The sequence below is a fragment of the Qipengyuania flavescens genome (assembly GCF_029688735.1).
Taxonomy (GTDB): Bacteria; Pseudomonadota; Alphaproteobacteria; order Sphingomonadales; family Sphingomonadaceae; genus Qipengyuania.
Genome location: NZ_JARULD010000002.1, coordinates 57,672 through 168,958 on the forward strand (window position 1 = coordinate 57,672; position 111,287 = coordinate 168,958).

At 63.6% G+C, this 111,287-nt stretch carries 112 protein-coding genes and 2 tRNA genes (2 of these 114 cut by a window edge); 53 read left to right on the forward strand and 61 right to left on the reverse strand.

The window, feature by feature from the left end; genetic code table 11:
- The 4 genes from P8R33_RS05465 to P8R33_RS05480 all read right to left on the reverse strand — a co-directional run.
- Window positions 1–1,497: the 5' portion of a glycoside hydrolase family 3 protein gene (locus tag P8R33_RS05465; RefSeq protein ID WP_278327988.1), read on the reverse strand. It extends 873 nt beyond the left edge of the window; the window shows 1,497 of its 2,370 coding nt (coding positions 1–1,497); it begins with the start codon at window positions 1,495–1,497; its stop codon lies beyond the left edge, outside the window.
- An 81-nt stretch (window positions 1,498–1,578) separates the two neighbouring features.
- Window positions 1,579–2,775: an MFS transporter gene (locus P8R33_RS05470; protein ID WP_278327989.1), complete on the reverse strand. Its 1,197-nt coding sequence runs from the start codon at window positions 2,773–2,775 to the stop codon at window positions 1,579–1,581.
- Window positions 2,762–3,823: a LacI family DNA-binding transcriptional regulator gene (locus P8R33_RS05475; protein ID WP_278327990.1), complete on the reverse strand. Its 1,062-nt coding sequence runs from the start codon at window positions 3,821–3,823 to the stop codon at window positions 2,762–2,764. The genes P8R33_RS05470 and P8R33_RS05475 overlap by 14 nt, the downstream gene beginning before the upstream one ends.
- Before the next feature lie 146 nt (window positions 3,824–3,969).
- Window positions 3,970–7,176, reverse strand: coding sequence for a TonB-dependent receptor (locus P8R33_RS05480; RefSeq protein WP_278327991.1), 3,207 nt, complete (start codon window positions 7,174–7,176; stop codon window positions 3,970–3,972).
- Window positions 7,177–7,329: 153 nt separating this feature from the next.
- Here P8R33_RS05480 and P8R33_RS05485 point away from each other — a divergent pair, with 153 nt between their 5' ends.
- The 8 genes from P8R33_RS05485 (at window position 7,330) to P8R33_RS05520 (ending at window position 14,848) form a co-directional block, all read left to right on the forward strand.
- A complete protein-coding gene (locus tag P8R33_RS05485; protein ID WP_278327992.1) occupies window positions 7,330–8,838 on the forward strand; it encodes a tryptophan halogenase family protein in 1,509 nt (502 codons plus the stop codon).
- A gap of 39 nt (window positions 8,839–8,877) precedes the next feature.
- Window positions 8,878–9,468, forward strand: coding sequence for a flavin reductase family protein (locus tag P8R33_RS05490; RefSeq protein WP_278327993.1), 591 nt, complete (start codon window positions 8,878–8,880; stop codon window positions 9,466–9,468).
- Between the two features lie 58 nt (window positions 9,469–9,526).
- Window positions 9,527–10,504 (forward strand): NAD(P)H-dependent flavin oxidoreductase, encoded by a 978-nt coding sequence (locus P8R33_RS05495; RefSeq protein ID WP_278327994.1) that lies wholly within the window; start codon window positions 9,527–9,529, stop codon window positions 10,502–10,504.
- A 3-nt stretch (window positions 10,505–10,507) separates the two neighbouring features.
- Window positions 10,508–11,650 (forward strand): acyl-CoA dehydrogenase family protein, encoded by a 1,143-nt coding sequence (locus tag P8R33_RS05500; protein ID WP_278327995.1) that lies wholly within the window; start codon window positions 10,508–10,510, stop codon window positions 11,648–11,650.
- Window positions 11,651–11,660: 10 nt separating this feature from the next.
- Window positions 11,661–12,398, forward strand: a complete 738-nt coding sequence (locus P8R33_RS05505; protein ID WP_278327996.1) for an SDR family NAD(P)-dependent oxidoreductase — start codon at window positions 11,661–11,663, stop codon at window positions 12,396–12,398.
- 224 nt (window positions 12,399–12,622) lie between these two features.
- Entirely contained in the window at window positions 12,623–13,645 is a 1,023-nt protein-coding gene (locus P8R33_RS05510) for an aldo/keto reductase (RefSeq protein WP_278327997.1), read from the forward strand.
- Between the two features lie 104 nt (window positions 13,646–13,749).
- On the forward strand, window positions 13,750–14,424 hold the full coding sequence (locus tag P8R33_RS05515; protein WP_278327998.1) for a response regulator transcription factor: 675 nt from the start codon (window positions 13,750–13,752) through the stop codon (window positions 14,422–14,424).
- A gap of 139 nt (window positions 14,425–14,563) precedes the next feature.
- The gene (locus P8R33_RS05520; RefSeq protein WP_278327999.1) at window positions 14,564–14,848 is read left to right on the forward strand and encodes a GIY-YIG nuclease family protein; all 285 of its coding nucleotides are present in this window, start codon (window positions 14,564–14,566) and stop codon (window positions 14,846–14,848) included.
- A 217-nt stretch (window positions 14,849–15,065) separates the two neighbouring features.
- On the opposite strand, the gene P8R33_RS05525 is transcribed toward P8R33_RS05520, so the two are convergent.
- Both P8R33_RS05525 and P8R33_RS05530 read right to left on the reverse strand, forming a co-directional pair.
- Window positions 15,066–17,804 (reverse strand): TonB-dependent receptor domain-containing protein, encoded by a 2,739-nt coding sequence (locus tag P8R33_RS05525; RefSeq protein ID WP_278328000.1) that lies wholly within the window; start codon window positions 17,802–17,804, stop codon window positions 15,066–15,068.
- Between the two features lie 114 nt (window positions 17,805–17,918).
- Complete coding sequence (locus tag P8R33_RS05530; RefSeq protein WP_278328001.1) at window positions 17,919–19,490, reverse strand: beta-helix domain-containing protein; 1,572 nt, start codon at window positions 19,488–19,490, stop codon at window positions 17,919–17,921.
- 243 nt (window positions 19,491–19,733) lie between these two features.
- Here P8R33_RS05530 and P8R33_RS05535 point away from each other — a divergent pair, with 243 nt between their 5' ends.
- The 10 genes from P8R33_RS05535 to P8R33_RS05580 all read left to right on the forward strand — a co-directional run bounded on the left by P8R33_RS05535 (window position 19,734) and on the right by P8R33_RS05580 (window position 31,150).
- Complete coding sequence (locus tag P8R33_RS05535) at window positions 19,734–20,117, forward strand: hypothetical protein (RefSeq protein ID WP_278328002.1); 384 nt, start codon at window positions 19,734–19,736, stop codon at window positions 20,115–20,117.
- 164 nt (window positions 20,118–20,281) lie between these two features.
- Window positions 20,282–20,911 carry a lytic transglycosylase domain-containing protein gene (locus P8R33_RS05540; RefSeq protein WP_278328003.1) on the forward strand — a complete coding sequence of 210 codons (630 nt, stop codon included), beginning with the start codon at window positions 20,282–20,284 and terminating at the stop codon, window positions 20,909–20,911.
- A 6-nt stretch (window positions 20,912–20,917) separates the two neighbouring features.
- The gene (locus P8R33_RS05545) at window positions 20,918–21,217 is read left to right on the forward strand and encodes a TrbC/VirB2 family protein (RefSeq protein ID WP_278328004.1); all 300 of its coding nucleotides are present in this window, start codon (window positions 20,918–20,920) and stop codon (window positions 21,215–21,217) included.
- A gap of 2 nt (window positions 21,218–21,219) precedes the next feature.
- Window positions 21,220–21,504: a VirB3 family type IV secretion system protein gene (locus tag P8R33_RS05550; RefSeq protein WP_278328005.1), complete on the forward strand. Its 285-nt coding sequence runs from the start codon at window positions 21,220–21,222 to the stop codon at window positions 21,502–21,504.
- Window positions 21,494–23,932 carry a VirB4 family type IV secretion/conjugal transfer ATPase gene (locus tag P8R33_RS05555; protein ID WP_278328006.1) on the forward strand — a complete coding sequence of 813 codons (2,439 nt, stop codon included), beginning with the start codon at window positions 21,494–21,496 and terminating at the stop codon, window positions 23,930–23,932. The genes P8R33_RS05550 and P8R33_RS05555 overlap by 11 nt, the downstream gene beginning before the upstream one ends.
- The gene (locus P8R33_RS05560; protein WP_278328007.1) at window positions 23,929–25,098 is read left to right on the forward strand and encodes a TrbL/VirB6 family protein; all 1,170 of its coding nucleotides are present in this window, start codon (window positions 23,929–23,931) and stop codon (window positions 25,096–25,098) included. The genes P8R33_RS05555 and P8R33_RS05560 overlap by 4 nt, the downstream gene beginning before the upstream one ends.
- Window positions 25,098–25,871 (forward strand): TrbG/VirB9 family P-type conjugative transfer protein, encoded by a 774-nt coding sequence (locus P8R33_RS05565; RefSeq protein WP_278328008.1) that lies wholly within the window; start codon window positions 25,098–25,100, stop codon window positions 25,869–25,871. The genes P8R33_RS05560 and P8R33_RS05565 overlap by 1 nt, the downstream gene beginning before the upstream one ends.
- Window positions 25,871–27,001 carry a TraB/TrbI/VirB10 family type IV secretion system protein gene (locus tag P8R33_RS05570; protein WP_278328009.1) on the forward strand — a complete coding sequence of 377 codons (1,131 nt, stop codon included), beginning with the start codon at window positions 25,871–25,873 and terminating at the stop codon, window positions 26,999–27,001. Before P8R33_RS05565 ends, P8R33_RS05570 begins: the two co-directional genes overlap by 1 nt.
- A 12-nt stretch (window positions 27,002–27,013) precedes the next feature.
- Window positions 27,014–28,039, forward strand: coding sequence for a P-type DNA transfer ATPase VirB11 (gene virB11, locus P8R33_RS05575; protein ID WP_446532496.1), 1,026 nt, complete (start codon window positions 27,014–27,016; stop codon window positions 28,037–28,039).
- A 189-nt stretch (window positions 28,040–28,228) separates the two neighbouring features.
- On the forward strand, window positions 28,229–31,150 hold the full coding sequence (locus P8R33_RS05580) for a TonB-dependent receptor (protein ID WP_278328010.1): 2,922 nt from the start codon (window positions 28,229–28,231) through the stop codon (window positions 31,148–31,150).
- Window positions 31,151–31,233: 83 nt separating this feature from the next.
- Here the strand turns inward: P8R33_RS05580 and P8R33_RS05585 are convergent, their stop codons facing one another.
- On the reverse strand, window positions 31,234–31,968 hold the full coding sequence (locus tag P8R33_RS05585) for a queuosine precursor transporter (protein WP_278328011.1): 735 nt from the start codon (window positions 31,966–31,968) through the stop codon (window positions 31,234–31,236).
- A 61-nt stretch (window positions 31,969–32,029) separates the two neighbouring features.
- On the opposite strand from P8R33_RS05585, the gene P8R33_RS05590 reads away from it, so the two are divergent.
- Together P8R33_RS05590 and P8R33_RS05595 are read left to right on the forward strand one after the other, a co-directional pair.
- Window positions 32,030–32,106 (forward strand) — tRNA-Arg (locus tag P8R33_RS05590).
- Window positions 32,107–32,531: 425 nt separating this feature from the next.
- The gene (locus P8R33_RS05595; protein WP_278328012.1) at window positions 32,532–32,936 is read left to right on the forward strand and encodes a hypothetical protein; all 405 of its coding nucleotides are present in this window, start codon (window positions 32,532–32,534) and stop codon (window positions 32,934–32,936) included.
- Here the strand turns inward: P8R33_RS05595 and P8R33_RS05600 are convergent, their stop codons facing one another.
- From P8R33_RS05600 to P8R33_RS05615, 4 genes are all read right to left on the reverse strand, one after another.
- Window positions 32,937–33,866: a Csu type fimbrial protein gene (locus P8R33_RS05600; protein ID WP_278328013.1), complete on the reverse strand. Its 930-nt coding sequence runs from the start codon at window positions 33,864–33,866 to the stop codon at window positions 32,937–32,939. It abuts the gene before it with no gap.
- Between the two features lie 8 nt (window positions 33,867–33,874).
- Complete coding sequence (locus tag P8R33_RS05605) at window positions 33,875–36,358, reverse strand: fimbria/pilus outer membrane usher protein (protein ID WP_278328014.1); 2,484 nt, start codon at window positions 36,356–36,358, stop codon at window positions 33,875–33,877.
- A 3-nt stretch (window positions 36,359–36,361) separates the two neighbouring features.
- On the reverse strand, window positions 36,362–37,096 hold the full coding sequence (locus tag P8R33_RS05610) for a fimbria/pilus periplasmic chaperone (RefSeq protein ID WP_278328015.1): 735 nt from the start codon (window positions 37,094–37,096) through the stop codon (window positions 36,362–36,364).
- Between the two features lie 134 nt (window positions 37,097–37,230).
- A complete protein-coding gene (locus P8R33_RS05615; RefSeq protein ID WP_278328016.1) occupies window positions 37,231–37,800 on the reverse strand; it encodes a spore coat protein U domain-containing protein in 570 nt (189 codons plus the stop codon).
- Between the two features lie 417 nt (window positions 37,801–38,217).
- Between P8R33_RS05615 and P8R33_RS05620 the strand changes: the two genes are divergently transcribed.
- On the forward strand, window positions 38,218–38,886 hold the full coding sequence (locus tag P8R33_RS05620; protein ID WP_278328017.1) for a PilZ domain-containing protein: 669 nt from the start codon (window positions 38,218–38,220) through the stop codon (window positions 38,884–38,886).
- Between the two features lie 1,022 nt (window positions 38,887–39,908).
- On the opposite strand, the gene P8R33_RS05625 is transcribed toward P8R33_RS05620, so the two are convergent.
- From P8R33_RS05625 to leuC, 8 genes are all read right to left on the reverse strand, one after another.
- On the reverse strand, window positions 39,909–40,691 hold the full coding sequence (locus tag P8R33_RS05625) for an NUDIX hydrolase (RefSeq protein WP_278328018.1): 783 nt from the start codon (window positions 40,689–40,691) through the stop codon (window positions 39,909–39,911).
- A 291-nt stretch (window positions 40,692–40,982) separates the two neighbouring features.
- Window positions 40,983–41,315, reverse strand: coding sequence for a Grx4 family monothiol glutaredoxin (gene grxD, locus P8R33_RS05630; protein ID WP_278328019.1), 333 nt, complete (start codon window positions 41,313–41,315; stop codon window positions 40,983–40,985).
- 36 nt (window positions 41,316–41,351) lie between these two features.
- The gene (locus P8R33_RS05635; RefSeq protein ID WP_278328020.1) at window positions 41,352–41,585 is read right to left on the reverse strand and encodes a BolA/IbaG family iron-sulfur metabolism protein; all 234 of its coding nucleotides are present in this window, start codon (window positions 41,583–41,585) and stop codon (window positions 41,352–41,354) included.
- Window positions 41,586–41,589: 4 nt separating this feature from the next.
- The gene (locus tag P8R33_RS05640) at window positions 41,590–41,913 is read right to left on the reverse strand and encodes a DUF1476 domain-containing protein (protein ID WP_278322105.1); all 324 of its coding nucleotides are present in this window, start codon (window positions 41,911–41,913) and stop codon (window positions 41,590–41,592) included.
- A 68-nt stretch (window positions 41,914–41,981) separates the two neighbouring features.
- Window positions 41,982–42,980: an NADPH:quinone oxidoreductase family protein gene (locus P8R33_RS05645; RefSeq protein ID WP_278328021.1), complete on the reverse strand. Its 999-nt coding sequence runs from the start codon at window positions 42,978–42,980 to the stop codon at window positions 41,982–41,984.
- Complete coding sequence (gene leuD / locus P8R33_RS05650) at window positions 42,977–43,582, reverse strand: 3-isopropylmalate dehydratase small subunit (RefSeq protein ID WP_278328022.1); 606 nt, start codon at window positions 43,580–43,582, stop codon at window positions 42,977–42,979. The genes P8R33_RS05645 and leuD overlap by 4 nt, the downstream gene beginning before the upstream one ends.
- Window positions 43,582–43,728 carry an isopropylmalate isomerase gene (locus P8R33_RS05655; RefSeq protein ID WP_278328023.1) on the reverse strand — a complete coding sequence of 49 codons (147 nt, stop codon included), beginning with the start codon at window positions 43,726–43,728 and terminating at the stop codon, window positions 43,582–43,584. The genes leuD and P8R33_RS05655 overlap by 1 nt, the downstream gene beginning before the upstream one ends.
- Window positions 43,729–43,742: 14 nt before the next feature.
- Window positions 43,743–45,194, reverse strand: a complete 1,452-nt coding sequence (gene leuC / locus P8R33_RS05660; protein ID WP_278328024.1) for a 3-isopropylmalate dehydratase large subunit — start codon at window positions 45,192–45,194, stop codon at window positions 43,743–43,745.
- 89 nt (window positions 45,195–45,283) lie between these two features.
- Here leuC and P8R33_RS05665 point away from each other — a divergent pair, with 89 nt between their 5' ends.
- The 3 genes from P8R33_RS05665 to P8R33_RS05675 are packed head-to-tail and all read left to right on the forward strand — an operon-like array spanning window position 45,284 to window position 47,016.
- Entirely contained in the window at window positions 45,284–45,706 is a 423-nt protein-coding gene (locus P8R33_RS05665; RefSeq protein ID WP_278328025.1) for an acyl-CoA thioesterase, read from the forward strand.
- A 39-nt stretch (window positions 45,707–45,745) separates the two neighbouring features.
- Window positions 45,746–46,516 carry a fatty acid desaturase gene (locus P8R33_RS05670; protein WP_278328026.1) on the forward strand — a complete coding sequence of 257 codons (771 nt, stop codon included), beginning with the start codon at window positions 45,746–45,748 and terminating at the stop codon, window positions 46,514–46,516.
- On the forward strand, window positions 46,513–47,016 hold the full coding sequence (locus tag P8R33_RS05675; protein WP_278328027.1) for a sterol desaturase family protein: 504 nt from the start codon (window positions 46,513–46,515) through the stop codon (window positions 47,014–47,016). The genes P8R33_RS05670 and P8R33_RS05675 overlap by 4 nt, the downstream gene beginning before the upstream one ends.
- A gap of 37 nt (window positions 47,017–47,053) precedes the next feature.
- On the opposite strand, the gene P8R33_RS05680 is transcribed toward P8R33_RS05675, so the two are convergent.
- The 13 genes from P8R33_RS05680 to P8R33_RS05740 form a co-directional block, all read right to left on the reverse strand.
- Complete coding sequence (locus P8R33_RS05680; RefSeq protein WP_278328028.1) at window positions 47,054–47,212, reverse strand: YqaE/Pmp3 family membrane protein; 159 nt, start codon at window positions 47,210–47,212, stop codon at window positions 47,054–47,056.
- Window positions 47,213–47,284: 72 nt separating this feature from the next.
- Window positions 47,285–47,635 carry a YbaN family protein gene (locus P8R33_RS05685; protein ID WP_278328029.1) on the reverse strand — a complete coding sequence of 117 codons (351 nt, stop codon included), beginning with the start codon at window positions 47,633–47,635 and terminating at the stop codon, window positions 47,285–47,287.
- A gap of 1 nt (window position 47,636) precedes the next feature.
- The gene (locus P8R33_RS05690; RefSeq protein ID WP_278328030.1) at window positions 47,637–48,044 is read right to left on the reverse strand and encodes a SufE family protein; all 408 of its coding nucleotides are present in this window, start codon (window positions 48,042–48,044) and stop codon (window positions 47,637–47,639) included.
- Between the two features lie 97 nt (window positions 48,045–48,141).
- The gene (locus P8R33_RS05695; RefSeq protein WP_278328031.1) at window positions 48,142–48,375 is read right to left on the reverse strand and encodes a hypothetical protein; all 234 of its coding nucleotides are present in this window, start codon (window positions 48,373–48,375) and stop codon (window positions 48,142–48,144) included.
- Window positions 48,376–48,418: 43 nt separating this feature from the next.
- On the reverse strand, window positions 48,419–48,700 hold the full coding sequence (locus P8R33_RS05700; protein ID WP_278328032.1) for a hypothetical protein: 282 nt from the start codon (window positions 48,698–48,700) through the stop codon (window positions 48,419–48,421).
- A complete protein-coding gene (locus P8R33_RS05705; RefSeq protein WP_278328033.1) occupies window positions 48,697–49,005 on the reverse strand; it encodes a hypothetical protein in 309 nt (102 codons plus the stop codon). Before P8R33_RS05705 ends, P8R33_RS05700 begins: the two co-directional genes overlap by 4 nt.
- Entirely contained in the window at window positions 49,005–49,313 is a 309-nt protein-coding gene (locus P8R33_RS05710; RefSeq protein WP_278328034.1) for a hypothetical protein, read from the reverse strand. Before P8R33_RS05710 ends, P8R33_RS05705 begins: the two co-directional genes overlap by 1 nt.
- Window positions 49,313–49,648: a hypothetical protein gene (locus P8R33_RS05715; protein ID WP_278328035.1), complete on the reverse strand. Its 336-nt coding sequence runs from the start codon at window positions 49,646–49,648 to the stop codon at window positions 49,313–49,315. Before P8R33_RS05715 ends, P8R33_RS05710 begins: the two co-directional genes overlap by 1 nt.
- Entirely contained in the window at window positions 49,648–49,956 is a 309-nt protein-coding gene (locus tag P8R33_RS05720) for a hypothetical protein (RefSeq protein ID WP_278328036.1), read from the reverse strand. The genes P8R33_RS05715 and P8R33_RS05720 overlap by 1 nt, the downstream gene beginning before the upstream one ends.
- A gap of 24 nt (window positions 49,957–49,980) precedes the next feature.
- Window positions 49,981–50,355, reverse strand: a complete 375-nt coding sequence (gene pspC, locus P8R33_RS05725) for an envelope stress response membrane protein PspC (protein WP_278328037.1) — start codon at window positions 50,353–50,355, stop codon at window positions 49,981–49,983.
- Complete coding sequence (pspB, locus tag P8R33_RS05730; RefSeq protein WP_278328038.1) at window positions 50,352–50,648, reverse strand: envelope stress response membrane protein PspB; 297 nt, start codon at window positions 50,646–50,648, stop codon at window positions 50,352–50,354. Before pspB ends, pspC begins: the two co-directional genes overlap by 4 nt.
- Before the next feature lie 3 nt (window positions 50,649–50,651).
- Window positions 50,652–51,551, reverse strand: a complete 900-nt coding sequence (pspA, locus tag P8R33_RS05735) for a phage shock protein PspA (protein ID WP_446532497.1) — start codon at window positions 51,549–51,551, stop codon at window positions 50,652–50,654.
- Window positions 51,548–51,700, reverse strand: a complete 153-nt coding sequence (locus P8R33_RS05740; protein WP_278328039.1) for a hypothetical protein — start codon at window positions 51,698–51,700, stop codon at window positions 51,548–51,550. The genes pspA and P8R33_RS05740 overlap by 4 nt, the downstream gene beginning before the upstream one ends.
- A gap of 182 nt (window positions 51,701–51,882) precedes the next feature.
- Between P8R33_RS05740 and pspF the strand changes: the two genes are divergently transcribed.
- The 8 genes from pspF (at window position 51,883) to rbfA (ending at window position 60,022) form a co-directional block, all read left to right on the forward strand.
- The gene (pspF, locus tag P8R33_RS05745) at window positions 51,883–52,914 is read left to right on the forward strand and encodes a phage shock protein operon transcriptional activator (protein WP_278328040.1); all 1,032 of its coding nucleotides are present in this window, start codon (window positions 51,883–51,885) and stop codon (window positions 52,912–52,914) included.
- A gap of 236 nt (window positions 52,915–53,150) precedes the next feature.
- Window positions 53,151–53,717, forward strand: coding sequence for a ribosome maturation protein RimP (gene rimP, locus P8R33_RS05750; RefSeq protein ID WP_278328041.1), 567 nt, complete (start codon window positions 53,151–53,153; stop codon window positions 53,715–53,717).
- Complete coding sequence (gene nusA / locus P8R33_RS05755; RefSeq protein WP_278328042.1) at window positions 53,717–55,381, forward strand: transcription termination factor NusA; 1,665 nt, start codon at window positions 53,717–53,719, stop codon at window positions 55,379–55,381. Before rimP ends, nusA begins: the two co-directional genes overlap by 1 nt.
- Window positions 55,362–56,081 (forward strand): DUF448 domain-containing protein, encoded by a 720-nt coding sequence (locus P8R33_RS05760; RefSeq protein WP_278328043.1) that lies wholly within the window; start codon window positions 55,362–55,364, stop codon window positions 56,079–56,081. The genes nusA and P8R33_RS05760 overlap by 20 nt, the downstream gene beginning before the upstream one ends.
- Before the next feature lie 59 nt (window positions 56,082–56,140).
- On the forward strand, window positions 56,141–58,663 hold the full coding sequence (infB, locus tag P8R33_RS05765) for a translation initiation factor IF-2 (RefSeq protein WP_278328044.1): 2,523 nt from the start codon (window positions 56,141–56,143) through the stop codon (window positions 58,661–58,663).
- A complete protein-coding gene (locus P8R33_RS05770) occupies window positions 58,660–59,082 on the forward strand; it encodes a PaaI family thioesterase (protein WP_278328045.1) in 423 nt (140 codons plus the stop codon). Before infB ends, P8R33_RS05770 begins: the two co-directional genes overlap by 4 nt.
- Window positions 59,079–59,621: a DUF1697 domain-containing protein gene (locus tag P8R33_RS05775; protein ID WP_278328046.1), complete on the forward strand. Its 543-nt coding sequence runs from the start codon at window positions 59,079–59,081 to the stop codon at window positions 59,619–59,621. The genes P8R33_RS05770 and P8R33_RS05775 overlap by 4 nt, the downstream gene beginning before the upstream one ends.
- Window positions 59,621–60,022, forward strand: coding sequence for a 30S ribosome-binding factor RbfA (gene rbfA / locus P8R33_RS05780; RefSeq protein WP_278328047.1), 402 nt, complete (start codon window positions 59,621–59,623; stop codon window positions 60,020–60,022). The genes P8R33_RS05775 and rbfA overlap by 1 nt, the downstream gene beginning before the upstream one ends.
- A 3-nt stretch (window positions 60,023–60,025) precedes the next feature.
- On the opposite strand, the gene P8R33_RS05785 is transcribed toward rbfA, so the two are convergent.
- Window positions 60,026–61,765 (reverse strand): AbgT family transporter, encoded by a 1,740-nt coding sequence (locus P8R33_RS05785; RefSeq protein WP_278328048.1) that lies wholly within the window; start codon window positions 61,763–61,765, stop codon window positions 60,026–60,028.
- Between the two features lie 101 nt (window positions 61,766–61,866).
- Here P8R33_RS05785 and P8R33_RS05790 point away from each other — a divergent pair, with 101 nt between their 5' ends.
- From P8R33_RS05790 to P8R33_RS05820, 7 genes are all read left to right on the forward strand, one after another.
- Window positions 61,867–62,445 carry a thymidine kinase gene (locus tag P8R33_RS05790; RefSeq protein ID WP_278328049.1) on the forward strand — a complete coding sequence of 193 codons (579 nt, stop codon included), beginning with the start codon at window positions 61,867–61,869 and terminating at the stop codon, window positions 62,443–62,445.
- A 24-nt stretch (window positions 62,446–62,469) separates the two neighbouring features.
- Window positions 62,470–63,162, forward strand: a complete 693-nt coding sequence (locus tag P8R33_RS05795) for a site-2 protease family protein (protein ID WP_278328050.1) — start codon at window positions 62,470–62,472, stop codon at window positions 63,160–63,162.
- Complete coding sequence (truB, locus tag P8R33_RS05800; protein WP_278328051.1) at window positions 63,159–64,160, forward strand: tRNA pseudouridine(55) synthase TruB; 1,002 nt, start codon at window positions 63,159–63,161, stop codon at window positions 64,158–64,160. The genes P8R33_RS05795 and truB overlap by 4 nt, the downstream gene beginning before the upstream one ends.
- A gap of 5 nt (window positions 64,161–64,165) precedes the next feature.
- The gene (rpsO, locus tag P8R33_RS05805) at window positions 64,166–64,435 is read left to right on the forward strand and encodes a 30S ribosomal protein S15 (RefSeq protein WP_278328052.1); all 270 of its coding nucleotides are present in this window, start codon (window positions 64,166–64,168) and stop codon (window positions 64,433–64,435) included.
- Between the two features lie 178 nt (window positions 64,436–64,613).
- Window positions 64,614–66,911 (forward strand): polyribonucleotide nucleotidyltransferase, encoded by a 2,298-nt coding sequence (pnp, locus tag P8R33_RS05810; protein WP_278328053.1) that lies wholly within the window; start codon window positions 64,614–64,616, stop codon window positions 66,909–66,911.
- A gap of 97 nt (window positions 66,912–67,008) precedes the next feature.
- Entirely contained in the window at window positions 67,009–68,076 is a 1,068-nt protein-coding gene (locus P8R33_RS05815) for a sensor histidine kinase (protein ID WP_278328054.1), read from the forward strand.
- On the forward strand, window positions 68,063–68,743 hold the full coding sequence (locus P8R33_RS05820) for a spermidine synthase family protein (protein ID WP_278328055.1): 681 nt from the start codon (window positions 68,063–68,065) through the stop codon (window positions 68,741–68,743). The genes P8R33_RS05815 and P8R33_RS05820 overlap by 14 nt, the downstream gene beginning before the upstream one ends.
- Here P8R33_RS05820 and P8R33_RS05825 read toward each other — a convergent pair.
- Window positions 68,740–69,261 (reverse strand): DUF1993 domain-containing protein, encoded by a 522-nt coding sequence (locus tag P8R33_RS05825; RefSeq protein WP_278328056.1) that lies wholly within the window; start codon window positions 69,259–69,261, stop codon window positions 68,740–68,742. The genes P8R33_RS05820 and P8R33_RS05825 overlap by 4 nt on opposite strands.
- Window positions 69,262–69,332: 71 nt before the next feature.
- Complete coding sequence (locus P8R33_RS05830; protein ID WP_278328057.1) at window positions 69,333–70,007, reverse strand: GcrA family cell cycle regulator; 675 nt, start codon at window positions 70,005–70,007, stop codon at window positions 69,333–69,335.
- A 71-nt stretch (window positions 70,008–70,078) separates the two neighbouring features.
- Here P8R33_RS05830 and P8R33_RS05835 point away from each other — a divergent pair, with 71 nt between their 5' ends.
- Window positions 70,079–70,978 (forward strand): ABC transporter permease, encoded by a 900-nt coding sequence (locus P8R33_RS05835; protein WP_278328058.1) that lies wholly within the window; start codon window positions 70,079–70,081, stop codon window positions 70,976–70,978.
- Between the two features lie 24 nt (window positions 70,979–71,002).
- Here the strand turns inward: P8R33_RS05835 and hspQ are convergent, their stop codons facing one another.
- Entirely contained in the window at window positions 71,003–71,383 is a 381-nt protein-coding gene (gene hspQ / locus P8R33_RS05840; protein WP_278328059.1) for a heat shock protein HspQ, read from the reverse strand.
- Window positions 71,384–71,544: 161 nt separating this feature from the next.
- Between hspQ and P8R33_RS05845 the strand changes: the two genes are divergently transcribed.
- A tRNA-Ser gene (locus P8R33_RS05845) sits at window positions 71,545–71,634 on the forward strand.
- Between the two features lie 88 nt (window positions 71,635–71,722).
- Here P8R33_RS05845 and P8R33_RS05850 read toward each other — a convergent pair.
- The 7 genes from P8R33_RS05850 to ku are packed head-to-tail and all read right to left on the reverse strand — an operon-like array spanning window position 71,723 to window position 80,151.
- Window positions 71,723–72,289, reverse strand: coding sequence for a nucleotidyltransferase family protein (locus P8R33_RS05850; RefSeq protein WP_278328060.1), 567 nt, complete (start codon window positions 72,287–72,289; stop codon window positions 71,723–71,725).
- Window positions 72,276–73,127 carry an XdhC family protein gene (locus P8R33_RS05855; RefSeq protein WP_278328061.1) on the reverse strand — a complete coding sequence of 284 codons (852 nt, stop codon included), beginning with the start codon at window positions 73,125–73,127 and terminating at the stop codon, window positions 72,276–72,278. The genes P8R33_RS05850 and P8R33_RS05855 overlap by 14 nt, the downstream gene beginning before the upstream one ends.
- Window positions 73,127–75,316 carry a xanthine dehydrogenase family protein molybdopterin-binding subunit gene (locus tag P8R33_RS05860; protein ID WP_278328062.1) on the reverse strand — a complete coding sequence of 730 codons (2,190 nt, stop codon included), beginning with the start codon at window positions 75,314–75,316 and terminating at the stop codon, window positions 73,127–73,129. The genes P8R33_RS05855 and P8R33_RS05860 overlap by 1 nt, the downstream gene beginning before the upstream one ends.
- The gene (locus tag P8R33_RS05865) at window positions 75,313–76,296 is read right to left on the reverse strand and encodes an FAD binding domain-containing protein (RefSeq protein ID WP_278328063.1); all 984 of its coding nucleotides are present in this window, start codon (window positions 76,294–76,296) and stop codon (window positions 75,313–75,315) included. Before P8R33_RS05865 ends, P8R33_RS05860 begins: the two co-directional genes overlap by 4 nt.
- Window positions 76,293–76,802, reverse strand: a complete 510-nt coding sequence (locus P8R33_RS05870; protein ID WP_278328064.1) for a 2Fe-2S iron-sulfur cluster-binding protein — start codon at window positions 76,800–76,802, stop codon at window positions 76,293–76,295. The genes P8R33_RS05865 and P8R33_RS05870 overlap by 4 nt, the downstream gene beginning before the upstream one ends.
- Before the next feature lie 58 nt (window positions 76,803–76,860).
- Window positions 76,861–79,317 carry a DNA ligase D gene (gene ligD, locus P8R33_RS05875; protein ID WP_278328065.1) on the reverse strand — a complete coding sequence of 819 codons (2,457 nt, stop codon included), beginning with the start codon at window positions 79,315–79,317 and terminating at the stop codon, window positions 76,861–76,863.
- A gap of 3 nt (window positions 79,318–79,320) precedes the next feature.
- Window positions 79,321–80,151: a non-homologous end joining protein Ku gene (ku, locus tag P8R33_RS05880; protein ID WP_278328066.1), complete on the reverse strand. Its 831-nt coding sequence runs from the start codon at window positions 80,149–80,151 to the stop codon at window positions 79,321–79,323.
- A gap of 259 nt (window positions 80,152–80,410) precedes the next feature.
- Between ku and moaA the strand changes: the two genes are divergently transcribed.
- The 3 genes from moaA to P8R33_RS05895 are packed head-to-tail and all read left to right on the forward strand — an operon-like array spanning window position 80,411 to window position 84,697.
- On the forward strand, window positions 80,411–81,409 hold the full coding sequence (moaA, locus tag P8R33_RS05885; protein ID WP_278328067.1) for a GTP 3',8-cyclase MoaA: 999 nt from the start codon (window positions 80,411–80,413) through the stop codon (window positions 81,407–81,409).
- Between the two features lie 10 nt (window positions 81,410–81,419).
- Complete coding sequence (locus P8R33_RS05890; protein WP_278328068.1) at window positions 81,420–82,604, forward strand: molybdopterin molybdotransferase MoeA; 1,185 nt, start codon at window positions 81,420–81,422, stop codon at window positions 82,602–82,604.
- A 38-nt stretch (window positions 82,605–82,642) separates the two neighbouring features.
- Window positions 82,643–84,697 (forward strand): TonB-dependent receptor plug domain-containing protein, encoded by a 2,055-nt coding sequence (locus P8R33_RS05895; RefSeq protein WP_446532503.1) that lies wholly within the window; start codon window positions 82,643–82,645, stop codon window positions 84,695–84,697.
- 16 nt (window positions 84,698–84,713) lie between these two features.
- Here the strand turns inward: P8R33_RS05895 and P8R33_RS05900 are convergent, their stop codons facing one another.
- The 5 genes from P8R33_RS05900 to P8R33_RS05920 form a co-directional block, all read right to left on the reverse strand.
- Window positions 84,714–85,352 carry a TetR family transcriptional regulator gene (locus tag P8R33_RS05900; protein WP_278328070.1) on the reverse strand — a complete coding sequence of 213 codons (639 nt, stop codon included), beginning with the start codon at window positions 85,350–85,352 and terminating at the stop codon, window positions 84,714–84,716.
- Window positions 85,349–86,512 (reverse strand): CaiB/BaiF CoA transferase family protein, encoded by a 1,164-nt coding sequence (locus tag P8R33_RS05905; RefSeq protein WP_278328071.1) that lies wholly within the window; start codon window positions 86,510–86,512, stop codon window positions 85,349–85,351. Before P8R33_RS05905 ends, P8R33_RS05900 begins: the two co-directional genes overlap by 4 nt.
- A 2-nt stretch (window positions 86,513–86,514) precedes the next feature.
- Window positions 86,515–88,059 (reverse strand): TLP1 C-terminal extension domain-containing protein, encoded by a 1,545-nt coding sequence (locus P8R33_RS05910; protein WP_278328072.1) that lies wholly within the window; start codon window positions 88,057–88,059, stop codon window positions 86,515–86,517.
- A 27-nt stretch (window positions 88,060–88,086) separates the two neighbouring features.
- Entirely contained in the window at window positions 88,087–88,266 is a 180-nt protein-coding gene (locus P8R33_RS05915) for a hypothetical protein (protein WP_278328073.1), read from the reverse strand.
- A 449-nt stretch (window positions 88,267–88,715) separates the two neighbouring features.
- Window positions 88,716–89,984, reverse strand: a complete 1,269-nt coding sequence (locus P8R33_RS05920) for an acetyl-CoA C-acetyltransferase (protein ID WP_278328074.1) — start codon at window positions 89,982–89,984, stop codon at window positions 88,716–88,718.
- 99 nt (window positions 89,985–90,083) lie between these two features.
- On the opposite strand from P8R33_RS05920, the gene P8R33_RS05925 reads away from it, so the two are divergent.
- The 6 genes from P8R33_RS05925 to P8R33_RS05950 all read left to right on the forward strand — a co-directional run bounded on the left by P8R33_RS05925 (window position 90,084) and on the right by P8R33_RS05950 (window position 97,588).
- Complete coding sequence (locus tag P8R33_RS05925; protein WP_278328075.1) at window positions 90,084–90,845, forward strand: crotonase/enoyl-CoA hydratase family protein; 762 nt, start codon at window positions 90,084–90,086, stop codon at window positions 90,843–90,845.
- 39 nt (window positions 90,846–90,884) lie between these two features.
- Window positions 90,885–92,048, forward strand: a complete 1,164-nt coding sequence (locus tag P8R33_RS05930) for an acyl-CoA dehydrogenase family protein (protein WP_278328076.1) — start codon at window positions 90,885–90,887, stop codon at window positions 92,046–92,048.
- A 92-nt stretch (window positions 92,049–92,140) separates the two neighbouring features.
- Window positions 92,141–93,517 carry an O-antigen ligase family protein gene (locus P8R33_RS05935; protein WP_278328077.1) on the forward strand — a complete coding sequence of 459 codons (1,377 nt, stop codon included), beginning with the start codon at window positions 92,141–92,143 and terminating at the stop codon, window positions 93,515–93,517.
- Window positions 93,514–94,224 (forward strand): polysaccharide biosynthesis/export family protein, encoded by a 711-nt coding sequence (locus P8R33_RS05940; protein ID WP_278328078.1) that lies wholly within the window; start codon window positions 93,514–93,516, stop codon window positions 94,222–94,224. The genes P8R33_RS05935 and P8R33_RS05940 overlap by 4 nt, the downstream gene beginning before the upstream one ends.
- Entirely contained in the window at window positions 94,224–96,440 is a 2,217-nt protein-coding gene (locus P8R33_RS05945) for a GumC family protein (protein ID WP_278328079.1), read from the forward strand. Before P8R33_RS05940 ends, P8R33_RS05945 begins: the two co-directional genes overlap by 1 nt.
- Entirely contained in the window at window positions 96,437–97,588 is a 1,152-nt protein-coding gene (locus P8R33_RS05950) for a hypothetical protein (RefSeq protein ID WP_278328080.1), read from the forward strand. Before P8R33_RS05945 ends, P8R33_RS05950 begins: the two co-directional genes overlap by 4 nt.
- Here the strand turns inward: P8R33_RS05950 and P8R33_RS05955 are convergent.
- From P8R33_RS05955 to tsaD, 13 genes are all read right to left on the reverse strand, one after another.
- The gene (locus P8R33_RS05955; protein WP_278328081.1) at window positions 97,578–98,699 is read right to left on the reverse strand and encodes a glycosyltransferase; all 1,122 of its coding nucleotides are present in this window, start codon (window positions 98,697–98,699) and stop codon (window positions 97,578–97,580) included. The genes P8R33_RS05950 and P8R33_RS05955 overlap by 11 nt on opposite strands.
- A gap of 2 nt (window positions 98,700–98,701) precedes the next feature.
- Window positions 98,702–99,712: a fumarylacetoacetate hydrolase family protein gene (locus P8R33_RS05960; RefSeq protein ID WP_278328082.1), complete on the reverse strand. Its 1,011-nt coding sequence runs from the start codon at window positions 99,710–99,712 to the stop codon at window positions 98,702–98,704.
- Window positions 99,713–99,725: 13 nt separating this feature from the next.
- Window positions 99,726–100,367 carry a maleylacetoacetate isomerase gene (gene maiA / locus P8R33_RS05965; RefSeq protein ID WP_278328800.1) on the reverse strand — a complete coding sequence of 214 codons (642 nt, stop codon included), beginning with the start codon at window positions 100,365–100,367 and terminating at the stop codon, window positions 99,726–99,728.
- A gap of 199 nt (window positions 100,368–100,566) precedes the next feature.
- Window positions 100,567–101,751: an acyl-CoA dehydrogenase gene (locus P8R33_RS05970; protein WP_278328083.1), complete on the reverse strand. Its 1,185-nt coding sequence runs from the start codon at window positions 101,749–101,751 to the stop codon at window positions 100,567–100,569.
- A gap of 59 nt (window positions 101,752–101,810) precedes the next feature.
- On the reverse strand, window positions 101,811–102,260 hold the full coding sequence (locus P8R33_RS05975) for a lasso peptide biosynthesis B2 protein (protein WP_278328084.1): 450 nt from the start codon (window positions 102,258–102,260) through the stop codon (window positions 101,811–101,813).
- Window positions 102,261–102,309: 49 nt separating this feature from the next.
- Window positions 102,310–102,672, reverse strand: coding sequence for a response regulator (locus P8R33_RS05980; protein WP_278328085.1), 363 nt, complete (start codon window positions 102,670–102,672; stop codon window positions 102,310–102,312).
- Between the two features lie 63 nt (window positions 102,673–102,735).
- Window positions 102,736–103,218, reverse strand: coding sequence for a helix-hairpin-helix domain-containing protein (locus P8R33_RS05985; protein WP_278328086.1), 483 nt, complete (start codon window positions 103,216–103,218; stop codon window positions 102,736–102,738).
- Window positions 103,215–103,349, reverse strand: a complete 135-nt coding sequence (locus P8R33_RS05990) for a hypothetical protein (protein ID WP_278328087.1) — start codon at window positions 103,347–103,349, stop codon at window positions 103,215–103,217. Before P8R33_RS05990 ends, P8R33_RS05985 begins: the two co-directional genes overlap by 4 nt.
- A complete protein-coding gene (locus P8R33_RS05995; RefSeq protein ID WP_278328088.1) occupies window positions 103,349–104,089 on the reverse strand; it encodes an OmpA family protein in 741 nt (246 codons plus the stop codon). The genes P8R33_RS05990 and P8R33_RS05995 overlap by 1 nt, the downstream gene beginning before the upstream one ends.
- Window positions 104,090–104,131: 42 nt before the next feature.
- Window positions 104,132–105,595 carry a vWA domain-containing protein gene (locus P8R33_RS06000; protein ID WP_278328089.1) on the reverse strand — a complete coding sequence of 488 codons (1,464 nt, stop codon included), beginning with the start codon at window positions 105,593–105,595 and terminating at the stop codon, window positions 104,132–104,134.
- 340 nt (window positions 105,596–105,935) lie between these two features.
- The gene (locus P8R33_RS06005; RefSeq protein ID WP_278328801.1) at window positions 105,936–107,411 is read right to left on the reverse strand and encodes a lipopolysaccharide biosynthesis protein; all 1,476 of its coding nucleotides are present in this window, start codon (window positions 107,409–107,411) and stop codon (window positions 105,936–105,938) included.
- A 23-nt stretch (window positions 107,412–107,434) separates the two neighbouring features.
- A complete protein-coding gene (locus tag P8R33_RS06010; protein ID WP_278328090.1) occupies window positions 107,435–108,427 on the reverse strand; it encodes an NAD(P)H-dependent glycerol-3-phosphate dehydrogenase in 993 nt (330 codons plus the stop codon).
- Window positions 108,424–109,452 (reverse strand): tRNA (adenosine(37)-N6)-threonylcarbamoyltransferase complex transferase subunit TsaD, encoded by a 1,029-nt coding sequence (gene tsaD, locus P8R33_RS06015; protein WP_278328091.1) that lies wholly within the window; start codon window positions 109,450–109,452, stop codon window positions 108,424–108,426. The genes P8R33_RS06010 and tsaD overlap by 4 nt, the downstream gene beginning before the upstream one ends.
- Window positions 109,453–109,498: 46 nt before the next feature.
- Between tsaD and hemC the strand changes: the two genes are divergently transcribed.
- The 3 genes in view from hemC to P8R33_RS06030 are tightly spaced (at most 39 nt apart) and all read left to right on the forward strand, a layout consistent with a single transcriptional unit that may run on beyond the window.
- Window positions 109,499–110,428, forward strand: a complete 930-nt coding sequence (gene hemC, locus P8R33_RS06020) for a hydroxymethylbilane synthase (RefSeq protein ID WP_278328092.1) — start codon at window positions 109,499–109,501, stop codon at window positions 110,426–110,428.
- The gene (locus P8R33_RS06025) at window positions 110,425–111,117 is read left to right on the forward strand and encodes a uroporphyrinogen-III synthase (RefSeq protein WP_278328093.1); all 693 of its coding nucleotides are present in this window, start codon (window positions 110,425–110,427) and stop codon (window positions 111,115–111,117) included. Before hemC ends, P8R33_RS06025 begins: the two co-directional genes overlap by 4 nt.
- Before the next feature lie 39 nt (window positions 111,118–111,156).
- A protein-coding gene (locus P8R33_RS06030) for a hypothetical protein (protein ID WP_278328094.1) crosses the window boundary here: on the forward strand, window positions 111,157–111,287 show its 5' portion. It continues 760 nt past the right edge of the window; only the first 131 of its 891 coding nucleotides appear in the window; the start codon lies at window positions 111,157–111,159; its stop codon lies beyond the right edge, outside the window.

The window sequence follows — 111,287 nt, forward strand, 5'->3', positions numbered from 1 at the left end:
CGCGTCGGGCTTGGCGGAGTAACTGCCGTCCGCCGAATAGGTCGCAGAACCACCGCTCTCCCGCGCAGCCTGCTCGATGCCGTCGCGGATCGAGGTTGCACCGGGGAAATACTCGTCCGTCAGGTCCGGGCCGCCCTGCCAGGTCAGCGTCCAGCCACCGGCAGCGCGCCAAACCTGGTCTGCCGCCTCGCCTGCGATCAGGATGTCGGCACCCGGCTTCAGCGGCAGCACGCCGCTGTTCTTCAGGATGACCTGAGACTTCGCCACCGCCTCGCGCGCGATGGCGCGGTGTTCGGCGGAGCCGATGACCGAGAGATCGCGGCCAAGTCCGCGCTCCGAAGGCCTGGCGACATCGGCGTCCAGCAGCCCGGCGCGCATCTTCACGCGGAGGATCCGCGTCACCGCGCGGTCGAGCGTCGCCATCGGGATCGTGCCGTCGCGCACTTGCGCGACCAGCGTGTCCATCAGGCCCTTCCAGTCATCGGGGACCATGTAGATGTCGAGCCCCGCTTTGAGCGATTGCGCGCAGTCGGTAACGGTGCAGCCCTTGACCTGGCCGTGACCGTTCCAGTCGCCGACGACCAGCCCGTCGAAGCCCATCTCGTCGCGCAGCACACCGGTCAGCAGCGCCTCGTTGCCGTGCATCTTCACGCCGTTGATCGAATTGAAGCTGGCCATCACGACCTGCACCCCGGCATCGATGGCGGGGGGATAGGGCACGGCGTGAATTGCCTTGAGCGCATTCATGTCGCCGTTAACGTCGCCGGTATCGATGCCTTGCGTGGTGCCGCCGTCGCCGAAGAAGTGCTTGGCAGTTGCGATAACGCGTCCGTCGCCGAGAAAATCCTCGGCCCCTTCGGCGCCCTGCAGGCCTTCGACCAGTGCGGCCCCTAAAGGAGCGACGATTTGTGGGTCTTCGGAATAGCTTTCATAGGTCCGCCCCCAGCGATCGTCGCGCGCGACCGCCACGGTGGGCGAGAAGTTCCAGTCGATCCCGGTCGCCTCGATCTCGCGGGCGGTTGCGCGGCCGATGCGGCGCAGCAGGTCGGCATCGCGCGTTGCGCCAAGGCCGATATTGTGCGGGAAGATCGTTGCCCCGATCACGTTGGTGTGGCCGTGGACTGCGTCCGTGCCCCACATGGTCGGGATCACCGGCTCGCCATCTGGCAGGGGCCGGGTCGATGCATCGAACATCTCGTCGGCGAGGCGCAGCCACTCGGCAGGCGGCGCGAATTCGTCGCCATAGGGGCCTCCATTACCGCCATTGAGATAGCTGCCGAAGCGATAGCGCTCCATGTCCTTGGCGGTGAAAGAATTGATCTGCGGCTGGATCAGTTGGGCGATTTTGCGCTCCAGGCTCATGCGCGACACGATGTCGGCAATGGCCGCGTCCTCGCTCGCCGGCGCGGCGGCAACGACGGGCCGCTCGACCTCGGAAACCTGTGTGCAACCCGCCAGAGCACATGCTGCCGCTCCGGCCCAGACCCAACGCTTCATTCGCTATCTCCCCACGCCCTCGGATCCCTATTGAGAACGTTCCCAAGAGAGGTGCCACGGACCCGCTGGCAGGTCAAGCGGCTAGCGGCGCTGGATCGTCCACAGAATGACACAGGCCACCGCGCACAGCACCGCAAGGAGCAGAAACAGCGCTGAGAACCCCAGTACCGGCACCATCGCAAGTGTGAGCCAGGGCATAATCAGCGAGGGCACGGTATTGGTGAGATTGAACAGGCCGAGGTCGCGTCCGCGCGTTTTCGGCTTGGGCAGAACGCGCAGGGTCTGGGCGGAATGCAGGGCGAGGAACACGCTCGTCGCAAGGCCGAAAAGGATATAGCCTGCGATCCCGGTCGAAAGATCGTCCGCTGCTGCCATTGCGACAAGGCCGACAGCGCCAAGGCCGGCGCCCAGGGTGAGGGGGCGGAAGGGGCGATTGCCTCGGTCCGACCAGCGGCCTGCAAATAACGCCAGCGGAACGGAAAGCCCCAACACAATGGCGAAAACGAGTGCCGTATCGTTGTCGGTCACGGCCTCGTCGATGCTGCGGAACCAGAACAACAAGAAGGCGAACAGCGCGGCCTCGGCAATCTGGACCAGCAGCCGCGCCACCCACATGCGGGCAATCGTGATGCGCCCGGTGGCGGGGCGGGGCTCCGGCGTCGCGTCCGTCTCCATCAGTTGCGGCATTCGGCGCGGCTTGCCGAACAGCATGACCGGCAGGACCATGGTGGCGACCAGCAGCGCGACGATGATGAGTCGCATGTCTGCCTCGGCAAGGCTGGGAATAGTGACGATTGCCGCCGACAAGGCTCCGAGCGCCGGGGCGAAGGCAAGGAGGCCGCCGAGAAAACCCTTCTGCGCGTCGGGCACATGGTCGCCCGCCCAAGCGGAAAGCGGGCCGAGCATCATGTTGAGCGCGATCTGCCAGCACACGAGCATGACGAGTAAGGTCGTAAGGCTATCTACCTCGCGCATCGCGACGATGAGTATGCTAGAAAGGACAAGCCCGGTGTAGATCCAGGGCCGTCGCGAGGCGGTGCGATCGCTTGCCCAGCCGAACCCGATATTGGCGAGGCTTGCCGCTATGGCACCGGCGAAGGCACCATAGGCCAGCGTCTCGACTTTCTCCTGTCCCGCGAACACTGCGATCCGCTCAGGCAGCAAGATGGTGAGGAAAGGCACATAGGCGACGGCACCACCGGCGGCTGCCAGCGCGTAGAGCCAAAGGAAGCGAGCCGACTGCAGTGCGGCAGGCTGGTCCGCGTCAGTTGACAGCACGCTGGGGCACCCGGCCAGTCGAGCCGCGCACTACGAGGCTGCCTTCCATTACGATTGGCTCCTCGTCTCCGGTTCGCGGTTCACCGTCGATCAGGAGTTCCACGGCCTTGGCGGTCGTCGCCGCAATCGGCTGGTCGAGCGCAGTCATCGGCGGTTCGGTAAAGCGCACGATCGGGGTATTGTCGAAACTGATCAGGGACAAGTCGCCCGGCACGGAGAGACCATCCGACCGTGCGGCCTCGAGAGTGGCGATGGCCATCTGGTCGCTGCTGGCGATGATCGCGGTCGGCGGGTCGGGCAGGTCGAGCAAGGAGCGAGCGGCAGCCAGCCCGCTCTCGAATCCGAAGTCGCCACGCTCGCACAGACCGTTTGCGTCGAAGCCCGCACGCTCCATCGCGCCGCGCCAGCCGTCGATACGCCAGTCGGCGAGGCTGTAATCGTCAGGTCCGGCAATGAAGCCGATCCGCTGATGCCCGAGCTCGATCAGGTGATCGGTGGCGATCGCAGCGAGATGCTCGTCGCCCATCGTCATGGCGATCCCCGGCCCGGCCGCTTTCGAACCGATACGGGCGAAAGGTATGTTCCGTTTTGCCAGCAAGCCGGTGATCAGGGGATTGTCCGAGTGCGGCGGTGTCAGGATGACGCCGTCGGGCTGCAATGCGGCAATGGCCGCCGACAGTTCCCGTTCGACATGGTCGTTATGCGTGTCGACCAGTTCCACCAGCATGCGATAGCCGCGCTCCCCACTTGCGAGCATGCCGCCGAGCAGCATCTGGTCGACCCAGTCGGTGCCGAGCCTGGCTTGCCAGTCGGCAATTGTGCGCTCCCGGTCGTTGATCGCCAGGATCAGGTAGGACCGCGACCCGCTCATGCGCTGCGCTGCAATCGAGGGGACGTAGCCGAGCTTGTCGATGCTGTCCTGAACCCTCTTCTTCATTTCCGGGCGGACATTGGGCTCGTTATTGATGACGCGGCTTACCGTCTGCAGGGAAACCCCTGCATCGGCTGCCACGTGCTTGATGGTGACGGATTGTCGCCGCCTTGCCATCGATAACCCCCTATGCTGCGTTTGCGAGCCGCTTGTACCGCGTTGCCGCAGGCTTGCAACGACACCTGGTCAAACGCTCACCCGATTGCAGATGGGCCCGATCTTTCGACCGGGCCCATCGTGTTCGTTCAATTCGCTGGTGCCGCTTAGAAATCGAAGCGCGCCAGGAACGTAAAGCGGCGATCGTTGCGGAAGGCGGAGCGGATGACCCGCGTGCCATCGAAATCGATCACGTAGCTGGTCTTGGTGACCTCATCGAGCAGGTTCACGCCCTGTACGCCGATCTTCACATTGTCGGTGACGGCATAGAAGATGGAGGCGTCGAGCTGGCCCGTCGCCTCGCCGTAAATGGGTGAGAACGGGAAGATCACGTCGCGCGGCGTCTGCAGGTATTCCGAGCGCCAGTTATAGGCCGCACGTGCCGAGATCGGCCCCTTTTCATAGAATACCGTGGCATTCACTGTGTGCTCCGACACGCCGACGAGCGGCAGGCTGGCAGCAATCGGGTTCGCGCCGTTCAACACATTGTTGAGATCGCCCGGATCGACATAGGTATAGGTCAGCTGCGTACCGAGGCCGGAGAGCGGACCCGGCAGGAAGTCGTAGACCTGCTGGTAGGCCAGCTCGACACCCTTGATCACGCCATCGTCGACATTGAAGGTCGAGTTGTAGACGAGATCGATATCGACGCCGCTGGGGCTGGTATAAGTGCGGTTTTCCGCGCCGTTGTTGAATACGCCCTGCAGGTCCTTGAGGAAGAAGGCCGCAGTAATGGAGCCCACGTCGTCGAAATACCACTCTGCGGAAATGTCGTAATTCCACGCCGTGGTCGGCCGCAGGAAGCGGTTGCCCGAGGTAATGGCGAACAGGCGGCCGGTATCGAGTAGCCCGTCGTTTGCCAGGGCCCCGGTGTTCCGGCCGATCGTGCCGCCGGTCTGGAACGCCGCCAGATCGGGACGCTCGATGTTCCGCGACACCGCACCACGCAGGATCATGCCGTTGCCGAAATCGAGCTTGGCGTTGAAACTCGGCAACCAGTGATCGAAGCCGATGTTGTCGTTGTCCTGCAGGATCTCGCCTGTGTAGCGGGAGACGAATTCGGCCAGTCGCGCATCCGACAGCTGGCAGTATTCGAGGCCCGGAACACTGCCCGGTGGATCGCCCGGTCCGCCTCCGCCGAGTTCGGCGCAGCGCGCCCGCAGAACGGCAGGGGTGACCTCAGTGTTCGGATCGGCAAAACCCAGTCCGAAGGCGGTCGGGAACTGGATGCGTCCGCCTACGCGGATTTCCGTGTCGACATAGCGCAGGCCGATGTTGCCGGTCAGGCTCATGCCGTTGCCGAAGTCGGTGCCGAAGTCGACGCGGACATAGCCGGCGGTAGTCGATTCCTCGACGTCCGAGATATCGCCCTGGCAGAACGGATCGCAGGGCGTGCCGTCAGGATTGGTACGCTCGAAGATCAGGCCGCGGCCTTCCGGCGTCAGCGTGAAGGCCCGAACGTCCGCGAGCGGACCGGTCAGGTCGCCGTTGAGATAGGCGTCGACCAGATTGTCCGGACCGAAGTAGAAGGCCGATCCGTCGCCGAAGGGCACCGGCGCATTGCCGCGCTGGAAGTCTTCGCCGAACGGCGTGCGAACTTCTGCCAGTTCGGGGAAGTCGGCGATATAGGCGCCGCCGCAACCGAAGGCCTGGTAATCGTCGCAGTTCCAGTTGCCGTTACGGCCAGCCCACACCGCGCCCAGATTGCTCCAGTTGGTGTAGTTGGAATTGCGGGTGACGCGGCTGCGGTCGGCCCAGCGAGCGCCGAAGCGGGCGCTGCGGAAGAAGCCGGTATCGCTGATGTCGTATTCGGCATCGATGCGGGTGCTGTAGAGCTCGCCCTCATTGTCTTCCTGATTATCCAGCGTGAACCAGTATAGCGTGCGGCTCGGGTCGGTAAAATAGGATGCCGGGGAATCGCCGGTGCCGGGCTGCAGGAACCGGATCTCCGGCGTTTCCTCGCGGAAGTCGAAGAAGATGTTCGAATAGGTCTGCGTCGCCGCGATGAACCCGGCCGCTTCGCGGGTCGAGTTGATGTACTGTACTTCCGCGTTGAGGCGCAGGCGATCGGTCGGCTGGAATTCGAGATCGAGCGAGAAGTCCTCGGTCATCGCTTCGCCGCGCTGCTGGAAGCGGAGGAATTCGGTAGGCAGCGCCTGGACGCCGAAGTCCGAAACCTGGGTCAGCGTACCCGAAACGACGCGGTTGCCTTCGATAACCGGCGTCGTTCCGTCGACATAGAAGGGGAAGAAGGCCGGGTTGTTGACCAGTGCTAGGCCGGAGAATTCGTCGAGCGACGTATCGGTCTCGGCGCGCAGGTATTCTGCCGTGATGACGGCGTCGCCGGTGGCGCTCTCCCATTGCAACACGCCGGAAAAGGCCCGGCGGTCACGCTCCAGGTCGGTGGTGCGCACGCCGCCGCCCTGGGGTACGATTACGCTGTCGTCGGGCGGGAAGTTGGTCGCGTCGAATTCCTGTTCGCCGAAACCTGCGTCGGTCGTCGGGGCGACGCGGAAACAGCCGCCGGTCGTCAGGTCGCGCGGACGATAGCAGGGGTCGGTGATCTGCGAAGCGTCTGTGCGGGTGACCAGTTCCTGCTGCGCATAGGCAAGCTGGATGCCGATTACGCTGCCGCCGGGCAGGTCGAAGGTGTTCGATCCGAGGATCGAGAAACCGGGCGACCATTCTTCGGCCAGATCGCCGATATTGGCTTCGATCGTGCCGGCCAGGTTGAAGCCCGGATTGTCGAGCGGCTTGCGGGTGACGAGGTTGACCGTGCCCGAGATCCCGCCTTCGATCATGTCCGCAGTGACGTTCTTGAACACCTCGACACGGCCGAGCAGCTCGGGCGAGACGTCGTTGAAGGACAGGGTCCGGCCGCCATTGGCCGAGAAGATGTCGCGCCCGTTCAGCTCGGACCGGACATAGGGGAGGCCGCGGATGATGACGCCGGTGCCTTCGACCGAGAAGCGGTCGGGATCGTCGGCGCCTTCGAATCGGCTGATGTTCACGCCGGGGACGCGCTGCAGCGCTTCGGCGACCGACCGATCGGCCAGCGCGCCGATATCTTCGGCGTCGATGGCGTCGACGACGGTGTCGGCTTCGCGCTTGAAATCCTGGGCCGTTTCCAGCGAGCGGCGGAAGCCGCTGACGATGATCGTGTTCTCGCTGTCTTCGACGACGGGTTCGTTATCGTCGTCCTGCGCATCCTGAGCGAAGGCCGGTTGCGTGGCGACCAGTGCGAGGCTGGATGCGGTGGTGAGCGCGGCGATTCGGCGCGCGACCGGCGCAATTCGATTGGATTTCAGAGACATGTTTCCTCCCTAGTCCCAAGACTGGACACCTTGAAGTGTCTTCGCATCGTCACATACCGCCGGTTGTGAGCGTTCACAACCCGATGTATGAACGTTCACAACGAATGCGTGGCATACTAGCAACAGCTTGCGCAAACTGGCATGGGACGGGACATGGCAATCGAACATCTCGTAATCGTCGGCGGCGGCACTGCCGGGTGGATGGCGGCAGCAGCGCTTTCGCGCCTGAAGGCCGCGCGCGAGCTGCGCATCACGCTGGTCGAATCGGAAGCGATCGGCACGGTGGGGGTGGGCGAGGCGACCATCCCGCCCTTCGTCGGTTTCAACCAGGCGCTGCAGATCGACGAGCGGGAAATGATGGCGGCCTGCCAGGCGACCTTCAAGCTGGGCATCCAGTTCACCAACTGGGGTCGCCAGGGCGATAGTTACCTGCACCCTTTCGGCAATTACGGTTACGAGATCGACGGCGTCGCCTTCCACCATGTCTGGCACCGGCTGAAGGCTGGAGGAGACAAGCGCCCGATCCAGGTTTTCAACCTCGAGACCATGGCGGCGCATTTCGGCAAGTTCGCGAGGCAGGAAGACTACCAGCGCGGGCAGGACCTGCCGCCGATGAACTATGCCTATCACATCGATGCCGGACGCTATGCGCAGTTCTTGCGGCGCTATGCCGAAACGCGTGGCGTGGTGCGGCAGGAAGGGCGTGTCGACGATGTCGCGCTCGACGGCGAGAGCGGCGATGTCGCGGCGATCACGCTGCAGAGCGGCGAGCGGATCGAAGGCGACCTGTTCATCGACTGCTCCGGTTTTCGCGGGCTGCTGATCGAACAGGCACTGGAAACCGGCTATGAGGACTGGACCCATTGGCTCCCCTGCGACCGCGCGGTAGCCTTGCCCTGCAATCGCGACGACGGTAGCGGGCCACCGCCGTTCACCCGCGCGACGGCCCATGCAGCGGGCTGGCAATGGCAAGTCCCGCTGCAGCATCGCAACGGCAACGGCCATGTCTATTGCAGCCGCTATATGTCCGACGACGAGGCGCACGATATCCTCGTGAAGAACCTCGCGGGCAAGCCCACTGCGGACCCGAATTTCCTGCGCTTCACCACCGGGCGGCGCAAGAAGTTCTGGAAACGCAACGTCGTGTCGGTCGGCTTGTCGGGCGGGTTCATGGAGCCGCTCGAATCGACCAGCATCCACCTCATCAACACCGCCATCACCAAGCTCATCGCGATACTGTCGTTCGACGGGATCACCCACACGCAGCGCGAAGCCTTCAATCGCCTGACCGGCAAGGAGTTCGAGCGGATCCGCGACTTCCTGATCCTGCATTACAACGCCACCGAGCGCGACGATTCCGAGTTCTGGAACTACTGCCGCACGATGGACGTGCCCGACACGCTGACCGAGAAAGTCGAGCTGTTCCGGTCCAACGGTCAGATATTCCGCGAGGACGACGAGCTGTTCACGGAAACCAGCTGGGCGGCGGTGATGATGGGGCAGGGGGTCATGCCCGGCAGCCGCAATGCCATGGCCGACAGCGTCGGTCCGGACGTGATGGGCGGCGAGGTGGACGGGATCGAACAGTCGATCCGCTGGCTGGTCGAACGCCTGCCTGCGCATGGCGATTATCTCGCCCGCTATTGCCCCGCGCCCGCCTGAGCCTTGCCCTTCCGGTCCTGCGGCCCTAGCTGGACGGCGATGTTCGACGCCCACGCCTTCCGCGACGCTCTGGGGACCTTCGTGACCGGCGTCACGATCGTCACCGCGCGCGACGAGCAGGGGCAGCCGTTCGGGCTCACCGCCAACAGCTTCAACTCCGTTAGCCTCGATCCGCCGATGGTCCTGTGGAGCCTCTCGCTGCAATCGCGCACGCTGCCGGTCTTTCGCGATGCGGAGAACTGGGCGGTGCATGTATTGGCCGCGGACCAGCAGGACATGTCCGATCGCTTTGCGCGGCCTGGCGAAGACAAATTTGCCGGGCTAACTGCCACCGACGGCCCGGAAGGCGCGCCCTTGATCGAGGGTTGCGCGGCCCGCTTCGGCTGCCGCGCGCGGTTCGAATACGAAGGCGGGGACCACGCCATCTTTCTTGGCGAAGTGGTCGATTTCGACCGGCGCGATGCGGAACCGCTGATCTATCATGGCGGCAGCTACGGCCGCGTGCAGCGCCGCCTGTCGGGGGAGAACCTCGAGCGCGAGGGGCTGGCCGAACGGGTAGGCGAAGAGCTTTCCCTTACGGCGAGCGGTGCCGAATTGCTGGCTGCGCTCCAGAGCCTCGCGAAGCGCTAGACTCTCCGCCTCTCGCCCGATACCGGTTGCGAAAAGCAACTGTGAGAGAGGCAGCTTCATGAAAACCCGCATCACCGAACTCTTCGGCATCGAGCATCCGATCATCCAGGGCGGCATGCACTATGTCGGCTTTGCGGAAATGGCCGCGGCGGTGTCCAATGCGGGTGGCCTCGGCATCATCACCGGCTTGACGCTCGGCACGCCCGAGAAGCTCGCCGACGAGATCGCCAAATGCAAGGACATGACCGACAAGCCCTTCGGCGTGAACCTCACCTTCCTGCCGACCGTCAACGCGCCCGACTATCCGGGCCTCGTCAAGGCGATCATCGACGGCGGGGTGAAGGCAGTCGAGACTGCAGGCAACAATCCCGCACAGGTGCTGCCGTTCTTCAAGGACGCCGGGGTCAAGGTGATCCACAAATGCACCAGCGTGCGCCACAGCCTCAAGGCCCAGTCGATCGGCTGCGATGCGGTATCGGTCGACGGCTTCGAATGCGGCGGCCACCCGGGCGAGGACGACATCCCCAACATGATCCTGCTGCCCCGCGCGGCGGACGAGCTGGAAATCCCCTTCGTCGCCAGCGGCGGCATGGCCGACGGCCGCAGCCTCGTCGCCAGCCTCGCCATGGGCGCGGAAGGCATGAACATGGGCACGCGCTTCATCGCTACCAAGGAAGCACCGGTGCACGAGAACGTGAAGAAAGCGATCGTCGCGGCGAGCGAGCTCGACACCCGCCTCGTCATGCGTCCGCTGCGCAATACCGAGCGCGTAATGACCAATGACGCGGTCGAGGAACTGCTCCAGATCGAGAAGGAGAAGGGTGCGGACCTCAAGTTCGAGGACATCATCGAACAGGTCGCGGGCGTCTATCCGCGGATCATGACCGAAGGCGATATGGATGCAGGCGCCTGGTCCTGCGGCATGGTCGCCGGGCTGATCGACGACATTCCGACCTGCAAGGAACTGATCGACCGCATCATGGCCGAAGCGGAGGAAATCATCACCCAGCGCCTCGCACGCTTCCAGGGAGCCTGAACCATGCTCGATACCAGCTATCGCACCGCCTATAACGAAGATCACGAAGCCTTCCGTGATACCGTCCGCAAGGTCTTCGCCGAACACATGACGCCGCATCTCGACCGCCACGAGGAAGAGGGCATCGTCGGGCGCGAAGCGTGGAAAGCGCTGGGCGATGCCGGGATGCTTTGCCCCACGGTCAAGGAAGAGAACGGCGGCCTCGGTCTCGATTTCGGCTTCAACTGCGTGATCACCGAGGAGTTGAGCTATCTCGGCTCATCCGCCGGATTCACGCTGCAGAACGACATCACGGCGAATTATTTCGAGCGCCTTGGGACCGAGGAACAGCGCCACAAATACCTGCCGGGCATGGTAACGGGCGACATCATCACCGCCATCGCCATGACCGAGCCGGGGGCGGGCAGCGATCTGCAGGGCATCCGCACCACCGCCGCGCGCGATGGTGATCACCTCATCGTCAACGGGTCCAAGACCTATATCACCAATGGCCAGAACGCCGATTGCGTTATCGTGGTCGCCAAGACCGACCCCACCCAGGGCGCGAAGGGCACCAGCCTGGTGCTGGTCGATGCCGATACGCCGGGCTTCGAGCGCGGGCGCAATCTCGACAAGATCGGCCAGCATTCGGCCGACACATCGGAACTGTTCTTCCACGATTGCCGCGTTCCGGCCGAGAACCTGCTCGGCGGGGAAGGACGTGGCTTCATCCACCTGATGGAGGAGCTGCCACAGGAACGCCTCGGCATCGCGGTGGGCGCTCAGGCCGGCGCGCAGCGCGCGTTCGACGAAGCGGTGAAGTTCACCAAGGACCGCAAGGCCTTCGGCAAGACCGTGTTCGAATTCCAGAACACCAAGTTCACGCTGGCCGATCTGAAGGCCAAGCTGCAGGTCGGCTGGGCGCATCTCGACTGGGCGATTAAGAAGCACCTTGCGGGCGAGCTCACCACCGACGAAGCCAGCGCCGCCAAGCTGTGGCATACCGATCTGCAGTGGGAAGTCAGCGATGCCGCACTCCAGCTGCACGGCGGGGCGGGCTACATGAACGAATACGCCATCGCCCGCCTGTGGCGCGACGCCCGCGTCACCCGCATTTTCGGCGGCACGAACGAGATCATGAAGGAAGTGATCTCGCGCTCGATCTGAGGAGGCCCGCATGACCGATCCGCTCGACTATTCCGGCCAGACCGTTCTCGTGATCGGAGGCACGAGCGGGATCGGCAACGGCATCGCCCATGGCTTCCGCGAGCGCGGAGCGACGGTGCATGTCACCGGGACACGCGGCTCTGCGGACGACTATTCCGCAGAGGAAGGGAGCGACCTGACCGGCCTGCACTTCGGCTCGCTCGACGTGTCGGACCGCCAAGCTGTGGCGAAGTTCGACCTGCCCGAGCGGCTCGATGTGGTCGTCCTGTGCCAGGGTATCGCGCGCTACCGCCGCGAGGAGTTCGAGCGCGAGGGGTGGGACGCGGTAATGGCCGTCAATCTCGACTCGCTGATGGACTGCGCCCGCGCGGTGCGGGAGAAACTGGTCGATGGCGGCGGCTCGCTGATCGTGGTCAGCTCGGTCGGTGCCTTCCACGCGATGATCGGCAATCCGGCCTATGCCGCCAGCAAGGCCGGCGCGGTGAGCCTCGTCGGCAGCCTCGCGCAGGCCTGGGCGGGCGAGGGCATCCGCGTGAACGGCATTGCGCCGGGGCTGGTCCCGACCAAGCTCACCAAGGTGACGACCGACAATGAGCAGCGCACCGCCGGGGCCATCGCGCGCATCCCCGCAGGCCGCATGGGCACGCCTGCGGACATGGCGGGCGCGGCGCTGTTCCTGGCCTCGCCATTGGCCGATTACGTCGTCGGCCAGACCATCCGCGTCGATGGCGGCATGACGCTGGCCTGAGCGCGGGCTGCCGGTCTTTCCTACTCGGCGTCGATCTGCGACGGATACCTTCCTGTCCCGATCGCGGGTTCCGGGGGGGGGCTATATCGCAGGGTGTCGCCCGGCCAGTTTTCGGGATAATGCCGTGAAATTAGAAGTTTAGATGATTGAGAGACGGGCGACACACTGTCGCCTTTGTCGCCCCGCCGGGCAGGAAGCAGCCGCAGCTGAAAAAGGATCGATCCATGGAGTACGTCAATCTCGGCCCGAGCGGCCTCAAGGTGTCGCGCCTGTGCCTCGGCTGCATGAGCTATGGCGACACCAGCAGGGGCTGGCACGGCGACTGGGTGCTGAGCGAGGACGCAAGCCGCCCCTTCATCCGCGAGGCGGTGGAGGCGGGGATCAACTTCTTCGACACGGCGAACATGTATTCGATGGGCGCATCGGAGGAGGTTGTCGGCAAGCTGCTGCCCGAATTCGCCAAGCGCGACGAGATCGTGCTGGCGACCAAGGCATTCCTGCCGTGGCGGCAGGCGCCCAATGCCGGCGGCTTGTCGCGCAAGAGCCTGATGCAGGCGATCGACGACAGCCTCGCGCGGCTAAACATGGACTATGTCGACCTGTTTCAGATCCACCGCTGGGACGATCACACGCCGATCGAGGAAACGATGGAGGCGCTGCACGACATCGTGAAGGCGGGCAAGGCGCGCTATATCGGCGCATCCTCCATGGCCGCGTGGCAATTCGCCAAGGCGCAGGAAGTGGCGCGCGCCAATGGCTGGACGCGCTTCATCTCGATGCAGAATCACGTGAACCTGCTTTACCGCGAGGAAGAGCGCGAGATGATCCCGCTGTGCCGCGACCAGGGCGTGAGCTTGATCCCGTGGAGCCCGCTGGCGCGCGGCAAGCTCGCCCGTGCCTGGGACAAAAGCACCGTGCGCAGCGAGACCGACGGTTTCGGCAAGATGCTCTATACCCAGACGCCAGAAGCGGATCGCAAGATCGTCGAAACGGTTGGCGAGATCGCCGAGGCGCGCGGGACGTCGCGGGCGACGGTGGCGCTGGCATGGCACTTCGCCAAGGGGGTCACGGCCCCGATCATCGGTGCGACGAAGGACGGGCATATCGCCGCTGCTGTCGAGGCGATGACGCTCGACCTGACCGAGGACGAGGTCGCGCGGCTGGAGGAGCCCTATGTGCCGAAAATGCCGGTCGGCGTGGCGTCTACTGCGCCGCAAAACTGGTCGCTGACGCTGAAGGGCGGCTGAGCAAAACTGCCTGCGCGCAAAGTGTTACAGTCGCCGCGCCGACGGTCACAATCGCGTCACATGCCCGCGCCATCGCTTGCCCGACAGGGTGGGACGAAAACCGCGTGCAAGCTATCAATATCTTCCTGACCGGCCGGTTGGGCGAAACTCTCGAAGACTTCATGCATGGCGAGACCCGCTATGCCTTCGGCAGCCTCTATCCCGACGGGCCGCACCGCGTGGTCGAGGGTCCGGTGTGCGCCTTCGTCGACTGGGTAATGGACGATCTGTCCGGCCTCGAGATGTGCCGCCGCCTCCGCGCCGATCCGCGCACCGAGGATGCGCACATCACCATCGTGCTGGAAGAGGACGACGCGGCGGACAAGCGCCGCGCGCTGAAGGCGGGGGCGGACGATTACATGGTCGGCCCGCTCGACCGCACACTGGTGCTCGACCGGGTGATGGCACTGCAGGCGGGCTGCGGCCAGCCGGGCATTGCCGAGCGGCTGGAATTGGGCGAGCTGACCATCGATGCAGCTGCCTTGCAGGCCCGCTGGGCGGGCGAGCCGCTCGATCTACGACCCAACGAATTCCGCCTGCTGCGCTTCTTCGCCCAGAACCCCGACCGCGTGCTCACCCGCGCCGACCTGATCGAGGCGCTCGGCAAGCAGGAACCGCCGATCGACGAGCGCACCGTCGACGTCTGGATCGGCCGCCTCCGCAAGGCCCTCCGTGCCGCCGGGGCAGGGGAGCGAGTGAGGACTGTACGGTCGCTGGGGTATGTTTACGATTCGCGGTAAGGGCGGTTGAGACGTCAGACAAACGCAGATTGGCCTCAGCGACCAAAGGGGGACGCGACCACTGGCCCCGCTTCAGCCCATCTTAACACCGCTCAGCCTGAGCTTGTCGAAGGCCACGCGCCCACGCTAGAGACAGGGCGTGGCATTCTTCACCTATCTGCTGCGCTGCAATGACGGCAGCTATTACGTCGGTCATACTGAAGACTTGGAATACCGCTTGGCGCAGCATCAGTCCGGGGCGCTGGGCGGATACACGGCTGGCCGGCTACCTGTGTCGCTCCAATGGTCGCAGGACTTCCCCACGCGCGACGAAGCCTTTGATGCGGAGCGACAGATCAAGGGCTGGAGCAGAGCAAAGAAGCAAGCGCTTATTGCCGGTGACTGGCAAAGGATTTCAACGCTTGCCCGGAACAGGCAAAAGTAGTGGCACGTGCAGCAGACGAGAGCGCGTGGCCTTCGACAAGCTCAGGCTGAGCGGGGTTGGTCGGCTAATTTCTAGATCAGGTTGGCAGACCATTTATTGAGCGTGGAGGGAGACTGCGTCTTGAGGCGCAGAACGCAGATCGCGCCAAACTCGTTTCGCTCAATAAAAAGGGCCGCCCTCGCGGACGGCCCTTTCAGGAAGAAGGCTCAGGTAAGCCTTAGAATTCAGCGGAGAGTGAGACGCTGAAACTGGTGCCGACATCGTAGCTGTTGATGTCGATGCGGGTGTCGCCGTTGGTCTGGAATTCCTCGTAGTCGCGGCCCGTGAGGTTCCGCGCTTCGAGCTTGAGTTCCATGTCGGCCCCGCCGAGTTCGAAGCCCTGGCGCACCACGAAGTCGAGGCGCAGGCCCGGGTCTTCGATGATGTCGGGCAAATTGCTGGTCCCGCGGCTGGTGACGCGTTCGCTGGCATAGCTCAGCAGGATCGTCGCCTGGCTCAGCCGGTCGAGGTCCTCGAGGCCGAGCTGGAGATTGACCAGATGGTCGCTCTGCCCGGTCAGCGGCACGCCGTCGCGGAAGAAGTTGGTCGCCGGCTGCGGCGCGGAGGGGAAGACCTGCGCGATGTCGCTATCGGTCACCTGCAGTTCGGACTGGGTGTAGGTATAGTTGGCAATCGCCACCAGCCGCTTGCTTTCCCACCATTCGCCGCCGAGCGTGTAGAGATCCTTGTTCCACTGCAGCTCGAACTCCGCGCCGTAGAGCGTAGCGGCGGGCGCATTGGCGAAGCCGCTGATCCGCTCGTTGTCGGAGAAGCTGGAGAACACCTCGATCGGGCGTTCGATATCCTTGTAGAAGCCCGCCAGGCTGACGCGGCTCTGCGAGCCCCAGTAATATTCGAGACGCGCCTCGTAATTGGTCAGCTCGCTGTCGACCAGCTGCGGGTTGCCGTTGAACTGGCGGTTGGTTTCCGGATCGAAATACGTCTGGAAAATGAGCTCGCGGAACTGCGGGCGGGCGATGGTCTTCGACGCGTTGAAGCGCGCCTGCAGATTGTCGTTGATCTCCCAGGTCAGCGTGCCGGCCGGGAGGAAATAGTCATTGTTCAGCAGCGAGGCATTGGCCGAGCCGCTGGGCGTTCCGTTGAGGCCGAGCGGGATGACTTCCTGAACCGCGTCTTCATACCGCACGCCGATATCGAGCGAGATCGCTTCCATCGGCTGGATGCGGCTCTGTATGTAGCCAGCCTTGATCTCGAGCCCCGCTTCGAAGGCCGGGTCGGAGCCGGTGGTGTCAAAGATGGTGAAGCCGAACGGGCCGATGCCGGCTGCCTGTTGCGCCTCGCGGTCGAAACCGAATTCGATCAGCGAGTCGCCCAATAGCGCGTCGGGCCGGAAGGCGCCGAACACGTCGGGGAAATCGCCCTGTGCGCGCAAGTCGAACTCGCGGCGGGAGGACAGGCGCTGGGTGTCGGTATAGGCCCCGCCCACCGTCACGCCGAGCCAGTCGGTCACCTGATAGCTGACGTCGAGACCGCCGTAATAGAGATCCTCGGTCAGGTCCGAGAAGGCGACGATCGCGCTGCCGCGCTGCCCGTCGAGCGTGTTGAGGAAGAGGCCGCCGAGCGGATCGTTCGGATTGTCGGTCCGCGTATAGGTGAAGGTCCATTCGTACGGCGCTTCACGCTGGGTCTGGGCATAGCCTGCGCGCAGATCGACATTGAGGTCGCCGAAGTCGAGCTCGCCGGTGAACTGCGTGTCGAACAACTGGCGTTCGAACCACGAGGTGTTCTGAACCTGGTCGGTGTCGTCGCTCTGGAAGTCGAAGGTTTCCGACAGGGAAGCGCGCTTGAGCGAGTCGCGGATGAAGAGATTGGTGAAGCGGAAGCGATGCTCGCCGACTTCGAGGCCGAAGCCGAGCAGGCCGTTCACCAGCACGCGGTTGTCGGTGACGAACTCGCGGCCGTCGCTGTCGAGGTCGAGATCCTCGCCCAGCGCAGTCTGCTGGGTGATGAAGCGGTTGCGCCATTTGTTGCTGATCGAAGCGGTGGCGATCACGCCGAACTGGCCATCGCCAAAAACGTCGAAGCTGGTCCCGGCAGTGACCCCGGTCGAGAAATTGACCGGCAGGCCGCTATTGCTCTGCAGCAGGATAAGGTTGGGATCGCCGAGTTCGAGCAGGATCGCTTCCTGGTCGACTTCGGGATCGTTGATCGGCCGCCCGCTGTCGAGATAGCTCTGCAGTTGCGGGCGAATGGTGCGCCGCCCGTCGTCGAAGCCGAACCAGTCGTAGCTGGAGCCGAAATACGTGTAGCCGACGCCTCCGGTGGTTTCGGTGTCGCCGCTGATGCCGCCGCTGATCTTGACGAAGCTTTCCTGCGGGATGGCGCGGGTGGTCAAATTGATCACCCCGCCGCCGAACTCGCCCGGATAGTTGGCCGAGTAGGTCTTCTGCACGAGGCTGGAGGCGACCACGCTGGTCGGGAAGATGTCGAGCGGGACCACGCGGCTGAGCGGCTGCGGGGAGGGCAGTGGGAGCCCGTTCAGCAGGGCGAGCGAATAGCGGTCGCCGAGGCCGCGCACGAAGACGAGGCCGTTGCCGACGGTGGACAGGCCGGTGACGCGAGTCAGCGCGCCGGCGATATCGCCTTCGCCGGTCCGCGCGATGCTGGCCGTGTCGAGGACGGAGACGACCTGCGACGAAGCGCGACCGATGTCTTCGCGCCTGCGCCCGGTGACGACGATGGCGCCGCCGGGGACGGAGACTTCGGGTTCCTCGTATTGCTCTTCCTGCGGGGTGTCGTCGACACCCTCCACCTGCTCCGCCTGCAGCGCGTCGGTTGCGGGATCCTCTTCTGCGGGGACGCCCTCTGCGCCGGTGCTTTGCGCGAAGGCTGCGCCGGGTACGCACAGCGCGGTGGTGAGCAGGAGCAGCGAAGCGAGCTGCTTGCCGGTCGACATGGTTCGAGACCCCCTCATGATCAGGCCTGAGATTTCGTGACGGAGCCGCGAGGCGTCCGGAAATGGAAAAACCCGCGGGGACGCGGCTTTGCGCGCCCCCGCGAGCAGATACGCTTACGAGTCGTAGACCGGCAGGCTGGTGCAGGCCGACACGTCGCTGTCGAACGTCACCGTGGCGGAGTTGCAGGTCCAGCCGTTCACCCAGTCCGCATTCGATGCGTAGACCGCGCCGATTTCGTCGGGGACGGTGAAGAAGCTCGACAAGGCGGTCGGATCGAACACCGGCACGCCGCTTTCGTTCGAGCCGTTGAGGAAGCTCATCGTCAGCGTGTTGGTAAAGTTCGCAGTGTTGTTCGAACCGGCCTCGAAGCGGTTCTGGATATCCGTTGCCGTTACGCCGCCGGAGCTGTCACGGAAGTCGACCGCGCAATCGAGCACGAAGCTCTCGAAGCGAACCGGGCCTGCTTCGTCCGCGCCGCTGGTGCGGCTGAGCGTTTCGGTGCCGTCGATGCGCAGGCAGGGCGTGCCGCCCGTCCGGTCGACCAGGATCGAGTTCACGATCGCATAGTCGGCGAAGCCGCGGATGCGGATGGCCTGGTCCTGTGTGCCGCCATTGTGAATGAAGGTGGCGTTCGAGATTTGCGTGTTCTGACGCGGAGTCTGCTCTTCGAGGCCGTTGGTGGAATCGGCTTCGATGATCGTATCGCCGGCGCCGGCACGCTGGATGGCGATGACGAACTGCATGTTGGCCTTCACGCCGGTGTCGGTATCGATGCTGTCGTCTTCCGCACCCACCACGATCAGGCGCTTCACGTTCACGCGGCCGCCGAAGAATTCGACGCCGTCATCCGAGCTGTTGAAGCTCATGATGTTTTCGAGAACCGTGTTCCGGCCGACGCCGCCGGTCGTCAGCGACTGGAGCTCGTTGTCTCCCGACAGGACGAAGCCCGAGTAGCGGATCTGGACGAACTTCATGCTGCCCGAGCTGTCGGTGCCGGTCGCGCCACCGAACAGCGCGGGCTGGGCTGCGCCTTCGACCTGGCGCTCGCAGGCAGTGGTACCGGGGGTTGCGCCCGGTGCGATGCAGTCGGTGACCGGTGCGCGGCCCGACAGGACGACGCCGCCCCACTGGCCCGAAGAATTGTTGGTGTTGAGGCCCTGCACATTGTCCCGGCTGGTGAAAATGATCGGGCGTTCGGCCGTGCCGTTGGCCTGAATGGTATTGCCGCGGTTCACGTTCAGGAAGCTCGATCCCGATGCGTAGACGATGACGCCCGGCTCGATGGTCAGTTCGACGTCGGTATCGGCACCGGTATCGGTCGGTCCGCCGTCCTCGCCGACGTCTACCCGACCATCCATGCGATAGAGCAGCCCTTCGATGTAGGGGAGGGTCGAGCTAGCGGTGAAGCGTGCCGGCATGGTGCAGACGCGATATTCGCCAGTCGGGCCGGAGATCGTGCCGCTGTCGGTTAGGCCGGTAGGATCGGAGATGGTCGGGCATCCCGCAGCAGCCTCGACAAGCGAGGAGGTCGGAGTCGGCGTCGGGGTCGGCGAAGGTGCCGGCGCAGACGGATTGTTGATCGTGATGTTGCCGCCGGTGCCGGGCGAAACGATTTCGTCGGCGCCGCAGCTGGCAAGGGCCACTGCGCTACAGCCGAGTACGAGCGAGCGATGAAGATTTGTCACGGGTAACGGTCCCCTCAAAAACCGGAAGAATCGGAAGAATATCGAATGCGATTTCGTTGATCGCGACTCGCCAGCTAGGAGGGGTTCGTGACAGTTTGTGTCAGTTCGTGACCGTTGTGTTGCAGTATCAACAGGTCATTGGCCGATGCGCTGCATTTCAGAAATGTGACAATGTTGCAGTTTTGTTGCAGCCGTGAGCTTCGAGCGGTATTTCGGTCTCAACAACAGATTGGGAGAAATGCCATGGCCCTTGCCACCTCATTCGTTCTGGCCCTGCTGGCGCAAGGCGCGCCTGCCGTCGTCGAAGCGCCCGAGACAAGTTTCGACGTCGGTTACGAAGAGCTGGTTGCTGGCCGCGACCGTGCCGCTGTCGAGGCGATCGAAGCCTGTGACGAGCTGGAAGCGGACGATCCGGCGCGTCTGATCAATCACGGTGTCGCATTGGCGCGGATCGGCCAGTTCGATGACGCCCGTGCCGATTTCGAAGCTGCGGCCGAGGCCGACTCGAGCGTCGAACTTGAAACCGCGGACGGCCAATGGGTAGATTCGCGCAGGCTTGCCCGGCGGGCCCTTGCGGCACTAGACCGTGGCGATTTTGCTCGCTACTATGCGATGTCGATGCGTTAACGCGCTTTTTGCCGCCGATGGCGGTCTTCAAGCCCGCGCTCCGAGGGGAGGGCGGGCTTTTTTGTGCCCTACTGTTGCCCGTTTGCGACGGAAACCGTCTACATTCAGCTTCCTGTCACCCGCTTGTCATGTAGAGTGGCCAGTGGGACCGGACGGAGGGTGCAATGATTCTAGCACGCCTGGCGCTCGGTATGGGTCTGACCTGTGCGGCGCTGGCTGCCTTCCCTGCGAAGGCGGATGTCATGGAGATTGATGCGGACGGAGCACGCTGGGTAGCCGGCGGAAGCGCCGCGCCTGCTGCTGCCTCCATTCCGCATGCCGATTTCGAGCCCATGGGCGAGGTGCCGGCCGACGTTTACGTTCCCGACATCGCCGTTGCCGATCCGAATGCACCGGGCGCGCTCGTGCCGGTCACCTATCAGGCGAAAGTCGCCGAGCTGTCCGCGCGTTACGATCTCAGCCCGGCGTTGATCGAAGCAATGGTGTGGCAGGAGAGCCGCTGGCGCGCGAACGCCGTGTCGCCTGTCGGCGCACGTGGTCTCGCCCAGCTGATGCCGGGGACGGCCCGCGATCTTGGCGTCGATCCGAACGATCCCTTCGCCAATCTGGAAGGCGGTGCGCGATACTTGCGCGAGCAACTCGACCGGTTCGATGGCGATATCGAAAAAGCGCTCGCGGCCTATAATGCCGGGCCCGGGCGGGTGGAGCGCGCAGGCGGGATCCCGCGCATCCGCGAAACGCAGCTTTACGTGGCAGCGATCATGGGTCGCCTCGCCAGCCATTCACGGGAGTAAATTCACTTGAAGTCCAGGTTCTCGATTCCGGCCGCACTGGCCCTGCTTGCAACCCCCAGCGCTGCGTTCGCGCAGGCGGCAGATCCTGCCGGGTCCGGCCCGATCGTCGCCGCTCTCGGCTGGCTGCAGGGTACTTTGCTCGGCAATGTCGCGACTGCCGTCGCCGTCATGGCGGTTGCCGCAGTCGGCTTCATGATGCTGACCGGACGTCTCAACTGGCGCTTCGGCGCGACAGTCATCATCGGCGTGTTCATCCTGTTCGGCGCGGCCTCGATCGTGGCCGGTATCCAGGGCGTGGCGGCCTAGCCATGACCAACCTCGTCCGCCATCCCGTTCACCGTGCGCTTACGCGGCCGCAAATGTTTGCGGGCGTGACGTATAACTATTTCATCATCAACGGGATGGTGACGACCGAGGCGTTCCTGATCACCGGCAGCTGGCTCGCGCTGGTCGTCTTCGCCGTGATGCACGGCATCGGCTATTTCGCCTGCCTGCGCGAACCGCGCATTTTCGACCTTTGGATCACCAAGGTCTCGAAATGCCCGCGGGTGAAGAATTACAAGCACTGGGGGTGCAACTCCTATGCCGCGTAAGGACAAGTGGAAGGGCGCTGCTGCCTGGGGCGCGAAAGAAGCGCGCGCCGGGGATCGCCTGCCTTATCTGCGCCTGATCGACGAAAGCACGTTGCTGCTGCGCGACGGATCGCTGATGACTGCGATCCAAGTGCCCGGCCTGCTGTTCGAGACCGAGGATAGCGAAGCGCTCAACGCACACGCCGCCACGCGCGAAGTGGTGCTGCGCTCCACGCTGGATGCGCGATTCGTGCTCTATCATCACGTCATCCGCCGCCGAGTATCGGTCGATCTAGAGGCCCAGTTCCCCGACCCGATCAGCCGCCATATCGACGAGCGCTGGCGCGAGCGGCTCGGCTCGGGGCAGCTGTTCGTGAACGATCAGTTCATCACGCTCATCCGTCGCCCGGCGCGCGGCAAGGCCGGACTGGTCGAGCGGGTCGGAAAGAAATTCAAGCGCACCGGGCGCGAGCAGCTGGAAGCCGATCCCAAGGACCTGCGCAGTTTGCGCGCCGCCTCGCAGGGTCTGGTCGCGGCGTTGCAAACCTATGGCGCGGCGCCGCTGACCGATTACGTCGGCCCACTCGGCAATACCAATTCCGAAATCCTCGAGCTGCTGTCCGCGCTCTACAATGGCGAGATGCGTCCCGTCCGGAAGCCTGCCGACGATGTCGATATTGGCAATATGCTGCCCTATCGCCGGGTCAGCTTCGGTCTCGATGCAATGGAGATGCGCGGGTCGGGCTCGCCCGATTTCGCCGCGATGCTCGGCCTGAAGGACTATCCCGAAGCGACCAGCCCCGGCCTGCTCGACAGCCTGCTGCGCCTGCCGTTCGAGATGGTGGTGAGCGAGAGCTATGCGCCGACCGAGCGCCAGACTGCGCGAGAACGGATGGATCTGGCGATCCGCCGATTAAAGAGCGCCGACGAGGAAGCTGCCGCCGAGCGCGCCGACATGCTCGCCGCGCGCGATGCGCTGGGCAATGGCGCGGTCGGGTTCGGCGACCACCACCTGACCGTTATGGTCAAGGAACGCAATCTCGGCCGCCTGGACGATGCCATGGCCGCCTGCGCCGCTGCGCTTGCCGATACCGGTGCGATCGCCGTGCGTGAGGACACCAATCTCGAACCTGCGTTCTGGGGGCAGTTCCCCGGCAACGAAAGCTACCTCGTCCGCCGAGCGCTGATCTCCAGCGCCAACATGGCCAGCTTCGGTTCGCTCCACGGTTTCGCGCTGGGCCAGGCCGAGGGCAATCACTGGGGCGAAGCGGTGACGCTGCTGGAGACGACCAGCGCGACGCCGTTTTTCTTCAACTTCCACCACGGCGATCTCGGCAATTTCTCGGTTATCGGGCCGAGCGGTTCGGGCAAGACCGTGGTGATGAACTTCCTCGCGGCGCAGGCGCAGAAGTTCAGCCCCCGCACCATCTTGTTCGACAAGGACCGTGGGGCAGAGCTGTTCGTGCGCGGCATCGGCGGGCGTTACGACAGCATCCGCGCAGGCGAGCCGACCGGCTTCAATCCGCTCGCGCTGCCCGATACGCCGGGCAACAAGGCGTTCCTGCGTGACTGGCTGGGCGTGCTGCTCAAGGCCGAAGGGCCGGAAGAAGAGCAGACCATCGCCGGTGCGGTGGATGCCGCCTATGCCAATGACGCTTCGCTGCGCCGTCTGCGCCACTTCAAGGAGCTGCTCTCCGGCAGCCGCCGTCCTCAGCCAGGCGACCTGGCGGATCGGCTGGGCGCGTGGATCGGATCGGGCGAGAATGCGTGGATGTTCGATAATGCGGAAGACAAGCTTGACCTGACAAGCCGCGTGCTCGGCTTCGACATGACCGCGCTGCTCGAGAATCCGAAGCTGCGCACGCCGACCATGATGTACCTCTTCCACCGGATCGAGGAGCGGCTGGACGGCAAGCCGACCATGATCCTCATCGATGAAGGCTGGAAGGCCCTCGACGACGAAGTCTTCGCCGCGCGTATCCGCGATTGGCTGAAAACGTTGCGCAAGCGCAACGCGCTGGTCGGTTTCGCGACGCAGAGCGCGCGCGATGCGCTGGAAAGCCGCATTTCGATCGCATTGGTCGAGCAGACCGCGACCATGGTGTTCATGCCGAACAGCCGCGCGCGGCCCGAGGATTATTGCGACGGTTTCGGCCTGACCGAGCACGAGCTAGCGCTGATCCGCACGCTTCCCGCCCACAGCCGCTGCTTCCTCGTGCGCCAGCCCGATGCCAGCGTCGTGGTCCGGCTCGACCTGTCGGGCGCGCCGGAAGTGCTGACGCTCCTCTCGGGCCGCGAAAGTTCGGTACGCCGCCTCGACGTGTTGCGCGAAGCGATGGGCGATGCTCCGGCGGACTGGTTCCCGGCGCTGACCGGCACGAAATGGCCCGGCGGGGCGAACGACATCGCCGAGCACGGCGACCTCAATCTCGACATGGCTGCGGAATGAGCGCGAACTGCCAGCAGGCCGCCGAACAGGTCGGCAACGGTGTCGCCGCCGCGCTGAAGGGCGTGGACTGCGTCGCGGGCGAAAAAGCAGCGGCAGCCTTCGGTCGGCTGTTCGCATCGGGCGGCGCGCTCACGACGACGCTGACGATCGTCCTCACCCTGTTCATCGCGATCTTCGGCTTTGCGCTGCTGACCGGGCGCACCAATATCGGCGTGCGCAGCCTGGTGCCGCGGATGATGACGCTCGGCCTGGTGCTGACCTTCGCCACCAGCTGGGTCGCCTACCAGAGCGTCGTCTGGAACCTCGCGATCGGTACGCCCGACTATCTCGCGGGTATTCTGACCGGCGCACAGGGCAGCGCGACGCAGGTCTTCGCGCAGAAGATCGATGTCGTGTTCATGGCCATTCAGGAGGCGAGCGCTGGCGGGGGCGAGGACTTCTCGGCCTTTTCGCCCGAAGGCATGATGTGGCTCGGCGCAATGCTCTTCATGCTCGGCACGGTCGGGCTTTTGGTGACGACCAAGATCGCGCTCGGCGTGCTGGTCGCGCTCGGTCCGATCTTCGTGGTGATGGCGCTGTTCAATGGCACGCGCGGGCTGTTCACGGGCTGGATCAAGGGCCTGACGCTGTGCGCGCTTACGCCGCTGTTCGCCGTACTCGGCGGCAGCATCATGCTCGAACTCGCCGTGCCCGTGCTCGGCGCGCTGGTGGCGACGCCCGGCAGCGTCGATCCGCAAGCGGCCATGGCCTTTTTCATGGTTGGCACCGTGCATGTCGCACTGATGGTGCTGGTGCTGAAAGTCGCCGGCGCGATGGTGGCGGGCTGGACCGTGTTCGGCATGACGCCCGACAGCCAGGACAAGGGATCGTCGGCTCCCTCCGTCGCCCCGCAGGCCGCCCCGGCGCCCGCCCTCGCACAGGCGCAGGCGGCGAATTCCGCCAGCTCGCAGGCGCGCCGCATCGATGTTTCGGCCGTGCCGACGGCGGCCGCGGCAAATGACGCGGGCGGCACATCGACCACTCGCACCACTAAGGTGTTCGCGACCGCTTCAGGCAATGGTCAGGTCGCACCGCTCAATTCCGGGCCCAGCCGGGCGATGGGGATCGGCAGCCGTTTCAAGCCCGCCCCGCCCAAGGCCCTCGACCGTTCCGTGGAGAAACGCTGATGAACCGCGCGCTCATTCCCGCGCTTGCCCTGGCCGTGCTGGCCGCGCCCGCTGCCGCGAAGGATTCGCGTCTGGTCGAGGTCTTCTACGACGAGGCGAAGGTCGTTCGCGTGGACGGCAAGGTCACCGTGCAAGCCTCCATCGTCTTCGGCGACGACGAGACGATCGAGAATGTCGCCATCGGGGATTCGCAGGCCTGGCAGGTCACGCCCAACAAGCGGGCCGACATCCTGTTCGTCAAACCGCTCGCTCCGCGCGCCTCGACCAATCTCACGGTCATCACCAGCAAGCGCACCTATCTGTTCGACCTCGTCGCCAGCCCCAATGCGAAGCCGCTCTACGTGCTGCGCTTCGACTATCCGGAGGAGCCTGAGGAGGAGACGCAGCTGGCGCAGGCGAATGCCACCGAGCAGCAGGCGGCCAGCGATCCTTTCGCCGTGGTCGATCCGGCAGACCTCAACTTCGCCTGGAGCGCGTCGGGCGATCCCGAATTGTTGCCCGAGAATACGTTCGACGATGGCAGCGCGACCTTCCTGACCTGGCCGCAGGGCAAGCAGGTTCCGGCGATCCTGGTCGAGAACGCCAAGGGCGTCGAGGGGCCAGTCAACTTCACCGTGCGCGGCGATACGATCGTCGTCGACGGTGTGCCGCGCACGCTGATCCTGCGCTCGGGCGAAGAGCGCGCCGAGCTCATCAACACCGGGCCCGAACGCCCGGCCCAACCGGTTTCCGCACGCGGCAGTGCCGCGCTTGCCCAGAAGGGAGATAGCTGATGCGTCTCGCCATGCGCCTGCCCGAAAAGACGATCGGCAGCGAAACGATCGCCAACGACATCGATCCGCGTGACGAGATCGACGCCGAGATCATCGACCTTGCCCAGCGCAATGCCCACCCGGCCGTTGCGCGACCTGCCGGCAAGTCCGACATGCTCGGCATGGTCGCTGGTATCGCGATCGTGGCGGGCCTCGGCATCGTGACGCTGTGGAGCATGAATGCCACGCGCGTAGCCGAACCCGAAGGCGTCGGCGGTCAGCAGGCTCCGGTCGAAGTCGTGCCAGCGGTGCCGCCCGAAGCCGTCACTCCTGTAACGCCGGTGGCCGCGCCTGTCGCGCCAGTGCAATCCGCACCGGCTCCGCAGCCGGTCTATTCCGTCGCGCCCGATCCAGCGACCGCGACCAACCGCTTCGCCAGCCCCACCGTGGTGTTCGACGCAGGCGCCGCACCCGCAGGCGTCGCCGTTCTCGACCCGACTGCTCCGGCAGAAGGCGGGGCAGGTGAGGCGGCGACCGGTAATTCGGCCTCCGACTTCGCCAGCCGCATCGGCGGTGTGGGCGGCGCGCCCGCTCGGGCCAGCGCGATGACCAATCCTTCGACCACCGTCACGCAGGGAACGCTGATCCCCGCCGTGCTCGAAACCGCGATCGACACCAATGTGCCCGGTTTCGTGCGCGCCGTGGTCAGTCAGGATGTGCGCAGCTTCGACGGGACCCGCGTCCTCGTTCCGCGTTCCTCGCGCCTGATCGGTCAGTACCAGTCGGGCTTACAGAACGGCCAGAAGCGCGCTTACGTGATCTGGACGCGCCTGATCCGGCCGGACGGTGCCTCGGTCAATCTGGCCTCGCCGGCAATCGGTTTCGACGGCACGACCGGCCTGCAGGGCAAGGTGTCCGGCAACGGTTTCTTCAAGCGCTTCGGTTCGGCCATGTTGCTGAGCGTCGTCGGCGGCCTCGGCACGGTGGCGACCGGCGGAGCGGGCGGCGTGCTGATCGGCGGAGCGAGTCAGTCCGCCGCAGCCACGGCGGCGCAGCAGGACGGCCAGCGCGGCCCGACCGTGCGTGTCGGCATCGGTGCCCCGATCCGCATCTTCACCAGCCGCGATCTCGATTTCTCCTCGGTCAACTGAGGACGGGGCAGCGTGAGCGCCGACATCCATCCCTTCGTCGCCGACAGCGCGCCCGAGGAAGAGGCACCGTCGGTCGATCTGCACGGCGAACGCAGCGTTTATCTCGACGCCTATCTCGCGCCTTTCCGCGAATGGCTGGAGCGAGACACGGTCACCGAGGTTCTCGTCAATCGCCCCGGCGAAGTCTGGGTCGAAGACGCAGCGCTCGGCGGAATGCATAAAGTCGAGCGGCCAGAGATCGACGATCGGCTGATCCAGCGGCTCGCCGAACAGGTGGCGAGGGTCAGCCATCAGGGCATCAACCGCGAACATCCGCTCCTCGGCGCAACCCTGCCGGACGGTGCGCGCATTCAGTTCTGCGGTCCGCCTGCCGCCCGCAAGCACTGGGCGCTCGCGATCCGCCGGCACCGCCGGCTCGACCTGCCGCTGGATGCCTACGACACCGGACCGCTTTCGCCGCCGACACGCGGTACCATGCCCGATCCGCAGGCGGAACCGGTGGCGTTCCTGCGCGAGGCCATCGCCCAGCGGCGCACGATCCTTGTCTCGGGCGGAACCAGCACGGGCAAGACCACCTTTCTCAATGCCATGCTTGGAGAAATTCCGAGGCAGGAACGCGTCGTGCTGGTGGAGGATACACCCGAGCTGAAACTGCCGGGCGAAAACGGCGTCGGCCTGGTGGCAGTGAAGGGCGAGCTGGGCGAGGCCAAGGTCACGGCTAACGAATTGCTGCAGGCTGCATTACGCCTTCGGCCCGACCGGATCGTGTTGGGCGAACTGCGCGGCGCGGAAAGCGTCAGCTTTCTCCGGGCCATCAATACCGGCCATCCGGGCAGCTTCTCGACTGTTCACGCGAACAGCCTGCGCGGCGCGCTGGAGCAATTGTCGCTCATGGTCATGCAGACGGGAATCGGCCTGACTCGCAGCGATACCATTGCCTATGCGGCCAGCGTTATCGACGTGATCGTGCAGTTGGGGCGTGATGAAACGGGCAAGCGCGGCATCACGCAGATCGCGGAAAGCCACACGCTGGTTTAGACTGCGTATCGGCAGACCATCGGATGCCGTAGCGTCAAGGCGCGACCCATCTGCGACGCTAGAACAACACTCGGCAAAAATCCGCGGGCTTACGCGCAACAATCCTGCGCGAGACCTTGCGCGCATACGAATGTGTGTTAGCCTCCGCTCCTGAAACCGCAAAGACGGTTCATGGAGAGGAGAGGGTTTATGAAGGTACGGGCTACCCTGCTCGCGGGTATCTGCGCGAGCGCGATTTCATTCCCGGCATTTGCTCAGGAAGCGACCGACGACGATCTGGAAAATCCCAATTTCGGGCAGAACGTCATCGTCGTGACCGCACAACGCCAGGCGCAAAGCCTGCAGGAAGTGCCGATCGCAGTCAGCGCATTCGATGCCGAAGCGCTCGAAGCGCAGCAGATCGAAAACGCCAGCGATCTTCAGCTGACCCTGCCGAACGTTTCCTTCACCAAATCCAACTTCACCGCCTCGAGCTTCACCATCCGCGGCATCGGCGACTTATGCGTCGGCGTCACCTGCGACAGCGCGACGGCCATTCACGTCAACGGATCGCCCCTGTTCGGCACGCGCCTGTTCGAGACCGAATATTTCGATCTCGAGCGCGTCGAAGTGCTGCGTGGTCCGCAAGGCACGCTGTTCGGGCGTAACGCCACCTCCGGCGTCGTAAACGTCGTCACGGCCAAGCCTGAGATGGGTGTTTTCCGCGGTGCTGCCGAATTCGAATACGGCAATTACAACAGCATCAAGGCGAAGGGCATGGTGAACGTGCCCCTTGGCGATACGCTGGGCGTTCGGGTGGCCGGTTATTATCTGAATCGCGACGGATTTACCGAAAATCTCTTCGACAACTCGGACATCGACGGCCGCGACATGTACGCGGTGCGCGGATCGCTACGGTTCGAACCGACCGAAAGCACGACGATCGATCTCATGGGCTTCTATTTCCGTGAGAACGATGATCGTCTGCGCATCCAGAAGCAGACTTGCCAGCGCGACCCGACCGGCGTGCTCGGCTGCCTCAACAACCGCCGGGATTTCGACAGCACCAATGCGAACTCGACGCTTGCTACCGTGCTCACCTCGGTCGAACTGTTCCGGATCCAGGGCATTCCGGAAGGGCTGGCCCTGGGCAGCGTTTACGGACCCGATGGTTACGCGAACTTCGACGAGCCCAACGATGTCCGCACGGTAAACACGGCATTCACGCCTGAATACTTCGCCGACGAACTCCAGTTGCAAGCGCATGTCGATCAGAACATCGGCGCGATGAACCTGTCGCTGACCGGCATTTATCAGGAAACGACGGTCGATTCCCGGCAGGATTACAACCTCGGCATTCTGGACCGCACGGGATATGCCACCGGGCTCAACACCTTGGCGTTTCTGGCTGCCAACGGGATCCCGACCGGGCTTCCGGCGCCCGCCTTCATCCCGGGATCGAACGCCTATTTCGCTCCCATTGCCGATGCGCTTATTCCGAATGGTCCCAGTGGCCAGCTTTGCACTTCGGACAATGACGACGGAAACCGCGGCGTCTTCGAAGGCAATGCGATTTGCAGCGATGTGCCGTTGTCGTTCGACAGGTCCAACCAGGATCAAACATCCTGGTCGGCCGAGGCCATTCTCTCGAGCGATTTCGACGGACCGTTCAACTTCCTCGTCGGCGGTATCTATGCCGAAACGGAAGTCAGCGAGAACAGCTATTACGTGAACTCGTTCGGCCTCGATTACGCGACCGCCATTCTCGGGACGTTTTCCGCCTTCGCCAACGGACTTCCGCCATCCTATCTCGCAACGTCGATGTACCGGAACAACACCGCCGACTTCAAACTGGAAAGCTTCGGTATTTTCGCCGAAGTTTATTTCGACATTACGGACAAGCTGACGTTCACCGGTGGCCTGCGTTACAATGACGATACGAAATCGGTCGCTGCCCGCACCACGCTGGCCAACTTCCTGAATCCGTTCGGGGGCGGTGATCCATTCGATTCGCCGTTCGTCGGCACGTTCGATGCCGATGCCAGCGTCCCGGGCAACCAGCTACTGCAGGAACGCGACGTGTCGTTCGACGCCATCACGGGACGCGCGGTGCTCGATTACGAGATCACGCCGGACAACAGCCTCTATTTCTCCTACTCGCGCGGCTATAAGTCGGGCGGCATCAACCCGCCGCTATCCCCGATCTTCGCAGTGCCGGAGAGCTTCGATTCCGAGAGCATCGATGCCTTCGAAATCGGTTCGAAGAATGTATTCCTCGACGGCGTAGCGCAGGTGAACCTGACGGGCTTCTACTACAAATACAAGGACCTGCAGCTCAGCCGCATCGTCGCCCGGACGTCGGTCAACGACACGATCGATGCCAACATCTGGGGTGTCGAGCTCGAGACCATCCTGCGGCCGAGCTACAACTGGCTTGTCAACATGAACCTGAGCTACTTGAATGCAGAGGTGGCCGGCGACCAGTTCTTCAGCGATCCGCGCGATCCCGGGGGCGGCGATCCCGATGCCGTCATCATCAAGGATATCTCCAACGGCGCGTTTTGCGCAGTGACCGGCGCGGGTGCCAACGCCTTTGTCGCCGCGGTCAATGGCGGACTTGGCCTACAAGGGCCGGGACCGTTTCCGGCCGATGGCGGTATCGCATCCACCGGTGCATTCTCGATCTGTTCGGTCCTTGCCGATCAGGCGACGGCGATCGGCGGCCTGTTCGGCGGCGTGAATGTCCTCAGCCCCGGTGTCGAGAAGAACCTGCGCGGCAACAAGCTGCCGCAGGCTCCGGAGTTCAAGGCGTCGGTCGGCGTTCAGTATACCGCCGAGTTCGACAACGGGATGTCGCTCGTTCCCCGCTTCGACCTTGCGTTTACCGGCACACAGTACGGGAACGTGTTCAATGGCGCGGTCAATCGCATCGAGCCTTTCGTGCAGGCCAATGCCCAGATCCAGCTCAACGGCGCAAACGATCGCTGGTTCGTGCGGGGTTTCGTGCAGAACATCTTCGACAGCGATTCGGTGACCGGACTTTATGTCACCGACGCCAGCTCGGGGAACTTCACGAATATCTTCACGCTCGATCCGCGGCGCTACGGCATCGCGGTGGGCGCGAAGTTCTAAGCCTAAGACCTGATAAAAGGGGGAGGAGGGGCGGCCTGCAGGTCGCCCCTTTTTTCGTGCCCTGCGCCAACTGCGCCGCCCATTTATTTCTTCGAAGTAGCGAAGGGGGAGAAGTCAGTGTCGGTATCGAAAATCTCGACCCCTTCGGCGCGTTTCAGCCAGTTTATCGCCACATAGGTGAAGGGCGTCAGCAGGGCTTCCCACAGCGTCTTGATCAGCCATTGCGACAAGGCCACCTGCCAAAGCAGTTCCACCGGCCACCCGGCCAACCCCCAGAAGGCCAGCGGGTAGAAGATCAGGCTGTCGAGACCCTGGCCGACCACGGTCGATCCGATCGTGCGCGTCCAAAGCGCGCGGCCTTCTGTCCAGATTTTCATCTTGGCCATCACCAGGCTGTTGGCGAACTCGCCTACCCAGAAGGCGACGATGGAGGCGAGCACGATGCGCCAGCTATTGCCGAAAACGAATTCATAGGCCGCCTGTCCCGGCCAGCCTTCCGCCGCCGGCAATCGGACCACGACCCATGCCATGAAGGCCATGAACAGCAGCGCTGCGAAACCGGTCCAGATCACCCGTCGCGCGCGGGCGTAGCCATAGACTTCGGTCAGGATGTCGCCGATGATGTAGCTTACCGGGAAGAACAACACGCCTGCGCCAAACGACCACTCGCCGATCACCGGCAGGACGACATAGCTTGGCTTGGATGCCCCGATGAGGTTCGACAGCAACAGGATCGTGACGAACGCCGCCATCACCAGATCGTAATAGCGGAAGCGCGGCTGCTGGCCGGATGGCGCGGGCGATGCGTGATTTTCCATGGCAAAGCTGGTTAGTGCCGATTGGCGCTGCGGAAAAGCCGCGTTATGGCAGGCCCGGCGCGCGCCCGTAGCTCATCTGGATAGAGCGCGAGACTTCTAATCTTGAGGCAGCAGGTTCGAGTCCTGCCGGGCGCGCCATTCTCAAAAATCCGCAGAATTCTGGGGTTTTCGGATTCACCCGACAGGAATCTGATGGGCACCGAATGGCAGCTTTTGGGCCGGTAGCGGACTGACCGATCATAGCGACGTAAGTCGTGAAACGGACTCTCTATCATATTCCTTGCTAGGGAACTGTGCAAAGGGCGCGGATGGCGTGTAGATTGAATGGGTCAATCCTCGTTGCATCCGTCCTGTCACACCGAATAGGGAGCGAGGCGGCGCTGCATCTACGAGGGCCGGGTTTGCATATTCTCGTCGATCTCCACCTCACGCCCGTATGGCCAGAAATAATGCTGGGAGAAGGCATGGTCCAGCAGCATCCCATCTGTAGAAAAGGGGCGGCAGCCCCGAATATACCGGATATTTAGGTTTCCTAATTATGAATTCGGGCAAAGGAGAAGATCATGCTTCGCTTTGCCCTGTTTGCTGCCGTTCTGGCTTTTCCCTCCGCCGCCCAAGCCAATCCAGGCGCGTCGGCTGGGATGCGTATTTCCCTGAATATCCCAGAGATCTGCCAGCTAGAAGCGTCTATCGCTTCGGTCGATCCGGAAAGCGGGGTTACTACGGGTGATGTGTTCGAAATGTGCAACGCCAGCCGTGGTTTTCGCGTGATCGCATCGCACCGTACATTGGCGGCAGGAGAAACTGCGCGCATCGTTTACGCCGGACAAGCCAGCCCGCTTGCGCCAACCGGCCTCACCGAGATTTCTGTCCGCCAGGGTCCTGTAGCGAAAAAGGTGCCGTTCGTCGTTCAGGCGCGGGGCTTGCGCGAGGAACTGGCGATCAGCCTTGGAATTACGGCCCTTTGATCAAAGGGCACTGACTGTCAGTGTTATCCGGTCGTTGTAACGCCCCGCCGGAACTGACGCCGGCGGAACTTCCAAGCTCATCGGGCGGGTGTTCCCTGAACGGGGAGTAGGAGCAAGATAAGTGAAGGCGCTGATACCCGTGAGATCGACTTGCGCCCCGTCAAAGTACAGACGATAGGGAATTTCGCTGCCAAGATCGACATGCGCCAGATTACCCGAATTGGCGGAAGCGACGTTCACCAGATAAGGCGCGGTGCTGAAAATGCGCGCGCCAAAAGGTTGTGACCGCGTCTGTTCGGACGTTGATAATGTGCCGAGATCAATCCGTGCTCCGGATCCGAAGCCGCCACCGATCACTGCGCCTACGAATCTGACGGAGACCGTGGCTGGAATGAGTATGGTGATCGTAAGGTTTGTCCGGTCGACAAGCGCCCCGTTCTGGTCGAACAAAAGCAGTTCCAGCCGATCAGTGTAAGTACCTGCCGTCAGACCCCACTCGGTAGGTATTTGTAGCTCGAACGGGACCGACCGCCCTTGTGGTCCTGCTGGCGCATTTGCGATGTTCACGTCGCTGAGCGAAGTGCCGCCGGCCGAAGGGTCCTGGAGAATCTCGACTTGCGACTGTCCGGGCGCCCTGAGATTGTATTCGGGAAAGTTTGGATCGACCGGACCCGTCAGACGCGAGACCCTGATTGTCGCCGGGCAAGGATTTCCGACATTACCGCGTCCGGGGTTGCTGTCGTCTCCGCCCGAATTTTTTATACGCACCTGGAAATTTTCGACGGTTATCGCGCCGGGGGCGATCTCGACGCCGCCAACTGCTACGGATTGGTCCGCACTCGCGAATTCGGGCACGCATTCGGCTGCCATCAGCGATGTGGGCATCGCGGCGAGCGCGATCGGGGCCAGGAGTAAGTTCAGCTGTCTCATATCGTCTCCTAGTCGCTTTTCGTCGCTACTCGAACCGTCCCCAACCGAAGAAGGCCCGTGACCTCCATCGGCACTCCGATCGTGAACTCCTGCCCGGTCTCGTCAAGGCGCACGATATAGGTGCGTCCCGGAGCCAGCCCGATTATTCCGAAGCGTCCGGCGGAGTTCGTGAAGAACGGCTGGGCTTCGAAGCCCTCGTCGTCGACCGAAGTGATCCGTCCAACCATGAGCGCGGCTGGTTCGTCGCCCGATTGCAGAAAGCCGACTGCACTTACGAACCGGTCGTTGCCAACGACGAATTCGTAGCCGCTTCGGTAAGGCGGATCGACACGGGCCACACCCGTCCCGATGTCGTAGCCAGCTTCGAGCGAGTCGATATCGTATCGCACGTCTTGCGTATTGTAAGATGAGAGACGGCTGACCACAGCCGCGCCCAATGGTCCGCTGGCGGCTTCGTATCCGCCGCCGGTAAGGCTGCGTCCGGTAATAACGTCGGTGCCCCGGAGCGTTTGATGGGGACGGGCGAGAAGGAATGCGTCTTGGATCGGACGACCGATACCAAACACGCCATCCGCTATCGCGAAAGATGTACCGAGTTGCAGTCTGGCGGTCCGGTTGTCGGTTACTCCACCAAGGTCCGGTCCCGAGGTTGCAAGCGAAGCACGCGCCTCGAACCGATTGGATATGTAGTCTACTACCCCGTCCAGTGATGTGCTGCCGTCGGACGATTGCGCATTGATAGAATAGCCTAGCGACCCGACATCGTTGGTCAAACTGCGTGACAGCGTAGCGCGCGCCAACTTGCGTCTGCTTTGGTAACTGGCATCGGCCCGATGCCGCCCGCCGAAGAAATAGGAAACGGATGCGCGTACACCATAGTTGCGACCGAACACCGAACCCGTCCCGTACTCAACCCCGGCGGTAAACCGCAGGTTTTGTCTGGTAGAATGTGAAATGTCCGCGAAGAAGGTGCTCTGGTCCCTCGCTCCCGATCGCGACAGGTAATTGGCACCGCCTAGGATCGAAGTGCGCGGGGAAAGCGATTTGCTGAAGATGGCATTGAGCGAAAGGCTCTCGAGGCGGAAATCGGTAAGATCGCTCACGGTCCGGAAGTTGTCACTGTTGTAATCGAAACTGGCCGAAAAGCGGATCGCTTCTGGACCGAAACCTGCGATGAGACGGTACCCACCCCGCACGGCGAAGCCCGTGCCACTGCCCGAGCTCACTGCCGCCTGCAGATCGAAGCTGCCAGGGATCAACTGAGGCACGAAGCGTGTTTCTGCCGAAACCACCTGCACGTCCTGCGAAGCCTGGAAGCCGCCCCCGAGGATCAGCGTATCGCTCAAAGCTTTGCGGTAATGCGCGATTGCTACGGGATCGTCCGAATACCGCGGCTGCAGGTCCAGTTCCGTCGCGAGCACTCCGGCCGCGAAGGTGTATTCGTCCTCCCCGGCCTCGAGTTCGATCGGCTCGAAGAAATAGTCGAAGCGCGTCACCTGTTCCCGCCCCGTTGCATCCCGCACGACCAGTTCGACGTCGTTAGATCCCGCCTGTATTGGCAGATCTTCGAGGCTGTAAGTACCGGGCTGGAGATCCAGGGTCTGATATGAAGCGCCGTTAACGATGACCTCAACGGTGGAAGGGGAGGTCAGCAGGATCTGCCGTCCACCCAGATTGACGACTGGCGCAAACGGGTCAAAAACGCGGCGGCTTTTTTCTAGGGCGACTCCGCCGATGAAGGGGGTCTGCAACGTACCGGTGTTGGTCAGCCGAAGATCACCCGCGCTCCATCGTCGATAGGTTTCAGGCTGATCGTAGACCGCTCTTACTGCCCGCCTGTAGGGACGATACTGGCCGTTCAGTCCCTCGGCGAGTCCGCCGTCATATTCGAGAACGACGTTGCGATAGCGGGCTGCGCCGGAAAGAAAGACTTCGGGTGGCCCCAGGCCGCCGGTGTCCCGGTAGATCAGGTTTGCACTGGTATTAAGATAGGCGCTGAAATTCGCCGGCTCGATCGTCGGTAGCTCGGGCTCGGCGGACTCATGTCTCCCTCTCAGCGGTTCGATAGGGCGGTAGGTCGCCTCGATCGCCTGTACCACAAGTTCCAGGCGCGACATGTCGAAATTGATGTCGAATCCTGCAGTCGCCAGTTCCGACGAGGTAATGAAAGGATCCCCCGCAATAGCTTCGCGGAGGCGGATGACGCCCGCATCGTTCAATAGTCTCGAGAGTTGGGTGGTCAGCGACTGGCTTTCGATAGCGGCCGTTCCATCAGGCTCCACCTGAACGAGCACGTCCCCCAGTACACGACCATTCCATACCAGCGGGACCGACATGTCGATCGAACGCGATTGCCCGCCGGCAGCCGGTTCCGCCCCCGGCTGCGCAACCATGTCGTTGGCGCGTGCACCATAGGGCAGGCTTAGACAGGCAGTTATGATTGCTAATCGGCTGACCCCCGCGATCAGCCCGGCGGATTTGCCCCCGCTCACGGATCAGCCCCCCAGTGTAACGGTCAGGCCTTCCTCGGCCATTGGCCTTTCCGTGGGAATGAAGAACGACCGGAACCGCTCGGGCGCAACTACTCCGACGCCGATCAGCTTCGCCATCTGCTCCGGCGTCAGCTGCATGCTGACGGCGGTTCCATCCTCGGCCTGTCCGCGTACCTGCCACGGCAAGGCTCCTGCGGTGAAGTATCGGGTGCCGCGATTGGCCAGCCGCACCTGGATGCCTGGCTGTTCACCGTTCATCACGGGAGCCACCTCGTCGACCACCGGCTCCGGGGCACTACCGTCAGGTATGACATTCACCAGGACGTTGAAGTTGACGACAACCTGGACTTGCGACTGACCCGGCGAAACTTCCACCGGAACCTGCCGGACCTGCATGTAGTAGACTTCGGATTTAGCCAGCTCAGGATCGCCGACATACTGCACGCGGAATGCTTGTTGCGAATTGGCAGGCACGACAATTTGGGCCGGAAAAACGAGAAAATCGTCGTCCGCCGGAAATAGTTCCAGCTGTCCGTCTTCGCTGATTACGCCGCGGAACATCTGGACTTCCACCGGAAATTCTCCGGCTCCGGGATTGGTGAGTTCGACCCGCGCGATGGATTCCCGGCCGAACGGTTCGACGTCGACGACCATCGGCGAAAGACGGGCTGCCTGTACAGGCAGCGGTGCGCTTGCCAGCAAAGCCGCGCTCAGTACGGCGAGAATATATCTGATCACTGCAACCCCCACTCGATCCTTCGCCACTCCGGCGAAAGGTCCGCACATTGATCCCTATCCGTCAATGTGCGGTAAACGCAGAAAAAGGGGGAACCGAAGCTCCCCCTCTTCCTGTTTAAAAGGCTCGTTCAGCCTCAGATCGCGCCGAGGGTGATAACGGCGGTGTCGACATAAGAGCCGGCAACCGGACGCTTCTGAGTATCGTCACGGTCGATGTAGACCTTCAGGTTGGCATCGTCGTGGAACGCGCCGCCAGGAGTGACGGTCGGCGAGCTGCCGGTGCCCTTGGTGCGGTAATCGAGCTTGCCGAAGCTGCCATCGTTCGAGGTCAGCTCAATGCGGTAATGGATCAGGTTGGTGAAATCCGCAGCATCGTTTGCTGCGAGGCTGGCGCCGGCAGCATTCAGAAGACCGTTGTTGGCGGTGGATTTCGCAGCGATCTGCGCGGCGTAGTTGCAGCTCACGTAGATGTTCTGCGTGCCCGAATCGGCATTTTGCGAACCGTTCTTCAGCAGCAGCGCATTGGCACCAGCGCCTTGGTTGATGTTAACAGAAGCAAATTCGAAAGCGGCAGGCGCTTCGATGCTGCATTCGTCAGCTACGGTGGCACTAACGTCGAGAGTGGCGGAGTCGGTAGCATCGGCAAGGGCAGGCGACGAGACCATAGCGGTAGTCGCAATAGCAACCAGAGCAAGCTTCTTCATAAGGTACTTCCTTTCAGACATCATAGCGAGAACAGTGCTTAGCACTGCCGTTAAGTGCGAACCCAAACGCAACCTCCATGAAAGGAAATTGCTAGAACTCCGTCTTTTATATCTGCGGAGTGCAACAAACGCGCATTCTTTTGATTCAGCGAAGATTTCCGCAGATGATTTTCTGCATGTCCCCTCGAATCCCCGTCCTGCGATGCAAATCACTTAACAAGGTGTTAAACCAAATGTAAATGCCAAGGCCTTGTGTTTATGGGGAATGTTTCGCGATGGCACAGTCGACCTCGGCCCCCATAAGGAAAAGGCTTAACAGGTGGTCGGGAAACTTAGCAAAAGTTTAGTTTGCCGCAGCGAATTGAGGCTATTCACAGGATATGCTAGGCCTGAAGACTTCTATACGGGATAGCCATCATGACAGTCGGCAGAGGAGCGCAGTCGCGCAGTTCGGCGCGTTACACCTTACAACTGCCGATATCGATTATCTCCGGAGAAGGAGCGGAGCCTCCCGGTAGCATTCTCAACCTGTCACGCGAGGGTTGCCTGCTCTCCACGCTCGAATATCTGTTACCTGGTCAGTCGGTAAAAATGAAGATTGCCCCGCGCGACGAGCACCCCATCGAGGCTTCTGTAGCGTGGTCTAGCGACACGCTGTATGGCTGTACCTTCGTCACTCCACTCTCGGCGGACCACCTTTCGGACATCCTGCGTGTCAATCCCGTTAGTCCGACCGAGGTCACTTCGTCCGAAAGTTTTCTGGCCAAGCTTCCCGAAGCGTTGCTGGCTGCGCGGCAGGCCTCGGGCTACACCACGACCGAACTGGCTCGACATCTCGGGGTCAGCAGGCCGACCTTGTGGGCTTGGGAGAGCGGCCGTGCGACCCCTTCTCACGACAATCAGCAATCGGTGCTCGACTTTCTAAGACGGTCACAATTTGCCGGGGTAGAAATGCGGGAAAGCATGGTGGCGCCGGACAACGGTTCAAATGTCTTTTTTCAGGAAACGATCGCCGCTTCCCGACGCGATCTTGCTCACAAGCTCGGCCTTGACGAAGATCAGATTCGCATTTCGATAAAGTTCTAAAATGCCGTCTCGCAATAAGCGTACAGGGTTCCGTTGCTTACCAGAACGACGCCTTTCAGTACTTCTCTCATGATGCGGTTCGCAGACACGATCCCAAGGTCATCGCCTCTCAGGTGTCATGCGACAAAGAGGAAAACGGCGCGCACCACGGTATCGCCACACGGCTCAGCAAAGACTCAAAATCTACCGGCAGCGCCATCCATGAAAAGCAGTTCTCGGGTTTGATAGCAAATGCTCGAAGGTCCGAAATGACGGCGTGTAGCTGCCATCGAAGCACGGCTAAGCCAATGGCAGCTTTCGGGTCAAAATCGACACCGCTCGAATGACCGTGATGAGGGCGCGAAGCTGCCGGTGCATCGGATGCAATCAACGGCAAACCACTGAAGAGCCTATTGGCTACACGCTGCGGGCAGCCCATCGTTGGTTTATGCCGAACTCGCGCATTAGCAGCAATTGACCGGGCTGTAGTTTGCTTCGCCGTTGTTCGCTACCCGCGCCCGTGCGCATATCGTCTGCCAGAGAAGCCCGCATACTCGTACCGGAAGGTACGCTACCGCGATGTGCGTGAAAAACGCGCAAGACATTTTTGGGTCGCGTGAAGTGGCAGAAAGGAGGTTTGGGGGTCTTAGCGAGAGAAATTGTTTAGCTTGCGCCAAACGAAAAGGAACCCCACACCTCCTACAGCCAAGGAGCGCGACGCGTATGCGCGCTCCTACTCCTATACAATCGACGGAACAGTCGTTTCGCTTACTCAGGCAGCGCTGAAGCAACACGCCATCCACCGCCGCGAACTGGTCGACCAAGTCTTCGATTTCCATTGTTTCATGTGAGGTGCGTTAAATTGGCTGTCACTCGGCTGCGTGACAGTGATGAACGAAGGGCTGCTTTCAGGCGGTCCCTTGTAGAGCCGCAATCATAGCGCAGAGCGGACCTTAGCCGCTCAATTGGACGAGAATTTCCCGATGATTCGAGTGCCCATCTTTGTCACGTCGGGCGCACCAAATCATCGGCTGGGGGAGTGCCTATCCCCGCGCTACTGAGTCCAACGGCTCGCCGGTTACCGGATAGCCGAGATCCTCGCCGATCTCGAGCCACGTCTGGCCGTCGCGGTCACCCATATAGGGCGTGATCGTGCGCACCGGGATCGCCTCGGCCTGGGCTTTGGCTTCGGCGTAGCTGCCGAACAGCGCGAGCCGCTCGAGATTGCGGCGGGTTGGAAAGATGACCTTGATCTCGCCGCGCTCTGCGGCATCCAGCGCGCCCTGTGCGGTCGTCCAGAACAGATGGGTGTTCTCGGACAGATCGGCTTCGATCTCGACTGCCCCCGTGCCGAGGTCCGCGAGGTAGAAGCGCGTGTCGTAGACGCGCGGGATGCGCTCGTTTTTCGGGAACCAGCGGGCGAAGGGCGTCAGCTGGTCAAGATCGAGGTCCCAGCCGAAATGATCGAGCACCGGCGCCAGTTCACCGGTCTGCTGGAGATAGTCTCGCGCCGCGCGGGCCTTGGCCGCGTCGATATCGCCCGAGAGCCCGATTGCGAGGCCGGTTTCTTCCAGCGTTTCCCTTACCACGGCAATCTGGTGCGCGGCCTCGTCCGGGTCGAGCGGCCCGCCGATCCGCGCGCCAAGATCGAAATCTGCCGGATCGACCCGCCCGCCCGGAAACACGGCCATTCCGCCAGCGAAGACCATCTCGCGCGACCGGATCGTCATGAGGATTTCCGGCGGACCATCTTCCGCACCATGGCGGAAGATCACGACAGTGGCGGCGGGAATTCCTTCGGCAGATGGGTCGGATGGTGCGCTCATGCCGGCATGTGTGGCCTGCGATGCGCAGCTTGCCAAGTGCATTCGCCGAAGCGGTGTCGGAGAAGTTTACAGATACTTCGGGTCAAGACTTGGCATTAACCATCGAAACTGCTGCAAATGCTGAGAATGTCTAGTTTGGCACGGGCCGTGCATAATGCTGGATGTCCCGACACAGTCTCCCGCGGGGCGCGCTGTCCCTGGTTTTAAGCAGCGCCTCGACGTGAACAAAAAGGCCCGCCCGGTTGTCTCCCGGGCGGGCCTTTCCCGTTCTGGTCTCGTCAGCTTGGGAAATCAGGACTCGGCTTTCGCCACCTGCTTTTCATCCATCATGGTCTGAAGCTCTCCGGCTTCGAACATTTCCATCATGATGTCGCTGCCGCCAACGAATTCACCCTTCACATAAAGTTGCGGAATGGTCGGCCAGTCCGAATAGGTCTTGATGCCTTGCCGGATTTCCATGTCCTGCAAAACGTCCACGCTTTCATAGGCGACGCCGCAATGGTCGAGGATCGCGACTGCGCGGCTCGAGAAGCCACACTGGGGGAACAGCGGCGTGCCCTTCATGAACAGGACTACATCGTTGGAGCCGACAACGTCGGCGATGCGGGTATTGGTGTCGGACATAGCGGTCCGTCCTTTATCTGAGAAACTTGATGGGGATCAGTTGGGGGCTTGGGTGGTCAGTTGCAAGGCGTGCAGTTCGCCGCCCATGCGCCCGCCCAGCGCGTCGTAGACCATCTTGTGCTGCTGCACCCGGCTCTTGCCAGCGAACTGCGGGGCAGTGACCTTTGCTGCCCAATGATCGTTGTCGCCCGCCAGATCGCGCATTTCCACCTCCGCGCCGGGAAGCGCCGATGTTATCGCCTCGACGATATCGTTTGCCGCCATCGGCATCGGATCAGCTTTCGCTCATATACTGGCGGCGGGCCTCTACGGCGCACTCTTCCAGCTTAGCGCGGATGTCGGCTTCGCTGACATCGCAATCTGCGGCGGTCAGGTCGCCCAGCAGCTTGCGGATCACGTCCTCGTCGCCCGCTTCCTCGAAGTCGGCCTGTACGACCGCTTTCTTGTAAGCGTCGGTTTCTTCTTCGGTCAGGCCCATCAGGCCGGCGGCCCACTCGCCGACCAGTCGATTGCGGCGTGCCGCGATCTTGAAGGCGGTTTCCTGGTCGAAGGCGAATTTGGATTCCTCGCCGCGTTCGCGATCCTTGAAGTCGGTCATGTCGTGTCCCTCGGGAATGAATAGCTCTAGCGGGGGGATAGGCGCGGCCCATCCCACCCGCAAGGGCGCTAGTCCATGGTGACGACGAGTTTTCCGATTGCGCCGCGGTTTTCCAGCTTGGCAATGGCCTCGTGGGCGCGTTCGATCGAATAGGTCTCGCTGACCAGCGGGCTGATCTTGCCCGCCTTCCACAAATCGAACAGCTCGGCGATGTGGGCCTTGTTCTTCTCCGGCTCGCGAGCGGTGAACGCGCCCCAGAACACACCGCGGATGTCGCAGCTCTTTAGCAGCGTCAGGTTGAGCGGCATCTTGGCGATCCCGGCAGGGAAGCCGATCACCAGAAAACGACCTTCCCATGCGATCGAACGCAGGGCCGGCTCCGAATAATCGCCACCGACGATGTCGTAGACGATATCCGCCCCGCCTTCGCCGACAGCGGCTTTGAAGTCGTTCGCTAGCTGCTTGGAGGTATCCTTGTCGAAAGGCGCGCGGGGATAGATCACCACCTCGTCCGCACCGGCTTTCCTTGCGGTCTCGCCCTTTTCCTCGGTGGAGACGGCTGCGACCACACGGCAGCCATAGGCCTTGGCGAGTTCCACGGCAGAGAGACCGACGCCGCCCGCTGCGCCGAGCACGAGGACGGTTTCGCCCTCCTTGATGTCGCCGCGATCCTTCAGGCCGTGGATGGTCGTGCCATAGGTCATCAGCAAGGCGCTGGCCTGCACCAGGTCGATGCCCTCGGGCACCTTGAATAGACGCGCGGCATCGACGGCCACCTTTTCCTGCAGGCCACCGTTGCCGACCCCGCAAATCACCCTGTCACCGACTGCGAAGTCTTCGACGCCATCGCCCAGCGCCTCGATCGTGCCGGAGATTTCGCCACCCGGAGCGAAAGGGCGGGGCGGCTTAAACTGATACATGTCGCGAATGATCAGCGTGTCGGGGAAGTTGATAGCACAGGCGGCGACCTTGATCAGCACCTGGCCCTTGCCGGGGGTGGGCTCGGCGATATCTTCGACCACCAAGGTTTCGGGGCCCCCGGTTTCCTTCGACAGGACTGCTTTCATGCTGCGTCTCTCCTTTGCGGCGCGTCGAGCCAGGGAAGGGCCTGCGCGCGCTGTTGTTCATGGGTTTCAATGGGTGCGCTGCGTTCCAGCGTCAGCCCGATTTCGTCCAGCCCGTCCAGCAGGCAATGCTTGCGGAACGGATCGACTTCAAAAGCGAAACGATCCTGGAAGGGGGTGGTAACGGTCTGGTTCTCCAGATCGATCGTGATGGGGTGGCCCGCGGCAATTTCGAGCAGGCGGTCGACCTGATCCTGCGACAATTCGACAGTCAGGATGCCGTTCTTGAACGCGTTACCCGAAAAGATGTCCGAGAAACTCGGCGCAATCACCGCCGTGATGCCGAGATCGAGAAGCGCCCATGCGGCATGTTCGCGGCTCGATCCGCAGCCGAAATTGTCGCCCGCGATCAGGATCGGGGCACCGGCGAAATCCTCTACGTCGAACGGATTGCCGGGCGCTTCGCGGATGGTCTCGAATGCACCTTTTCCGAGCCCCTCGCGGCTGACCGTTTTGAGCCAGTGCGCAGGAATGATGACGTCGGTATCGACATTCTTGAGGCCCAGCGGGATCGCGCGGCCTTCGATCGTCGATACCTTGTCCATCAATCGGTCTCCGGTTTCTCGCCCGAGGGAATTTTGCCGGGCTGCTCTGGCTTGTTTTTGTCGGTGGTGCGCTTGCCTGCATAGAGCAGCGCGGCGGCGATGGCGGCGGAGCCAATGGCTCCGGCGATCTTGAGCTTGTTCGTCATGCCCCGTTCAATGGTCAGGCATCGACCGCTTGGCAAGGGGCGAGGGTGCGGACATCGGCGAGGCGACCGGTGACAGCGGCGGCAGCGGCCATCGCCGGGCTGACGAGATGAGTGCGTGCTCCCGGACCCTGGCGGCCGACGAAATTGCGATTGCTGGTGGATGCGCAGCGTTCGCCGGGTGGGACCTTGTCGGGATTCATTGCGAGGCAGGCGGAACAACCAGGCTCGCGCCACTCGAACCCGGCAGCCGTGAAGACCCGGTCCAGCCCCTCGGCTTCCGCCTGCCGCTTGACTAGGCCGGAACCGGGCACGACGATCGCCCATCGCACGTTCGAGGCTTTCGTGCGGCCTTTGAGCACGTCCGCGGCGGCGCGCAAATCCTCGATGCGGCTGTTGGTGCAGCTGCCGATGAAGACATTCTCGATCGCGATGTCCTCGATGCGCTGGCCGGGTTCGAGGCCCATATAATCGAGGCTCTTGCGGGCGGCAGATTGCTTGGAGGGGTCGGCGAAGCTTTCAGGGGCTGGCACATTGCCGCCGACTGCCACGACGTCTTCGGGGCTGGTGCCCCAGCTTACGGTCGGCTCGACATCCGCGGCATCGATCACGACGGTCTTGTCGAATACGGCATCGGGGTCGGAGTGCAGCGTCTTCCACCACGCGACCGCCCTGTCCCATGCCTCGCCTCGCGGAGCATAGGGACGACCTTCGAGATAGGAAAAGACCGTATGGTCCGGCGCAATCAGCCCGGCGCGCGCACCGCCTTCGATGCTCATGTTGCAGACGGTGAGCCGGCCCTCGACGCTCATGCGCTCGAACACGGCCCCGCGATATTCGATCACGTGGCCGGTACCGCCCGCCGTGCCGATCACGCCGATGATGTGCAGGATCAGGTCTTTCGGCGTGACACCCGGTCCGAGTTCGCCTTCGACTCTCACTTCCATCGATTTCGACGGGCGCAATTGCAGCGTCTGCGTTGCCAGCACATGTTCGACCTCGCTAGTGCCGATGCCGAAGGCGAGCGCGCCGATGCCGCCATGCGCGGCGGTGTGGCTGTCCCCGCAGACGATCGTCGCACCGGGGAGCGAGAAGCCCTGCTCCGGCCCGACCACGTGGACGATGCCCTGTTCGGGTGCGACCGCGTCGATATAATCGATACCGAAGGCAGGCGCGTTCGCTTCCAGCGCGGCGAGCTGTGCGGCACTCTGTGGATCCTCGATCGGCAGGCGTTTCCCAGCGGCATCGGTGCGCTGGGTGGTCGGCAGATTGTGGTCGGGAACGGCAAGGGTCAGGTCGGGCCGACGCACTGTGCGTCCCGCCAACCGCAAAGCCTCGAAGGCCTGCGGGCTTGTGACTTCGTGCACCAGATGCCGGTCGATATAGAGGATGCACGTGCCGTCATCGCGGCGCTCGACGACATGGGCGTCCCAGATTTTTTCGTAAAGCGTGCGCGGTTTGCTGGCCATGGCGCGAAATTGCGGCACGAATGCCACGAGCGCAAAAAGGCAATTCCAGAGTCTTCCAAACTTAACCTTTCTCTGCTCTACTGACACTTATGTCAGCAAAGCCATTCGCCTTTCCGATCAAAGTGATTCCCTCGGACATCGACTTCATGGGGCACGTGAACAACGCGCGTTACCTGAACTGGGTGCAGGATACGGTGCTGGCGCATTGGCAGAAGCTTGCGCCGGCCGAGGAAGTGGCGAGCAAGGCTTGGGTCGCGCTCAAGCACGAGATCACCTACCGCAAGCCCGCCTTTCTCCATGACGATGTGATCGCCGAAACGGTGCTCGAAAAGATCAAGGGTGCCCGGTCATTCTACAACACCGTCATCAAGCGCGGCGAGGAAGTTCTCGCCGAGGTGCAGAGCATGTGGTGCTGCCTCGATAGCGAAACGCATCGCCCCGCGCGCATCAGCAGCGAAGTCGCCGAGAAATTTTTCGGTCTTAAGAACCGCCAGCCCTCTTCCGGGGAATAGGGTTTTGCGCCGACGGCTGCGCCTCCCTATATAGCAAATATGGGTCGACCCTCGGTCAGTACTGAAACTGCAGCCGGCGGAATACGCCAGGCTTTGACAGGCCTCGCGCTGACGGCCGCAATCTTCGCCGCGTGGCTGACGATCCATCTCTTCGCCATGTTTGTCTTCGACCTGACCTGGGCAAGCTTGCCGCTGACTCTCGCGATGGCGATCGTCCAGTGCTGGCTTTCCGTCGGCATGTTCATCGCCAGCCACGATGCGATGCATGGCTCACTGGTCCCCGGCGGCAGGCGCATAAACGATGTGGTCGGCGGGTTCCTGCTGTTCGTATACGCCGGCTTCGCCTGGAGGCGGATGCGCAAAGCGCATTTCGCGCATCACAAGGCGCCGGGTACCGCTGACGACCCGGACTTCAGCGTCGATCATCCGACGCGGTTCTGGCCGTGGTACGGTACCTTTCTGAAGCGCTATTTCGGATGGCAGTCCATCGCCTTCGTCAGCACGATCGTATCCACATATTGGCTGTTGCTGGGCGTGCCGGTCGAGAAGATCGTCCTGCTCTACGGCGCTCCGGCGATCGCTTCTTCGATGCAGCTGTTCTATTTCGGGACCTATCGCCCGCATCGGCACGACGCTGCCGGTTTCGCCGACAAGCACAACGCGCGCAGCGAAGATTTCGGCACGCTGGCCTCTCTCGCCAGCTGCTTTCATTTCGGCTATCATCACGAACACCACCGCGCGCCGCATGTGCCGTGGTGGAAGCTGCCGGCCACGCGGAAGGCCATGGCCCTCGAAGAGACCAAAGCATGAGTATCGGTGCAATTCTCCTGACCGTCTTCCTGTCGATTCTCGGCATGGAGCTGTTCGCGTGGTGGGCGCACAAATACATCATGCACGGCTGGGGCTGGGGCTGGCACCGTGACCATCACGAGCCGCACGACAAGGTGTTCGAGAAGAACGATCTCTATGCCGTCACCTTTGGCACGATCGTGTTCGCCATGTTCGCCATCGGCTATGTCATGGGTTGGGACGTGCTGTGGTGGGTGGCCTTCGGGATCACCTGCTACGGTGTGATCTACACGCTGGTGCATGACGGACTGGTTCACCAGCGATACTGGCGCTGGGTGCCCAAGCGCGGCTATGCCAAGCGGCTGGTGCAGGCGCACAGGCTGCACCATGCGACGATCGGCAAGGAAGGCGGGGTCAGCTTCGGCTTCGTGTTTGCGCGCGATCCCGCGAAGCTGAAAGCCGAATTGAAGCGCCAGCGCGATTCAGGCGAGGCCGTCGTGCGCGAAAGCGCCGGAGCCTAGGGCCCCGGCGCTTCCGGTTTCTTCGCTATAGCTCGCTTTACTTCGCGTAATTCACATAGAGGCCGTGGATCAGGCCGGGAATGAAGCCGAGCAGCGTCAGCACGAGGTTGATCAGCGTCGTCGTGCCCAGACCATGCTTTGCTGCAACGCCCAGCGGGGGCAGCAGAATGGTCGCGATCAGAATCAGAATTGCCATTGAGAGTGTCCTTTCGTTCACCCTCCCGTCGTATGATTGATCAACGGGTCGTCCCTGCCGCAGTTCCCGCTATCATTCGTTGCGCGTGGCAATCCAGCCGCCGCAAATCACCAGAATGGCAATCGAAATCCAGTACCAGGGATGGCCGAGTGTATACCACGTGAAGACCGCGCCCACACTCATCGCACCGATGGCCATGGTCTTTGCGCGCCGACTGATGGCGCGCCGTTCGCGCCAGTCTTTCACCTGCGGCCCCCAGTGCGGGTGGTCGAGGATTTTCTGCTCCCATTCGGGATTGCTGCGAGCGAAGAAATAGACCGCCAGCAACAGGAACGGGACGGTGGGCATGATCGGCAGGAATGCGCCGACCGCAGCGAGGCCGACGCTCAGCAGGCCAAGCCCGCGATAGATCGGGCGTTTCATTTCATCCCGCCGCGATCCGCGCCGCATGTTCCTTCACCAGCGAGATCATGTTCGGCACGCCCTGCGTACGATTGCTGGATAGCTGGTTCTTGAGGTCAAACGGTTCGAGCGCGGCCGTGACGTCCATTTGCGCGACGTCTTCGGCCGGCCTGTCCTGCACCGCGCTGATGACGAGCGCGACGATGCCCTTGGTGATCGCAGCATTGCTGTCGGCGAGGAAGTGAAGCTTGTCGGCTTCGCCGGTCGGATAGACCCAAACTGCCGCAGAACAGCCGCGCACCAGCGTCGCATCCGTTTTGAGCGCATCGGGCATCGGCTCCAGCTCGCGGCCCAGCTCGATCAGCAGGCGATAGCGTTCGTCCCCTTCGAGAAACTCGTATTCTTCGGCAATGTCGTCGAGGTTTCGCACCGTATCTCCGTTCGCCGGGCCCTATCCCGATTGTCGCGCGCCGCTAAGCGGGAAAGCGGCAGGCGGCAAGTCTAAGACGAACGGGTCGGCGATAGGTTCACAAGTCCACGCCGCTGGCGATCGCTTCGAGTTTGCGGATGCGCTCCTTCAGGTCGGCGATCTCGATCCGGGCGGCGCCCATGGGCGAGCCCTCCGAGCGCGGCGCGTTGTCCTGTTCGAGCTCGCGGCGCTTCAGCTCAAGCCAGCCGTGCCAGCCGCGCAGCATGGCGGTTGCGACGATGACCAGGCCGAGCAGGCTCGCACAAGCGATGATGATGGATGGTTCGAACATTGTTCCCTCATGTCCTCCTTGAACCGGTGTTGATCCTGCCGCCTCAGTCGGCCTGCTTGTCTCGCAGCGCTTCGATCTCGGCGGAAATTCTCTTGGTTTCGGCAGCGTCGAGCGAGTTGCCTTCGGTGGCGATCCGTTCGAGCACCTTAATGCGTTCGTGCAACTCCTCGATTTCGCGCCTCGCAGCGGGATCGTCCCATTGCCGGTTCTCGACGCCGTTGCGCTCTGGTTTCTCGTTCCGATGCACGCCGTGACGGTTTCGGCTTAGCTGGACAATTCCCCAGACTACGATCGCAACGATTGCTACGGCGGCCCATCCAGTCATTGCGCGGCCTCCCCCGTGTTCTTCTCGATCCGATCGAGCGTGCGCAATTCGTCGATCTGAGAAGCGAGCGCATGATTGCTGTCGGTCGCGATCCGCTCGAGCACACGGACGCGTTCTTCCATTCTGCTGTAGTCGCCGTTCTGGAAACGGGCCTGCTGCGCTTTCGCTTCTTCGGCGCGCGCCTGCAGCTCCAGCTTGCGCTCCTTGTGATCGTGCTCGCGCTTGTTCATGACATAAGCAAAGGGAAAGATGATCGACAGAACGACAAGGATGAAGCCGAAGATCAGGAGCAGGTTAGGGTCCATTAATTAGCCTCCCGCTTGTCGCGCAGCTGTTCGATCTCGCTGGTCAGGTGATAGCCGCTATCGGTGACGATGCGTTCGACATTGGCCATCCGGTCCTTCATCGAACCGAGCTCGGCGCGCAGTTCGGCGTTCTCCTGTGTCAGCAGCTTGACCCGCTCGACCGCCTGGTCGTTCTTCGGATAGATCGCCTTGCCCCAGCTGTTCTCCAGCGGGTAGCCCATCTTCATGCGCATCCAGCTGTTCACGATCCAGCCGCCGGTCATGATCGCAACACCGACGATGATCGCCGTTTCGCTAAAAAATTCCATTACGCTTTCTCCCCTTTCTTCAGCGACAGCGGCACTCCGTTGCCTTCGTCGCGGTCGCGCAAAGCCTCGATCTCGTCATGGAGCGAGTAGCCGCGATCGGTGACGATCTTCTCCAGCACGATCATGCGGTCCTGCATGGCGTCGAGCTTGTCGTGAAGCTGGCGGTTCTCTGCCTTGAGCGCTTTCGTTTCGACGGTATCGCCGCGCTCGGTCTTGCCGCCCCATTCGTCTTCCAGCGAATAGCCATGCTTGGCGCGGATCCAGTTGTTGACGAGCCAGCCCACAGTGCTGATCGCGACCAGCAGGACAACGAAGGTCGGTCCACCCCAATCCATCACGCCTTCTCCTGTCGCTTGTTATCGAGCGGGACGCCTGCGCCTTCTTCATGGCTCTTGGTATCGCGCAGCGCTTCGATCTGGGCGGCCACGTCGTAGCCCTTGTCGGTCACGATCCGCTCCAGCACCTGGACGCGCTGCTCCAGTTCGGCGACCTGGGTCGCGTGGCGGGCGGCTTCCTCGGCGCTTTGCGAGGCAGTGGCGTTGAGGCGCTTCTCCTCCAGCTTGCGCTGGTTAGCGATCCACACGATGGCGACGACCATGATGAAGGGCGCCAGCGGGATCATGAGTGCGAGAATGCCTTCCATAAGTCTTCCCCTGTTGTCTGGTGCTTACCGAAGCCGTTCGATTTCGGCGTTCAGGCGCGGATTGCTGCTGACGTAGAAGGTTTCGACTTCGGCCAGGCGGCGATCGACATCCTTCATCTTGGCGCGGATTTCGCGCGCCGTGCGCTTCGGGTTCTGCCGCACGCGCTGCCAGTATTTGCTCTCGTCCTGATCGGTGTAGAGATGCGGCGGCTTCTTGTTGAGCAGGATGCCGGCAGCGAAATAGGCGAGGATCGGCCAGCCCATGCTGATGGCCAGGATCAAGAAGCCCAGCCGGACCCACAGGGCGTTGACCCCGGTGTAGTCGGCGATGCCCGAGAGCACGCCCATGAACTTCGCATTCTGCTTGTCGCGATAGAGGGTGGTGCGGGGGCTGTTCACTGGGATGCTCCTTTTTTCTCGGCCATCAGCTGTTCGAGTTCGCGCAGCTGCTGGTTGTCGACTTCGCTGTCATGAACCAGTCGGGCCGGCTTGAAGTCGGGATTGTCGGACGCAACCAGGCGCTCGACCGTGTCCATCCGGTCGTCGAGCCGCTTGGCGAGGCTGTAGAGTTCCTCCAGCAGCGCTTCGTCGTCGGTGGTGATGGTGGCGGAGGTCTTCCACTTTGTGATGTAGTGAAGGACGATCCACGGCAGGGCGATGAAGATCGCCACGATTGCAAATATTTCGTCCATTGATCAGTCCTCCTTCGGATCGCTGCCTTTACCCAGCGCTTTTTTCATCTGTTCGAGTTCGTCGTCGATGGCATCGGCCCCTTCCAGCGCGGCGATTTCGTCCGCGAGGTTCGGGCTGTTGTTGCCATCGGCAATCTGCAGTGCATCGGCGCGCCCTTCGGCGTAATCGACGCGGCGTTCGAGCTGGTCGAAGCGGCTCAGCGCATCGTCCACCCGCTCATTGGTCATCAGGCTGCGCAGCTTGACGCGGTTCTCCGCGCTTTCCAGCCGGGCCGCGATGGCGGTCTGGCGGCTGCGCGCTTCGCGCAGGCGGTTCTGCAACTTCTGGATGTCCTGCTCATAGGCCCGCAGGGCATCGTCGAGCACCGAGATTTCCTGCTTCAGCTGGTCGGACATGTCCGATGCCTTCTTGCGCTCCACCAGGGCGGCGCGGGCGAGGTCTTCGCGATCCTTCGATAGCGCTAGCTGGGCCTTCTCGCCCCAATCGGCCTGGAGCTTGTCCAGCTTGACCGTGTGGCGATGCATTTCCTTCTGGTCGGCGATGGTGCGCGCGGCACTCGCGCGGACTTCGACCAGCGTTTCCTCCATTTCGAGGATGATCATGCGGATCATCTTCTGGGGGTCGTCGGCCTTGTCCAGCATGTCGTTGAAATTGGCGGCGATGATATCGCGGGTGCGGCTGAAAATGCCCATCAATGGTGCTCCAGTAGAAAAAAAGTCCGATCCGAACCCGGAATCCTTGGCGCGTCCGCCCTCGCGAGTCGGGGTGGGCGAGCGGCGCAGCCGTTCTACCTCTTCCTCGAGCCGCGACAAATTCGTGCGGGGGCGGCCCGGAGCGTCTTGGAGACTGTCGGGGGAGTTGCGCTCCGGGCCAAGGGGATCGTGGTCGGGCGGCAAGGTCATGCGATCTCGACCTGCTCGTAGGTTGCGATCGCCGCGACCGGCGTCGTGACCGTGATATGCGAGCTTAGCATTACGAATGCCGACATGGCGACGATGCTGGCGAGCGCTGCCTGGCCCAGCTGGGTGCGGAAGAAGCTGCGATCGTACATGGCGGTGTGCCTCCCTTGGGGTCGTCCGGCTGATCCGGGGACCGAAATTGCTGTTGTGATATGTTCAGCAAGGGCCGTGCCAAAACTTGAAAGTGGCCGGAAAGCTTTAAGTTCTCATCGGTATGCGAGAATTGTGTTGGTTTTAATTGCCAAGCCTTGGTGTATTTTCCTATATCTTGGCCATGGAGCGGGGAAACCAGTTTATCGGCCAGTCTGGCGCCTTCCTCGACGCGGTGGAGCGTGCCAGCCGCGCGGCCCCCATGCGCCGACCCGTGCTCGTCATCGGCGAGCGCGGTACGGGCAAGGAATTGATCGCAGAGCGTCTGCACCGCCTCTCCACCCGCTGGGACGAACCGCTCGTCACCATGAACTGCGCCGCCTTGCCGGAAACGCTCATCGAAGCCGAGCTGTTCGGGCACGAGGCGGGAGCCTTCACCGGCGCTACCAAGCAACGCGTCGGCAGGTTCGAAGAAGCCGACAAAGGCACGCTGTTTCTCGACGAACTGGGCACGCTGTCGATGGGGGCGCAGGAACGCTTGTTGCGCGCCGTCGAATATGGCGAAGTCACGCGCATCGGCTCCAGCCGCCCCGTTCGCGTGGACGTCAGGATCGTCGCGGCGACCAATGAAGACCTGCCCGGAAAGGCCGCCCGCGGCGAATTCCGGGCCGACTTGCTCGACCGATTGAGCTTCGAGGTGATTACCCTGCCGCCGCTCCGCGTACGCGAGGGCGACGTCGAGGTGCTGGCGGATTACTTCGGCCGCCGCATGGCCGCAGAGCTGGGCTGGGAAGGCTGGCCGAGTTTCGCTCCGCATGTGACCGAGCAGATGGTAGCGCATGACTGGCCGGGCAACGTGCGCGAGCTGCGCAATGTGGTGGAACGCGCCGTCTATCGCTGGGATGACTGGAACGAACCGATCGGCCATGCGCAGTTCGATCCTTTCGATAGCCCGTGGAAGCCGGTATCGCCCGTAAAGCGCCAACCCCAGGCCGCCCCCGTCGCTGCCGGAGCAACCGCGTCGCAAAGTGCCGGTCCGGATTTCGACCATATCGACGACTTGCGCACTGCGGTGGACGATCATGAGAAGGCCATCGTGGAGCATGCGCTCGGCAAGCACCGCTGGAACCAGCGCCAGACCGCAAAGGCGCTTGGCCTCAGCTACGACCAGCTGAGGCACTGCATAAAGAAGCATGGCCTGATGCAGGAGGACTGACCCACGGGTGCGGCCAAAATCTGCTTGATTATGATGCGAGAAGAGTAGGGCGCTCCTTCGAGGTCCTTACACCATTAGGATGGGTCAATCGCGTGGCGGTCGAATAGACTTGCCAAACGCAGGTCCCGCTCCTATCTGCCCATCCATCCCGACATTGTCGCGACACTGAAGGGCTGGCGCCGCGAGGGGCCGGCACCAAAGCCCGTTGCAGCAATGTCTATCGTACCGGAGACCAGATGGCAGATATCGCGCGACTGACCGAAGTGATCGAACCCGAGGCAGAGGCCCTGGGATTCGAGCTCGTGCGCGTGAAGATGATGCCGTCCGAAGCCGGCGATGGCGGGCAGGCGCTGCAGATCATGGCCGAAGACCCGGAGACCGGCCAGCTGGTGATCGAACAATGTGCCGCCCTGTCGCGCCGCGTCTCCGACCGGCTCGATGCGCTCGAGGAAGATGGCACCGTGCTCGTCCCGGGCGCCTATCATCTCGAAGTCTCCAGCCCGGGCATCGACCGTCCGCTGACCCGCGCGAAGGATTTTGCGAACTGGGCAGGGCACGAGGCGAAGATCTCTTTGACAGAGAAAGTCCACGGCCATCGCAATCTCAAGGGCGAGCTCAAGGGCCTGGACGGCGACATGGTCGTCATCGAGGACTACAAGGCGGGCGAGGTCAGCTTCCCCCGCAATCTCATTCATTCGGCGAAGCTCGTCTTGACCGACGAACTGATTGCCGCCACCCAGCCGCTCGATACGAGCGGTGCCGACGAAATCGTCGAAACCGAAGAAGAAAAGGCAGACGACTGATGGCCAGTGCCATTTCCGCCAATAAGGCTGAACTCCTAGCGATCGCCAATGCGGTCGCATCGGAAAAGATGATCGACAAGGCCATCGTTATCGAAGCGATGGAAGAGGCGATCCAGAAGTCCGCCCGCAACCGTTATGGCGCGGAAAACGACATTCGCGCCAAGCTCGATCCGCAGACCGGCGATCTGCGCCTGTGGCGCGTCGTCGAGGTGGTCGAAGAGGTCGAGGATTACTTCAAGCAGGTCGACCTGAAGGCCGCGCAGAAGCTGCAGGACGATGCCAAAATCGGCGACTTCATCGTCGATCCGCTTCCGCCGGTCGATCTCGGCCGTATCGACGCGCAGTCGGCCAAGCAGGTGATCTTCCAGAAGGTCCGCGATGCCGAGCGCGAGCGCCAGTTCGAGGAATTCAAGGACCGCGCCGGCGAAGTCATCACTGGCGTGATCAAGTCGGTCGAATTCGGCCACGTCATCGTGAACCTGGGCCGCGCCGAGGGCGTCATCCGCCGCGACCAGCAGATTCCCCGCGAAGCCGCCCGTGTCGGCGAGCGTGTCCGCGCGCTCATCACCAAGGTGGAGCGCAACAATCGCGGCCCGCAGATCTTCCTCAGCCGCGCGCATCCCGATTTCATGCGCAAGCTGTTCGCCCAGGAAGTGCCCGAAATCTACGACGGCATCATCGAGATCAAGGCCGCCGCTCGCGACCCGGGCAGCCGAGCGAAGATCGGCGTGATCAGCCACGACAGCAGCATCGACCCGGTCGGCGCCTGCGTCGGCATGAAGGGCAGCCGCGTCCAGGCCGTCGTGCAGGAACTGCAGGGCGAAAAGATCGACATCATTCCCTGGTCGGAAGACGGTGCGACCTTCATCGTCAACGCGCTGCAGCCGGCCACCGTCAGCCGCGTGGTGCTGGACGAGGAAGAGGGCCGCATCGAAGTGGTCGTGCCCGATGACCAGCTGTCGCTCGCCATCGGCCGCCGCGGCCAGAACGTGCGCCTCGCCAGCCAGCTGACCGGCAACCAGATCGACATCATGACCGAGGAAGAAGCCTCGGAGAAGCGCAGCAAGGAATTCGCCGAGCGCTCCAAGATGTTCGAGGAAGAACTCGACGTCGACGAAACGCTCTCGCAGCTACTCGTCGCCGAAGGCTTCGTCGAGCTCGAGGAAGTCGCTTACGTGGAACTCGAGGAACTCGCCTCGATCGAAGGCTTCGACGAAGATCTCGCCGAGGAACTCCAGAGCCGCGCACAGGAAGCGATCGAGCGGCAGGAAGCCGCGCATCGCGAAACGCGCCGCGAACTTGGCGTCGAGGACGATCTTGCCGAACTGCCGCACCTGACCGAGGCCATGCTGGTCACGCTGGGCAAGGCCGGCATCAAGACGCTCGACGATCTGGCCGATCTCGCCACCGACGAACTGATCCAGAAGAAGCGCGAAGCTCCGCGCCGCCGCAATACTGCCGATGGACCGCCGATGCGGCGCGACCGTCCGCAGCGCGAGCAGGACAAGGGCGGCGTGCTGGGCGAGTATGGCCTGAACGAAGAGCAGGGCAACGAGATCATCATGGCTGCCCGCGCGCACTGGTTCGAAGACGAGGAACCTGCAGAGGCTCCCGCCGAGGACGCCGCAACCCAGGAGGCCGCCGATGCGGACTCCACCCAATGAGCGCCTGACGTCCGACATCGCCGACACGCCCAAGGCACGGAACGCTTCCGAGCCCGGTAAGACCTGCCCGGAACGCCGCTGTATCCTGACCGGCGAGACCCAGCCGCGCGCCTCACTGCTGCGGCTCGCCGTCTCGCCCTCCGGCCTCGTCCTGCCCGATGCGCAGGAAAAGGCACCCGGACGCGGGGCTTGGGTATGCAGCGAACGCGCGGCGATCGAGGCCGCGCAAGGCAACGGCAAGCTGAAGGCCGGCCTGTCGCGCGCGTTCAAGACCGGCGACCTCGAGATCCCCGATGATCTGCCGCAAATGGTCGAAGATGGGCTGACCCGCGTCGTGCTCGACCGTCTGGGGCTCGAAATGCGCGTCGGGCACCTTATGTTGGGCACCCAGCGCATCGCCGAAACGGCGCGGGCAGGGGGCGTGGCGCTGCTGTGTCACGCCAGCGACGCGAGCGAGGACGGGCGCAAGAAGCTGGACCAGGCCTGGCGCGTCGGCCGCGAGATGGAGGGCTCGGGGGCACGGGGCCTGATCCTGCCACTGGACCGCGACGCATTGTCTGTGGCATTGGGCCGCGACAATGTCGTCCATCTGGCGCTGGCCGATGATGCTGCGGCCGCGCGAGTGCTCAAGCCCCTTGTGCGCCTCATGCTTTACATGGGGCACGATGTGCCCGCCGAATACGGGCGCGCCGAGGCCTGACCGGGCTGCGCACGCCGGATGACGAATTGAACGATTAGATCGAAGAGAAACGAGCAAGAATGAGCGACGACGACAAGAAACCGACCCGTAAACCGCTGACCCTGAAGGGTGCGCAACCGGGCGAGGTCAAGCAGACCTTCAGCCACGGCCGCACCAACAAGGTGGCGGTCGAGGTCAAGCGCCGCCGCAAGCTCGTGAAACCGGGCGAAACCCCGGCGCCCGAGGCGGCTCCCGCCCCCGCGCCTGCGCCCGCACCGGCTCCTGCACCTGCCCCGGCACCGGCGGCAAAGAAGCCTGCCGCCAAAAAGGCCACGGCCGGCGAAACGCCGCAGGAACGCGTCGCCCGCCTCCAGCGCGAGGCCGAGGAAGAGCGTCTGCGTCTGGCCGAAGAGGCCCGCAAGCGTGAAGACCAGGAAGCCAAACAGGCAGCCGAGGAAGAAAAGCAGCGCGCCGAAGACAACAAGAAGGCCGAGGCCGAAGCCGCGAAGAAAGCTAAGGAAGAAGCAGAGGCACCGAAGGATGCGCCGGCCGAAGAAGCGCCCGCCGAGGAAGCGGCTGCGCCCGCCGATGACGGCACGCCCGCGCCTGCACCGCGCAAGTTCACGCCGGTCAAGCGTCCGGAAATCAAGAAGCCCGAGCGCAAGAAGAAGGACGATAAGCCTGCACGCGGCGCGGAGACGCCCGACAAGCGTCGCTCCGGCAAGCTCACCGTCAAGAAGGCGCTCAACGAGGACGAGGGCCGCCGTGCCCGCAGCCTCGCTGCATTGAAGCGTGCGCGCGAAAAGGAACGCCGCATGCAGGGTGGCGGCTCCAACAAGCCGCGCGAAAAGCAGGTCCGCGATGTGATCGTGCCCGAAGCGATTACGGTGGGCGAACTCGCCAAGCGCATGGGCGAAAAGGGCGCCGACCTGGTGAAGGAGCTCTTCAATCTCGACATGATGGTCACCGTCAACCAGACGATCGACCAGGATACGGCGGAGCTGCTGGTCGAGCAGTTCGGCCACAATATCGAGAAGGTTTCCGAAGCCGATGTCGACATTCAGGCCGAAGAGGACGTCGATCCGGAAGAAACGCTGAAGCCGCGTCCGCCGGTCGTCACCATCATGGGCCATGTCGACCACGGCAAGACCAGCCTGCTCGACGCGCTTCGCGGCGCCAACGTCGTGAAGGGCGAAGCCGGCGGCATCACGCAGCATATCGGCAGCTATCAAGTGAAGACGAAGGGCGGCGATGCCGTGACCTTCCTCGACACCCCGGGCCACGCCGCCTTCACCGAAATGCGCCAGCGCGGTGCCAACGTAACCGACATCGTAGTGCTGGTCGTGGCCGCAGACGACGGCATCATGCCGCAGACGATCGAGGCCATCAATCACACCAAGGCCGCCGGCGTCCCGATGATCGTCGCGATCAACAAGATGGACAAGCCGGAAGCCAATCCGGACAACATCCGCAACCGCCTGCTCGAACACGAGGTCATCGTGGAGAAGATGTCGGGCGATGTGCAGGACGTGGAAATCTCCGCCAAGGAGAAGACCGGGCTGGACGAACTGCTCGAGAAGATCGCGCTGCAGGCCGAACTGCTCGAACTGAAGGCCCGCCCCGACCGCATGGCAGAGGCGACCGTCATCGAAGCGCAGCTCGACAAGGGCCGCGGCCCGGTCGCGACCGTGCTGATCACGCGCGGTACGCTTGAGCGTGGCAACACCTTCGTCGTCGGGACGCAAAGCGGCCGTGTCCGCGCGATCGTCGACGACCATGGCAAGCAGATCAAGAAAGCCGGCCCGTCCATGCCGGTCGAGGTCCTCGGCCTCGGCGGCGTGCCAAGAGCCGGTGACGTGCTGACCGTAGTCGAGAACGAACAGCGCGCCCGCGAAGTGGCCGAATATCGTCAGGAAAAGGCGACCGAGAAGCGCACCGCGCTCGCCCCGACCAGCTTCGATACGATGTTCAACAACCTCGCATCGAACCTCGTCGAATTCCCCGTGCTGGTGAAAGCCGATGTGCAGGGTTCGGTCGAGGCGATTACGACCGCGCTGCACAATCTCGGCAACGACCTCATCAAGGTCCGCGTGCTCCACGCAGGGGTGGGTGCGATCACCGAAAGCGATGTGCAGCTGGCTGCGGCGTCCAACGCGCCGATTATCGGCTTCAACGTGCGCCCGAATGCCAAGGCTCGCGAGCTGGTGAAGCGCGACGGCGTGGAGATGAAGTATTACGACGTCATCTACCACCTGACCGAAGAAATCGCGAAGGAAATGGCGGGCGAGCTTGGTCCGGAGCGGATCGAAAACGTCGTCGGCCGTGCCGCGGTCAAGGAAGTGTTCCGCTCGGGCAAGAAGGACAAGGCGGCCGGCCTGCTGGTCGAGGAAGGCGTCATCCGCAAGGGCCTGCACGCACGCCTCACGCGCGACGATGTCATCGTTTCGGCCACGACCATCGCCTCGCTCCGCCGCTTCAAGGACGATGTGGACGAAGTTCGCGCCGGTCTCGAATGCGGTGTGGTCCTCGCCGACACGAACGACATCCAGCCGGGCGACCAGCTCGAGGTGTTCGAGGTAGAGGAGCGTGAACGCACGCTGTGAGCGCGAATACCGAAAGACCGCATAACCGGGGGGCTGCCCATGCCGACCTCATGGGCGTCGAGTTCGATCATTTCGATGCGGAGCGTGAGGAGATCACGCTCCGCTTCACCGCACCCGACAGTTTCATCACCCCGCGCGGGAGCGTGCAGGGCGGCCTGGTCGCAGGCTTCCTCGACGAGGTCATGGGCTGGGCGCATGTCTGGGCGACGGAACAGCGCGAGGCCCCGCTCAATCTCGACATCACCATGACGCTTCTGCGTCCGGTGATGGCCGGGACGCTTATCGGCAAGGGCCGCGTCATCCGGCGCGGGCGGCGGGTGATCTTCCTCGAAGGCGAATTGTTCGACGAGAAAGGCAATCTGCTTGCTCGTTCGACCAGTACCGCGATCCCCACGCCGAGGCCGGGAAGCGAGGCGTGACCACGCGGCTCGCGCTGCTCGGTAGTATCAATATCGGCGGCAACCGGATGAAAATGGCCGACTTGCGCGAGCGACTGGCGGCGGATGGCTTCGACCGGGTCGAGACAGTCGCTGCGAGCGGAAACGTCATCCTGTCGAGCGATGAAAGCGAGGTAGATCTCGCCGCCCGCATCGCCACCGTCATCGAGCGCGAGTTTGGCATTGTCGGATTCGTCGTCGTCAGGACCCTGGCCGACGTGCGCTCGGCCATCGATGACAACCCATTCCACGGCGACGGGGCAGACAAGATGGTCCACACGATCTTCTTGCCACGCGAGCCGGACGAGGGCGGGTTCGAAGCCCTACTGCAGGCACACCGCGATCGCGGCGCGGAACGGCTCGCATTGGACGACCGCGTGCTCTATCTCGACTACGTACATGGTGTCGGCATGTCGGATCTGACCGGACGCTTCATCGAAAAACGCCTCGGCTGCCGGGGCACGGCACGCAACATGACCTCGCTCAAACGTATACTTGCGAAAATGGAAGAATTCGCCTGATGGCCAAGCACCAGCATTCCACCCCCGAGCAACAGTCGGTCCGCGTCCTCAAGGTGGGCGAGCGGGTGCGGCATATTCTGTCCGAATTGCTCGCGCGCGGCGAGGCGCATGACGATGTGCTGCGCGCCTCGAACATCTCCGTCACCGAGGTGCGGATGACGCCGGACCTGCGCAATGCGAAAGCCTATGTGAAGCCGCTGCTCGGCCAGGACGAGGCGCAGGTGCTGAAGGCCCTGCGCACGAACACCGCCTTCTTCCAGAAGGAAGTCGCCAAGCGGCTGGGCCTGAAGTTTGCGCCGAAACTGTCGTTCCAGCCGGACGAAAGCTTCGACGAGGCCTACCGGATCGAGCAGCTGCTGAACGACCCCAAGGTCGCCCGCGACCTCGACGACGAAAACTAAGCCTTACTCCATGATTGCCGGAGCTGCGGGTGCTGCCATCTCGGGCAGCGCGTAGCCCACCGGTGCGTCCGGCCCCAGCGGGATGCCGAGGTAGAACCATAGCACGATCAGCACCGTGCCCGAGATCAGCAGCCAGATCGAATAGGGGATCATCATCGCGGTCAGGCTGCCTAGGCCGAAATCCTTCTGCCAGCGCTGGGCGAACACCAGGATCAGCGGGAAGTAGACCATCAGCGGGGTGATGATATTGGTCGCGCTGTCGCCGACGCGATAGGCGGCGGTCGCGCCTTCCGGGCTTATGTTGAGCAGCATGAGCATCGGCACGAGGATCGGAGCGAGCAGCGCCCACTTCGCGCTCGCCGAGCCCACGAACAGGTTGAGCAGACCGGTAAACAGCACCATCAGGCCGAGCACCAGCGGCAGCGGCAGGCCGGTCGACTGGATTGCCGCCGCGCCATGCACCGCGCTGATCAGGCCGAGGTTCGACCAGCCGAACATCGCCACGAAATGCGCCGCGGCGAAGGCGAGGACGAGGTAGTAGCCCATGTCCTTCATGCTCTCGGCCATCATCTCGACGAGGTCGCGGTGGTCCTTGATCGTACCCACCGCGCGGCCATAGGCCCAGCCGGTCAGCAGGAAGAGCAGGAAGAAGGCCGCAACCAGCGACTTGTAGAACGGGTCCAGCTCGGCGTGGATCGAGCAATCTGCGGCGGGTATGCCCTCGCAGGCGGCTTCGTTGACCAGCGGGGTGCCGGACGCGAACACCATGACCGCCCATAGTGCCACGACGAACAGCGCGGCGAGGCCGGCGGCGCGCAGCCCTTTCGATGCCAGCGCGCCATCGTGATCGCTGGGATCGGGGCTGAGATCGTCTCCGCTGGAGGCATGGTCTGTCGCCGCGTCGTCGCTCAGGTCTTCGGTTACGCTGGCCGTGCCGGTCGCGTGACCCGCATTCGCCGTCGCCGCGCCTGCTTGGGCGCCGCCGGTCCACGCGCCCAGCCGCGGTTCGATGACTTTGTCGGTGACGTACCAGATGATCGGCAGGAAGATGACCGTCATCGCAGCGATAAAATACCAGTTGCCCGCAATATTGGCGGTCCAGGCTGGATCGAGTGCGCTTGCGTTGACTGCTTCCTCGGTAATCCCGAACAGCAGCGCGTCGAGCTGGCCGGGCGAGATATTGGCCGAGAAGCCGCCAGAAACCCCGGCAAAAGCGGCCGCGATCCCGGCCAGCGGATGACGTCCGGCGGCAGCGAACAGGATGCCCGCCAGCGGGATCAGCACGACGTAGCCCGCGTCTGCTGCGTGGTTGCCGATCATTGCTACCAGCGCCACGACGGGCGTCAGCAGCGATTTAGGTGCAGCCTTCACCGCCTTGGACATGCCTGCAGCAAAGAAGCCCGAGCGTTCCGCCACGCCGGCACCCAGCATCACGACGAGCACGTAACCGAGCGGATGGAAGTGCGTGAAAGTCGCGGGCATTTCGACCCACAGGCGCTGGATGTTCTCCGGCGAGAGCAGGCCGACCGCCTCGATCCGCTGGGCGGTGCCGGTAGCCTCGTCGATGGCGGTTGGGTGGAACGCGGAGACCCCTGTCAGGGCCGCGATCATCGATACTGCCACCAGCGCAAGGATCAGGTAGAAGAAAATGAAGACCGGGTCTGGCAGCTTGTTGCCCGTCCGCTCGATCCATCCGAGAAAACCGCTCTGGGTGTTTTCCGCCGTCGCTGCCGCGTCTACCATGTAAGGTCCCTGTCACCTTGTTTTGTCTCGTCGGGGCGTCATCCCCGATCCCATATGACGCCCTCCTTAACACCTCGCGCGCTCGGAGCTAGAGCAGGGCGATGGCCAAGCTCTATTTCTACTATGCGAGCATGAATGCGGGGAAGAGTTCGACCCTGCTGCAGACTGCCTTCAATTATGGCGAGCGTGGGATGCGGGTCTCGCTGTGGACGGCGGCGCTGGATGATCGGCCGGGCTTCGGCGCGATCTCCAGCCGGATCGGCCTCTCCAGCGACGCGCACCGGTTCGAGAGCGATACCGATATCGAAGCGCGCGTACTGGCCGACCACGCCGAGAATCCACTCGCCTGCGTGCTGGTGGACGAGGCGCAATTCCTCACGCGCGAGCAGGTCTGGCAGCTCGCGCGCCTTGCAGATGACGGCGGCATCCCCGTGCTCTGCTACGGCCTGCGGACCGATTTCCAGGGCGAGCTCTTCCCCGGCTCGGCAGCCCTGCTGGGCATCGCCGACCACCTCGTCGAAATGAAAGCCGTCTGCGATTGCGGTCGCAAGGCGACGATGAACCTGCGTGTCGACGCAAACGGCAAGGCTGTAGCGGAAGGCGCGCAAACGGAAATCGGCGGCAACGATCGCTATGTCGCCATGTGTCGCAAGCATTTCCGCGAAGCGCTGGCGGGCTGACCCACCGGTCCCTATCTAGCCACCATGACAGAAACCCTCATCCTAGCGGCGGTGCTGGTGCCGTGTCTGATCGTCGCCATCGTCTTTCACGAGGTGGCGCATGGCTGGGTCGCGCTGATGCTGGGCGACCCGACTGCGAAGGAGCAGCGCCGCCTCAGCCTCAACCCGATCCGACATGTCGATCCGATCGGGACGATCATCGTACCCGGCGCGCTGGCATTGTTTGGCGGCCCGATCTTCGGCTGGGCGAAGCCGGTTCCGGTCAACGCACGGCGACTGGACAATCCGCGCTTCGGCATGATGGCGGTCGCTGCTGCCGGGCCAGGGACGAACCTGCTGCTCGCACTGGTGGCGGCGCTTTTCATCGGCGTGATCGGAGGGTTCGCGCTGAACTTGGGCGCGGCCTTGCCCGAGTGGGTAATGACCGCTTTCGGCGCGTTCGTCCTGATCAACGCCTTCCTCGCGTTCTTCAACCTGTTGCCGATCCCGCCCTTCGACGGGTCGCATATCGTCGGCGGGCTGATGCCGCGGCGCTGGGCGAACCAGTGGCAGAAGCTCCAGGCGATGGGCATGCTGGTGTTCGTCGTGCTGATCGCGGCGACCTGGGCCTTCCCCGACGCTCGCTGGATCGAGAACACCATCTTGCCGCCGGTCGAATGGATCAGTGGCCTCTTCTTCTCGGTCGCCAACGGCATCGCGGGTGTGATCGGCGGATGAGCGAAGTCTCAAAACCCGCTCCGCATGGCTGGCTGATCTTCGACAAGCCGCGCGGCCTCGCTTCGACGCAGGCCGTGGGTGCGGTCAAACGACTGTTGCGGCAGGGTGGCTATGCCAAGACCAAGGTCGGCCATGGCGGCACACTCGACCCGCTGGCCGAAGGCGTGCTGCCGATCGCGCTCGGCGAGGCGACCAAGCTTGCCGGGCGCATGCTCGATAGCGACAAGATCTATGCGTTCACGATCCAGTTCGGCGAGGAGACCGACACGCTCGACACCGAAGGCGAGGTGATCGAGCGAACCGACCGCCGCCCGCCGATGGCTGCTATCGCTGCCGTGCTGGAGCATTTCACCGGCGAGATCGAGCAGGTGCCGCCCGCCTATTCCGCGGTCAAAGTGGACGGCAAGCGCGCGTACGACCGCGCACGGGCTGGCGAGGAAGTGGAGATGAAAACGCGTCGCGTGACGATCCACAAACTCGGCTTTGAGGGCGAGAGGGAGGACTCGCCGCTGCGTTCGGTTTTCGCCACCACCGCCGGTCGGCCCGATCCCTACGATCCGCAGGCTCCGCTCGAACTGGCCGACAGCGTCACCCTCATCGCGCATGTGTCCAAGGGCACATACATCCGCTCGCTGGCACGGGACATCGCACGCGCCCTTGGAACGCTGGGGCATGTGACCTACCTCAGGCGCATCAAGGCTGGCCCGTTCCGCGAAGATCAGGCGATTTCGCTGGACACGCTGGAGAAAAACGCTAAGGGCGCAGGCCTTGAAAACCTTCTCCTGCCGCTGGAGGCCGGACTGGACGACATCCCGGTCCTCACCCTCGACCCGACAAGCGCGCAGGCGGTCCGCCAGGGCCGGGTATTGTCGGACTTGCCCTACACCGACGGGCTCCACCTCGCCACACTGCACCAAGTGCCGGTGGCCTTGATGGAACTCAGCGGAGGCTCGGCCAAGGTCGTGCGGGGCTTCAACCTACCGGATGTCGCGGAGTAAAATGCATGTCGGTTACCGCCGAAAACAAACAGAAGATCATCAAGGACAATGCGCAGGGCAAGGGCGACACCGGTTCGCCGGAAGTCCAGGTCGCCATCCTGACCGAGCGCATCAAGAACCTGACCGAGCACTTCAAGTCCAACCACAAGGACAATCACTCGCGTCGCGGTCTCCTGATGATGGTCAACAAGCGTCGCAACCTGCTCGCCTATCTCAAGAAGAAAGACGTCGAGCGGTACAACGCGCTGATCCAGAAGCTGGGTCTTCGTAAATAAGAGTTTCGGGAGGGGCGGCTCGGAAGGGCTGCCCCTCTTGCTATCCGGCTCCCGGGCAATTCGGCTCCGGAGCGGGCAATGGGGCCAAAACAGCGCCCCGAACCGGACCGGGACGGTATCCCCGGCACAGTAGGCCCCGCCGGTGCAATCAGGCGCGGCGGGTCATTTAGGAAAATACATGTTCGACAAGAAAACCGTATCGATCGAGTGGGGCGGAAAGACCCTCACCCTCGAAACCGGCCAGATCGCCCGTCAGGCAGACGGCGCCGTGCTGGCCACCTATGGCGAAACCGTGGTGCTGTGCGCCGTGACCGCCGCGCGTAGTGTGAAGGAAGGGCAGGACTTCTTCCCGCTGACCGTCCACTACCAGGAAAAATTCTCCGCTGCGGGCCGTATCCCGGGCGGCTTCTTCAAGCGCGAAGGCCGCGCCACGGAGAAGGAAACGCTGACCAGTCGCCTGATCGACCGCCCGGTGCGGCCGCTGTTCCCGGAAGGCTTCTACAACGAAATCAACGTCATCGCGCAGGTGCTGTCCTATGACGGCGAGACCGAGCCCGACATCGTCGCGATGATCGCCGCCTCGGCCGCGCTGACCATCAGCGGCTTGCCCTTCATGGGCCCGATCGGCGCCGCGCGCGTCGGCTTCGATAATGATGGCAATTACGTCCTCAACCCGACCGTCGCCGATGCCCTGGGCGAAAACGGCAATCTCGACCTAGTCGTGGCCGCGACGCAGGACGCGGTGATGATGGTCGAATCCGAAGCGAAGGAACTGACCGAAGAGCAGATGCTCGGCGCCGTCATGTTCGCGCATGAGGAAAGCCGCAAGGTCATCGGCGCGATCATCGATCTGGCCGAACAGGCCGCCAAGGATCCGTGGGAACTCGACCCGGTCGAAGACAAGACCGCCAAGCTCGAAGAGCTGCGCGGCGTCATCGGCGACGATCTGGCGAAGGCTTACAAGATCACCAACAAGGCCGAGCGTCAGGACGCGGTCAACGATGCCCGTGCCAAGGCGCGCGAGCATTACTCCGATCTGGAAGAGAGCGATCCGGCCGAATACATGGGCCGCCTGAAGCTCGTGAAGAAGCTGGAAAGCGACATCGTGCGCAAGGCGATCCTGAAGGATGGCCAGCGTATCGACGGCCGCAAGACCGACGAGGTTCGCCCGATCGAGGCGATGGTCGGCTTGCTGCCGCGCACGCACGGTTCGGCGCTGTTCACCCGCGGTGAAACGCAGGCGATCTGCACCACCACGCTGGGCACCAAGGATGCCGAGCAGATGATCGATGGTCTGGAAGGCCTGTCGTACAGCAATTTCATGCTGCACTATAACTTCCCGCCCTACTCGGTCGGCGAAGTGGGCCGCTTCGGCTTCACCAGCCGCCGCGAAACCGGCCACGGCAAGCTCGCATTCCGCGCGCTTCGTCCGGTGCTGCCCGATCACGAGGAATTCCCGTATACGATCCGCGTCCTGTCCGACATCACCGAGTCCAACGGCTCGAGCTCGATGGCGACGGTGTGCGGCGGAAGCCTTTCCATGATGGACGCCGGCGTGCCGCTGGCGCGCCCGGTCTCGGGCATCGCCATGGGCCTGATCCTCGAAGGCAGCGACTTCACCGTGCTGTCCGACATCCTGGGTGACGAAGATCACCTGGGCGATATGGACTTCAAGGTGGCCGGTTCGGAAAAGGGCATCACGTCCCTCCAGATGGACATCAAGGTTGCCGGCATCACGCAGGAGATCATGCAGACCGCTCTCGAACAGGCGAAGGCCGGTCGTGCGCACATCCTCGGCAAGATGACCGAAGCGCTCGGTTCCTCGCGCGGCGAAGTGTCCAAGCACGCTCCGCGTATCGAAACGATGCAGATCGACAAGTCGAAGATTCGCGACGTCATCGGTACGGGCGGCAAGGTAATCCGCGAGATCGTCGCCGAAACCGGTGCCAAGGTCGACATCGACGACGAAGGCGTGATCAAGATTTCGTCGAGCAATGCCGATGAGATCGAAGCCGCGAAGAAGTGGATCGAAGGCATCGTCGAAGAGGCGGAAGTCGGCAAGATCTACACCGGCAAGGTCGTCAACATCGTCGACTTCGGTGCATTCGTGAACTTCATGGGCGGCAAGGACGGTCTCGTCCACGTCAGCGAAATGAAGAACGAGCGCGTCGAAAAGCCCACTGACGTTGTCAGCGAAGGCCAGGAAGTAAAGGTCAAGGTCCTCGAGATCGACCAGCGCGGCAAGGTCCGCCTGTCGATGCGCGTGGTCGACCAGGAAACCGGCGAAGAGCTGGAAGACACCCGCCCGCCGCGCGAACCGCGCGGTGATCGCGGTCCGCGCGGCGGCGGCGGTGGTCGTGGCGGCGATCGTCGCGGCGGTCGCGGTGGCCCGCGCGGCGGGAACCGCGGCGGAGATCGCGGCGGCAATAACGACGGGGGCGGCGAAGCCCACGTGCCGGACTTCCTGAAGGACTGATCTGCAACGCCTTTTGGCAATGTGGGGCCGCGAGGGTATAGACCTTCGCGGCCCTTCCTTTATGGGCCTGTTTTTGGGCGAGGAGACACGAGGATCGATGTTCAGGGCGCTGCGGGACTTGCCACCGGACAGTCTCACATTCCTGCAAAGATTGCCGCTCGCCAAGCGCCGCCCGTGGATCGGCTATGGCGTCGCGATCGTCGCCAGCTTGGCCGGCCTGCTGACCCGCTGGGCAGTTGGCGGAGCCTTGCCCGAAGGCTTTCCCTACATCACTTTCTTCCCCCCGGTCATTCTGACTGCCTTCTTCTTCGGCGTCGGCCCCGGGGCGCTCGCTGCAGTCCTGTGCGGACTGTTGAGCTGGTATTTTTTCATCCCGCCGCTGGATAGTTTTGCGCTCGACTATCGCGCCGTGGTGGCGCTGCTCTTTTTCATCGGGATCGTCGTTGTCGATATCGCGCTCGTCCATTGGATGCAGATCGCCAATGCGCGGCTGGCGCTGGAGCAGCAACGCACCAGCCAGCTCGCGGAAACGCGCGAGATGCTGTTCAACGAGTTGCAGCACCGGGTCGGCAACAACATCCAGATGATCTCCTCGCTGCTCAATCTACAGCAGCGCGGACTGCCGCAGGGCGATGGCAAGCAGGCGCTGACCGATGCAGCCCGGCGGCTTGGCCTAGTGGGCCGGCTCCAACGCACCCTCTACAGCGCCGATGGCGCACAGCTGTCGCTGGCAAACTATATCGACCGCATCGCGCGTGATACGCTGGACGCCTCGGGCCGTGACGACATCTATTACGTCTTCGATGCCCAGGCGAGCGGTACGCTTGCGACCGAACATGCGGTTTCGACCGCGCTGGTCGTCGCCGAGGCGATCAGCAATTGCGTGGAACACGGCTATGCCAATTCGGGTGGGTCGCTTGAAGTGACGGTCGTGGACCGAGCCGATGACGAGCCGTGCTACATCATCTGCATTCAGGACGAAGGCACGGGCTTGCCGTTCGGGTTTGCGCTGGACAATTCGGACAGCCTCGGCCTGAGGATTGCCACAAGCCTCGCCCGTAGCCTGAAAGGCGAATTTACTCTGTCCAACCGGGAAGACGGCAAGGGAGCTATTGCTCGCTTGGTCATTCCTCAATCCGAAGAGAATATCGATGCTGCCCCGTGAGACCTTGGCGACCGCTGAAGTGCCCGACGGCGAAACGCTGACGCTCGTTAGCCATGGCCGTGACTTCATCATCATGCTCGGCCGCGACGAGCTGATGGGCACGCGGATGCAGTTCTCCGAAGAGCAGCTTGCAGTGCTGACGCTAGCCGAACTCGAAGCGGCCAAGCCGCGCGTCCTGATCGGAGGCTACGGAATGGGGTTCACCTATCGTGCGGCGCTCGATCGGCTGCCCGAGGGCGGATCGGTGACCGTGGCCGAGATCGTGCCCGAAATTCTCGACTGGGCGAAGGGGCCGCTGGCGCACCTTACCGGAGAGAGCCTGGCCGATCCGCGCGGAGAAGTGGTGCTGTGCGATGTCGCCGCGCTGATCGACGATGCGAATGACGGCACCAGCGAGAAATACGATGCCATTCTGCTCGACGTTGACAACGGACCCGACGGGATCGTGCGCGATGCCAACTATCGCATCTACAGCAAGACCGGGCTCGGCAAGGCGCGCGACGCGCTGCGGCTCGGCGGCATCCTGGCGGTGTGGTCCGCCGCGCCCGACCACAAGTTCACCGTTCGCCTGAAAGAAAGCGGCTTCGATGTGGAGGTGCGCGAAGTTCGCGCGCGGCCCAACAACAAGGGGCCGCGCCACACGATCTGGTTCGCCCGCAAGCGCTAGGTTTTGATCCGCACGCGGCCCATGAAATCGCCCTTGCCGACGGGCACGCCCTTCATGCGAAGGATGTCGTAGGCTGTCGCGCAGTGGAAATAAATGTTCGGCTGGCTGAAGCTGAGCAGGAAGTCCTCAGCGTCGAAGTCCATGCGACGATCCTTGAACTCGAACCGCATCGGTTGGCCAATAAAGGCTTCCATATCGTCCTCGGACAGAGCTTCCATCGCGTCCTTTGCCCGCGATAGCTTCTCCCGCAGAGCATCGAACGTCGTCGGCGGCGGATTGAGATCGGGAGAGTAAACGCCGGCGCGGACGCCTTCGATCGCGCCCTGCGTATGCTCGGCAACGCATTTCACCTGATAGCACCACGGCAGCATGTCCTCGATGATCCGCGCGCCGATGATCTCGGCTTCCGAAACGCCGTTCTCGCCGCACCATTTCTCTGCCGTGCCGACGAGGTGTCGCGCGGTGCCCAGCATTTGCAGGGCACTAGGGACATAGGCGGCGTGAAGCGAAAGAGGCATTGGCAAACTCCCGTCGGTCTAAAAGAAAGGCCCGGCGGTCGTGTGACTGCCGGGCCTTTTGACATTTGAATTTAGCGGACCCGAGGGCCGCCAAAGGGCAGGGGCGGAGGCGGACGGCGCGCACCGCGCGGAAGCTGTGCCTGATACGCCCGCCCGCAATGTTCGACGCAATAGGGGAAGCCGGGGTTCACGGCTTCTCCGCAGAAATGGAAATCGGGCTCGCCCGGATGGCCCATCGGCCAGCGGCATACCTTGTCCGACAGATCGAGCAGGCTGGTCTTGTCAGCGATGGACGGATCGGGCTTGGCCGGAACCAGGCGGCGCGGCGGAGCAGGCGGGATCGGCGGCTGCTGATCGCCGGGTCCCTGACGCAGGAAGCCGCCGGGTCCGACGGAGACGATCTTGGGCAGGTCGGGCCGCTTGTCGGGCAGCGGCTGCGAGGGAACCGAAGCGCTGGGCGCAGGTGCAGGCGCAGCGGCGGGCTTTGCCGGTGCTGCGGCCTTCGGGGCGGGCGGCTTGGGCGCGGCCTTCGGGGCCGGCTTGGGCGGGGCCTTCGCCTTGGGCGCTGGCTTCTTCTTCTCGTTGGCCTTCACCGGCGAGGGGCGCGATTTCAGGCCGAGGCGATGGGCCTTGCCGATGACCGCATTGCGACTGACGCCGCCGAGTTCCTCCGCGATCTGGCTGGCGGTTGATCCGCCTTCCCACATCTTCTTGAGTGTTGCGATCCGTTCGTCGGTCCAGCTCATTCGTGAATCCTGTATAGTCCTGGCCGTCCGGAGCTTGCCAAGACGGGGTACGTGGCCCTAGGCGCGCAGCCATGGCCGATCAAGTCAATCCTGCCCCCGCGGGCACCGAGCAACCCGACGCAAATTTCGTCGAGGATGGCGGCGCTGCGAAAGGCCGGTTCGCCGAACGCGGCAAGCCGGTTATCACAGGCATCAACCGCGTGGGTTTGTGGAGCCTCTATATTAAGGAGGTCCGGCGGTTTCTCAAGGTGCAGACCCAGACAATCTGGGCTCCGGCAATCACTACACTGCTGTTCCTCGTCATTTTCTCGGTCGCCTTGGGGCGTGGCGGGCGCGAGGTGCTGGGCGTCAACTTCCCGACCTTCGTCGCACCCGGCCTGATCGCCATGGCGATGATGCAGAATTCCTTCGCCAATTCGAGCTTTTCGCTGCTGTCGGGCAAGATCCAGGGCACGATTATCGACCTGCTGATGCCGCCGCTGTCCGAAGGCGAGCTGATGACCGGCATCGTCGGCGCTGCCGTCACGCGCGCAATTGCGGTGGGCTTCGTCGTGGCTTTGGCCATGGCGCTCTATCCCGGCGTCAGTCTTGCCATGGCGCACCCTTGGGCGGTAATCTGGTTCGGCCTGATGGGCGCAGTCATGCTGGCGATCCTCGGCCTGATCGCGTCGATCTGGGCGGAGAAGTTCGATCACAACGCGGCGGTCACGAATTTCGTCATCACGCCGCTCGCGATGCTGTCGGGCACGTTCTACATCATCGACCGGCTCGCACCCGCATTCCAGGCGGTCAGCCGCGCCAACCCGTTTTTCTACGTGATTTCGGGCTTCCGTTATGGATTTCTCGGGCAGAGCGATATCGGCGACGCAGCGCACGTCGCATGGGCAGCTGTCGGCCTGCTGGCGCTGAACGCCGTCCTGGCGGTTGTCGCCTACAGGCTGCTCAAGTCCGGCTGGAAGATAAAGAGCTGATCAAGCGCGCCAGCCCGACCGCAATCAGTGCGTCAGGCTGCGCCGCATGCGGTAGCGACCGCTTTCGAACTGCTGAAAATAGATGTGCACGTCCGGGTGCTCGACCGGGCCGCTGACCGCATCGTTCAGCAGGTTCTGCTGACTGACATAGGCGACGTAGCTGTTCTCGTCGCTCTCTGCGAGCAGGTGATAGAACGGCTGGTCGCGATCAGGCCGGATGTCCTCCGGGATCGCCGCGTACCATTCTTCCGAATTGGCGAAGACCGGATCGATATCGAAGATCACTCCGCGAAAATCGAACACCTTGTGCTTGACTACATCGCCGATGGCGAAGCGGGTCTTGGCGCGGCGCGGTGCCTCGATCGTGCGACCGGCCTGGGCGGAGAAGAATTGAGCGCGTTCCATAGGTGCGAAGGATATGGTGCGCTGTGACAAGTAAACAAGGCGGGGAGGCAGCCCGTCCCCCGAAATCGCACCCAAAAGGGCTTGGCAAGGCCGGGCTGCTCCGCTAATCGGCGCGCCTCGCTTCGACCGCGGGCCTGTGCCCGGAAGCGCACCCGACATGCGGAGAGGTGGCAGAGTGGTCGAATGCGCTGCACTCGAAATGCAGTATAGGTGCAAGCCTATCGAGGGTTCGAATCCCTCCCTCTCCGCCACGTCGCCTCGCCGCGCAGACCTTGTATCCAGTTACGAGCGATGGTTGCCGAGGTGGGAAGGATCGCGCGGCGGCGTCGGCGCGACAGCCTATGTGTCCGAGGCCAATTTCTCGAGGTCTCGAACCGTATCGATATCTGCAAGTTCGCGACTGTCCGACGGTGAGATGAGACTGATCTCACCAAGCTCGAGACTGCGCGCACCCCGCTCGCCCGTCAGTCCTCGAAGCTTTACGAAAGCCGATTGTGGGAAAGCTGCAGGACAGCCGGGCATGCCTCCCTCATAGCTGGAGAATGCAGGCCCACCTGCACCCGCCAGGCGCGCGAGGTGCTCTGGCGTAACGAATGGCATGTCGGCCAGCATTATGACGACTTGCTCGCAGGCGGATATTGCGGCTACGCCCGCAGCGATCGAGCTTCCCATTCCTGTTGCTGCATCGGAATTTTCGACCTGCAGCCAGCCGGGACGACTGTGTAGAGCGCTTCCCGGCGCGACAACAAGGATGCGTTCCGCAAAGTCGATCGCTTCGGCGGCTTCCGCCGCCCACTCCCACAGGTGGCATCCCCGTAAATCGGCCGTCAGCTTGCCGCCCCCGAACCGCTCTGCCCGGCCGGCAGCGAGCAGGACGACGGCGGTCTTTTTTTCAAGGCGACGCACGCAGTTGCTCGTAACCGGCGACGATTTCGGAGACTGCCGAAAGCGCCAGTGCCCGCGGCGACTTGCAACTGGGTATGAGCCCCACCGGACTTGTCAGCCGCGCGACGCATTCTTCGCCAAGCCCGCGTGCGACGAGCGCCAGATGGCGATCCGCGCGCGCCATCTCTCCGCCCTGCGCACCGATGTAGAAGGCCGCGCTCGTCAGAGCCTGCTCGAGCAGGGCCAATTCCCATTCGTGATCATGAAACAGCAAGAGGCAGGCAGTCCACGCATCGTAAGAGAGGGTGTCCGGCATCCGACCTAGCGTCAGATCATCCATTCGAACGATTTCTGTCTCTATGGCCATTGCTTCGCACAGAGAGGCTACGGCTTCGATCTCAGGGCCCTCACCCATGGCAATGATCTTGAGCGAAGGATGGTAGGTCCGCTGAAGCGTATAGTCATCACAGGCATAGCGGATTCGGGCGGGTTGGCGCTGCCGCAGGGTTTCCAACGCTTTACGAATTTCCGCACGATCCGGCGCGGGATCGAGCAAGATATCCAAACCGCCGCCACAGGGGAGGCGGAAGTCGATTGTGGAGGAGCCACGTCCGTAGCGGACGACTTGCCGGTCTTTGCAAGCCTCGATGTCGGAGGCAAGTTGCCGCTCAAGGCAAGTGTCGGCCAGATCGCCTACCGTCGAACCGTCCGGTCGCACAGCAAGCTGCGCACCCTTCTGGCGCGAGAAACTGCCTTCGATCCCGACGATAGTGCAGAGGCCGACCCCCGGCTCACTGGCTGCAGCGAGCGCCACGTGGTCCTCGTCGCGCACGGTCTCACCGGCATATTCGGCGAGCATCAATCGGGCATCGCTGCGAGAACGCGATCCGGTGTCATCGGGTAATCGTATAGCCGCGCCCCGCAGGCGTTGTAGATCGCGTTGGCGATGGCTGCCGCTCCGCCGCACATGCCGAGTTCGCCGATGCCCTTGGCCTGGATCGGGCTGGCTGCGGCATCACGTTCCTCGACCAGAACCACGTCCAGATCGGGGACATCGCGGTGAACGGGCACGTGATATTCGGCAAGGTCGCAATTGACGAGGTGTCCGTCCCGCGGATCGAACTCCAGCGCCTCTGTCAGCGCGAGGCCGATGCTCCAGGTGATGCCGCCGATGCATTGCGAGCGGGCTGTCTTGGCATTCAGTACGCGCCCGAAGCCGAAAGCACCGAGCATGCGCTCGACACGGGTTTCGCCGGTGTAGTGGTTGACGCGCACTTCGGCGAAGAACGCACCGAAGCCGGACGCGGTGTAATCGTCCTCGATATCGCCCGGTTCGTAATGGCCCTCGCGGGCGAGGTCCTTGCCTTCGAGAAGGTCTGTCAGAGATTCACCGGTAGCGGTTTTGCCTTCGTTTAGCTCGAGTTTGTCCTCGCTCGTGCCGATCTTTGCGGCCAGTTCCTCGCGGATCGCCTTGCATGCGACGTAAACTGCCGAGCCGATCGAAGCCGCACCCCAGCTGCCGCCCGAGCCGGGCCCGCGCGGGTGTCGCGTGTCGCCCAGCTCGACCAGAACCCGCTTCGGATCGAGTCCGAGCATCTCTCCGGCGATCTGTGCGAGGATGGTATAGGTCCCGGTGCCGATATCCGTCATGTCGGTTTCGACGAGTGCCGTCCCATCGGCTTTCAGCGTCACACGGGCCTTGGCTTCTGAAATGTTATGCACCCTTGCGGCGCTGGCCATGCCAGTACCGACCCACCACTCGCCCTCACGCCGCTGGCGTGGTTTGCGAAGACCTTTGTCCCAGCCGAAAGCATCCGCCCCTTGCTTCAGGCATTCGGCGAGTTTGTGAGAGGAAAACTGCAGACCTTCTTCAGGATCGTCTTCGGGTATGTTGCGCAAGCGCAGCTCGACCGGATCGATACCGGCCTTTTTGGCGAGCACATCCATCGCGCCCTCGAGCGCCGGCATGCCCACCGCCTCGCCCGGAGCGCGCACCGACCCCGCCGTCATGCGGTGGATACGGGCGACCTTGAGCATCAGTTCGCGGTTTTCGCCGCCATAGAGGAAGTGCGACGATTGCAGCACAGGCTCGGCGAAGCTCTCACCGGGGAGGTTCGAGACCAACGCCTCGTGGCCAAATCCGACAAGCTTTCCATTGTCGTCGGCCGCCAGACGCAGATGTTGCGTGGTTTCGCTCCGGCGCATGACCGTCTGGAAAACCTGCTGTCGCGACTGCACGACGCGAACCGGGCGGCCCACCTGTTTTGCCGCCAGCGCAGCTGCGACCACTTCCTCGCTGATCCCCAGTTTGGAACCAAACCCGCCCCCGACATAGCGGGATATGAGGCGGACATCGTCCTCTTCCATATCGAGCGCATCGGCCAGTTCGGTGATGTTGTAGTTGAGCATCTGCAGCGAAGCATGGACGGTCAGCTTGTCGCCGTCCCACTCGGCGATTGCAGCGTGCGGCTCCATGGCGGCGGACGCGTGGCCCTTGGTGGTGTAGGTGACGTCGATGCTGTGCGCGGCCTCGACCATGGCATGGGCCAGATCGCCCTGGTGAACCGTCTCGCCCTCCTGCTCCTCCGGTTCGACCGCGCCGGGGTCGAGGGGGGCGCCCTCTTCCACGCGATACTCGACATTGAGGTGCTTGGCAGCGTCGCGCGCCTGTTCGAAGGTTTCGGCCACCACCAGAGCGATCGGCTGGCCCCAGTAGCAGACCTGCGCCGGTCCCTGCATGGGCGCTTCGTTGGCCGTTCCCTGCGCCGCGCGGGTGCAGAGCTTCTCGTCGTCGATCACCGCGATCACGCCGGGCATGGAAAGCACGCTCTCGCGATCGATGGACGTGACCTCGCCGCGCGTAATCGTGGCTGTGACCAAGACACCTTCGGCGCAGTTCTCGACCGGATATTCGGCCGCGTAGGGCGCGGTTCCGGTGACCTTTGCCAGCCCCTCGATGCGCGGTAAGGGCTTGCCCAGCACACCCTGTTTCATGCCGTCGAGGCGGTTGGAATTGTCGGGTTCGTCTTGCTTGAAATGGACCGTCATGCTGCGTCCTCCGTCGCCTGTGAAAGGACGGCGTGAAGCGTGCGCCGTGTCAGCGGTATCTTGAAGTCGTTCTCGCCAAACCCGCGTGCATCTTCCAGCAGGATGTCGGCTGCCTTGTCGAACAACGCATCCGAAGGAACCTGGCCCAGCAGGCATTCTCCGACGCGCGGGTCGTGCCACGGTTTGTGCGCCAATCCGCCGAAAGCGAGGTCGGCGCGGGAAAACCTGCCGTTGGTCAGCTCCAATACGGCCGCGACGGAAACCAGCGCAAAGGCATAGGAGGAACGCTCGCGCACCTTGCGGTAGATTTGCTTGCCGCCCACGGGAGCAGGCAGAACGATGCCGGTGATGATTTCACCAGGCTCAAGGATGTTCTCGATCCATGGCGTATCGCCGGGCAAGCAATGGAAGTCGCATACCGGAACGCTGCGCTCGCCCTTGTCGCCGGAAATTTCGACCGTTGCGCCGAGCGCGCTGAGCGCCACGGCCATGTCGCCCGGATAGGTGGCGATACACTGGTCGCTCGTGCCAAGGATCGCGTGCAGTTTCGCGATCCCGTCGATCGCCCCGCAACCGCTGCCGGGCTCGCGCTTGTTACAGGGCTGGTCGATATTGGTGAAATAGAAGCACCGCGTGCGCTGGCACAGGTTACCGCCGTTTGTGGCCTTGTTGCGCAACTGCTGCGTCGCTCCGGCCAGGATCGCGCGTGAGAGCACCGGATAATCGGACCGCACGCGCGGATGGACGGCGGTCTCGGTATTCGTGGCGAGTGCGCCGAGCCGCAGGCCGCCGTCACCCGTGTCCTCGATATCCGCGAAACCAAGCCGGTTGATGTCGGCCAGCTTACCCGGTTTTTCCACCTGCAGCTTCATGAGGTCGAGCAGGTTGGTCCCGCCGGCGATAGCAAGCGTATCCTTGCCCGCGGTCAGGTTCGAAGCTTCGGCCAGCGAAGGCGCTCGGGTGTATTGAAACGGCCTCATGACTGGCCTCCCCCTGCGACGTCCTCGATCGCAGCCACGATATTCGCATAAGCGCCGCAGCGACACAGGTTTCCGCTCATCCGCTCGCGGATTTCCTCGCCGGATATGCGGACCTTGCCGTTAAGTGCTTCGCTCGCATCGCTAGGCCAATCGGCGGCAATTTCCTCCAGCATGGCAGTGGCCGAACAGATCTGGCCCGGAGTGCAATAGCCGCATTGGTAACCGTCGTGTTCGAGAAACGCGCGCTGCAATGCCGAGGGCTTTTCGGGTGTGCCGAGACCCTCGATGGTCGTCACGTCGTCGCCATCGTGCATGGCCGCGAGCGTCAGGCAGCTGTTGATCCGGACGCCGTTGACCAGCACCGTACAAGCGCCGCACTGGCCATGGTCGCAGCCCTTCTTTGTGCCGGTCAGGCCGATGTGCTGGCGCAGGAAGTCGAGAAGACTGACCCGCGGATCGTCTGGAATGGGATAAGCGGTTTCGTTTACGGTAATTGTATCGGCCAAGCGCACCTCCTGTCCCTGTAGAACCATCGCGCGTCGAAAGGTGTCCGAAAATCGATTTTTAGAGGTCCGGAAGGCGCTGGTCGGCGAAACCCCACCCATGCAACGCTTTCGATGAAGCACGCCGCAACAGCGTCTCCGCCTGATCGATGGAGAACGGCTTGGCATCGTCCATCCCCTTGAGTTCGTTCCATGTGACAGGAACCGCGACTGGCGCGCCGGATCGTGCACGCGCCGAGTAAGGTAGCACTGCCGTCGCGCCGCGCTGATTGCGCAGCCAGTCGATGAAGATGCGACCCTTGCGTTTTGCCTTGCTCATGTTCGCGGTGAAGCGGTCGGGTTCGGCAAGACTCAGCGCTTCGGAGAAGCGCCGGGCGAAATCCTTGTGTTCGCCCCAGCTGTCACCCGGCGTGAGCGGCACCACGACATGGACACCCTTTCCTCCCGAAAGCATGGCAAAGCTGGTCAGCCCGAGGTCGGCAAGCCGGTCGTGAATGTCGCGCGCGGCTGTCTTCACTTCGGTAAAACCAAGCCCCTCGTCGGGGTCGAGATCGAAGATCATCCGATCGGGCTGCTCGACATCGTCAGAGCGCGCGCCCCAGCCATGAAACTCGATCGTGCCCATCTGGACGCACTGCAGGAGGCCGCGCTGGTCCTCGACATAGAGGTAATCCTCGTGCCCACCGTCCTTTTCGCGGATCGGAACGTGGTGAACGGCATCGCCGAAGGCACCGCTGTCATGCTTCTGGAAGAAACACTTCTCCGCTCTTCCTTGCGGACAACGGACCAGGCTGACGGGGCGCCGCGCGGCGAATGGAAGCATGACCGGTGCGATCGCGGCGTAGTAATCGGCCAGTTCCCCTTTCGTCTGACCGCTGTCTGGAAAAATGACACGGTCGCGGCTGGAGATCGCGACATCCTCTTCCGCAGGAGCAGATGCGGGTTTCTCGGGAACGACCATCTTCGCCGGTTTATCGCTACGCAGGCCGAGGAAACTGCCGTGACGTACGTTCCCGTCGGCGGTAAACTCGGCAAAAGCGATCTCCGCCACGAGCTTCGGGGTCACCCAGGTCACGTTGCGCGACGATGCCTTCTCCACCTCCGCAGGCGGGGTCTTGCGCTCCAGCCGTTTCAGTTTCCCCGCCAGTTCATCGAGATCGTCGGCAGAAAAGCCGGTGCCGACATTGCCCTTGTAGACAAGCTCACCGCCTTCGTGCTGAGCGAGCAGAAGAGAAGCGAAGGGGCGCCCCTTCGCGCTCGAGGCCTTCCAGCCAATGATCACGAATTCCTGCCTGCGGGTGCATTTGACCTTCACCCAGGCTTTCGACCGGCGGCCGGAATATTTCCCGTCCACGGTTTTGGAGATGATACCTTCCTGTTTCGCATCGCACATCGCCCGGTACAGGGTTTCGCCTGCCCCCAGGACGTGTTCGGCCACATGGATCGGCGCCTCCGCATTCGCGAGCAAGGCCTCGAGCCGTTCCTTGCGCTCGATATTCGGAAGGTCGCTCAAATCGTCTCCCTCCAGTTCCAGCAAGTCGAAAGTGTGCAATGCCAGTTTGTCGGATGGCTGCTGTGATCCGGAACCTCGCTTCAAGACCTTTTGCAGGGTCGAGAAGTCCGGATTGCCCTTGTCGTCATAGGCCACGATTTCGCTGTCGATCAGGGCCGAAGGCAGGTCCAGCGCAGCAATGGCATCGACCAGAGGTCCGAACTTGTCCGTCCAGTCCTTGCCGTTTCGCGTATAGATGCGGACGTCCTTGCCGCGCACTGCCACCAGCGCGCGGTAGCCGTCGAACTTGATCTCGTGCATCCAGCGATTGCCCGTCGGCACATCGTCGACCAGAGTGGCAAGCTGAGGTTTCCGATACTTCGGCAGCGCAGCGGTTTTCGTCTTGCGGGATTTCTTAGTGCCTGCGCTGGGCCGCGCGCCATCCTTCCCGGCTGCGATTTCCGCCATCGAACGACCGGTCGCAACGCTGGTCAATTCGCGTTGCACCAGCGCATCGCCCGCTTCCGCGTGCTCATCCTGCAGCTTGCGCAAAAGCCAGTTCTCGCGCTTCTCGCCCGGCTTTTGTTTCAGGCGGATCAGCAGCCACTCACCGCGCATCCGCTCGCCTTGCAAGGTGAAATGGAGATGCCCCTTTTCGAGGTCCTTCGCGCTTTTGCCCTCGACAGGCGCCCAGCTTCCGCGGTCCCACAGCATCACCGTCCCGCCGCCATATTCCCCCTTGGGAATGACGCCTTCGAACTCCGCGTAGGACATGGGATGGTCCTCGGTCCGGACCGCCAGTCGCTTGATGTCCGGATCTGGGGAAGGACCCTTGGTGACCGCCCAGCTCTTCAGCACACCATCCACTTCGAGCCGCAAGTCCCAATGCAGCCTGGTCGCGTCATGCTTCTGGACGATGAAGAGGTTGCCCGATTTGCTGGCCTCGCGCTTGCCCGCAGGCTCGGGCGTTCGCCTGAAGTCCCGCTTTGCGTTGTACTCGGTCAGAGGATCCTTGCGCGCGGCCATGGATCAGGCGGATTTCTTGCGCTTTGCAGGTTTCTTCGCCTTGTCGCCCTCGACCGATTTCTTGAGAGCGGCCATCAGGTCGATGACGTTGGAACCCGGCGGGGCGTCCGGATCGTCCACATCCTCGATGACCGCTTTTTTACTCTTCGATTTGGCCTTCTTGTCGATCAGCTTCTTCAGCGCTTCGGCATAGCGGTCCTCGAACTCGCCCGCATCGAAGGGCGCGCTCTTCTGTTCGATCAGCGTATTGGCCAGGTCGAGCAATTCTTTCTTCGGCTTGGCATCCTCGATCTCATCGAAAAAGCTCTGGCCCGCGCGCACTTCATCGGCATAGCGCAGCGTTTCGAGCAGCAGCCCCTTGCCGCACGGTTTGATCGCGACCAGCTTCTCCCGCCCGCGCACCGATAGCTGGCCCAGCGCGACCTTCTTGGCCTTTCGCAGCGCCTCGCGCAGCACAATGAACGCTTCTTCGGCCAATTCGTCCTGCGGCGCGACGTAATAGGGCTTCTCGAAATAGAGCGGATCGATCTCGCAGGCATCGACGAACTGGACCAGCTCGAGCGTGCGCTTGCTCTCGATCTTGACAGCCTCGATTTCCTCGTCCTCGAGCAGGACGTAATTGCCCTTGGATATCTCGTAGCCACGGATGATCTCGTCGCGGTCGATGGGGCCGATACCGGGCACGACCTTCTCGTAGGAGATGCGTTTGCCGCTCGGCTCGTGGATCTGATTGAAGCTGATCCTCGAACCGGATTTGGATGCCGAATAGATTTCGACCGGGATCGAAACCAGGGCCAGCCGAATCTGTCCTTGCCAATAAGCTCGTGCAGCCATCAAAATTCTCCGTTCGCATGTGAACGTGCGAAGGGGACGGAATGTTTCGCATCCAGTTGTTCTTCACGACCAAGGTACCATCCGCCGATTCATGCGTTGACGATCGGTTGCACGGCTTTTGTGCACAAGGTCGGCTCAAAGCCGCTCGGATGGCCCCCTTACGCGCCGAGGTTGCAGCAGACCCGCTGTAGCTTTTGTACGCTAGGCAGCCTATCCCCGCGCGATGCCGCCGCTCGAACCTACGAAGAACCCGCTGCCAGTGCCCGCGACTCGGCGCGACGGCCTGGCGGACGGCCATGGTCGGCAATTCTCTTATTTGCGACTGTCCGTCACCGATCGCTGCAATTTCCGCTGCACCTATTGCTTGCCGAACGGCTTCAAGAAGCAGGCAGGCCTCGCGCCGGAACTTTCGGTGGACGAGATGGTCCGCGCTGTACGCGCATTCGCAAACCTCGGTCTGTGGAAGCTGCGCCTGACCGGCGGCGAGCCGACGGTGCGCCACGACTTTACCGCGATCGCGCGCGCAATGTCGGGAGTGCCGGGCGTCCAGCGGTTGGCGATGACGACCAATGGCTACCGCCTTGCCGAGAGAGCGCAGGAATGGCGGGATGCGGGGCTCGACGCGGTCAATGTCAGCATCGACACGCTCGACTCCGCAAGTTTCGCGCGCATCACCGGGCACGACCGGCTGGCCGATGTGGTGCGCGGCGTCGATCGGGCGGTCGAAGTCGGGTTCGAAGCGGTGAAGGTCAACACCGTGCTGATGAGCGGGGTGGACGATGCCGAGTGGGACCGCATTCGCGCCTTTGTGGCCGACCGACCGGTCGCATGGCGATTTATCGAATTGATGCGGACCAACGAAAATGCAGAGTGGCAGGCGGGCGAAGCTCAGTCGGGCGATCTGGTCCGAACGCGTCTGGCACGCGAAGGGTGGGTTGCGAGGCCGCGCAAGGCTGGCGCTGGTCCGGCCGTCGATTACGCACATCCCGATTATGCCGGGGCCATCGGCCTGATCGCACCCTATGCCCATGGGTTTTGCGACAGTTGCAACCGCCTGCGTTTCTCGAGCCGCGGTAAGTTGCATCTCTGCCTGTTCGGGGAGGGCGGGCTCGATCTGCGTCCGCTGCTCCAAGATGATGACCAGCATGAGGAGCTGATCGCAGCCATTCGCCGCGCAATGCCGGACAAGGCCGCGGGCCACCGGCTGCGCGAAGGCGATAGCGGCGCGACCCCGCATCTCGCATCGATTGGCGGGTAGGCGAGGGCCGGTGCCGGATTTCGACGAGGCCATAGCGCTGCTGGAGGCTGCCGTTTCGCCGCTCGGAACGGAAACTTTACCGCTTGAACACGTGGCGGGGCGTTACCTTGCCGAGAGGCTGACTGCGTGCAGCGATGCGCCGCGCCGCGCTTGCTCGGTCATGGATGGCTATGCGGTAGTGGAAGCGAGCACGCAGGCTGGCGACTGGCTCGACTGCATCGGCGAGGTGCGGGCCGGGCAGCTACCTAAGCGAGCGTTAAAGCCCGGACAGGCTATGCGCATCTTCACCGGCGCCTTCCTGCCGGACGGCGCGGACTGCGTCATCATGCAGGAATATGCCGAGCGCGACGGCGACCGGCTAAGGTTTCGCGAGGGCTTCGGGCCGGCACGCCATGTGCGCGAGGCCGGGAGCGATTTCCGTCGCGGAGATGTGCTGGTCCCCGAAGGTTCACGGTTAACTCCGCAGGCGATGGTGGCCGCGGCTGCGGCCGATCGGGCAGAGGTCGAGGTTCGGCGACGCCCACGGGTGGCGATCATTGCGACGGGTGACGAGCTCGTCCAGCCTGGCGATGCTCATGCGGATGAAGCTACGCTGGCCGACAGTGCGAGCTATGGCGTTGCTGCCATGGCGAGAGCTGCAGGTGGCGAAATGGCGTACACCGCGCGCGGCGGCGACGATCTGGAGCAACTGTCGCAATTGGCCGGCGCCGCTCTGGACGCGGCGGACTGTGTAGTCGTCACCGGCGGAGCGTCGGTCGGGGACTACGACTTCGCGCGGCCTATGTTTGCGGACCACGGTCTGGAAGAAAACTTCGCGCGGCTGCCGATCCGACCCGGGCGTCCGGTGTGGTTCGGCATGGCGCAGGGCAAGCCGGTGCTCGGCCTGCCGGGCAATCCGACATCTGCCATGGTTACCGCGCGCTTGTTCCTGCGGCCCCTGCTGGCCTGCCTGCAAGGCGGCTCGGCGGCGTCGGAGCTGGCGTTCATGCCGATGGTTCTGGGCGCGGAGCTGGGAGAAACGGGCTCGCGCGAAACCTTCGTCAGGGCTGCCTTCGGGGCCAGCGGCCTGCTGCCACTCGGCAACCAGCAGAGCGGTGCACAGGCGCCCCTGCTGGACGCCCGCTGGCTCATCCGCCGCCCTCCCGGCTCGGGTGCCGAGCAAGCCGGCGCGATCGTCTCCGCGCTCGCTTTCTGATTGCGCCCACGCCTTCGGCGGTTGACCGCGCGCAGATGATGTCTCAATCGCGCCGCTCCGAAACGAGAGGCCACACCGTGATCCGATCGCCGATATTTGCTTCGACCGCCTCCCTTGCCGCTGTGCTTGCAGCCCCTGCCGCAGCGCGGGAGAGCGACGATGGACCGGTCATCGTCGTGACTGGCGAAGGCCTTGCCGAAACGCCCGCCGCACCGGCTTACGACGTTCAGGTGATCGAGCGCGAGACGCTGGTCTCGACCTCGTCGGGCAGGATCGAGGACGCGCTTGCCGCCGTACCGGGGTTCCAGCAGTTCCGCCGTTCCGACAGTCGCTCGGCCAATCCATCGGCGCAGGGAGCGACCTTGCGTGCGCTTGGCGGCAATGCGACCAGCCGCGCGCTAATGCTGCTCGATGGCGTGCCGATGGCCGATCCCTTCTTCGGCTTCATCCCCTTCAGCGCGCTTGCCCCCGAGAGGCTGGCCGCGATCCGCGTCACGCGCGGCGGCGGCTCCGGCCCCTTCGGCGCGGGCGCGCTGGCTGGCACGATCGAATTGCAGAGCGCAGGGATCGACACGCTCGGCACGCTCGATGCCCAATTGCTTGCCAACGAACGCGGCGAAACCGAGGCAAGCGCCAGCGTGGCGTCGCGCCTTGGCGCAGGTTTCGGCGTGATCTCCGGCCGCTGGGACCGGGGGAAGGGCTTCTTCACCACGCCCGTCGGCGACCGCGTGCCTGCCACGGCCCGCGCTGCCTTCGATGGCTATTCGCTGCAAGTTCGCGGCGTTGCTCCGCTGACCGAAACGATCGAACTGCAAGCGCGCGGCCTGATCTTCGAGGACGACCGGACCTTGCGCTTCGAAGGGGCGGACAGCCGGATCGAGGGGCAGGATGCGAGCCTGCGCCTGATCGGGCGCGGGGCATGGGAATTCGACGTGCTCGGCTATGTCCAGGCGCGCAATTTCGCCAACCGGGTGATCAGCTCGACCCGCTTCGTGCCCGTCCTCGACCAGCGCAATACGCCCTCGACCGGCATCGGCGGCAAGATCGAAGTCCGCCCGCCGACGGGTGAGCGCAACGTCCTGCGCCTCGGCCTCGATTACCGCCGGAGCGATGGCGAACTGTTCGAGACCGCGATCAGCGCCTTCAGTGGGGAAGTCAGCGCACGGCGCAACGCGGGCGGGACGACCACCGATCTCGGCCTGTTCGTGGAGAACGACCTGACGCTGGGCGGGCTGACGCTGACCGGCGGAGCGCGGCTCGATCGCTACACGATCCGCAACGGCTTCTTCACCGAGCGCGATTCCTCGGGCGCCATCCAGATCGACGATCGGTTTGCGGATCGCGCGGGCTGGGAGGCGTCTTTCCGCGCCGGCGCGCTCTATCGTCTCGGCGGCGGCGCAAGCCTGCGCGCGGCGGCCTACACCGGTCTTCGCCTGCCGACGCTCAATGAACTCTACCGGCCGTTCGTGGTCTTTCCGGTGGTCACGCAGGCGAACGCGGCGCTCGAAAACGAGCGGCTCGAAGGTTTCGAGGTGGGGATCGATTTTGCGCCCTCCGATCGTATCGCGTTGGGCCTCACGGCTTTCGACAACCGCGTGAAGGATGCGGTCGCTAATGTGACGATTGCCGAAAACCTGCGCCAGCGCCGCAATATCGACGCGGTCCGCGCGCGCGGGATCGAAGCGAATGCGAAACTCTCGCTCGGCAAGGTGAGCTTCGATGGCGGCCTCGCTTACACCGATGCAGAGGCGCGAGGATCGGGCGCTGCGGCCGCGCTCGACGGCAACCGCCCGGCGCAGACGCCGCGCTGGGTTGCAGGTGCAACGCTGTCCTGGCGTCCGGCTCAGGATTGGCTGCTGTCGGCCACACTGCGCCAGGTCGGCGCGCAATTCGAGGACGATCTCGAGACTGACTTATTGCCCGCCGCGACCACGCTGGGCGCCTTCGCGCAGGTGCCACTCTGCCAGGGCATATCGCTAGTGCTGCGGGGCGAGAACCTGACCGACGAAACCATCGTCACGCGCGACCAGGGCGGCTCGATCGATCTCGGCGCACCTCGCACTGTCTGGGCCGGAGTGCGCCTCGGCTTCTAGAAAGAAAGCGCTCGCTTCAACTGAGCGGGCGGTCGACTCCGGGCGCGAGCAATCCACGCACCACGAGTTCGGCCGTGCTGGCAGCGAACCGCTCGACCAGCGCCTGATCGAGGTCCCCCGAACCCAGCAGGGCGCGGCGCGAGGCGGCAGAGGTGAAGATGTTCGCACATGCCCCCTCGATCGCATAGCCGACCAGATTGGTGTCGACGGGCCGGAAGAGCCCTTGCGCCACGCCTTCTTCGATGATCGTCCGGCGGGCATCGGCCACCGGAATGCTGAAGAAGCCGGTGACCAGCGTGGCCGCCTCGCGCGATCCTTCGCGGATCAGCTTTTGCAGCAGGCGGTGGAGGTAGGGCCGGCGGAAATAGGCGCGGACCATGCCGATGACGTGATGCGCGATCTTGTCGGGCGGGCTCATGCCGGAGGCGAGCAACTTGTCGAGCTCGCCGATGGCAAAATCCGCATCGGCGCGGGCGATGGACACCATCAGCCCCTCGCGCCCGCCGAAGTGATAGCTGACGGATGCAATATTGGTGCCGGCCTTGCGCGTGATCTCGGAGATCGAGATCTCCAGGCTGTCCTGCTCCACCATCAACTCGCGCGCGGCATCGATGATCTTCTGCCGCGTGGGCCTTTTCGTGGGAGACCCGCTCAAGGGCCCGGCTCCTCACTGTTGGCTTCGCCGAGCAAGGGCGGTGGCGCGAGTTCGGGCATATCATAATCGCCGAAGGCGAAGGGCGGCCGCATCTCGCGATAGCCGCCCTCGGTAGGGTGGGTGCGCTTGCGGAAAAAACCGGTTGCGGCGAGGTGGGGGTCGTCCAGCATATCGTCGAGATTGCGCACTGCCTGAGCCGGGAGCTGCGCGGCATGGCATTTCTCAAGCAGCTCCTGCGTCGTGAAGCTAGCGGTCAGCCCTGCCATCTCGCGGTAGAGTGCGCCGATATTGGCAAAGCGGCTCGCCGGGTCGGCGAACCGCTCGTCGTCGAGCACCTCGGGCGCGCCGAGCACGGCGAATACCTTGGGCCAACTCGCATCGGTATAAGGCACGATGGAAATGTACCCGTCGCTGGTCGGGAAGGGCTGGCGGTCGGGATCGATCTGCCGCTCGTAACCTGCGAGTGCATTCGGCGGATCGTAGGTAAGCCCGCCGAGATGTTCGAGCAGAATGAAGCCGGTGAAGGCCTCGAACATCGGCACTTCGACATGCTGGCCGCGACCAGTGCGCAGTTTGTGGACGATGGCTGCCAAGGCAGCGTGGGCGGCGTGAAGCCCCGCCACCTTGTCGGCGATGAGCGACGGCAGATAGCGTGCTCGCGGCTCGCCATCGACTCTCGGCAGCAGACTCGCGGCACCGCTCGCGGCCTGGATCACGTCGTCATAGGCCTGCAGATCGGCGTAGGGGCCGTCCTGCCCGAAGCCGATGCAATGGATGTAGATCAGCTCCGGATTAATTGCTGTGAGGCTTTCGTAATCGAGGCCGAGCCGCTCCAGCGCCTTGCCGCGCACATTGACCACGAACAGGTCGGCCTCGCGCAGCAGGTCGAGCATCCTTGCCCGGTCACCGTCCTGCTTGAGATCGAGCGCGAGCGACCGCTTGCCGCGATTGATGGCGAAGAAGCCCGGCCCCATGCCCTTGCTCGCCGCCGGTTTACCCGCCCAGCGATAGGCGTCGCCGATGCCGGGCGCTTCGATCTTGGTGACCTCGGCACCGAGATCGGCGAGCATCTGCGTACAATATGGCCCGAAGACGACGCTTGTGAGATCGACCACCTTGATGCCTTCGAGCATCGGTCGATTGTCCCCGGCATGCGCCACGATCAGTCGATCCCCGCGATGATATTGGTATCGTCGCGCACTTCGATCCGGGCGCGCTTGCCGACGGGATCTTCAGCCAGCAGCGCCGTCAGCGTCGCGTCGTCGCCCTTGGCGATCCGGGCGAGGACACGGCTCTCCGCCCCGTCGCCGATGACGTAGCCGCGGGTCGGCACGCCTTTCTGGAAGACCACTGTATAGGTCGCGATGTCGATTTCGCCATTGGCCTGTTGCGGCTCCGGCAGCAGCTGGGCGTTGATTTCCCGCTGGATGGTTTCGCTGGAGACCGGCGTCCAATTCTCCGGCGGCGTAGTCGAATAGACGCCGACAGCTTCCTTGGTCAGGAAGCCGCCATTGGCCATTATCAGGCCGAAGTCGCCTGGTTGTTCGCGCAGCCGCTCGGTCATGGTCGCGATGGCGTGCAGCGAGTAATTATTACCCGGTCCGCCGAAGAAGGGAAGGCCGCCGGTCAAGGTTACCGGCGTCTCGCGCCAGTCGATGCCGAGCGCTTCGGTCGCGAGCAGCACGGCGCAGGGAAAGCAACTGTAGATGTCGAACAGTGCGATGTCGCTCGCCTGCTTGCCACTGGTGCGCAGCGCCTGATGCAGCGTCTTCTCGATCGGCAGGGAGCGCGACAGGTCTTGCCGACGGATGACGAAACCGTCCTTCGCCTCTGCATGGCCGTGGAGGAAGACCCACTTGGACCGGTCAATGCCCATCCGCTCGGCCTCGCCCACGGTGGTCATAACCACGGCAGCGGCCTGGTTCACCGCATCCTGCGCGACGTGCCATTTGAGATAGGGGTCGGCGACGGGGTAATTTTCCGCGCTGGGCGTCGAGAGAAATTCCTCGCTGCGCGCGGTGGGAAACTGAGCATGCGGATTGTCCGCAGCGACCTGCGAGAAGGCTGCCCACAGCTCGCTCATCAGCGCCATATGCTCTTCGCGGCTGTTGCCGAGGCGACGGCGCAGCGCGTGTTCGAAGGCAGGATAGGTCTGCGTCGGCGCTCCCAGCCCGTTGCGGATCTCGTAAGGCGAGAGCAGCGCGCCGCCATAGCCGCGGTCGGTCTGCGGGCCGGCGGCAGAACGGCTCCAGTCGAGCGTCATCCCGGCCCGCACCGCAGCCTTGAGCGCGCGTGTCGCCTCCGCTCCCACGATCAGGGCCGCGCGACACTCGCCCGCGTGCAGGGCAGCGGCAAGTTCGTTGACCAGTTCCTGCGGCTGGTTGCCGCCGAGTTCGGAATAGATGTTCTCGGTGTTCGCAATACCGAGGTCGGCCGCGACGGTGGCGGGCGGGTTCTCGCACCGGCCGAAGGGTTGCGGCGCGCCGGGGATCGAGTCGGGCGTCGTGCGCACGGCGACGATCCGGTCGATTGTTTCGCATAAGGCATCCGGCGCGCCGCTGTCGTCGAACGCGATCCGGGCGGCTTCCCGGCGCAAGTCCTGCGGCGAAGGTGGGCCGGCCGCATCCTCGCCGTACCAGTGATCCGTTATCTGACCCGTACCTATCAGAACGGGGGTATTGGCGGGAATCGCGCTTGCGTCGGCCATCTTCTCTCCTTCTCTCAAACGATTATTTCAAAAGGTCGTTTGGTTAGTCAAGCGCGCGGATTTCGTCGGTGGGTTTTGTTCGCTCGACAGATCCCACTGGCTCTTCAATGCCGAGGTGCCGGTAAATAACTCCCCCATCATCATACGGGTGCGTAGTCGGGAAAAATTGCGCGCGCATGCGGCCAGCATGGCACGCGTCTGCTCCACGTCAGCCACGGCTAGGCCGGATGGCGTGCCTGCATCTTGGCTTCGGGCGGAAAGGTGCCGTAGCCGGTGAAAAGACCGTGCCAGCTCATGTTAGGTAATGCAGATGAGGGTCATGCTGGCGCGCGTTGAGCTAGCCGATGTACTCATGCGTGAATCAGGCGGACATCATTCCCTTGAGATTAGCCGACAGAACATGGTTCGCCACATTGTCCCGCCAGTATTGCGTGTCGCTGGACCGGTTAAGCCGGTAATGCGTGACGATACAGTCGCGAATTCGGCTTTCGGACCGTCACCGCGATGCTGACCAGCGGCTTGCCGGTCGGGACCTATGCCGAATTTCCGCTCCGCCGCGAGGTGACGATCGGGGAAGGCGAGACGATTGAACTGCTCGCCTTGGCTGGTACCTGTTTGCGAGCGGCAGTGAGTAAGCACGCTGCCGCCCGGCAAGGTCAGCCGACAAAATCGTCGACCCGCTCGATGATGATGGCAGGTGCCATGCCGCCCGCCGCGCACATGGTGACGAGGCCGTAGCGCTTGTCCTGCCGCTCCAGCTCGTCGACCATGGTCCCGATGAGGATCGATCCGGTCGCGCCGATGGGATGGCCGAGCGCGATCGAGCCGCCATTGACGTTCACCTTGTCCCAGTCGAGCTCGAGGTCTTTGACGAATTTCGCCGCAACGACGGCAAAGGCCTCGTTGATCTCGTAAAGATCGATGTCGTCCTTGGTCATGCCGGCCTTTTCGAGAACCTTCTTGGCCGCCGGGACGGGGGCATTGAGCATCAGCGTCGGATCGTCGCCCATGTTTGCCGTCGCCACAATTCGCGCGCGCGGTTTGAGGCCGTGCTTTTGCGCATAGTCCTTGCTGGCGACCAGCACGGCCGCCGCGCCGTCGACTACGCCGGAGCTGTTGCCCGCATGGTGGAAGTGCTTGATTTCGAGATCGGGATATTTGGCATTTACCAGCCCGGCAAAGGTCGTCCCGTCCTTGTCCAGCGGGACGTTGGCGATCTTGCCGAAGGCGGGCTCCAGTTCGGCCAGCCCTTCGCGGGTGGTCTGGGGACGCGGATATTCCTCCTTGTCGAGGATTACATTGCCTTCGTCGTCCTTTACCGGAACCACCGATTTGTCGAATCGGCCTTCCTCGATCGCCTTGGCTGCGCGCTGCTGGCTGCGATAGCCGACCTCGTCCAGCTCCTCGCGGGTGAAGCCTTCCAGCGTGGCGATGGCATCGCCGCACACGCCCTGGTGGCTCTGCGGATGGCTCGCCTGCAGGCGCTGGTTGTAGCTGCCCATCATTGGCGGCTTGAGCCCGGCAGCCATTTTGTCCTTCGACATTTGCGCGGTCAGGCTCATCATCTCGGTGCCGCCTGCGACGACGCAGTCTTCCATACCGCTCATCACCTGTGCCGCGGCCAGGGCGACCGAAGTGATGCCGCCGCCGCAGAAGCGGTCCAGCGTCGTGCCCGAAGAGGTGACGTCGAAGCCGGCGTCGAGCGCGGCCATGCGGCCCATGTCGCCTGCCTGCATGCCATCTTGAGTGCTGACCGACCAGATCACGTCGTCCACCGTGCTGGTGTCGAGATCGTTGCGCTCCTTGATAGCCTTGAGGCAGGTCGCTGCGAGATGCTGCGGATGCATATGCGCCAGCGCGCCCTTGCCCTGCTTGCCGATTCCGCGGGGGGTGCGGACTGCGTCGATGATATAGGCTTCGGCCATGGTGTTTCCTCTCAGCTCTGATAACGGTTGACGTTTGCGTAAGCGTACCCCAGCAATGGCGCAAGGCAAGTTTCATTTTGCAATTGGAGAGAGAACCCGATGTCCGAGGAAGTCCTCACGAGCGTTGAAGACGGCATTCTGGTCGTCACGATCAACCGGCCCGATGCGAAGAACGCGATGACCAAGGCGGCCGCCGAAGGCATTGCCGCGGCGATGGACCGCCTCGACAGCGAGGACGATTTGCGGGTCGGCATTTTGACCGGCGCGGGTGGGACATTCTGCTCCGGAATGGACCTCAAGGGCTTCCTGCGCGGTGAAAGCCCGGTGGTCGAAGGGCGCGGTTTCGGCGGCGTCGTGCAAGCTCCGCCGAAGAAACCCCTGATCGCCGCCGTCGACGGCTATGCACTGGCTGGCGGCCTCGAACTCATGATCGCCTGCGATCTGGTCGTGGCCAATGACGGCGCGAAATTTGGCATTCCCGAAGTGAAGCGTGGTCTCGTTGCCGCAGCGGGCGGAGTGATGATGCTGCCCGACCAGATCCCCGAGCGGATAGCGATGGAACTGGCGCTGACCGGCGACTTCATTGATGCCGCGCGCGCTTACGAACTCGGTCTCATCAACCGTGTCACGAATGGCTCTGCGCTCGATGGGGCGAAGGAACTGGCCGCCAAGATCGTGGCCAACGGTCCGCTCGCCGTAAAGGTTTCGAAGGCCGTCATCAAGGAATCGCGCGGCTGGCCGATGGACGAGCGCTACGAGCGCCAGACCCAGCTCATCGCGCCCGTTTTCGTCAGCGAGGATGCGCGTGAAGGCGCCGCAGCTTTCGCCGAGAAGCGCGCGCCGAACTGGAAGGGCAAGTAAGCCCGCCAGCACACAGAATTACCGGAGAGGACCCAAACAATGCCCGTTATCGACGTAGCCCAGCCCGAATTCATGGAAGACGAGGAAATCTCGATCTTCGCCGATGCCGTCGGCAAGTTCTACCAGCAGCACGCGCCGGAGAAACGCGTGCTGAAATGGCGCGAGAACGGTCAGGTCGAGCGCGAGTTCTGGAACGAGGCAGGCGAAGCCGGGCTGCTCGGCGTGTCGGTGCCGGAAGAATACGGCGGCCATGGCGGCGACTTTCGCCACGAGATGGTGGTGATCGACCAGCAGGCGAAGCACAATGTCGAAGGCTTCGCGGCCAGCCTGCATAATACGGTGATCCTGCCATATCTCGTGCGCCACGGTACCGAGGAGCAGAAGAAGAAATACCTCCCCAAGCTGGTAACCGGCGAGCTCGTCAGTGCAATCGCCATGACCGAGCCGGGCGTCGGTTCCGACCTCCAGAGCATCACGACTACGGCTCTCAAGGACGGCAATGGCTATCGCATCAACGGAGCCAAGACCTATATCTCCAACGGCCAGACCGCTGATTTCATCATCGTTGTCGCCAAGACCGATCCCAAGGAGCGGGCGAAGGGCATCTCGCTCATGCTGCTTGAAACCGAGGGCGCGGAAGGGTTCCAGCGTGGCAAGAAGCTCGACAAGGTCGGGCTCGATGCGGCGGATACGTCGGAACTGTTCTTCGACGATGTGTTCGTACCGGCAGAGAACGTGCTCGGCGGAGAGGAAGGCAAGGGCTTCTACCAGCTGATGGGCGAATTGCCGCAAGAGCGCCTCATCATCGCCATGGGCGCGATGACCGGGATCGAGAAGGCACTCGAAACCACGATGGAATTCGTCAAGGGGCGCAAGGCGTTCGGGCAGACGATCTGGGATTTTCAGAACACGCAATTCGTCATGGCCGACCTGAAGGCGCGCGGCACGGCGGCGCGAGTGTTCGTGAACGATTGCATCGCCAAGCACCTCAAGGGCGAGCTCGACGTGCCGACCGCCTGTATGGCCAAGTATTGGGTCACCGAGCTTCAAGGCGAGGTCGTCGACAAATGCCTCCAGTTCCATGGCGGCGCAGGCTTCATCAACGACTACCCGATCGCGCGCATGTATCGCGACAGCCGGATCACCCGCATCTTCGGCGGGTCGAACGAAGTCATGAAAATGGTGATCTCCCGCTCGATGTAGGCACGATATCGGGGAAAGCGCGTAAGCTGCGCTTCCCCCCGACAGGCCGATCTGCCTAAGCCGGTCCCGAAGGGGATCGGGAAGGGAGGATCATGCGCGGCCTGAAGCATCGCCTGCCCGAGACGCGACGGGGGCTGCTGGTCGCGGCCTTCGTCGCGGTCGCGCTTGTTTTAGGGGGCGGCGGCACCCCAAGCGCGATCGCCGAGATCGTTGTGCAGCTCGCCTTTACTGGGGCAGTAATCCTGTGGATCTGGTGGGCACGAGATAGCGGCGCCGAAATTCGACGCATCCCGCGATTGCTCATTGCGCTCGCCGGTATGATCATCGTCCTGCCCCTCCTTCAGCTGATACCTTTGCCGCCACCGCTGTGGCAGGCGCTTCCCGGGCGGGACCTTGTCGCGGACGCTCTCGCGCAAGTCGATGAGGCGGAGAGCTGGCGAGCACTATCCGTTGCGCCGTTCGCAACCCTCGCTGCTCTGCTGGCATTGATTCCTGCAGTCGGGACCATGCTTGCTGTGAGCACGCTGGACCGCAAGGACCAGCGCTTCCTGATTGCCCTGATCGCCGTCCTGTCGCTGGCTGGCGCGGCGCTTGGCGTCGTCCAGATGGCGAGCGGTCCCGGTTCTTTCCGGCTCTACGAGATCAGCCACAATTACTGGCTGACAGCCTTTTATGCGAACCGGAACGCGGCGGTCGACTTCCTTCTGATCGGGATGATGGCGCTGACAGTATGGCTGGCGAGCGTTGCGCGCCGGCGACCGCTCGTTCGGTCCGACACCGGCATCTTCGCAATCCTTCAGGTCTTTCTCCTGCTCGCCGTCGTCCTTACGGGATCGCGCGCCGGCATCGCTTTGCTGCCGCTCGTACTTATCGTCCAATTCACGATTCTTCGCGTCGCAGGCGTTGCGCGAAAGTTGTCGGACGGGATCGCGGCTGTCGGGGGGCTGGTGGCGCTCGTCGCCGCGGGCGCGTTGGCTTTCGCCGGCAATGCACGGATCGGATCGGTACTCGCGCGATTCGATGCGAGCGGCGATGCGCGCTTCGATCTGTGGCAGGACACGTTAGCGGCTATCGGAAATTTCTGGCCTGTCGGCAGCGGTCTCGGCAGCTTTTCAAGGGCCTTTCTTCCGTTTGAACGGTTTGCCATCATCGACGAAACCTTCCCGAATCGTGCACATAACGATTACCTCGAGTTCCTGCTCGAAGCTGGCCTCGCCGGAGCCGCCCTTCTGCTCGCTGCGGCGATGCTGTTGGCGATCCTGGCGTTCAAGGCCTGGCAAACGAGCCCCGATCACCGGCCGACGACCGTTTCTGCGCTAGGCATTTTGATGGTGATCGGCTTGCACAGCCTTGTTGATTATCCCCTGCGGACCATGGCATTAGCGTGCCTGGCAGGGGTAGCCGCCGGTCTGCTCGGCGGACTGGCACGAAAAGAACCGGATGGTCGCGCAATGGACGGGAAGCAATGATGCCAGCATGGACCGGTAGATGCCCTGCGGCCACGGTCGCTCTGTGCGCCGCGCTTGCCCTGTCGGCTTGCCAGCGCGGTGCCGATCCTGTCGTGCCTGCGGGGCAGGCCGGTTACGATGCGATCGCGATGCCCAGCGGCGTGATGCAGACGCAGCGCTACACCTTCCAGCCCGGCGATATTCTGTCCGTGCGCGTCTACGACGAGCCCGAGCTGAGCGTCGAGGAAATCGCGGTCGACAACGCCGGGATCGTCAGTCTCCCACTGATCGGTGACGTGACGGCCCGCGGCCTTACTGCAAGCGAATTGGCTCGCACGGTAGAGGCGGCCTACGCCGCCGAGTATCTGCGCGATCCGCGTGTGAGCGTGCTCGTCAAGAAAGCGCAGACTCGCACCATCGCGGTCGAAGGAGAAGTCGAACTTCCCGGTGTCTACCCGTTCGCGGAGGGCCAGACCTTGCTTACCGCGCTGGCGCTTGCCCGCAGCCCCACCGAAAAAGCCAAGCTCGACGAGATCATGATTTTCCGCATGATCGACGGACAGCGCATGGCCGGCCGCTTCGATGCGCTGGCGATCAGGGGCGGACGCATGCCCGATGTGGCGCTGCTTCCTGGAGACACTGTCGTCGTCGGCTTCTCCAGCAGCCGCGCAGCCTTCCTGGATGCAGTGCGGGCGCTTCCGGTGCTCGGCGTGTTCCGGCCGTTCTGATGAATACCGAGCCAGCCTTCCAGCCGCAAACCGGCATGAATGCGCAAGGGCGCTACCAGGCAGCCTATCTCGCGGCTGGTGAGAATCCGATCAGCGCCAATATCCGCCAGGCGCTTGCCGCGGTCCGTCGCCATTTATGGATTGCGCTGGCGATCGTCGGGGCGGTGGTCGTGCTCGCGCTCATTTCCACGCTCCTCGACACGCCGCGCTACACCGCCGACACCAGCGTCCAGATCAATGACCAGAGCGACGAAGTGCTCGGCAGCCAGTTCGAAGGCGCGAATGCTACCGGCCCGTCGGACTGGGACATCGACCGCTTTCTCAACACGCAACTCGACGTGCTGCAGAGCCGCGGTCTTGCGGAACGCGTCGCTGACCGGCTGGAACTTGGCACGAGCGAGCGATTCTTCAACGCGATGGAGGTGCCGACTTCTGCGCTCGCCGGCGACCAGGCGCAGGATCGCTCTCTTGCAGTCGACCTCCTGCGGTCGAATCTGGAGATAGACCTTCCGCGGGCCACCCGCGTCGCAACGATCAGCTTTACGTCAACCGACGCGGCGCTGTCGGCGGACATCGCCAATGCCTTTGCCGAAGAGTTCATTCAGGCGAACTTGCAGCGCCGTTTCGATAGCACCTCCTATGCGCGCGACTTCGTGGCCGAGCAGCTCGAAGAAGCGCGCGTCGATCTCGAGGACTCGGAGCGGGAACTCAACGACTATGCCAAGAGCGCAGGACTTATCCGGACCTATGATGCGCTGACCCCGGACGGCCGCGACAGGCTTACCGGGACAGTCACAGCGTCCAGTCTTGTCCAGCTCAACGACGCCGCAATTGCCGCGCGCGCGGACCGCATTGCCGCGCAGTCGCGGTGGGAAGCCATCCAAGGGACGCCGCTGCTCGCCTCGCAACCGGTGCTCAACAATCCCACCGTCCAGGCGCTGATGACGCGCCGCGCCGAATTGCAGAGCGAATTGCAGACAGCACGCGATCGCTATCTCGACAATCATCCTGCCATCAATCGGCTGGAGGCGGACTCCGCAGCCATCAACCGCCAGCTGGAGATGACCGCGCGGCAGGTCCGCGAGTCGATCCGTGCCGAATATCGCGCGGCGCAATCGGCGGAGAACCAGCTCGACAGCCAGGTCGATCGGGCGCGCGGGAATTCGCTGGCGGAACAGGACCAGTCGGTCCGCTACAACGTGCTCGCCCGGCAGGCGGATACGGCGCGTTCGATCTACGACGGGCTGCTCCAGCGCTATCGCGAGCTCAACGCCTCGGCGGGTATCGCCTCGAGCAATATTGCGATCATCGACCGTGCCGAAACGCCGACCTCGCCGTCGTCTCCTAACGTTCCGCGCAATCTTGCGCTTGGGCTGCTCATCGGCCTCGGCCTGGCGGGCATGGCGGTGTTCCTGCGCGACCAGCTCGACGATGTGATCCACACGCCCGAAGATGTCGAAGACAAGCTCGATCTCGCGCTGCTCGGCGTCGTACCGCGGGCCGAAGACACGACCCCGCTCGAGGCGCTGGAAGAACCGAAATCGCCGATCTCGGAAGCTTACAACTCGCTGCGCGGGGCACTGCTCTATTCGACGCCCCAGGGCTTGCCGAAGATCATCGCGGTGACCAGCGCGCAGGCGCATGAGGGCAAGAGCACCACCAGCCTCGCCATTGCGACGGGCTTCGCCCGCATTGGCATGCGTCCACTGCTGATCGACGCCGATCTGCGCCGTCCGGCCCTGCACAAGGTGCTTGGGATCGCAGGCGAGCGGGGGCTGACCGACCTGCTCGTGTCGCAGGACGACCCGAAGAGCGCTGTGGTGAAAGTGAAAGGTCTCAAGATCGATTTGCTGCCTGCGGGCCCGCTTCCACCGAGTCCTTCCGAGCTGCTCTCCTCGCCGCGCATGGCACAACTGCTCGAACATTTCGCGCAAAGCCACGATGTCGTCATCGTCGATAGCCCGCCGGTGCTCGGCCTAGCCGATGCGCCGATGCTCGCTGCCATCGCCGATGGCACCGTCTTCGTGGTCGAGGCGGAGCGTGGCCGCAGCGGTTCGCTGAAGGCAGCGCTGCGCCGTCTGCGCTCGATGAAACCGGTGCTGCTTGGCGCGGTGCTGGCGAAATTCGATCCGACACGCTCGGGTAATCGTTACTCGGCCTATTACGGCTACGATTATTACCAGTATTCGAGCGGCGAGCGCCGCAGCAAGGCATGAACGCCGCGCGCCTTCAGGTCGCTGCGACCTTCGGCGTTATCCTGTTCGTCGCGCTCATCCTTCTGAGCGGTTTCGATCGCGTGAGCGAGACGCGCCAGTCCTTTGCGCGCTTCGTGCCGGACTCGTTCCAAGTCGGGGCAGCCAAACGGCTGGCAGCAGCGCGGCTGAGCGAGGGCGACGCCGGAGCAGCGGCACGTTTTGCCCGACTTGCGGTAGCGCTTGATCCGCTCGATCCCCGCGGACTCTCCTTCCTCGGTGTAGCAGTCACATTGCAGGGTGAGGGGCCGCGCGCCGATGCGATCTTTTCCGTGACCGAGCGGATCAGCCGCCGCGAACCGATGACGCAAATCCACTTCTTCGAGCGAGAGCTGGCCAGCGGCGACTATGCTGGAGCTGCCGGCCGGCTGGACGCGGTATTGCGGGCTGGCAAGGACAATTCGGTGACACAGGCCATGCTGTCCCTGCTCGAACGCAGCGCAGAAGGGCGCTCTGCTCTCGCCCGCCGCCTTTCCGACAGTCCGCGCTGGGCGGATGCCTATCTACGCCGAACCGGCGCGCCGACGCCGGACTTGCGGGCACGCGCGCAAATCCTCGGCCGCGCCGACGGGGGTATCGCCGTGCTGGGCTGCGAGGCCACGTTGCCCATGATCGGCGAGCTGGCACGCCGCAATTTCCGTTCCGATGCCGAGGCCATCGCAGCCCGACATTGCTCCGAGGCCGATCCGGGAGGCGTTCTCGCGGATGCGGAGTTCAAGAATTTCGGTGCCGAGGGACCGGCAACGGCGATCGGCTGGCGGCGTTACCGGACCGGCGATTTGCGCGTCACCCGCCTGTCGGGCGACGAAGCGCGGATCGAGATCGAGAACCGCTCCAGTGTCACGCGGCTGGTGATCTCGCAGCCGCTGGCTGTCGACGCGGGAAGCTATCTCGTCAAAGCCAAGGTCGATGGACCGGGCGGACAGAGGGTGCTGGCCAAGATCGATTGCACGACGCCGTCACGTCCGCGGGCAAGCCGTCAGCGGATCGATCGCGAGGGGCAGCGCGTCTCTGCGCCCGACTGCGACGATGCGATCCTCAGTCTCTGGCTGCGGCCCGGCAACGGCAGGGTGGTGATCGATCGCATCGAATTGGAACGGGTCAGCCCTTGAGGAAATTTCCGTAAAGCTGCTCCCATTGCCCGGCGACCTCTTCCGGGCCGAACGGGCCGGACGCCAGGGCCTGCGCGGATTGCGACCTCGATAGCCATTCCGGCTCATCCAGTGCGAACCCGCTGACCAGTGCGCGGGCGATGCTTGCCTTGTCGGTTCCGCAACGCAGAGCAGCGCCGGCGTCATATCCGTCGGGAAGATGGCACGCGTTGCTCATCACAGTCGGTACGCCTGCAGCCCAGCTGTCGAGCATCGCCATCGGCAGGCCTTCGCTCAGCGAGGGCAGCACGGTGAACCGCGCCACATCGAACAGCGCCGCTTTTTGCGATCCGAATGCTGCGCCGATGAACTGGATCGACGGACCGACGGGCTCGAGGAAGCGTTCGAGTGCTGCAACGCCCTCCTCGTCGCCCCATCCGGCGATGGTCAGGCTCGCATCGGGCGGCAAGTCGGGCAGGGCCGCCAGCCACCCTTCCATCAGCGCGATCAGGTTCTTCTTCTCGTGAATGCGGCCGAGATAGAGCGCCATGGGCGGCGCGATCCGCTCGCGCGGGGGCGATGGCTTTGGCGCGGGATTGGGGATGACGCCGATCTCTGCCCCGCCGGCTTCGCGGCGGATGTCTGCCGCCTCGTCCTGCGTAAGAGCATGGAAGGCGGTCGCACTTTTCCAGGCGTCTCTCTCCCACGCGAACCGCGCGAGGTTCTTCTTCCAGCGATTGCGTTCTGTAATCCACGGGTCGAGCATGCCGTGCGGGCTGATAACCAAGGGGCCGCCGCTATTGTTCGCCCAGTGGGCCGCCGCACGGCTGGCGTAAGTCCAGATGCCGTGAAGGTGGAGCAGGTCGAGCTTTGCTTCCTTAAGCTGAATCGCAAGCTGCGGCGCGAAGCCGGGCTGGTCCGGCCCGACCTGCTTCGCAAGCCTCACCTCGGCATCGTCGAGCCGCCAGGCATCGGCAACATGCGCTTCGTCCTCTACGGCGATCACGACCGGCACGGCTCCCAGCCGCTTCAGCAAGCCGACCTGCCCGACGACCGCTTCGAATACGCCGCCATTCGCACGGCTGGCGCGGGCTGTCAGCAGGCCGATCCGCTTGCCGGCCAAAGCGGCCATGGTCAGGCCTCGACGACTTTCTGTTCGATGGCGCCGAAGATCGAATGGCCGTCTTCGTCCTTCATCTCGACCCGAACGGTGTCGCCCGGTGCCATGAAGCGTGTCCTGGCCTCGCCATCGGCGATCGTCTCGATCATGCGGATTTCGGCGATGCAGCTATAGCCGAGACCGCCCTCGGCGACCGGCTTGCCCGGGTCGCCATCGGGACCCTGATTGGAGACAGTGCCCGAGCCGATGATCGTGCCAGCGCCCAAATCGCGCGTCTTGGCAGCATGGGCGACGAGGTCGGCAAGGCTGAAGGTGGCATCGACGCCTGCATTCGCGCGACCAAAGGCTTCGCCATTGTAATCGACCATCAGTGGCAGGTGGATGACGCAGCCCTTCCACGCATCGCCGAGTTCGTCGGGGGTCACCGCGACGGGGCTGAAGGCGCTGGCGGGCTTGGACTGGAAGAAGCCGAACCCCTTGGCAAGCTCGCCCGGGATCAGACCGCGCAAGGACACGTCGTTGACCAGCATTACCAGCTTGATGTGACCTGCGGCCTGATCGCTCGAGACGCCCATGGGCACATCGTCGGTGACGACCGCGATCTCGCCCTCCATGTCGCAGCCCCACTTGGTGTCCTTCAGCGGAATGTCGTCTCGCGGGGCGAGGAAGCCATCGCTGCCGCCCTGGTACATCAGCGGATCGTGATAGAAGCTTTCCGGCACCTCCGCGCCGCGCGCCTTTCGGACCAGTTCGACGTGATTGATGTAGGCCGAACCGTCGGCCCACTGATAGGCGCGGGGAAGGGGCGAATGTGCCTCGCGCTCGTGGAAGCGCTCGCACGGAACGGCTTCGTGCTGGACGTCGGTATAAAGCGCCTCCAGCTTCGGTGCGATCTCGTCCCAATTATCGAGCGCGGCCTGCAGGGTCGGCGCAATATTGTCGGCGGCGCAGTAGCGGGTAAGGTCCTTGGACACGACCACCAGCTTGCCGTCGCGGGTTCCGTCCTTGAGCGTGGCGAGTTTCATGGGTGGTCCTCTCTTATTGTCGTTCGGGATTGTCGGGTTGCGCATCCGGATGGGCGCGCTGGAATTCTGGCAATGCAAGGCAGGCCTGTTCGATCCGCGTGATGTGCGGCTTGTCGCCGAAATCGAAGCCGAAGCGCTGCGCGTTGTAGACCTGCGGCAGCAGGCAGACCTCGAAAAAGCCGGGCCGGTCGAACAGGAAATCGCTTGTGCCGAGCTGCGCCAGCCGTGCTTCCAGCGGGTCGAGCGTGCGGGCGAGCCAATGGCGGTACCAGGCGCCGATCTCGTCCTGCGATTTGCCGTATTCGTTTGCGAGATACTTCAGCACCGGCAGGTTGAGCGGCGCGTGCAGCTCGGTCGCGATGGCATAGGCCAATTCACGCGCGACATAGCGGTCGTGGGTGTCGGAGGGCAGCAGGGGGCGCGCGGCATATGCCTCGTCCAGCCATTCGATCTGCGCCATCGATTGGACGTAATCCTTGCCGTCGACTTCGAGCAGCGGGACCGAACCGAAAGGATTGCGGCTGGTGAAGGCGGCACCCTTCTGTTCGTTCTCCAGCAGGTTCACCGGGACGTATTCGAAGTCCAGCCCCTTCAACTCCAGCGCGATGCGCAGGCGATAGCTGGTGGAGCTGCGGTAATAGCCGTGAAGGCGGATCATGGCGTGACTGCCTTCCCGTTGGAATTGTCGAGGGCGAGTTCACGACATGGACCGCATGTTACACGGTCCAAGCGCAAAAAAGCCCGACTGCCGATGGAAGCGGCAAAAGTGACATCGGAAAGGGCGCGGGTGCTGTTCATCCGGACCCTATCGCACACCCGGACCATGTAGGACAGAACGCGGTCGAGCAGGACCATCAGAACGCGGCAATGCCCGTGATCGCCCGGCCCAGGATCAGCGCATGGACGTCATGCGTGCCCTCATATGTGTTGACCGTCTCGAGATTCACCATGTGGCGGATGACCTGGTATTCTTCGGAAATGCCGTTGCCGCCGTGCATGTCGCGGGCCTTACGCGCGATATCGAGCGCCTTGCCGACATTGTTGCGCTTGACGATCGAAATCATATCGGGCGCGAACTTGCCTTCGTCCATCAGCCGCCCGACGCGCAAGGAACCCTGCAGGCCCAACGCGATCTCGGTCATCATGTCGGCCAGCTTCAGCTGGAACAGCTGCTTGCTGGCAAGCGGCACGCCGAACTGCTCACGGTCGAGGCCGTACTGGCGCGCGGCGTGCATGCAGAATTCGGCCGCGCCCAGTGCGCCCCAGCTGATGCCGTAGCGTGCCCGGTTGAGGCAGCCGAAGGGCCCCTTCAGGCCTTGGACCTCGGGAAGCAGGGCGTCCTCGCCCACCTCGACCTCGTCCATCACGATCATGCCCGTCGTGCTGGCCCGCAGGCTGAGCTTGCCCGCGATCTTGGGGGCGGAGAGGCCCTTCATGCCCTTTTCGAGGATGAAGCCGCGGATGCCGCCGCCATGCTCTTCGCTCTTGGCCCAGACGACGAAGACGTCGGCAAAGGGCGAGTTGGAAATCCACGTCTTGGAGCCGGAGATCACATAGCCGCCGTCGACCTTCTTCGCGGTCGTCTTCATGCCCGCCGGATCGCTGCCGGCATCGGGTTCGGTCAGGCCGAAACAGCCGATCAGCTGTCCGCTGGCGAGGCCGGGAAGGTATTTCTGCTTCTGCGCTTCGGAGCCGTAGGCGTGGATCGGATACATCACGAGGCTGGATTGCACCGAGGCCATCGAACGATAGCCGCTATCGACCCGCTCGATCTCGCGCGCGATCAGGCCGTAGGCGACATAGCTTGCGCCCGCCCCGCCATATTCTTCCGGCACGGTCGCACCGAGCAAGCCCGCCTCGCCCATGAGGGGGAAGAGCTCGGGCGCGTCGGTTTCCTCGCGATAGGCATCGGTGACGCGCGGTTGCAGCTCGCCCTGCGCAAAGGCGTGCGCGGCGTCGCGGATCATCCGCTCTTCCTCGGTCAGCTGCTCATCGAGATTGAAGGGATCGTCCCAGGCGAAAGGCACCATACCGGCCATGTGGTCTCCTTAGTTGCCCATGTGCGATGGCAGGCTTGCGGGCGCTCCGCAAGAGGGCGTCAGGCCGCGTTGCTACCGTCCGGCAGGAGCAGGGCGTAGCGCTCTTCGTCGCATAGTCCGGTCACCCATTCGGAACCGACTTTCAGCCAGGCGTGAAAGTGGGTTTTGCCCTCCGCATCGCGTTCGGCCCCGATAAAAAGGGACGATTCGATCCCGCGGCGATCCAGCATCCGGCGCGCAGCGAGGGCCTGGGGCAGGCAATTGGGGTCGGTCGGTAGATTGCGGGCCGCGCGGGCGATGGCAAAGCGGACGCGGCGCACGGGTTCCAGCTGGTCCTTGCCGATGGCACCGCTGGCCGACAGGGAGCTGGAAGGGCCGAACCTGTTACGCCATTTGCGGGGCGGCACGATGCGCACCAGGGCTTGGGCAGCGGCGAGCGCAGACAGTGCTTCGAACGAGGCTACGCGATCGCGGCGGTCGAGCGCTAGAAGAGTACCGAGCTTGCCCATGTCCGCACCATAGCATGGCCGAATGGTTTGGGTATTATTGGCGTTGGCGTCAGCCTTGGGCGAGGGCGCGCTGCACGTTGGCGATCATCTCGGCCGGGGGACTGGGTTTCTGGACGGCCAGCGCTTTTGGAAAGCGGATGGCGACATCGTCCGGCGTTAGTTGGCCCGAGTGGAAAATCACCGGTACATCCTCGGCTATCATCTGCTCGGCGAGCGGATAGACGATGCCATCGCCCAACTGCACATCGAGAATCGCAAGGTCGGGCTTGTGCTTCTGATAGGCCAGCATGGTCGATTGGATGTCCATGAACGGACCTTCCACGACATACCCCGCCTCGGCGACGGTCTGGCACAGATCCTCACCGATAATCGTCTCGTCTTCGGCGACGAGGATGCGCATTTGCTGTCCCATAGGAAACTCTCCCAAACCATCGACCCATTCGATCAACAGGCCCGGTTTGGATTCGTTCCCCGATCAGGAAATCTTGCCGTATCTGCTCGCAAAGCCGCTTTCGTCGCCATCGGCCAGAAGGCGCGCCTGGCCGACCCAGTCGTCGCGCCGAATACGCCCTTCGAAACGGCCCAGAGTCGGGTCGATCCGGTCGATGTCATCATCGGTCCACGCCGCGATCTGCGCAAAACCGGTGATCCCCTGTTCGCGGAGCAGTGCCGCGAGCTTCGGGCCGACGCCCTTGATCCGGGTGAGATCGTCGCCGCCGGTTGTCTGCGGTTCAGGCGGCGGCACAGCGGCCGTCGGCTGCATCGGAGTGGCGGCAGGCGCGCTGTCGATCAGCGCCTTATTGCGTGCCGCGGGGGCTGCGCCTTCGTCGAGCACATCTTTGCTCGTTCCCGTGACGCGAGTGCGGCGCGAGGCGTGGAAGATGTACCAGGCGATCACCAGCCCGACGACGAGCGCGATCACGATGGCGGGCCAATAGGCCTCGAGCAATTCGATCATTTGGGATCCTTCATGGTTCCGTCGGTTTCGATATCGCCCCGCTCCGTGCGGCCCCACAGGCCCCAGCCGATCCCGATACCGGCGAAGTAGCCGACCAGCGTCAGCACAACGACTTCGAACCAGATCGGCATCAGCGAGCTCCCGGCGTGTCGACGGGGGTGGGGCGCAGCGGCTCGGTGCGGATCACGGCGAATTCGATGCGGCGGTTGGCCGGATCGCCGGGGGCCAGGCCTTCGACCGGCTCGGACGAGCCCATGCCGCGCGCCCGGAGGCCGTCGCGCGGGATGCCGCGGCTGACCAAGGCCTCGCGCACCGCCCGCGCGCGTTCCATGCTTAAAGCGAGATTGCCGGGCTCGGTGCCCGACTTGTCGGTATGGCCGGTGATCGAAATGATCGCGCCGAGGCAGGGCTGCAAGGCTTCGGCCACTTCGTCGAGCAGGATGCGGCTTGCCGGCAGCAGCGCGCTAGAAGCTTCCTCGAAGCGGATCGAGCGACTCCGCAACAGGCCGTCGACGTCCTCCTGGCAATGCAGCGGTTCGAAAGTAGGCGCATCTGTTTCCGCGCGCGCGGTTCCGTCGCTCCAGACCACGCCGCCCACGCCGGGCATCCCGGCCACGGCCTGCGCCACGCGGGCGCGGGTCTGTTCGGGCAGGTCCTCGCCATTGCTGAGCAACGGATGGCGCGTCGGGGAGCCGTTAGCGCCCGTAAAGCGCGCGGTTACGCCGCCTCCGCCGTTCTCGGTGATCGCCTGCGCTGCACTCTCCTCGAGCGGCACGACGAAGGCCTCGTCGGTCTTCGTAGCATAGCCATAGCCGGCCACCGCGACGAGCGCGGCACCGGCGACGATGGCAAGGGCAGGGCGGATCGACATGCTGCGGCTCTTAGCCGCCCTGCGCCCTGCCTGCCAAGGCCGCTAGTCGAGCGAGTCAGCCGTCTTCACCAGCTGGACGAATTCCTGTCTCCAGAAATCGCGCGGATTGCCGGCCAGTCCTGCAATCTGGCCGTATCCGAAGCTTTCCAGCATGGGGTCGCCGCGCAGCTTCTGGCCAAACGCCGCCACTGCGCTGGCGAAGGCGAAGTCGCCGCCCGGCAGGCTGCCGGTCTCCAAGGCGCGTGCCGGGAGCGTATAGGTGATGAGCGAGCTCTTCTCGCCATCGGGCATCTTGTAGCGCAGCTTGATATAGGCCGCCTCGGCGGCCAGGTCGCGAGCGCGCGTATCGACCTTATCCTCGTAGCGCCGCTGCCCGATCCAGCCCTCGGCGCCGACCGGCACGATTTCGTAGAGCGCCGTCACCTGATGGCCTGCGCCGATGTCGCCCGCATCGACGGCGTCGTTGTCGAAATCTTCCTCGCGCAGGATGCGGTTCTCGTAGCCGACCAGCCGGTACTGGCTGACCACGGCGGGATTGAACTCGACCTGAATCTTCACGTCCTTGGCGATGGTGAACAGCGTCGCGCCCATCTCGTCGCCGAGCACCTTGCGGGCTTCCAGAGCGCTGTCGATATAGGAATAATTGCCGTTCCCGTTGTTGGCGATCTGCTCCATCATCGCATCGTTCAGATTGCCGCGTCCGAAGCCGAGCACCGACAGCGTCACGCCGGTTTCGCGCTTTTCCTCGATCAGCTCGACCAGCGCGTCGCGGTCCGACGTGCCGACGTTGAAATCGCCGTCGGTCGCCAGGATGACGCGGTTGACGCCGGCCTCGATCCGGTTCGCTTCGGCGACGCGGTAGGCCAGCTCGATACCGGCACCGCCTGCCGTCGATCCGCCAGCCTGAAGTTGCTCGATCGCGTCCTTGATCTTGCGCTCGTCATTTGTCGGCTCGAGCACGAGGCCCGCGGCTCCGGCATAGACGACGATGGAGACCCGGTCGCGCTCTGTCAGCTGCCCCGCGAGCTGGCGCATGGCCGTCTTCACCAGCGGCAGCTTGTCCGCGCTGTACATCGATCCCGATACGTCGAGCAGGAAGACGAGGTTGGCCGCCGGACGAGTTTCCTCCGGCATCTCGTATCCCGCTAGCCCGATCCGGACGAGGCGCGTCTCCGGATTCCACGGCGACACTGCGACATCGGTATTGACCGTGAAGGGCTGCGAGCGGTCCGCCGGGAGATCGTAATCGTAGCGGAAGTAATTGACGAACTCCTCGGTCCGCACGGCGGCTTTGGGAGGCATTGCGCCCTCGGAAATGAAGCGCCGCGCGTTGGCATAAGCGCCCGTGTCGACATCGACCGAGAAGGTGGACACCGGCTCGTTCGCGACGAGCTTCACCGGCGAGACTTCCTCGCCGTCATACTGGTCGCGGCTCGGCACCGTCGGCACGAAGACCGGCGGAAAATAGCGATACGTGTTGTCTGACGCGCTCGTAGTGGTCGCCACGTCGGCCGCTTCCGCAGCAGGAGCGGCAATCCTAGAACCCGTCACCGCGATTGGCGCGGACTGGCTGTAAGCGGCCGGTGGCGGAGGCGGAGGAGGTGGCGGCGGTGGCGGAGGCGGAGGCGGTGCCGACCGGTCCGCACTCGGGGACGCTTTCGATCCGGTAAGGACAATCTCCTCGCCCCCTTGCTGCGAGGCGCATCCGGCAAGCAGTGCAGCGGCGGCGCAAGTGGCGAACAGGTTCCTCGAACGCATCGGCAGTCCTCCCTATTTCTGAAGAGATAACATTACATGGCCGGCGCGTGAATGCCGACTGAACGTTCATCAGTAGCGACGAGCTGCCTCAGGCTTGCTTGTCCGAAGGTTTGTCCAGATTGCGACGGAACAGCACGCGATCTTCCGGACCGAAGCCGCGTTTCCAGATGATCCAACCATAGACCAGCAGGATCGCGGGGACGCCGAATGCGAGCTCCGCCCATTCTGGAAGCCGTGTTGCGAGCCAGCCGACCACCACGGCGGGCGCGATGGCGTAGACCAGTGCCCAGCGGAAATTGTTGATCGAATGGCCGAGGATTTTCGAAAGCAAAACGGCTTTGATCAGGCTTGCCGTACCGAGCGCGATGGCGAGGGCGAGGGCAGCGGCAGCCGCCTTGTACGGCTCACCATAGTCCGCTGCGACGACGACCTCGATCAACACAACGGTCAGCACGGCCTGGAACGCGATCGTGCCGATGGAAATCCACAAATTGCGGACGCGCGCGACGTAGATCAGCACGGCTTCGGAGACTACCGCCGTCGCGGCCACCACTTCGGCAGCCAGCAGTAGCGCGAGCGCCCCGGTGCCGCCGACGAATTCCGGCCCGACCAACCCCATCACCGCCTCGCCCGGCACGCCGAGCGCCAGTGCAATGCCGGCCTGCATGGCGATGATCCAGAAGCCGACCTGGCAGACCTGTCTGGCGATCGCCTCGTAATTTTTCGTCTTAAGGTTCTTGGTGATGACCGGGCCGAGGATCGGCTCGAAACTGGTCTTGAGCTTTTGCGGCAGGCTCGCGACCTGTTGCGCGACATAATAGACACCCACCGCACTGGGCGCTGCGAATAGGCCGAGGATGAAGATGTCGACACGCCGCGTACCCCATTCGATCGCGTCGGCGGTTGCCAGCGGCAGCGCGCGGGCGGTCGTGCGGGCCATATAGGGCAGCTCGATCCGCCACTGGCGCGGCAAGCCGTAGGTGCGCAGGAAGGTCCAGAGGCCCGTCGCCAGTCCTGCATAGATCGAGAGAAGGTATGCCAGCGAGAGGCCGGCCTCCTGCAGCGAAGGCACGAACCAGAACACGCCCGCCATGATCGAGATCGTCCACGGTTCTACCACGGCACGGGCGCGCACGGTCGTGGCGATATCGTATTTGTAGGCTTGCGCCGCGAGCACGACTTCGGTCAGCGCATAGCCGGGGATGGCGAGGACGATGAGCCGGTCGAGATCGGAATACTGTCCGCTCGGGAAGAGCGGTGCGGGGACGAACCAGAAGAAGATCGCTGCAAGGGTCGAGAAAAACAGCGCCAGCAACATGCCGTCGAATGCGAGGTTGGCCGGATGAATGCCCTCACCGTCGGACATGCGCTGCGCCAGCCCGCGCTTTTCGCCCATCGCGCAGACCAGCGCGACCAGCTCGACCACGACGAGCGCGGATGCGAACACGCCCAGCGCCTCCGGGCCGTAGAGGCGGCCCGCGATGAACAGGAAGGGCAGGCGCGCCAGCAGGCGCAGCAGAAACCCGAAGAAGTTCTGCCGTCCGCCCTTGGCGAGGGCCGTCATGTCCTCGTCGGATTGTCCGGCTGTCACCCGGCGCTGCCCTGTTCGGCCTTGAGCGGGCGGGCGAGGATGCCCGATACGGTTGTGCGCGGATCGTCGCCCTTGATGAGGCCGTAGACCGCCTCGACGATCGGCATCGCGACCCCGTGCCGCGCCGCCAGTTCGACGAGCACGGGTGCGGTATGCGCGCCTTCCGCCACGGTCCGGCGGTCGGCCATCAGCTCTTCAGCCTTTTGCCCTTCGCCCAGCGCCTTGCCGAGCGAGAAATTGCGGCTCGAGGTGGAGGAGCAGGTCAGCACGAGATCGCCAAGGCCGCACAGACCCGCTAGTGTCTCAGCCCGCGCGCCGAGCGCCTCGCCGAAGCGCAGCATTTCGGCATAGCCGCGCGCGATCAGCGCCGCCCGGGCGTTCTGGCCGAGGCCGAGCCCGTCGACCACGCCGCAAGCGATCGCGAGCACGTTCTTGACCGCGCCGCCGATCTCCGCGCCGGTGACATCGTCGGTGTAATAGGGGCGGAAGGTGTTCCGAGCGACGACCGGCGAAATGCGATCCCACTGATCCTCGCCGCCCGAGCAGGCGAGGGTGACGGCCGTCGGTAGGCCTGCCGCGACCTCATGCGCGAAGGTCGGGCCGGAAAGAACCGCGACCGCGCTTCCCGGTGCCGCGTCGCGCGCGACATCGTTCATCAACCGGCCGCTGCTCGCCTCGATGCCCTTGGAGCAGAGCAGCAGGTCCGCCGGATGCGCGGGCATGTCGGCCAGCACGCTGCCCATATGCTGTGCGGGCGTGACGACGAGCAGGACGTCGAGCTGTGCCATCTCGGCCAGATCGCCGGTGGCCCGCACGGTCTTCGCCAGCGTCGCCGAGGGCAGGAACAGCGTGTTGGTATGGTGCGCGTTAATTTCTTCGACCAGTTCCGGCTCGCGCGCCCAGAGCAGCACGTCGCGCCCGTCGCTGGCGAGCATCTGGGCAAGTGCCGTGCCCCAGGCACCCGCTCCGAGCACGCCGACGCTGGTCATGCCTTCACTCCAGCGCCGCGGACGGGCTCTGCGTCGGGATCGAGCGGCCAGCGCGGGCGGGCGGCAATGTCGAGCGGGTCGGATTGCCCGAGGCGCTCGACACCCGCCCAGGCGATCATCGCTGCATTGTCGGTGCACAGAGCGGGCGGGGGAGCGGCAAAGCGCATGCCGTGGTCTGCGGCGAGGCTTTCGAGGGCCGCGCGGACGGTCGCATTGGCCGCGACGCCTCCGGCAACGACCAGGGTATCCACATCGTCCATGCTCTCGAGCGCGATCCGCAGCCGGTCGACCACGCAGTCGACGGCGGCCTGTTGGAAGCTCGCGGCGAGATCTGGAGCCGTGTGCTTACCGCTCTCATGGGCGCGCAGGACCGCGCTCTTGAGACCCGCGAAGGAGAAATGCGGTTCGCCGCTGCCGACCATGGGGCGGGGCAGGGGCACCGCGGTGAGGTCGCCGTCTTTCGCCACGCGCTCAACCGCAGGGCCCCCGGGGAAGCCGAGGCCGAGGATCTTGGCGGTCTTGTCGAAGGCCTCGCCCAGCGCGTCGTCGATGGTGGTGGCGAGGCGCTTATATTGCCCGACGCCGTCGACGCGCAGGATCTGGCAATGCCCGCCCGAAACGAGCAGCAGGGCGTAGGGAAACTCGATCGAGCTATCGGCAAGGCGCGGGCTGAGCGCATGGCCTTCGAGATGGTTCACCGCGATCAGCGGCGTATCGCTCGCCATCGCGAGCGCCTTGGCGCTGACGAGGCCGACCATCACGCCGCCGATCAGTCCCGGACCCGCCGTGGCGGCGATCGCATCGCAATCGGCGAGGTCCACACCGGCATCCGCCAGCACGCCCTCGATCATCGGGGCCAGCCGCTCGGCATGGGCGCGGGCCGCGATCTCCGGCACCACGCCGCCATAGGGCGCATGTTCCGCGTCCTGCGAGGCGATACGCTGCGCCACGATGCGGCCTTCGCCATCGACCAGCGCGGCGGCGGTTTCGTCGCAGGAACTTTCTATGCCGAGCACGAGTACCATCGCGCTTTCCCTTAGCGGTATCGCTCGCTAGGGCAAGCGAACCTCTATGGCCGACACACCGCTCATCCGCCTCGGAACCCGCCAGTCGCCGCTCGCCATGGCGCAAGCGCACGAGACTCGCGCGCGTCTGTGTGCAGCGCATGGCTGGGACGAGGCGGCGGTCGAACTCGTGCCGGTGATTGCCAGCGGTGACAGGATACAGGACCGCCCGCTGGCCGAAATCGGGGGCAAGGCCCTGTGGACACGCGAACTCGATATATGGCTGGCGGAAGGCCGGATCGACGCGGCGGTGCATTCGATGAAGGATGTCGAAACGCTGCGCCCCGAAACGCTGACGATCGCCGCGATACTGCCGCGCGCGGACAAGGCGGACGTGCTTCTCGGCGCGGCTTCGCTCGATACCATTCCCGAAGGCGCGCGGGTGGGGACGAGTGCGCCGCGCCGCGCGGCTCAGTTGCTGCATCGCCGGCCCGATCTCCGCGTGGTCGGCATTCGGGGCAACGTGGCGACACGCATGGCCAAGCTCGAGGGCGGAGAGGCCGATGCGACCTTTCTTGCGGCGGCAGGGCTGCAGCGCCTTGGTGAGGAGCAGGTCGGAACGCGGCTCATGCCCGAGGACTGGCTGCCCGCACCGGCACAGGCGGCGATCGGGATCGAATGCCGGGCCGACAATGCCAAGGCCCGCGACTATCTGGCAGCTATCGACCACGGGCCAAGCCATGCGGAAATCCTCGCCGAGCGTCGCCTACTGGAAGGGCTCGGCGGCGGCTGCAGCAGCCCGATCGCGGCGCTGACCACGACCGAAGGCGATACGCTGGCCCTGCGAGCGGCGATCTTCAGCGCCGACGGACGCGAGCGGATCGAGGACAGCGCCAGCTTTGCCAGCGACGATGCCGATGCGCCGCGCGAGCTGGCGGCGCGTTTGCTCGGTCGGGCGCCGCCTGCGGTGCGCGCGCTCTTCGAGGGCGGGGCGTGAAGCCACTCCTTCTTTTGCGACCCGAACCGGGCTGGACGGTGTCGGCGAAGACCGCTCGCGATATGGGCATGGAGGTGGTTGGCGCACCGCTGTTCGAGATCGAAACGGTTGCCTGGGACCCACCGGAGCAGGGCCAGTTCGACGGACTTCTGATCGGCAGCGCCAATGCCTTCCGCCATGCCGGCGACAGCCTTAAGCGTTATGCGAAGCTGCCGGTTCACGTCGTCGGACAGGCGACTGCCGATGCTGCACGCAGCGCCGGACTGATGGTCGGACAAGTGGGCAAGGGCGGGCTTCAGTCCGTACTCGACCGGCTCGAAGGCCGCAAACTGCGCCTGCTGCGGCTAGCGGGCGAAGATCGGGTTCCGCTCAAGGCTCCCGAGGGGGTTCGTGTCGAGGCGCGGGTGGTCTATCGCGCCGTCCCGCAATCGCTGGAATTGCCCAAACCCTTGCTGCGCGGGACGGTCGTTGCCCTTCATTCGGGTGCCGCTGCCGAACGTTTCACGCAAGAATGCGACCGGCTGAAGGTCGACCGCACAAAGTTTATCGTCGTCGCAATCGGTTCGCGCGTTGCCGAAATGGTCGGCGAAGGCTGGGCCTCGGTCCACGTCGCCTGGACGCCCGACGATGGTGCAATGCTGGCCTTGGCGAAATCTTTGTGCCAAGAATCCTCGGACGGGGATGGATAGGTCCGGAATACCGGGCATCGGGTCGCAGAACGGAAGTCGATGAAAGAATTCACCAGCAGCTCGCGCAAGGGGCCGTCCGTGCGGCCCGTGCTCGCAGCGGTCCTTGCCTCTTTCCTGCTCGGCGGCGCCGTGGCGGGATACGCCGTCTACAAGATGCAGGACCGCGAGCC

Excerpts from the sequence above, each read along its gene's own strand:
- P8R33_RS05570 (WP_278328009.1), top strand. The coding sequence starts at position 25,871 with ATGCGTCTCGCCATGCGCCTGCCCGAAAAGACGATCGGCAGCGAAACG.
- P8R33_RS05835 (WP_278328058.1), top strand. The coding sequence starts at position 70,079 with ATGGCCGATCAAGTCAATCCTGCCCCCGCGGGCACCGAGCAACCCGAC.
- tsaD (WP_278328091.1), bottom strand. The coding sequence starts at position 109,452 with ATGGTACTCGTGCTCGGCATAGAAAGTTCCTGCGACGAAACCGCCGCC.
- P8R33_RS05930 (WP_278328076.1), top strand. The coding sequence starts at position 90,885 with ATGCCCGTTATCGACGTAGCCCAGCCCGAATTCATGGAAGACGAGGAA.
- P8R33_RS05550 (WP_278328005.1), top strand. The coding sequence starts at position 21,220 with ATGACCAACCTCGTCCGCCATCCCGTTCACCGTGCGCTTACGCGGCCG.
- P8R33_RS05615 (WP_278328016.1), bottom strand. The coding sequence starts at position 37,800 with ATGAAGAAGCTTGCTCTGGTTGCTATTGCGACTACCGCTATGGTCTCG.
- P8R33_RS05525 (WP_278328000.1), bottom strand. The coding sequence starts at position 17,804 with ATGTCGACCGGCAAGCAGCTCGCTTCGCTGCTCCTGCTCACCACCGCG.
- P8R33_RS05940 (WP_278328078.1), top strand. The coding sequence starts at position 93,514 with ATGATGCCAGCATGGACCGGTAGATGCCCTGCGGCCACGGTCGCTCTG.
- pspF (WP_278328040.1), top strand. The coding sequence starts at position 51,883 with ATGGAGCGGGGAAACCAGTTTATCGGCCAGTCTGGCGCCTTCCTCGAC.
- hspQ (WP_278328059.1), bottom strand. The coding sequence starts at position 71,383 with ATGGAACGCGCTCAATTCTTCTCCGCCCAGGCCGGTCGCACGATCGAG.
- P8R33_RS05855 (WP_278328061.1), bottom strand. The coding sequence starts at position 73,127 with ATGCTCGCCGAATATGCCGGTGAGACCGTGCGCGACGAGGACCACGTG.
- rbfA (WP_278328047.1), top strand. The coding sequence starts at position 59,621 with ATGGCCAAGCACCAGCATTCCACCCCCGAGCAACAGTCGGTCCGCGTC.
- P8R33_RS05955 (WP_278328081.1), bottom strand. The coding sequence starts at position 98,699 with ATGGCCGCTTTGGCCGGCAAGCGGATCGGCCTGCTGACAGCCCGCGCC.
- truB (WP_278328051.1), top strand. The coding sequence starts at position 63,159 with ATGAGCGAAGTCTCAAAACCCGCTCCGCATGGCTGGCTGATCTTCGAC.
- P8R33_RS05760 (WP_278328043.1), top strand. The coding sequence starts at position 55,362 with ATGCGGACTCCACCCAATGAGCGCCTGACGTCCGACATCGCCGACACG.
- P8R33_RS05785 (WP_278328048.1), bottom strand. The coding sequence starts at position 61,765 with ATGGTAGACGCGGCAGCGACGGCGGAAAACACCCAGAGCGGTTTTCTC.
- P8R33_RS05925 (WP_278328075.1), top strand. The coding sequence starts at position 90,084 with ATGTCCGAGGAAGTCCTCACGAGCGTTGAAGACGGCATTCTGGTCGTC.
- P8R33_RS05595 (WP_278328012.1), top strand. The coding sequence starts at position 32,532 with ATGCTTCGCTTTGCCCTGTTTGCTGCCGTTCTGGCTTTTCCCTCCGCC.
- P8R33_RS05795 (WP_278328050.1), top strand. The coding sequence starts at position 62,470 with ATGACAGAAACCCTCATCCTAGCGGCGGTGCTGGTGCCGTGTCTGATC.
- P8R33_RS05995 (WP_278328088.1), bottom strand. The coding sequence starts at position 104,089 with ATGTCGATCCGCCCTGCCCTTGCCATCGTCGCCGGTGCCGCGCTCGTC.
- P8R33_RS06005 (WP_278328801.1), bottom strand. The coding sequence starts at position 107,411 with ATGACGGCCCTCGCCAAGGGCGGACGGCAGAACTTCTTCGGGTTTCTG.
- P8R33_RS05560 (WP_278328007.1), top strand. The coding sequence starts at position 23,929 with ATGAGCGCGAACTGCCAGCAGGCCGCCGAACAGGTCGGCAACGGTGTC.
- P8R33_RS05710 (WP_278328034.1), bottom strand. The coding sequence starts at position 49,313 with ATGGAATTTTTTAGCGAAACGGCGATCATCGTCGGTGTTGCGATCATG.
- P8R33_RS05950 (WP_278328080.1), top strand. The coding sequence starts at position 96,437 with ATGAACGCCGCGCGCCTTCAGGTCGCTGCGACCTTCGGCGTTATCCTG.
- P8R33_RS05675 (WP_278328027.1), top strand. The coding sequence starts at position 46,513 with ATGAGTATCGGTGCAATTCTCCTGACCGTCTTCCTGTCGATTCTCGGC.
- P8R33_RS05970 (WP_278328083.1), bottom strand. The coding sequence starts at position 101,751 with ATGGCCGGTATGGTGCCTTTCGCCTGGGACGATCCCTTCAATCTCGAT.
- pspB (WP_278328038.1), bottom strand. The coding sequence starts at position 50,648 with ATGGACGAAATATTTGCAATCGTGGCGATCTTCATCGCCCTGCCGTGG.
- P8R33_RS05670 (WP_278328026.1), top strand. The coding sequence starts at position 45,746 with ATGGGTCGACCCTCGGTCAGTACTGAAACTGCAGCCGGCGGAATACGC.
- nusA (WP_278328042.1), top strand. The coding sequence starts at position 53,717 with ATGGCCAGTGCCATTTCCGCCAATAAGGCTGAACTCCTAGCGATCGCC.
- P8R33_RS05945 (WP_278328079.1), top strand. The coding sequence starts at position 94,224 with ATGAATACCGAGCCAGCCTTCCAGCCGCAAACCGGCATGAATGCGCAA.
- P8R33_RS05975 (WP_278328084.1), bottom strand. The coding sequence starts at position 102,260 with ATGGGCAAGCTCGGTACTCTTCTAGCGCTCGACCGCCGCGATCGCGTA.
- P8R33_RS05645 (WP_278328021.1), bottom strand. The coding sequence starts at position 42,980 with ATGAAAGCAGTCCTGTCGAAGGAAACCGGGGGCCCCGAAACCTTGGTG.
- P8R33_RS05500 (WP_278327995.1), top strand. The coding sequence starts at position 10,508 with ATGCTCGATACCAGCTATCGCACCGCCTATAACGAAGATCACGAAGCC.
- P8R33_RS05485 (WP_278327992.1), top strand. The coding sequence starts at position 7,330 with ATGGCAATCGAACATCTCGTAATCGTCGGCGGCGGCACTGCCGGGTGG.
- P8R33_RS05540 (WP_278328003.1), top strand. The coding sequence starts at position 20,282 with ATGATTCTAGCACGCCTGGCGCTCGGTATGGGTCTGACCTGTGCGGCG.
- leuC (WP_278328024.1), bottom strand. The coding sequence starts at position 45,194 with ATGGCCAGCAAACCGCGCACGCTTTACGAAAAAATCTGGGACGCCCAT.
- P8R33_RS05960 (WP_278328082.1), bottom strand. The coding sequence starts at position 99,712 with ATGAAACTCGCCACGCTCAAGGACGGAACCCGCGACGGCAAGCTGGTG.
- P8R33_RS05695 (WP_278328031.1), bottom strand. The coding sequence starts at position 48,375 with ATGTTCGAACCATCCATCATCATCGCTTGTGCGAGCCTGCTCGGCCTG.
- P8R33_RS05555 (WP_278328006.1), top strand. The coding sequence starts at position 21,494 with ATGCCGCGTAAGGACAAGTGGAAGGGCGCTGCTGCCTGGGGCGCGAAA.
- P8R33_RS05700 (WP_278328032.1), bottom strand. The coding sequence starts at position 48,700 with ATGACTGGATGGGCCGCCGTAGCAATCGTTGCGATCGTAGTCTGGGGA.
- P8R33_RS05535 (WP_278328002.1), top strand. The coding sequence starts at position 19,734 with ATGGCCCTTGCCACCTCATTCGTTCTGGCCCTGCTGGCGCAAGGCGCG.
- ku (WP_278328066.1), bottom strand. The coding sequence starts at position 80,151 with ATGGCTGCACGAGCTTATTGGCAAGGACAGATTCGGCTGGCCCTGGTT.
- P8R33_RS05860 (WP_278328062.1), bottom strand. The coding sequence starts at position 75,316 with ATGACGGTCCATTTCAAGCAAGACGAACCCGACAATTCCAACCGCCTC.
- pnp (WP_278328053.1), top strand. The coding sequence starts at position 64,614 with ATGTTCGACAAGAAAACCGTATCGATCGAGTGGGGCGGAAAGACCCTC.
- P8R33_RS05865 (WP_278328063.1), bottom strand. The coding sequence starts at position 76,296 with ATGAGGCCGTTTCAATACACCCGAGCGCCTTCGCTGGCCGAAGCTTCG.
- P8R33_RS05480 (WP_278327991.1), bottom strand. The coding sequence starts at position 7,176 with ATGTCTCTGAAATCCAATCGAATTGCGCCGGTCGCGCGCCGAATCGCC.
- P8R33_RS05580 (WP_278328010.1), top strand. The coding sequence starts at position 28,229 with ATGAAGGTACGGGCTACCCTGCTCGCGGGTATCTGCGCGAGCGCGATT.
- P8R33_RS06010 (WP_278328090.1), bottom strand. The coding sequence starts at position 108,427 with ATGACCAGCGTCGGCGTGCTCGGAGCGGGTGCCTGGGGCACGGCACTT.
- P8R33_RS05715 (WP_278328035.1), bottom strand. The coding sequence starts at position 49,648 with ATGGATTGGGGTGGACCGACCTTCGTTGTCCTGCTGGTCGCGATCAGC.
- P8R33_RS05705 (WP_278328033.1), bottom strand. The coding sequence starts at position 49,005 with ATGGACCCTAACCTGCTCCTGATCTTCGGCTTCATCCTTGTCGTTCTG.
- P8R33_RS05825 (WP_278328056.1), bottom strand. The coding sequence starts at position 69,261 with ATGCCTCTTTCGCTTCACGCCGCCTATGTCCCTAGTGCCCTGCAAATG.
- P8R33_RS05990 (WP_278328087.1), bottom strand. The coding sequence starts at position 103,349 with ATGCCGATCTGGTTCGAAGTCGTTGTGCTGACGCTGGTCGGCTACTTC.
- hemC (WP_278328092.1), top strand. The coding sequence starts at position 109,499 with ATGGCCGACACACCGCTCATCCGCCTCGGAACCCGCCAGTCGCCGCTC.
- P8R33_RS05720 (WP_278328036.1), bottom strand. The coding sequence starts at position 49,956 with ATGGAAGGCATTCTCGCACTCATGATCCCGCTGGCGCCCTTCATCATG.
- P8R33_RS05740 (WP_278328039.1), bottom strand. The coding sequence starts at position 51,700 with ATGTACGATCGCAGCTTCTTCCGCACCCAGCTGGGCCAGGCAGCGCTC.
- P8R33_RS05600 (WP_278328013.1), bottom strand. The coding sequence starts at position 33,866 with ATGAGACAGCTGAACTTACTCCTGGCCCCGATCGCGCTCGCCGCGATG.
- P8R33_RS05820 (WP_278328055.1), top strand. The coding sequence starts at position 68,063 with ATGCTGCCCCGTGAGACCTTGGCGACCGCTGAAGTGCCCGACGGCGAA.
- P8R33_RS05815 (WP_278328054.1), top strand. The coding sequence starts at position 67,009 with ATGTTCAGGGCGCTGCGGGACTTGCCACCGGACAGTCTCACATTCCTG.
- P8R33_RS05980 (WP_278328085.1), bottom strand. The coding sequence starts at position 102,672 with ATGGGACAGCAAATGCGCATCCTCGTCGCCGAAGACGAGACGATTATC.
- P8R33_RS05655 (WP_278328023.1), bottom strand. The coding sequence starts at position 43,728 with ATGACGAACAAGCTCAAGATCGCCGGAGCCATTGGCTCCGCCGCCATC.
- P8R33_RS05920 (WP_278328074.1), bottom strand. The coding sequence starts at position 89,984 with ATGGCCGAAGCCTATATCATCGACGCAGTCCGCACCCCCCGCGGAATC.
- P8R33_RS05585 (WP_278328011.1), bottom strand. The coding sequence starts at position 31,968 with ATGGAAAATCACGCATCGCCCGCGCCATCCGGCCAGCAGCCGCGCTTC.
- rimP (WP_278328041.1), top strand. The coding sequence starts at position 53,151 with ATGGCAGATATCGCGCGACTGACCGAAGTGATCGAACCCGAGGCAGAG.
- P8R33_RS05620 (WP_278328017.1), top strand. The coding sequence starts at position 38,218 with ATGACAGTCGGCAGAGGAGCGCAGTCGCGCAGTTCGGCGCGTTACACC.
- P8R33_RS05790 (WP_278328049.1), top strand. The coding sequence starts at position 61,867 with ATGGCCAAGCTCTATTTCTACTATGCGAGCATGAATGCGGGGAAGAGT.
- P8R33_RS05625 (WP_278328018.1), bottom strand. The coding sequence starts at position 40,691 with ATGAGCGCACCATCCGACCCATCTGCCGAAGGAATTCCCGCCGCCACT.
- grxD (WP_278328019.1), bottom strand. The coding sequence starts at position 41,315 with ATGTCCGACACCAATACCCGCATCGCCGACGTTGTCGGCTCCAACGAT.
- P8R33_RS05685 (WP_278328029.1), bottom strand. The coding sequence starts at position 47,635 with ATGAAACGCCCGATCTATCGCGGGCTTGGCCTGCTGAGCGTCGGCCTC.
- P8R33_RS05510 (WP_278327997.1), top strand. The coding sequence starts at position 12,623 with ATGGAGTACGTCAATCTCGGCCCGAGCGGCCTCAAGGTGTCGCGCCTG.
- pspA (WP_446532497.1), bottom strand. The coding sequence starts at position 51,551 with ATGACCTTGCCGCCCGACCACGATCCCCTTGGCCCGGAGCGCAACTCC.
- P8R33_RS05910 (WP_278328072.1), bottom strand. The coding sequence starts at position 88,059 with ATGGCCGACGCAAGCGCGATTCCCGCCAATACCCCCGTTCTGATAGGT.
- P8R33_RS05985 (WP_278328086.1), bottom strand. The coding sequence starts at position 103,218 with ATGATCGAATTGCTCGAGGCCTATTGGCCCGCCATCGTGATCGCGCTC.
- P8R33_RS05640 (WP_278322105.1), bottom strand. The coding sequence starts at position 41,913 with ATGACCGACTTCAAGGATCGCGAACGCGGCGAGGAATCCAAATTCGCC.
- ligD (WP_278328065.1), bottom strand. The coding sequence starts at position 79,317 with ATGGCCGCGCGCAAGGATCCTCTGACCGAGTACAACGCAAAGCGGGAC.
- infB (WP_278328044.1), top strand. The coding sequence starts at position 56,141 with ATGAGCGACGACGACAAGAAACCGACCCGTAAACCGCTGACCCTGAAG.
- P8R33_RS05495 (WP_278327994.1), top strand. The coding sequence starts at position 9,527 with ATGAAAACCCGCATCACCGAACTCTTCGGCATCGAGCATCCGATCATC.
- P8R33_RS05830 (WP_278328057.1), bottom strand. The coding sequence starts at position 70,007 with ATGAGCTGGACCGACGAACGGATCGCAACACTCAAGAAGATGTGGGAA.
- P8R33_RS05505 (WP_278327996.1), top strand. The coding sequence starts at position 11,661 with ATGACCGATCCGCTCGACTATTCCGGCCAGACCGTTCTCGTGATCGGA.
- P8R33_RS05935 (WP_278328077.1), top strand. The coding sequence starts at position 92,141 with ATGCGCGGCCTGAAGCATCGCCTGCCCGAGACGCGACGGGGGCTGCTG.
- P8R33_RS05490 (WP_278327993.1), top strand. The coding sequence starts at position 8,878 with ATGTTCGACGCCCACGCCTTCCGCGACGCTCTGGGGACCTTCGTGACC.
- P8R33_RS05475 (WP_278327990.1), bottom strand. The coding sequence starts at position 3,823 with ATGGCAAGGCGGCGACAATCCGTCACCATCAAGCACGTGGCAGCCGAT.
- P8R33_RS05680 (WP_278328028.1), bottom strand. The coding sequence starts at position 47,212 with ATGGCAATTCTGATTCTGATCGCGACCATTCTGCTGCCCCCGCTGGGC.
- P8R33_RS05635 (WP_278328020.1), bottom strand. The coding sequence starts at position 41,585 with ATGCCGATGGCGGCAAACGATATCGTCGAGGCGATAACATCGGCGCTT.
- P8R33_RS05895 (WP_446532503.1), top strand. The coding sequence starts at position 82,643 with ATGTCTCAATCGCGCCGCTCCGAAACGAGAGGCCACACCGTGATCCGA.
- leuD (WP_278328022.1), bottom strand. The coding sequence starts at position 43,582 with ATGGACAAGGTATCGACGATCGAAGGCCGCGCGATCCCGCTGGGCCTC.
- P8R33_RS05665 (WP_278328025.1), top strand. The coding sequence starts at position 45,284 with ATGTCAGCAAAGCCATTCGCCTTTCCGATCAAAGTGATTCCCTCGGAC.
- rpsO (WP_278328052.1), top strand. The coding sequence starts at position 64,166 with ATGTCGGTTACCGCCGAAAACAAACAGAAGATCATCAAGGACAATGCG.
- P8R33_RS05565 (WP_278328008.1), top strand. The coding sequence starts at position 25,098 with ATGAACCGCGCGCTCATTCCCGCGCTTGCCCTGGCCGTGCTGGCCGCG.